This window comes from Candidatus Allofournierella merdavium (genome assembly GCF_944382735.1).
Taxonomy (GTDB): Bacteria; Bacillota; Clostridia; order Oscillospirales; family Ruminococcaceae; genus Allofournierella_A; species Allofournierella_A merdavium.
The window spans coordinates 56844-168395 of sequence record NZ_CALWND010000007.1 but is presented as its reverse complement, the minus strand read 5'-3'; the positions used below and the strand labels follow the sequence as shown (position 1 = coordinate 168395).

At 66.7% G+C, this 111552-nt stretch carries 105 protein-coding genes, 1 riboswitch and 1 other annotated feature (2 of these 107 running past the window's edge); of the genes, 37 read left to right on the top strand and 68 right to left on the bottom strand.

Annotated elements, in window-relative coordinates; genetic code table 11:
• Window positions 1-892, top strand: the 3' portion of a protein-coding gene (locus ACH2A7_RS07625) for a xylulokinase (RefSeq protein WP_394961144.1). 698 nt of this gene lie to the left of the window's left edge; only the last 892 of its 1590 coding nucleotides appear in the window; its start codon lies beyond the left edge, outside the window; it ends in the stop codon at window positions 890-892.
• 18 nt (window positions 893-910) lie between these two features.
• Window positions 911-2386 (top strand): L-arabinose isomerase, encoded by a 1476-nt coding sequence (gene araA / locus ACH2A7_RS07620; RefSeq protein WP_394961143.1) that lies wholly within the window; start codon window positions 911-913, stop codon window positions 2384-2386.
• Between the two features lie 83 nt (window positions 2387-2469).
• On the opposite strand, the gene spoIIP is transcribed toward araA, so the two are convergent.
• Together spoIIP and gpr are read right to left on the bottom strand one after the other, a co-directional pair.
• Window positions 2470-3630, bottom strand: coding sequence for a stage II sporulation protein P (spoIIP, locus tag ACH2A7_RS07615; protein WP_394961142.1), 1161 nt, complete (start codon window positions 3628-3630; stop codon window positions 2470-2472).
• A 65-nt stretch (window positions 3631-3695) separates the two neighbouring features.
• Window positions 3696-4499, bottom strand: coding sequence for a GPR endopeptidase (gene gpr / locus ACH2A7_RS07610; protein ID WP_394961141.1), 804 nt, complete (start codon window positions 4497-4499; stop codon window positions 3696-3698).
• Between the two features lie 189 nt (window positions 4500-4688).
• On the opposite strand from gpr, the gene rpsT reads away from it, so the two are divergent.
• Entirely contained in the window at window positions 4689-4952 is a 264-nt protein-coding gene (gene rpsT, locus ACH2A7_RS07605) for a 30S ribosomal protein S20 (RefSeq protein ID WP_177522751.1), read from the top strand.
• Window positions 4953-5313: 361 nt separating this feature from the next.
• On the opposite strand, the gene ACH2A7_RS07600 is transcribed toward rpsT, so the two are convergent.
• The 5 genes from ACH2A7_RS07600 to ACH2A7_RS07580 all read right to left on the bottom strand — a co-directional run bounded on the left by ACH2A7_RS07600 (window position 5314) and on the right by ACH2A7_RS07580 (window position 13439).
• Complete coding sequence (locus ACH2A7_RS07600; protein ID WP_394961139.1) at window positions 5314-6462, bottom strand: LCP family protein; 1149 nt, start codon at window positions 6460-6462, stop codon at window positions 5314-5316.
• 243 nt (window positions 6463-6705) lie between these two features.
• On the bottom strand, window positions 6706-9681 hold the full coding sequence (locus ACH2A7_RS07595) for a SpoIID/LytB domain-containing protein (RefSeq protein ID WP_394961138.1): 2976 nt from the start codon (window positions 9679-9681) through the stop codon (window positions 6706-6708).
• Between the two features lie 12 nt (window positions 9682-9693).
• Entirely contained in the window at window positions 9694-10968 is a 1275-nt protein-coding gene (locus tag ACH2A7_RS07590) for a competence/damage-inducible protein A (protein ID WP_394961137.1), read from the bottom strand.
• A gap of 47 nt (window positions 10969-11015) precedes the next feature.
• Complete coding sequence (gene thiI, locus ACH2A7_RS07585; protein ID WP_394961136.1) at window positions 11016-12233, bottom strand: tRNA uracil 4-sulfurtransferase ThiI; 1218 nt, start codon at window positions 12231-12233, stop codon at window positions 11016-11018.
• A 39-nt stretch (window positions 12234-12272) separates the two neighbouring features.
• Window positions 12273-13439: a cysteine desulfurase family protein gene (locus tag ACH2A7_RS07580; protein ID WP_394961134.1), complete on the bottom strand. Its 1167-nt coding sequence runs from the start codon at window positions 13437-13439 to the stop codon at window positions 12273-12275.
• Window positions 13440-13975: 536 nt separating this feature from the next.
• On the opposite strand from ACH2A7_RS07580, the gene ACH2A7_RS07575 reads away from it, so the two are divergent.
• Complete coding sequence (locus ACH2A7_RS07575) at window positions 13976-15637, top strand: formate--tetrahydrofolate ligase (protein WP_394961132.1); 1662 nt, start codon at window positions 13976-13978, stop codon at window positions 15635-15637.
• 240 nt (window positions 15638-15877) lie between these two features.
• Here ACH2A7_RS07575 and spoVAE read toward each other — a convergent pair whose 3' ends face one another.
• From spoVAE to secA, 4 genes are all read right to left on the bottom strand, one after another.
• Window positions 15878-16234 (bottom strand): stage V sporulation protein AE, encoded by a 357-nt coding sequence (gene spoVAE, locus ACH2A7_RS07570; RefSeq protein WP_394961130.1) that lies wholly within the window; start codon window positions 16232-16234, stop codon window positions 15878-15880.
• Complete coding sequence (locus ACH2A7_RS07565) at window positions 16231-17241, bottom strand: stage V sporulation protein AD (protein ID WP_394961129.1); 1011 nt, start codon at window positions 17239-17241, stop codon at window positions 16231-16233. The genes spoVAE and ACH2A7_RS07565 overlap by 4 nt, the downstream gene beginning before the upstream one ends.
• A 16-nt stretch (window positions 17242-17257) precedes the next feature.
• On the bottom strand, window positions 17258-17704 hold the full coding sequence (locus tag ACH2A7_RS07560; RefSeq protein WP_394961128.1) for a SpoVA/SpoVAEb family sporulation membrane protein: 447 nt from the start codon (window positions 17702-17704) through the stop codon (window positions 17258-17260).
• Between the two features lie 121 nt (window positions 17705-17825).
• Window positions 17826-20585: a preprotein translocase subunit SecA gene (secA, locus tag ACH2A7_RS07555; RefSeq protein WP_394961127.1), complete on the bottom strand. Its 2760-nt coding sequence runs from the start codon at window positions 20583-20585 to the stop codon at window positions 17826-17828.
• A 331-nt stretch (window positions 20586-20916) separates the two neighbouring features.
• On the opposite strand from secA, the gene ACH2A7_RS07550 reads away from it, so the two are divergent.
• Both ACH2A7_RS07550 and ACH2A7_RS07545 read left to right on the top strand, forming a co-directional pair.
• The gene (locus tag ACH2A7_RS07550; protein WP_394961125.1) at window positions 20917-21567 is read left to right on the top strand and encodes a hemolysin III family protein; all 651 of its coding nucleotides are present in this window, start codon (window positions 20917-20919) and stop codon (window positions 21565-21567) included.
• Window positions 21568-21647: 80 nt separating this feature from the next.
• Window positions 21648-22166, top strand: coding sequence for a GNAT family N-acetyltransferase (locus ACH2A7_RS07545; protein ID WP_394961124.1), 519 nt, complete (start codon window positions 21648-21650; stop codon window positions 22164-22166).
• Window positions 22167-22259: 93 nt separating this feature from the next.
• Here the strand turns inward: ACH2A7_RS07545 and ACH2A7_RS07540 are convergent, their stop codons facing one another.
• Window positions 22260-22904: an HAD family hydrolase gene (locus tag ACH2A7_RS07540; protein ID WP_394961123.1), complete on the bottom strand. Its 645-nt coding sequence runs from the start codon at window positions 22902-22904 to the stop codon at window positions 22260-22262.
• 26 nt (window positions 22905-22930) lie between these two features.
• A complete protein-coding gene (locus tag ACH2A7_RS07535; protein ID WP_394961122.1) occupies window positions 22931-23434 on the bottom strand; it encodes a QueT transporter family protein in 504 nt (167 codons plus the stop codon).
• A 9-nt stretch (window positions 23435-23443) separates the two neighbouring features.
• A riboswitch (PreQ1-III riboswitch) is annotated at window positions 23444-23544 on the bottom strand.
• A 145-nt stretch (window positions 23545-23689) separates the two neighbouring features.
• On the opposite strand from ACH2A7_RS07535, the gene ACH2A7_RS07530 reads away from it, so the two are divergent.
• Complete coding sequence (locus tag ACH2A7_RS07530; protein WP_394961120.1) at window positions 23690-24865, top strand: diphosphate--fructose-6-phosphate 1-phosphotransferase; 1176 nt, start codon at window positions 23690-23692, stop codon at window positions 24863-24865.
• 26 nt (window positions 24866-24891) lie between these two features.
• Complete coding sequence (locus ACH2A7_RS07525) at window positions 24892-25563, top strand: HD domain-containing protein (RefSeq protein WP_394961119.1); 672 nt, start codon at window positions 24892-24894, stop codon at window positions 25561-25563.
• Window positions 25564-25900: 337 nt separating this feature from the next.
• Here the strand turns inward: ACH2A7_RS07525 and ACH2A7_RS07520 are convergent, their stop codons facing one another.
• Genes ACH2A7_RS07520 through ACH2A7_RS07500 form a run of 5 tightly spaced genes read right to left on the bottom strand, consistent with a single transcriptional unit; the run spans window position 25901 to window position 30388 of the window.
• Window positions 25901-26131 carry a methylenetetrahydrofolate dehydrogenase gene (locus tag ACH2A7_RS07520; RefSeq protein WP_394961118.1) on the bottom strand — a complete coding sequence of 77 codons (231 nt, stop codon included), beginning with the start codon at window positions 26129-26131 and terminating at the stop codon, window positions 25901-25903.
• A 35-nt stretch (window positions 26132-26166) separates the two neighbouring features.
• Window positions 26167-26964: a TatD family hydrolase gene (locus ACH2A7_RS07515; RefSeq protein WP_394961117.1), complete on the bottom strand. Its 798-nt coding sequence runs from the start codon at window positions 26962-26964 to the stop codon at window positions 26167-26169.
• Window positions 26964-28964: a methionine--tRNA ligase gene (metG, locus tag ACH2A7_RS07510; RefSeq protein ID WP_394961116.1), complete on the bottom strand. Its 2001-nt coding sequence runs from the start codon at window positions 28962-28964 to the stop codon at window positions 26964-26966. The genes ACH2A7_RS07515 and metG overlap by 1 nt, the downstream gene beginning before the upstream one ends.
• 51 nt (window positions 28965-29015) lie before the next feature.
• Window positions 29016-29636 (bottom strand): sugar O-acetyltransferase, encoded by a 621-nt coding sequence (locus ACH2A7_RS07505; protein ID WP_394961115.1) that lies wholly within the window; start codon window positions 29634-29636, stop codon window positions 29016-29018.
• Window positions 29637-29656: 20 nt separating this feature from the next.
• Window positions 29657-30388 carry an aspartate/glutamate racemase family protein gene (locus tag ACH2A7_RS07500; RefSeq protein WP_394961113.1) on the bottom strand — a complete coding sequence of 244 codons (732 nt, stop codon included), beginning with the start codon at window positions 30386-30388 and terminating at the stop codon, window positions 29657-29659.
• On the opposite strand from ACH2A7_RS07500, the gene ACH2A7_RS07495 reads away from it, so the two are divergent.
• Window positions 30372-30788: a hypothetical protein gene (locus tag ACH2A7_RS07495; protein ID WP_394961111.1), complete on the top strand. Its 417-nt coding sequence runs from the start codon at window positions 30372-30374 to the stop codon at window positions 30786-30788. The two genes, ACH2A7_RS07500 and ACH2A7_RS07495, sit on opposite strands and share 17 nt — an antisense overlap.
• A gap of 1003 nt (window positions 30789-31791) precedes the next feature.
• Here the strand turns inward: ACH2A7_RS07495 and ACH2A7_RS07490 are convergent.
• The 4 genes from ACH2A7_RS07490 to ACH2A7_RS07475 form a co-directional block, all read right to left on the bottom strand.
• Window positions 31792-32220, bottom strand: a complete 429-nt coding sequence (locus ACH2A7_RS07490) for a hypothetical protein (protein WP_394961110.1) — start codon at window positions 32218-32220, stop codon at window positions 31792-31794.
• A 149-nt stretch (window positions 32221-32369) separates the two neighbouring features.
• On the bottom strand, window positions 32370-32810 hold the full coding sequence (locus tag ACH2A7_RS07485) for a DUF1934 domain-containing protein (RefSeq protein ID WP_394961109.1): 441 nt from the start codon (window positions 32808-32810) through the stop codon (window positions 32370-32372).
• Between the two features lie 37 nt (window positions 32811-32847).
• The gene (murI, locus tag ACH2A7_RS07480) at window positions 32848-33663 is read right to left on the bottom strand and encodes a glutamate racemase (RefSeq protein WP_394961107.1); all 816 of its coding nucleotides are present in this window, start codon (window positions 33661-33663) and stop codon (window positions 32848-32850) included.
• A complete protein-coding gene (locus ACH2A7_RS07475; RefSeq protein WP_394961106.1) occupies window positions 33656-34732 on the bottom strand; it encodes a D-alanine--D-alanine ligase family protein in 1077 nt (358 codons plus the stop codon). Before ACH2A7_RS07475 ends, murI begins: the two co-directional genes overlap by 8 nt.
• 287 nt (window positions 34733-35019) lie before the next feature.
• On the opposite strand from ACH2A7_RS07475, the gene rpmG reads away from it, so the two are divergent.
• The 8 genes from rpmG (at window position 35020) to ACH2A7_RS07435 (ending at window position 40648) form a co-directional block, all read left to right on the top strand.
• On the top strand, window positions 35020-35169 hold the full coding sequence (rpmG, locus tag ACH2A7_RS07470; RefSeq protein WP_177522308.1) for a 50S ribosomal protein L33: 150 nt from the start codon (window positions 35020-35022) through the stop codon (window positions 35167-35169).
• A 15-nt stretch (window positions 35170-35184) separates the two neighbouring features.
• Window positions 35185-35436, top strand: a complete 252-nt coding sequence (secE, locus tag ACH2A7_RS07465) for a preprotein translocase subunit SecE (RefSeq protein ID WP_394961105.1) — start codon at window positions 35185-35187, stop codon at window positions 35434-35436.
• Between the two features lie 33 nt (window positions 35437-35469).
• Window positions 35470-35991, top strand: coding sequence for a transcription termination/antitermination protein NusG (gene nusG / locus ACH2A7_RS07460; protein ID WP_394961104.1), 522 nt, complete (start codon window positions 35470-35472; stop codon window positions 35989-35991).
• A gap of 140 nt (window positions 35992-36131) precedes the next feature.
• On the top strand, window positions 36132-36557 hold the full coding sequence (rplK, locus tag ACH2A7_RS07455) for a 50S ribosomal protein L11 (RefSeq protein ID WP_394961103.1): 426 nt from the start codon (window positions 36132-36134) through the stop codon (window positions 36555-36557).
• A 60-nt stretch (window positions 36558-36617) separates the two neighbouring features.
• Window positions 36618-37313, top strand: a complete 696-nt coding sequence (rplA, locus tag ACH2A7_RS07450) for a 50S ribosomal protein L1 (protein ID WP_394961100.1) — start codon at window positions 36618-36620, stop codon at window positions 37311-37313.
• Window positions 37314-37412: 99 nt separating this feature from the next.
• Window positions 37413-37564, top strand: a sequence feature (ribosomal protein L10 leader region).
• A gap of 35 nt (window positions 37565-37599) precedes the next feature.
• On the top strand, window positions 37600-38109 hold the full coding sequence (gene rplJ / locus ACH2A7_RS07445) for a 50S ribosomal protein L10 (RefSeq protein WP_394961099.1): 510 nt from the start codon (window positions 37600-37602) through the stop codon (window positions 38107-38109).
• A gap of 75 nt (window positions 38110-38184) precedes the next feature.
• Window positions 38185-38556 (top strand): 50S ribosomal protein L7/L12, encoded by a 372-nt coding sequence (gene rplL, locus ACH2A7_RS07440; RefSeq protein ID WP_394961098.1) that lies wholly within the window; start codon window positions 38185-38187, stop codon window positions 38554-38556.
• Between the two features lie 406 nt (window positions 38557-38962).
• Window positions 38963-40648, top strand: coding sequence for an alpha-glucosidase (locus ACH2A7_RS07435; RefSeq protein ID WP_394961097.1), 1686 nt, complete (start codon window positions 38963-38965; stop codon window positions 40646-40648).
• A 130-nt stretch (window positions 40649-40778) separates the two neighbouring features.
• Here the strand turns inward: ACH2A7_RS07435 and ACH2A7_RS07430 are convergent, their stop codons facing one another.
• Genes ACH2A7_RS07430 through ACH2A7_RS07420 form a run of 3 tightly spaced genes read right to left on the bottom strand, consistent with a single transcriptional unit; the run spans window position 40779 to window position 44083 of the window.
• The gene (locus tag ACH2A7_RS07430; protein ID WP_394961096.1) at window positions 40779-41186 is read right to left on the bottom strand and encodes a hypothetical protein; all 408 of its coding nucleotides are present in this window, start codon (window positions 41184-41186) and stop codon (window positions 40779-40781) included.
• Window positions 41187-41239: 53 nt separating this feature from the next.
• Window positions 41240-42694, bottom strand: coding sequence for a nicotinate phosphoribosyltransferase (locus tag ACH2A7_RS07425; protein ID WP_394961095.1), 1455 nt, complete (start codon window positions 42692-42694; stop codon window positions 41240-41242).
• A gap of 24 nt (window positions 42695-42718) precedes the next feature.
• Window positions 42719-44083: a D-alanyl-D-alanine carboxypeptidase family protein gene (locus tag ACH2A7_RS07420; protein ID WP_394961094.1), complete on the bottom strand. Its 1365-nt coding sequence runs from the start codon at window positions 44081-44083 to the stop codon at window positions 42719-42721.
• A gap of 153 nt (window positions 44084-44236) precedes the next feature.
• Between ACH2A7_RS07420 and ACH2A7_RS07415 the strand changes: the two genes are divergently transcribed.
• The 4 genes from ACH2A7_RS07415 (at window position 44237) to ACH2A7_RS07400 (ending at window position 47705) form a co-directional block, all read left to right on the top strand.
• Window positions 44237-44902, top strand: a complete 666-nt coding sequence (locus ACH2A7_RS07415) for a metallophosphoesterase (RefSeq protein WP_394961093.1) — start codon at window positions 44237-44239, stop codon at window positions 44900-44902.
• 253 nt (window positions 44903-45155) lie between these two features.
• Complete coding sequence (locus ACH2A7_RS07410; protein ID WP_394961091.1) at window positions 45156-46751, top strand: DUF342 domain-containing protein; 1596 nt, start codon at window positions 45156-45158, stop codon at window positions 46749-46751.
• 16 nt (window positions 46752-46767) lie between these two features.
• Window positions 46768-47259: a chemotaxis protein CheX gene (locus ACH2A7_RS07405; RefSeq protein WP_394961089.1), complete on the top strand. Its 492-nt coding sequence runs from the start codon at window positions 46768-46770 to the stop codon at window positions 47257-47259.
• 77 nt (window positions 47260-47336) lie between these two features.
• Window positions 47337-47705 carry a response regulator gene (locus tag ACH2A7_RS07400; protein WP_394961088.1) on the top strand — a complete coding sequence of 123 codons (369 nt, stop codon included), beginning with the start codon at window positions 47337-47339 and terminating at the stop codon, window positions 47703-47705.
• 206 nt (window positions 47706-47911) lie between these two features.
• Here the strand turns inward: ACH2A7_RS07400 and proS are convergent, their stop codons facing one another.
• Complete coding sequence (gene proS, locus ACH2A7_RS07395; protein ID WP_394961086.1) at window positions 47912-49351, bottom strand: proline--tRNA ligase; 1440 nt, start codon at window positions 49349-49351, stop codon at window positions 47912-47914.
• A gap of 136 nt (window positions 49352-49487) precedes the next feature.
• Entirely contained in the window at window positions 49488-49718 is a 231-nt protein-coding gene (acpP, locus tag ACH2A7_RS07390) for an acyl carrier protein (RefSeq protein ID WP_177522187.1), read from the bottom strand.
• A gap of 215 nt (window positions 49719-49933) precedes the next feature.
• Here acpP and dapF point away from each other — a divergent pair, with 215 nt between their 5' ends.
• From dapF to ACH2A7_RS07375, 3 genes are all read left to right on the top strand, one after another.
• Window positions 49934-50758, top strand: coding sequence for a diaminopimelate epimerase (dapF, locus tag ACH2A7_RS07385; protein ID WP_394961085.1), 825 nt, complete (start codon window positions 49934-49936; stop codon window positions 50756-50758).
• A gap of 21 nt (window positions 50759-50779) precedes the next feature.
• Window positions 50780-51181 (top strand): pyridoxamine 5'-phosphate oxidase family protein, encoded by a 402-nt coding sequence (locus ACH2A7_RS07380; RefSeq protein ID WP_394961084.1) that lies wholly within the window; start codon window positions 50780-50782, stop codon window positions 51179-51181.
• 68 nt (window positions 51182-51249) lie between these two features.
• Window positions 51250-51723, top strand: a complete 474-nt coding sequence (locus ACH2A7_RS07375; RefSeq protein ID WP_394961083.1) for a GNAT family N-acetyltransferase — start codon at window positions 51250-51252, stop codon at window positions 51721-51723.
• A 48-nt stretch (window positions 51724-51771) separates the two neighbouring features.
• Here ACH2A7_RS07375 and ACH2A7_RS07370 read toward each other — a convergent pair whose 3' ends face one another.
• From ACH2A7_RS07370 to ACH2A7_RS07295, 16 genes are all read right to left on the bottom strand, one after another.
• Window positions 51772-52413, bottom strand: a complete 642-nt coding sequence (locus ACH2A7_RS07370) for a sugar O-acetyltransferase (protein ID WP_394961081.1) — start codon at window positions 52411-52413, stop codon at window positions 51772-51774.
• A gap of 89 nt (window positions 52414-52502) precedes the next feature.
• Window positions 52503-54023, bottom strand: coding sequence for a 2,3-bisphosphoglycerate-independent phosphoglycerate mutase (gene gpmI, locus ACH2A7_RS07365; RefSeq protein WP_394961080.1), 1521 nt, complete (start codon window positions 54021-54023; stop codon window positions 52503-52505).
• A gap of 61 nt (window positions 54024-54084) precedes the next feature.
• Window positions 54085-54852 carry a triose-phosphate isomerase gene (gene tpiA, locus ACH2A7_RS07360; RefSeq protein ID WP_394961079.1) on the bottom strand — a complete coding sequence of 256 codons (768 nt, stop codon included), beginning with the start codon at window positions 54850-54852 and terminating at the stop codon, window positions 54085-54087.
• A gap of 94 nt (window positions 54853-54946) precedes the next feature.
• Entirely contained in the window at window positions 54947-56155 is a 1209-nt protein-coding gene (locus ACH2A7_RS07355) for a phosphoglycerate kinase (RefSeq protein WP_394961078.1), read from the bottom strand.
• 262 nt (window positions 56156-56417) lie between these two features.
• Entirely contained in the window at window positions 56418-56846 is a 429-nt protein-coding gene (locus ACH2A7_RS07350; protein WP_394961076.1) for a hypothetical protein, read from the bottom strand.
• 92 nt (window positions 56847-56938) lie between these two features.
• Window positions 56939-57367 carry a hypothetical protein gene (locus ACH2A7_RS07345; protein ID WP_394961075.1) on the bottom strand — a complete coding sequence of 143 codons (429 nt, stop codon included), beginning with the start codon at window positions 57365-57367 and terminating at the stop codon, window positions 56939-56941.
• A 24-nt stretch (window positions 57368-57391) separates the two neighbouring features.
• The gene (locus tag ACH2A7_RS07340; protein ID WP_394961073.1) at window positions 57392-58324 is read right to left on the bottom strand and encodes an SPFH domain-containing protein; all 933 of its coding nucleotides are present in this window, start codon (window positions 58322-58324) and stop codon (window positions 57392-57394) included.
• 25 nt (window positions 58325-58349) lie between these two features.
• On the bottom strand, window positions 58350-58832 hold the full coding sequence (locus ACH2A7_RS07335) for an NfeD family protein (protein WP_394961072.1): 483 nt from the start codon (window positions 58830-58832) through the stop codon (window positions 58350-58352).
• 225 nt (window positions 58833-59057) lie between these two features.
• The gene (locus ACH2A7_RS07330; RefSeq protein ID WP_394961071.1) at window positions 59058-59741 is read right to left on the bottom strand and encodes a hypothetical protein; all 684 of its coding nucleotides are present in this window, start codon (window positions 59739-59741) and stop codon (window positions 59058-59060) included.
• A 191-nt stretch (window positions 59742-59932) separates the two neighbouring features.
• On the bottom strand, window positions 59933-60418 hold the full coding sequence (locus tag ACH2A7_RS07325; RefSeq protein ID WP_394961070.1) for a hypothetical protein: 486 nt from the start codon (window positions 60416-60418) through the stop codon (window positions 59933-59935).
• The gene (locus ACH2A7_RS07320) at window positions 60415-60651 is read right to left on the bottom strand and encodes a hypothetical protein (RefSeq protein ID WP_394961069.1); all 237 of its coding nucleotides are present in this window, start codon (window positions 60649-60651) and stop codon (window positions 60415-60417) included. Before ACH2A7_RS07320 ends, ACH2A7_RS07325 begins: the two co-directional genes overlap by 4 nt.
• A gap of 362 nt (window positions 60652-61013) precedes the next feature.
• Window positions 61014-62861: a heavy metal translocating P-type ATPase gene (locus tag ACH2A7_RS07315; RefSeq protein ID WP_394961068.1), complete on the bottom strand. Its 1848-nt coding sequence runs from the start codon at window positions 62859-62861 to the stop codon at window positions 61014-61016.
• A 28-nt stretch (window positions 62862-62889) separates the two neighbouring features.
• Complete coding sequence (locus ACH2A7_RS07310; protein ID WP_394961067.1) at window positions 62890-63105, bottom strand: cation transporter; 216 nt, start codon at window positions 63103-63105, stop codon at window positions 62890-62892.
• A 14-nt stretch (window positions 63106-63119) separates the two neighbouring features.
• Window positions 63120-63491 (bottom strand): ArsR/SmtB family transcription factor, encoded by a 372-nt coding sequence (locus tag ACH2A7_RS07305; protein ID WP_394961066.1) that lies wholly within the window; start codon window positions 63489-63491, stop codon window positions 63120-63122.
• Window positions 63492-63704: 213 nt separating this feature from the next.
• Entirely contained in the window at window positions 63705-66464 is a 2760-nt protein-coding gene (locus tag ACH2A7_RS07300; protein WP_394961064.1) for a suppressor of fused domain protein, read from the bottom strand.
• 55 nt (window positions 66465-66519) lie between these two features.
• Window positions 66520-67851, bottom strand: a complete 1332-nt coding sequence (locus tag ACH2A7_RS07295; RefSeq protein WP_394961063.1) for an MATE family efflux transporter — start codon at window positions 67849-67851, stop codon at window positions 66520-66522.
• 130 nt (window positions 67852-67981) lie between these two features.
• Between ACH2A7_RS07295 and ACH2A7_RS07290 the strand changes: the two genes are divergently transcribed.
• Together ACH2A7_RS07290 and ACH2A7_RS07285 are read left to right on the top strand one after the other, a co-directional pair.
• Window positions 67982-68491 (top strand): hypothetical protein, encoded by a 510-nt coding sequence (locus tag ACH2A7_RS07290; protein ID WP_394961062.1) that lies wholly within the window; start codon window positions 67982-67984, stop codon window positions 68489-68491.
• Window positions 68492-68590: 99 nt separating this feature from the next.
• On the top strand, window positions 68591-69466 hold the full coding sequence (locus ACH2A7_RS07285) for an NAD(P)H-hydrate dehydratase (RefSeq protein WP_394961060.1): 876 nt from the start codon (window positions 68591-68593) through the stop codon (window positions 69464-69466).
• Between the two features lie 50 nt (window positions 69467-69516).
• On the opposite strand, the gene ACH2A7_RS07280 is transcribed toward ACH2A7_RS07285, so the two are convergent.
• On the bottom strand, window positions 69517-70242 hold the full coding sequence (locus ACH2A7_RS07280) for a ZIP family metal transporter (RefSeq protein ID WP_394961059.1): 726 nt from the start codon (window positions 70240-70242) through the stop codon (window positions 69517-69519).
• Window positions 70243-70416: 174 nt separating this feature from the next.
• The gene (locus ACH2A7_RS07275) at window positions 70417-70908 is read right to left on the bottom strand and encodes a CYTH domain-containing protein (RefSeq protein ID WP_394961057.1); all 492 of its coding nucleotides are present in this window, start codon (window positions 70906-70908) and stop codon (window positions 70417-70419) included.
• Between the two features lie 114 nt (window positions 70909-71022).
• Here ACH2A7_RS07275 and ACH2A7_RS07270 point away from each other — a divergent pair, with 114 nt between their 5' ends.
• Together ACH2A7_RS07270 and ACH2A7_RS07265 are read left to right on the top strand one after the other, a co-directional pair.
• The gene (locus ACH2A7_RS07270) at window positions 71023-72252 is read left to right on the top strand and encodes a class I SAM-dependent rRNA methyltransferase (RefSeq protein WP_394961056.1); all 1230 of its coding nucleotides are present in this window, start codon (window positions 71023-71025) and stop codon (window positions 72250-72252) included.
• Between the two features lie 90 nt (window positions 72253-72342).
• A complete protein-coding gene (locus ACH2A7_RS07265) occupies window positions 72343-74433 on the top strand; it encodes a glutamine synthetase III (protein WP_394961055.1) in 2091 nt (696 codons plus the stop codon).
• 35 nt (window positions 74434-74468) lie between these two features.
• Here ACH2A7_RS07265 and ACH2A7_RS07260 read toward each other — a convergent pair whose 3' ends face one another.
• Window positions 74469-74942, bottom strand: a complete 474-nt coding sequence (locus ACH2A7_RS07260) for a DUF1273 domain-containing protein (protein WP_394961054.1) — start codon at window positions 74940-74942, stop codon at window positions 74469-74471.
• Window positions 74943-75104: 162 nt separating this feature from the next.
• Between ACH2A7_RS07260 and ACH2A7_RS07255 the strand changes: the two genes are divergently transcribed.
• Complete coding sequence (locus tag ACH2A7_RS07255; protein WP_394961052.1) at window positions 75105-75461, top strand: helix-turn-helix domain-containing protein; 357 nt, start codon at window positions 75105-75107, stop codon at window positions 75459-75461.
• Window positions 75462-75516: 55 nt separating this feature from the next.
• Here the strand turns inward: ACH2A7_RS07255 and ACH2A7_RS07250 are convergent, their stop codons facing one another.
• The 4 genes from ACH2A7_RS07250 to ACH2A7_RS07235 form a co-directional block, all read right to left on the bottom strand.
• Window positions 75517-76512, bottom strand: a complete 996-nt coding sequence (locus tag ACH2A7_RS07250; protein WP_394961050.1) for an exonuclease domain-containing protein — start codon at window positions 76510-76512, stop codon at window positions 75517-75519.
• A 59-nt stretch (window positions 76513-76571) separates the two neighbouring features.
• Window positions 76572-77906: a 2-hydroxyglutaryl-CoA dehydratase gene (locus tag ACH2A7_RS07245; RefSeq protein WP_394961049.1), complete on the bottom strand. Its 1335-nt coding sequence runs from the start codon at window positions 77904-77906 to the stop codon at window positions 76572-76574.
• Window positions 77907-77910: 4 nt separating this feature from the next.
• Complete coding sequence (locus ACH2A7_RS07240; RefSeq protein ID WP_394961047.1) at window positions 77911-80835, bottom strand: acyl-CoA dehydratase activase; 2925 nt, start codon at window positions 80833-80835, stop codon at window positions 77911-77913.
• 130 nt (window positions 80836-80965) lie between these two features.
• Complete coding sequence (locus ACH2A7_RS07235) at window positions 80966-81835, bottom strand: YitT family protein (RefSeq protein WP_394961045.1); 870 nt, start codon at window positions 81833-81835, stop codon at window positions 80966-80968.
• Window positions 81836-82051: 216 nt separating this feature from the next.
• Here ACH2A7_RS07235 and ACH2A7_RS07230 point away from each other — a divergent pair, with 216 nt between their 5' ends.
• Window positions 82052-83719: a glutamine--tRNA ligase/YqeY domain fusion protein gene (locus ACH2A7_RS07230; protein WP_394961044.1), complete on the top strand. Its 1668-nt coding sequence runs from the start codon at window positions 82052-82054 to the stop codon at window positions 83717-83719.
• Between the two features lie 62 nt (window positions 83720-83781).
• Here ACH2A7_RS07230 and ACH2A7_RS07225 read toward each other — a convergent pair whose 3' ends face one another.
• Window positions 83782-85152 carry an MATE family efflux transporter gene (locus ACH2A7_RS07225; protein ID WP_394961043.1) on the bottom strand — a complete coding sequence of 457 codons (1371 nt, stop codon included), beginning with the start codon at window positions 85150-85152 and terminating at the stop codon, window positions 83782-83784.
• A 242-nt stretch (window positions 85153-85394) separates the two neighbouring features.
• On the opposite strand from ACH2A7_RS07225, the gene ACH2A7_RS07220 reads away from it, so the two are divergent.
• Complete coding sequence (locus ACH2A7_RS07220; protein ID WP_394961042.1) at window positions 85395-87572, top strand: M20/M25/M40 family metallo-hydrolase; 2178 nt, start codon at window positions 85395-85397, stop codon at window positions 87570-87572.
• Window positions 87573-87696: 124 nt separating this feature from the next.
• Here the strand turns inward: ACH2A7_RS07220 and ACH2A7_RS07215 are convergent, their stop codons facing one another.
• Genes ACH2A7_RS07215 through ACH2A7_RS07190 form a run of 6 tightly spaced genes read right to left on the bottom strand, consistent with a single transcriptional unit; the run spans window position 87697 to window position 92649 of the window.
• Window positions 87697-88230, bottom strand: coding sequence for a DUF5662 family protein (locus ACH2A7_RS07215; protein ID WP_394961041.1), 534 nt, complete (start codon window positions 88228-88230; stop codon window positions 87697-87699).
• 40 nt (window positions 88231-88270) lie between these two features.
• Window positions 88271-88864 (bottom strand): orotate phosphoribosyltransferase, encoded by a 594-nt coding sequence (gene pyrE, locus ACH2A7_RS07210; RefSeq protein ID WP_394961039.1) that lies wholly within the window; start codon window positions 88862-88864, stop codon window positions 88271-88273.
• Between the two features lie 29 nt (window positions 88865-88893).
• On the bottom strand, window positions 88894-89802 hold the full coding sequence (locus ACH2A7_RS07205) for a dihydroorotate dehydrogenase (protein WP_394961037.1): 909 nt from the start codon (window positions 89800-89802) through the stop codon (window positions 88894-88896).
• Window positions 89799-90569, bottom strand: a complete 771-nt coding sequence (locus ACH2A7_RS07200) for a dihydroorotate dehydrogenase electron transfer subunit (RefSeq protein ID WP_394961036.1) — start codon at window positions 90567-90569, stop codon at window positions 89799-89801. The genes ACH2A7_RS07205 and ACH2A7_RS07200 overlap by 4 nt, the downstream gene beginning before the upstream one ends.
• Window positions 90550-91422 (bottom strand): orotidine-5'-phosphate decarboxylase, encoded by an 873-nt coding sequence (pyrF, locus tag ACH2A7_RS07195; RefSeq protein WP_394961034.1) that lies wholly within the window; start codon window positions 91420-91422, stop codon window positions 90550-90552. The genes ACH2A7_RS07200 and pyrF overlap by 20 nt, the downstream gene beginning before the upstream one ends.
• 54 nt (window positions 91423-91476) lie before the next feature.
• Window positions 91477-92649, bottom strand: coding sequence for a dihydroorotase family protein (locus ACH2A7_RS07190; RefSeq protein WP_394961033.1), 1173 nt, complete (start codon window positions 92647-92649; stop codon window positions 91477-91479).
• A 300-nt stretch (window positions 92650-92949) separates the two neighbouring features.
• Here ACH2A7_RS07190 and ACH2A7_RS07185 point away from each other — a divergent pair, with 300 nt between their 5' ends.
• Both ACH2A7_RS07185 and ACH2A7_RS07180 read left to right on the top strand, forming a co-directional pair.
• The gene (locus ACH2A7_RS07185) at window positions 92950-93819 is read left to right on the top strand and encodes a L,D-transpeptidase (RefSeq protein WP_394961031.1); all 870 of its coding nucleotides are present in this window, start codon (window positions 92950-92952) and stop codon (window positions 93817-93819) included.
• Window positions 93820-93985: 166 nt separating this feature from the next.
• Window positions 93986-94900 carry a helix-turn-helix domain-containing protein gene (locus ACH2A7_RS07180; protein ID WP_394961030.1) on the top strand — a complete coding sequence of 305 codons (915 nt, stop codon included), beginning with the start codon at window positions 93986-93988 and terminating at the stop codon, window positions 94898-94900.
• Between the two features lie 331 nt (window positions 94901-95231).
• Here ACH2A7_RS07180 and ACH2A7_RS07175 read toward each other — a convergent pair whose 3' ends face one another.
• Together ACH2A7_RS07175 and ACH2A7_RS07170 are read right to left on the bottom strand one after the other, a co-directional pair.
• Window positions 95232-95744, bottom strand: coding sequence for a flavin reductase family protein (locus ACH2A7_RS07175; protein WP_394961029.1), 513 nt, complete (start codon window positions 95742-95744; stop codon window positions 95232-95234).
• Window positions 95745-95750: 6 nt separating this feature from the next.
• The gene (locus tag ACH2A7_RS07170; RefSeq protein WP_394961028.1) at window positions 95751-96215 is read right to left on the bottom strand and encodes a CBS domain-containing protein; all 465 of its coding nucleotides are present in this window, start codon (window positions 96213-96215) and stop codon (window positions 95751-95753) included.
• A 230-nt stretch (window positions 96216-96445) separates the two neighbouring features.
• Here ACH2A7_RS07170 and ACH2A7_RS07165 point away from each other — a divergent pair, with 230 nt between their 5' ends.
• The 4 genes from ACH2A7_RS07165 (at window position 96446) to recG (ending at window position 102291) form a co-directional block, all read left to right on the top strand.
• The gene (locus ACH2A7_RS07165) at window positions 96446-98002 is read left to right on the top strand and encodes an ABC transporter substrate-binding protein (RefSeq protein WP_394961026.1); all 1557 of its coding nucleotides are present in this window, start codon (window positions 96446-96448) and stop codon (window positions 98000-98002) included.
• Between the two features lie 21 nt (window positions 98003-98023).
• Complete coding sequence (locus ACH2A7_RS07160) at window positions 98024-98377, top strand: Asp23/Gls24 family envelope stress response protein (RefSeq protein WP_394961024.1); 354 nt, start codon at window positions 98024-98026, stop codon at window positions 98375-98377.
• Between the two features lie 63 nt (window positions 98378-98440).
• Window positions 98441-100129, top strand: a complete 1689-nt coding sequence (locus tag ACH2A7_RS07155) for a DAK2 domain-containing protein (RefSeq protein WP_394961022.1) — start codon at window positions 98441-98443, stop codon at window positions 100127-100129.
• A gap of 86 nt (window positions 100130-100215) precedes the next feature.
• On the top strand, window positions 100216-102291 hold the full coding sequence (recG, locus tag ACH2A7_RS07150; RefSeq protein ID WP_394961021.1) for an ATP-dependent DNA helicase RecG: 2076 nt from the start codon (window positions 100216-100218) through the stop codon (window positions 102289-102291).
• A 313-nt stretch (window positions 102292-102604) separates the two neighbouring features.
• Here the strand turns inward: recG and ACH2A7_RS07145 are convergent, their stop codons facing one another.
• The 9 genes from ACH2A7_RS07145 to ACH2A7_RS07105 form a co-directional block, all read right to left on the bottom strand.
• Window positions 102605-102955 (bottom strand): hypothetical protein, encoded by a 351-nt coding sequence (locus tag ACH2A7_RS07145; RefSeq protein ID WP_394961020.1) that lies wholly within the window; start codon window positions 102953-102955, stop codon window positions 102605-102607.
• 34 nt (window positions 102956-102989) lie between these two features.
• Complete coding sequence (locus tag ACH2A7_RS07140; protein WP_394961019.1) at window positions 102990-103952, bottom strand: C39 family peptidase; 963 nt, start codon at window positions 103950-103952, stop codon at window positions 102990-102992.
• Window positions 103953-104243: 291 nt separating this feature from the next.
• Window positions 104244-105290 carry a hypothetical protein gene (locus ACH2A7_RS07135; protein WP_394961018.1) on the bottom strand — a complete coding sequence of 349 codons (1047 nt, stop codon included), beginning with the start codon at window positions 105288-105290 and terminating at the stop codon, window positions 104244-104246.
• Window positions 105291-105309: 19 nt separating this feature from the next.
• Complete coding sequence (locus tag ACH2A7_RS07130; RefSeq protein ID WP_394961017.1) at window positions 105310-106503, bottom strand: hypothetical protein; 1194 nt, start codon at window positions 106501-106503, stop codon at window positions 105310-105312.
• On the bottom strand, window positions 106500-107969 hold the full coding sequence (locus tag ACH2A7_RS07125; protein ID WP_394961015.1) for an ATP-binding protein: 1470 nt from the start codon (window positions 107967-107969) through the stop codon (window positions 106500-106502). The genes ACH2A7_RS07130 and ACH2A7_RS07125 overlap by 4 nt, the downstream gene beginning before the upstream one ends.
• Before the next feature lie 3 nt (window positions 107970-107972).
• A complete protein-coding gene (locus ACH2A7_RS07120; RefSeq protein WP_394961013.1) occupies window positions 107973-108626 on the bottom strand; it encodes a response regulator transcription factor in 654 nt (217 codons plus the stop codon).
• Window positions 108627-108841: 215 nt separating this feature from the next.
• Window positions 108842-109360, bottom strand: coding sequence for an anaerobic ribonucleoside-triphosphate reductase activating protein (gene nrdG, locus ACH2A7_RS07115; protein ID WP_394961011.1), 519 nt, complete (start codon window positions 109358-109360; stop codon window positions 108842-108844).
• Window positions 109360-109506: an anaerobic ribonucleoside-triphosphate reductase gene (gene nrdD / locus ACH2A7_RS07110; RefSeq protein ID WP_330055742.1), complete on the bottom strand. Its 147-nt coding sequence runs from the start codon at window positions 109504-109506 to the stop codon at window positions 109360-109362. Before nrdD ends, nrdG begins: the two co-directional genes overlap by 1 nt.
• 124 nt (window positions 109507-109630) lie before the next feature.
• Window positions 109631-111552 carry the 3' portion of an anaerobic ribonucleoside triphosphate reductase gene (locus ACH2A7_RS07105; protein ID WP_394961009.1) on the bottom strand. It continues 364 nt past the right edge of the window, so 1922 of the gene's 2286 nt are visible here — the last part of the coding sequence; its start codon lies beyond the right edge, outside the window — the gene reads right to left on this strand; it ends in the stop codon at window positions 109631-109633.

Below are 111552 nucleotides of genomic sequence, written 5' to 3'. Positions count from 1 at the left end.
GCGCTGGCTGGACCCCACCGGCACGCTGCAGCCCGGTGCTGTGATGGCCCCGCCGGAGGGGGACGCGGGCACCGGCATGGCCGCCACCAACGCGGTGGCCGCCCGCACCGGCAACGTGTCCGCGGGCACGTCGGTGTTCGCCATGGCGGTGCTGGAACAGCCTCTCTCCCGGGTCTACCCCGAAATAGACCTGGTCACCACCCCCACCGGGCGGCCGGTGGCCATGGTGCACTGCAACACCTGCACCTCCGACCTGGACGCCTGGGTACGCCTGCTGGGCCAGATGGCCGAGGCGGCGGGGGCGAAGCTTGCAAAGCCCGCCCTCTACGACCTGTTCTATCAAAAGGCGCTGGAGGGTGCGCCGGACTGCGGCGGTCTCGTAAACTTCAACTGCTATTCCGGCGAGCCGGTGGCCGGCCTTTCCGACGGGCGGCCATTGCTGACCCGCCGGCCAAACGCGCACCTCACCCTGGAAAACTTCGCCCGGGTCCAGCTGTACTCCGCCATGGCCACGTTAAAGCTGGGCATGGACATCCTGCTGGAAAAAGAGCAGGTGAAGCTGGACCGGCTGCTGGGCCACGGCGGGCTGTTCAAGACCCCGGTGGTGGGCCAGCGGCTGCTGGCGGGCGCGCTGGGGGTGCCGGTGTCGGTGATGGATACGGCGGGCGAGGGCGGCCCCTGGGGCATGGCCCTGCTGGCCCTTTACCGGCTGCGCTGCGCGGAGGGCGGCGCCCCCGCCCTGGAGGACTGGCTGAACGAGGCCATCTTTGCGAAGGCGGCGGGCAGCACCATCGCCCCCGACGCGGCCGACCGGGCGGGCTTTGACGCCTTTATCCGCGATTACACAGCCTGCGTGCCGGTGGAGAAAGCCGCCGCGGACGCGCTGCGCTGACGAAAGGAAAATACGACAATGAGCATGAAGCAGTATGAATTTTGGTTCGTGGTGGGCAGCCAGTTTCTCTACGGCCCTAAGGTGCTGGAGACGGTGGCCACCCGGGCCGCCGAGATGACCGAGGCGCTGAACGCCTGCGGCCGGCTGCCCTGCAAGCTGGTGTACAAGGTCACCGCCAAGACCAACCGTGAAATTACCGACGTGGTGCGCCAGGCAAACCACGACCCGGCCTGTGCCGGCCTTGTGACCTGGTGCCACACCTTCAGCCCCTCGAAAATGTGGATCAACGGCCTGGCGGCCCTGCAAAAGCCCTGGTGCCACTTCGCCACCCAGTATAACCGCACCATCCCGAGCGACGAAATCGACATGGACTTCATGAACCTGAACCAGGCCGCCCACGGCGACCGGGAGCACGGCTTCATCGGGGCGCGGCTGCGGGCGGCCCGCAAGGTCATCGCCGGCTACTGGCAGGACGAGGCGGTGCAGAACCGCCTGGGCGACTGGATGCGCGCCGCCGTGGGCGCTGCCGTCAGCAAGGAGCTGAAGGTGATGCGCTTCGGCGACAACATGCGGGAGGTGGCCGTCACCGAGGGGGACAAGGTGGAGGCGCAGCTCAAGCTGGGCTGGCAGGTGAACACCTGGCCGGTGGGCCGGCTGGTGGAGGAGATGGACGCCGTCACCGACGCCGAGATCGACGCCCTGATGGAAGAATACCGCGCCGCCTACGACTTCGCCACCGACGACCTTGCCACCGTGCGCTACCAGGCCCGGGAAGAGATCGCCATGAAGAAGATGCTGGACGCGGAAGGCTGCCGCGCCTTCTCCAACAACTTCCAGGACCTCTACGGCATGGAGCAGCTGCCCGGCCTTGCCAGCCAGCACCTGATGGCCCAGGGCTACGGCTACGGCGGCGAGGGCGACTGGAAGGTGGCCGCCATGACCGCCATCCTCAAGGCCATGAGCGAGGGCAAGACCGGAGGCACCGCCTTTATGGAGGACTACACCTACCACCTGGAGCCGGGCAACGAGTACAGCCTGGGGGCTCACATGCTGGAGGTGTGCCCCAGCGTGGCGGCGGCCCGGCCCCGCATCGAGGTGCACCCCCTGGGCATCGGCGACCGGCAGCCCCCTGCCCGCCTGGTGTTCGAGGGCCACGAGGGGGACGCCATCGTGGTGAGCCTCATCGACATGGGGGGCCGGCTGCGGCTGGTCTGCCAGGACATCCACTGTGTCAAACCCATCCTGCCCATGCCCAACCTGCCGGTGGCCCGGGTGATGTGGCAGCCGCAGCCTTCTCTCACCACCGGTCTCGAGTGCTGGATCACCGCCGGCGGGGCCCACCACACGGTGCTGAGCTACGACGTGACCGCCGACCAGATGCGGGACTGGGCCCGGATGATGGACATCGAGTTCGTGCACATCGGCAAAGGCACCACCGTGGAGGAACTGGAGCACGACCTGTTCCTCTCCGACCTTGCCTGGAAACTGAAATAAGCCACCGGGGCGCGGCTGCGCCGCGCCCCGGACAGCGGCGGGCGGCGGCTCCCTTTCGGGAGCCGCCGCCCGCGTTTTTTCTGTCACGCCCCGGTGGTGAACAGGCCCGCCAAAGCCTCCCCCACCAGCTCGCCGGAATAGACCGCCTCCGCCAGCGTGTTGCCGTGGCTGCCGATCTCGATGAGCAGGCTGCCGGTGGTCAGGTCCTGGTTGTAGTAGCGGTAGTCGAAGAGCACCGGCCGCGTCAGGCCGGGAAAGCGGCTCTCCATGGCGCTCTCCCACCGGGCGGCAAAGGCCAGGTTCTGCTTGAAGTTGGGCAGGTTTCCGTTTTTGTCCGCCCCGCAGATGATCATCACCTGGGCCGCCGTCCTGCCGTTCACATCCGCCACCGCCTTCACCCGGGCGCCGTCGGTCTCGATGGCGTCCCGGTGGACGTCCAGCACCACCTTGATGCTGGGGTATTTTTCCAGATACTCCCGCACGGTGGCGTTGCTGCGCTCGTAGCTGCCGTTGTAGCTGGGGTAGTCGTGGAGGGTGGCGTCCTGGATCGTGGCAATGCCCGCCGCGTTCAGCTTTTCGGCGATGGCCGCCCCCACCGCCACCATGTTCAGGCTGGTGTCGGTGAGGCGGCAGGTGTACTCCGGGTCGAACCAGCCCAGGTCCTCCAGTTCATAGCTCTCGGTGGCGTGGGTGTGCATGATGAGCACCTGGGGCTCGGCGGAGCCCACCTCAACGGAAAAGGGCAGCGGCCCCGCCGCCGCCGCGGCCACCTCCTCGGCGGGCAGGCTGGTGCAGTTCTTGATGGTGCCCGCCGCGCAGGGGATGTAGGCCGCGCCGCTGCCCTGCTCATAGTGGGCGCTCACGATGGAGCCCATCCCCTCCGGCGGCGGGCCGGGGGTGGGGGCGGGGGTGGCTTGCGGGCCCTCCGCCGCCCCGCTGTCCGCCTGCGGAGCGGGCGCGGGGGTGGGACTGGGCAGGATCTCCTCCGGGGTGGGGGCGATGTACTCCGGCGGGCTCTCGGCGTCCTCCACCTGGGTCTGGGCGACGGGCAGCGCCTCCTGGCGGAAGATGCGGTCCGCCGCGCCGATGGCCGCCGCCGGGTTGGCCAGCAGGCTGCCCGCCACCGCCAGGCTGCCCGCCAGGTCCGGCACGCCGGCGTACCGGCCCGCGCCCATGGCGGCCGCGCCCACCACCGCCGCCAGCGCCAGCGTGCCCAGCCGCCGCAGCGTTTTGAAATGTCCCACCGGCCTCTTCCCCCTTTGCATGGTCCTGCTGAAAGGATATGCGGCGAAGGGGGCCTTTCATGCTCTCAGTTGGCCAGATAGCACAGTTCCGCGATGGACAGCCGCTGCTGCAGCGCCTTGTTCACCGCCAGGGCCAGCAGTTCCGCCCCCTTTTTCACCACCGTGTCCAGCTGGCGGGGGGTGATCACACAGCCAGGACGGCCGAGGAACTCGTCTGCCTCCATCATAGTGGGGATGCCCACCGCCAGCACCGGCACCCCCAGCATGGCCCGGGTCAGGCACTTGCCGCTCTCGGGGCGGGCGGGGCACAGGCCGGTGTCGCTGATCTGCACCGTGCGGCCCATGCGGGCCGGGTCGGAGGTGCACAGGCTGTCGATGCAGAGGATGGCGGAGGGCTTTACCGCCCGCACCAGCCCCGCCAGCATCTGCACCAGCGGGATACCGGTGGCGCCCGACGCGCCGGGGGCCACGCAGCACACCTCCCGCAGGCCCAGCTCGGCGGTGCGGCTGTCCGGCGCGATGCCCCGGGTCACCAGCACGCCCCCCGCCGCCCGGGGGCCCAGGGCGTCGGCGGTGACCCGGCGGTTGCCCACCCCCACCACCAGCACCCCGCCCGCTTCGGGCAGCATGGCCCGCAACTCCCCCGCCACGGCGCTGACGTAGCGCTCGTCCTTGTTGTCCACCACGGCCAGGCTGGGGATCTCCAGGGTGGAATAGCGCCCCGCCGGCCGTTCCAGCCCGGGGCGGGTGATCTGCACCCGGGTGAGGGTGATGGGCCCGGAACGGGCGGTGTAAAGCTTGACCCCGCCGGGCACCTGTCCCCTGGACGGGCCGTAGATCTCGTCGGCGATGTCGGTGTAAACGGACATACAAAACACCTCGCAGCGATGAAAAAGTGGCCGCCGCCCGCCGCAAACGCCGCGCCGGGGCCCCATGAAAGTGTGGGCCGGCGCGCACCGGCCCATACCGCCCGAAAAAAGTTTAAAAAACGCTTGCAAGCGCCGCTCAAATGTGGTATTATAAATTGCACTGTTATGGGTAGTAAGGAGGTGGTACGAATGCCTAACATCAAATCCCAGAAGGATCGCGTGGTCCAGTCCAAGAAGGAAGCCCTTCACAACAAGGCGATCAAGTCCAACCTGAAAACAGTTGTCAAGAAGGCAAACGCTGCCATCGCCGCGAATGCCGCTGACAAGGACGCCGTCGTCAAGGTGGCTGTTTCCACCATCGCCAAGGCGCAGAGCAAAGGTGTGGTCCACAAGAACACCGCTGCCCGCAAGATCAGCCGCATGGCGAAGCGCGCGAACAAGGCCAACGCCTGATTTTCAGCAAAACAAAGACCTGCCGGTTCCGGCGGGTCTTTTGTTTTGCCCGGCGGACAAAGGACGCGCCCTTCCTTTCGTCGCCGGCGAACAGCGCCGCCCGGCACTTCCCAATGCCGCCTGGCATCCCCAGCGTCGCACGACACTGTCCAATGCCGCCCGCCGCGCCCGACACCGCCCGATGCCTCAAATCCCCCCTGTGCCGGCCAGCGGCACAGGGGGGATTTGCGTGCTCTGTGGTGTTCTTGCGGGGGGCACGGGCCCGCCGGCCGCTTTCCGGGCCTCCGGGCTCTTTGCCCGCCTTTGGGCACAAAAACGCCGGCCCCGTTTTTTGAGGGGCCGGCGTTCGTCGGTTTTGGCTTCAATCCGCCGCGGAGGCGGAAGATCCGGAGGAGGCGGAGGAGGAGGCGTTCAACTCCTGCTGTCCCTCCTCGGCGGCGCTCATCACGCTGCCCATGGTGCGGCCCTCGTCCACGTTCATGCCGGAGATGTACTCATAGCCGGTGGCGAGGCCCAGGTCCTCGGCGGCCACGGGTTTATCCGGGCTGCGGAAGTGCTCGTTGAGGATGCGGGCGCAGTTCTCCCGGTCGATGTAGTACACCCATTTGTGGCCGTTGATGTGGGCCGCGCCGCCGGGGGCGCGCACGATGTAGATGTTTTCCGGCTTCACCTTGAGCATGGTGCCGTAGAGGCCCCAGATGTCGGTGATGTCCAGGCTGGTGTTGATGTAGTGGGCGATCACCTTGCAGGTGCTGTAATAGTCCGCCAGGGTGTAGTCCTCCAGCAGGCTCTTGACCAGCGCCGCATAGAAATACTGCTGGGTCTCCAGCCGCTGATAATCGGCGGTGGCGTAGTTGCGGTTGCGCAGGATCAGCTCGGCGGTGTCGCCGCTGATGAGATGGGTGCCCTGCTTGGCCACCACGTCCTCCTTGCCGGTGTTCTTGTCCACGGTGACGATGTCCCAGGGGACGTACATCTCGATGCCGCCCATGTTGTTCAGCATGGTCTTGAAGGCGGCCATGTCGATGGTGACGTAGTCGTCCACCGGCAGCTTGAACAGCTCATACATCATGTTGGCGATGTTGTTGATCAGGTTCTCCTGGTCGGGGCCGTTGGCGTAGACCTCGTTGATCTTGCCCTCGATGGCCTTGCGCCCCTCGCCCATGTCCTCACCGTAGTAGGTGTCCCGGGGGATCTGGAAGGCGTTCACCGTGCCGGCGTCCCGGTCGATCTGCAGATAGAGGATCACGTCGGTGTTGCCCTTGCCCTCGGCGTAGTCCCGGTCGGTGTCGTAGTCGATGCCCAGCAGCAGCAGGTTGTAGGTGCGGTCGCCCTCGGCCTCCAGGTCCGGGTCCTTCACCTGGTTCAGCTGGCCGGCCTCGCCCTCGTCCAGGGCGGGCGCCACCTGGCTGTAAAGATACCACATGGTGCCGCAGGCAGCCAACAGCAGCACTGCCAGCACCGCCAGCGCCAATTTGAGCGCGCTGGCCTTTTTCGTCGGTTTGCTCAAAGGGTCGTTCCCTCGCTTTCGTTGTTTGCGGCCCGGGTCGGCGGGCCAAAAATGTCAAAAGAGTTACAGGGGAATTATACCCTATCTTGACCCAAAAAAGGAGATGTTTTGACGATTTTCGCCCATTAACACAAAACAGATTCCCGTTTTTGTGCCATTTTACTATATTTTACCGTGGGTTTTGTCCACGATGGACAAACAAATCCCCCCGCGCCGCGGCGCGGGGGGATTTGTTTGGTTCTGTCACTGGGTGACCAGGGTGGTGCCGGGATAGTAATGGGCCAGGATGTCGGCGTAACCCCAGCCGTTGGCGGCGTAGCCCCAGGCGCCCATCTGGCTCATGCCGCAGCCGTGGCCGTAGCCGTAGGTGGTGATGCTGAAGGCGTCGGCGCCGGCGTCGTAGACGATGTCGAAGGCGGCGGAGCGCAGGGTCTTGCCGTTGACGTTATTCAGCACGTTCTCCCGCAGGTCGCGACCGCTGATGGTGGCGGTGCCCAGCCGCATACTGGTGACGTAGCCGCTGGAGTTCTTGACGATGTCGCCGAACCAGGTATTCGGGTCGCTGTTGTAGGCGTAGAGGTCCACTCCCAGGCGCTCCTGGGCGCGGGCGGCCACCTCGCTGGCGTAGTATACCCGGGTGTTCTGCCAGTTGGAGGCGTAGTCCTTGTCGTAGGGGCTGTCCACGTTGACCAGGTAGGGCCGGGCGCCGCCCCACACCTCCTGGCTGGAGTTGGTGCCAAAGGCCGCGGAGGCGAAGTAGGGGGTGAAGGCCACGCTGCCGTTGTAGGTGAGGATCTGGTTCGCCACCTCCCGGGCGGCGGCGCGGATGGTCTCGCTGGGCTCCAGGCCCGACACGCTGGGCGCGCCGCCCTGGCTGAGGATCCAGCTGTGGGCCGCCACCATCTGCGCCTTGTAGGCCTCAATGGGGGCGTTGGCGCCCATCTCATTGCGGGCGATCATGGCCAGGCACTCCGCCAGGTCCATCTCCTGCCGCACACCGTTCATGGTGACGGTGATGGTGCCCGAGGAGGGCGCGGGCGTGGGGGTGGGTTCCGGGGTGGGCGCGGGGGTGGGCGCGGGGGTGGGGGTGGGCGCGGCGCTGGCCGAGGGCGCGGGGGTGGCGGAGGGCCCGGGCGTGGCCGAAGCCGAGGGGCTGGCCGACGGGGACGGGCTGGGCGAAGGCTCCGGGCTTGCCGAAGCGTCCGGCGCGGGGGATGCGGAGGGCTCCACCGCCTCGCCGCCGCCCACCTCGCTCAGGGGGCGGTCCTCGGTGGGCATGCCGGCCTGCTCCTGCACGTCGCTGGAGGTGGCGCCGCCGGTGATGTACCAGTTCAGCCAGTACTGGCTGAGGGTGGTGAGGCTGGGGGCGGAGAGGCCCTCGCTCTCATAGACGGCCATGGGCATCAGGGGCTGCTCGGCGGGCTGCACCTGATTGCCGAACAGGATGGCGGCCTCGTTGGCCCGCAGCTGGCGGCCGGTGATCACCAGCATCCGTCCGCCGGAGGCGGGGCTGTCCGCCACCAGGGTGACGAAGGCGTCGCCGTCCTGCACGTCGGCGGGCATCTCGTAGAGGCTGCGGGCCTTGGCCCCCAGCACAAAGGTCAGATAATCCTCATAATTGGACAGGTCCTGCAGGCCATAGAGGTCAAAGGCGGACTCCCCCGTCTCGGCGGGGTCCCACTCGTAGACCGCCAGCACCTTGTAGCGGTAGTCGCCGCCGGCGGTGTAGAGGGTGAAGCCGCTGTTGGCCTTCAGCACATCCTCCTGGGCCAGCTGGCTGAGCTGCTCCATGGAGGAGGCCGGGCAGCGCACGATCACGTTGCTCTGGCTCTGGCCCAGCGTGTCGGACCCGGTAAAGCGGGGCAGTTCGTCTTCGGCGGCGCTCACGGTGCCCGGCTCGCCGCCGCCGGCCGCCCCGTCGGCGGACCAGACCAGCGCGCCGTCCAGCGAGGGGAGGGCCAGATAGGCCGCCACCCCCGCATTTTTGGCCTGCTGGGCCAGCAGGTAATCCCGGGCGGCGGTGTCGTAGTCGGCGGTGCCGTAGCCCACGTCGCCCAGCACGCTGCCGCCGCCGGGCAGCTTGCCGCCCTGCCACAGCCACAGCGCCACCCCGCCGGCGATGGCCGCCACCAGCAGGATGCAGCCGATGAGCCGCCCCCAGTGGGGCCCGGCGGGCCGGCGGGCGGGTTCTTCGGTGGGCAGAGGGGCGTCGTCGTCAAAGAGCAGCTGGGCCGCGCTGGTGAGCTGTTCGTCGGGGCCCAGCCGGTCGGCGGCCCCGCTCCCGGCCCGGGGCGCCTTGCCGGTGAAGGCCGGCGCGGGGTCCGTTTTGGCGGGGGCAGCCGCTTTTTCCGGGGCAGCCGCTTTTTCCGGGGGTATCGTGTTCACCGGGGCGGCCGCGGGCGCCGGTTCCCGCGGCACGGGGGGCGCCGCTTTTGCCGCGGGCGCGGGGGCGGCCAGGCCCGCCAGCGCCTGCCCGGGCAGTTCCAGTTTCGGGGCGGGGCCGCCCAGGCGGAACCGCTCCACAAAGGGCTCCATCCCCTTGCCCCGGGCCATGCGCCGCAGCATATCCAGCAGCCAGCCCACGGCCAGGGCCTGCTCCTCGCCCTCCGGGGGCAGCGGGCACACCCAGGCGTATTTTTCGCCGCACACCAGCACAAAGGCGGGATGGGTGTCGTTGGAGGGGCTGTAGGCCACCGCCCAGTCCGCGCCGGACACCCGCAGCGCCGCGTGGGCGCGGGTGGCCGCCGGCTGCACCGGACAGTTGGGGTATTTTTTCACCAGCCGCCGGTTGGGCGTCACCTTCGCCCCCCGCCTGGGATGGGCGTAGCTCTGGGTGCCGAAGTCGTAGACGCTGCCCGCCATCTCGCAGCCGGCGAGGGCGGCGTCCAGCAGCCGGCCGGTGGCAGCGTCGGCGGCCACGAACAGCCGCCCGGCCTCCACCAGTTCCGTCACCGCCACCTCGGCGAGGCTCTCCTCGCCCACGCAGAACACAGCGTCGCCGAAACGGCCCTCAAAATAATCCCGCCAGCGGCGGCAGATGGCGGCCGCCTCCTCGGCGGTGTTCGCCCGGGCGGTGACACAGACGGCGTACTCCCCGTTTTTCATCAGCAGGTTCAGCCCGGGGCAGCCCTGGTCCGCCGCGGCGCGCAGCACCTGGGTCACCTGGTCCCGCCGGGGGCCGAACAGCCGCAGCACCAGCCTGGAGGATTTCTGTTCCATTGTGTTCACCTCTTATTCCGGGATGTCCTCGGCGCGCACCGCGCCGGGCAGGGGCAGGCCCAGGGCCAGCCGCCTCGCGGCGTCCAGCGCGTTTTTGGCGGCGGCCAGGCGGACGGTGGCCCGGTCGCGTTTGCCCAGGTCCAGCCGCTTGACAAACACCTCGCCGCCCCGGGCCGCGCCCAGATACACAAGGCCCACCGGTTTTTCGGGGGTGCCGCCCCCCGGCCCGGCGATGCCGGTGAGGGCCACGGCCACGTCCGCGCCGGCTGCACGGGCGGCCCCCGCCGCCATGGCGGCGGCCACCTGGGGGCTCACCGCGCCGTGCTGTTCCAGCGCGGCGGCGCTCACCCCCAGCAGCTTCTGTTTTGCTTCATTCGCGTAGGTCACAAAGCCGAAACCGAAGACTTCGCTTGCGCCGGGCACGTTGGTGACCAGCTGGCTCACAAGGCCGCCGGTGCAGCTTTCGGCGGTGGCCAGGGTCAGGCCCTTCTGCCGCAGCGCGTCCACCAGGGCGTATTCCAGGCCCTCTTCCCCCTCGGCATAGATGTACTCCCCCGCCAGCCGGTAGAAGTTTTGGGCGTACTCCCGGCACATGGCCCGGGCCCTTTCCTCGTCGGGGGCGGCGGCGGTGATGCGGATGGTCAGTTCCGCCGTTTTTGCGTAGACGGCGGCAGTGGGGTTCTCGTTCCCGAAGAGATGGCCCAGCAGCTCCTCGGCGTGGCTCTCGCCGATGCCGCACAGGCGCAGCACAAGGCTTTGCAGCACCCGCGTCTGTCCCTTTTGCAAAAAGGGGCGCACCGCGCTCTTCCACAGGGGTTCCAGTTCCGAGGGCGGGCCGGGCAGCAGCACCGCCCGCTTGCCGCCCGCCTCAAACCACACCGCCGGGGCGGTGCCGTTGGGGTTTTCGAACCAGCCGCCCTTTTGGGGCACCAGGGCCTGCTTTTCGTTGTTGGCGGGGGTGGTGCGGCCGGTGGAGGTGAAGAAGGCGCGGATGTCCTCCAGCACCTTGGGCTCAAAGCGCATCTCGTCGTCAAAGCAGCGGGCCACCGTCTCCTTGGTCAAATCGTCCGCCGTGGGGCCAAGGCCCCCGGAGAACACCAGCAGGTCGCTGCGGGCCATGGCGGCGCGCACCGTTTCCTCCAGGCGGGCGGCGTTGTCCCCCACCACCTGCTGATGCAGCACGTCAAAGCCCAGCGCCGCCAGTTCCCGGGCCAGGAACCGGGCGTTGGTGTTCAGGATGTCCCCCAGCAGCAGCTCGGTGCCCACACAGATGATCTCAGCGGTCACGTTTCACTCCCCCTTTGGGCGGGCCAGGGGCCCGCCGGTCCGGCGCGTCAGGCGAGAAGGTCGTCCTCGTCTTCCTGCGCTTTGCGCATGTCGATGCGGATGCGCTCCACCCCGTCGGCGGCCTGCTTTTCCAGCCAGAGCAGTTCCGGCATGGCGGCCTCCGCCGCCTCCACCTCGGCCAGGGTGGGCTTGGTCTTGGGGTGGGGCGGGGTGAAGATGGTGCAGCAATCCTCGTAGGGCAGGATGCTGGTGTCGAAGGTGCCGATGCGGCGGGCCGTCTCGATGATCTCGGTCTTGTCCATGCCGATCAGCGGGCGCAGCACCGGCAGGTCCTGGGCCGCGTCGGTGCAGGCCAGGGCCATCAGGGTCTGGCTGGCCACCTGGGCCAGGCTCTCGCCGGTGATGAGAGCCTTGGCGTCGATGTCCTTGGCGATGCGGTTCGCGATGCGCATCATGCTGCGGCGCATGAGCACGGTGAACAGCACGTCGGGCGCGTGGTCCCGGATGTACTCCTGGGGGGTGGTGTAGGGCACCACATACAAAACGCAGCTGCCGGTGTAGCCGCTGATGATCTGGGCCAGGGTGGCCACCTTGCGCTTGGCCGCCTCGCTGGTGTAGGGCGGGCTGGCGAAGTGGATGTGGTGGATGGCCAGGCCCCGCCGGGCCATGTACCAGGCGGCCACCGGGCTGTCGATGCCGCCGGAGAGCATGTTCACCGCCCGGCCGCTGGTGCCCACCGGCAGGCCGCCCGCCCCCGGCACCTTGGGGCCGTGGATGTAGGCGCCGTAGTCCCGCACCTCCACCATGACCACGATGTCCGGGTGATGCACGTCCACCTTCAGGTGAGGGTGTTTGGAGAGCAGGAAGCCCCCCAGCTCCCGGCTGATCTCGGGGCTCTTCATGGGAAAGGACTTGTCCGACCGCTTGGCCTCCACCTTGAAGGTGCGCACGCCGCGCAGCGCCTCGCCCAGATAGGCTTCCGCCGTGGCCTGGATGGCCGCAAAGTCCTTTTCGCACACCGCCGCCCGGCTGAGGGCCGCCAGGCCGAACACCTGGCTCACCCGGTGAAAGGCCTCGTCGAAATTCGATGCGGCCTCCTCGTCCCGGGGCTCCACATACATGGTGCTCTGGGCCTTGTACACCTGGAATTTGCCCAGCTCCCGCACCCGAAAGCGCAGGGCCTTGGCCAGCGCCGCCTCAAAGGTGGCCTTGTTCAGGCCCTTCAGGGCCATCTCGCCCTGATAGCACAGAATGACTTCCTTCATCTCGTCTCTCCTTGTCGCCCCTGAGCGGGGCGGTGTTTCTCAGCGCAGCTGCGCCAGCGTTTTGAGGCCCTGCTCCAGGCCGTTCAGCAGCGCGTCCACGTCGGCTTCGGTGTTCTCGGCGCAGAAGCTCACCCGCAGCGCCGTGTCGATGCGCCGCGGCTCCAGGCCCATGGCCGCGAGGGTGTGGCTGGCGGCGCCCCTTGAGCAGGCCGACCCGCTGGACACATACACCTTGGTCTGTTCAAGATAGTGGAGCATGGTCTCGCTCTTCACCCGCATGGTGCTGAAGTTGAGCACCTCGCTCACCGCGTCCGCGGGGCTGTTGAGCACCACGTCCAGGCCGGCAAGGCCCGCCCGCAGCCGGGCGTTCAGCGCCGCCACATGGGCCGCGCGCGCGTCAAAGGTCTTTTCCATCCGCCTCGCGGCGGTGGCAAGGCCCACCACGTAGGGCAGGTTCTCGGTGCCGGGGCGCACCCCCTGCTCCTGGCCGCCGCCGTGGCCCTTCTCCTGCCCGCCGCCTAGGTACGGCGGCTGGATGTTATAGCCCCGGCGCAGGTAGAGCGCGCCCACGCCCTTGGGGGCGTGGATCTTGTGGCCGCTGACGGTGTAGCTGTCGATGTTTTCCAGGCTTACCGGCAGACGCATCCATGCCTGCACCCCGTCCACATGGACGGCGGTGCGGCTGTTCGCCTCTTTCACCCGGGCGGCCAGCTTCTTTACGTCCTGCCTTGCGCCCGTCTCGTTGTTCACCTGCATGCAGGTGACTAAAATGGTGCCCTTGTCCACCCGGTCGGCGATGGCGTCCACATCCAGACGGCCGTCCGCGCCGGGGGCCACAAAGTCCACCTCAAAGCCCTCTTCGGCCAGACGGGCCAGGGGCAGCGCCGCGCTGGGGTGTTCGAAGCCGCTGGCCACGATCTTTTTGCCCCAGCTGCGCCGGGCCAGCGCCGCGCCCAGAATGGCGATGTTGTTGCTCTCGCTGCCGCAGCCGGTGAAGAATACCTGCCCCGGCTCGGCCCCCAGGGTGCGGCCCACGATGTTCCGGGCCTTGTCCAGCAGTTCCCTGGATTCCACGCCGGGGGTGTAGAGGCTGGAGGGATTGCCCCAGTGGTTCACCATGGTCTTGTAAATGGCGTCGGCCACCTCGGGGGCCACCCGGGTGGTGGCGGCGTTGTCCAGATAGTGAAGGGCCTCGTTGTCGATCATTGCGCTCTCCCGCCTTTTACCATAAGTATAAGTTTGCTCATATTCGCCGAAGAGCGTTATATCTCCGACGGGTCATAAAGATACAGAATATATTATAGCACAACTCCGCCCGGCGGCACAAGGGCGCGGGGCGGGGCCAAATGCAGGGAAACGGCCGTCGAAGCGCGGAACGCGGGCGGGAAAAGGCGGGCGACGGGGCAGCAGCCACAAGCGGAGCGCGGACAGGGGCGGGCAACAGCTGCCCCAACACAGAGCGGGCGACGGCAGGCCCGGTGGCCCATCGCGGCGCGGCGGCGGGCATGGGCGCAGAGCGGCGGGAAAAGGCGGCGGCGGGGCGGCGGGCGCAGGTGCGTCCGGGACAAGGGCATGCGGAACGGGAAGGCGCAGAGAGCAAAGAGGGCATGCCGCGGCCGCCCGCCGGGAAAGTGTTACTTTTGCGGCGGGCCTTGTAACCGGCGGCCGGTTCTGCTACCATGGTATTGTAAGAGAAAGCGGGGCTTGTTTCGCCCCGGGATGTGACAGAAAGGGTGGCGTGCATGAAAACGGATATCCAGATCGCCCAGGAGGGGACCTTAAAGCCCATCACCGATATCGCCGGGCAGCTGGGCCTCTCGGAGGAGGACATCAGCCTGTACGGCAGGTACAAAGCCAAGATCGATCACCGGCTGGCTAAAAAGGCGGCCAAGCAGGGCAAGCTGATCCTGGTGACGGCCATCAGCCCCACCCCGGCGGGGGAGGGCAAGACCACCATCAGCTGCGGCCTGGCGGACGCGCTGAACGCCCTGGGCAAAAAAACCATGCTCTGCCTGCGGGAGCCCAGCCTCGGGCCGGTGTTCGGCATCAAGGGCGGCGCGGCCGGCGGCGGCTACGCCCAGGTGGTACCCATGGAGGACATCAACCTCCACTTCACCGGCGACATTCACGCCATCGGCGCGGCCAACAACCTGCTGGCCGCCATGGTGGACAACAGCATCTACCAGGGCAACCCCCTGAACATCGACCCCCGCCAGGTGACCTGGAAGCGCTGTGTGGACATGAACGACCGGCAGCTGCGCTATGTGACCGACGGCCTGGGCGGCAAGGTGAACGGCACCCCCCGGGAGGACGGCTTTGACATCACGGTGGCCAGCGAGGTGATGGCCATCTTCTGCCTGGCCACCGACCTCGCGGACCTGAAGGAGCGCCTTTCCCGCATCGTGGTGGGCTACACCTACGCCGGCGAGCCGGTGACCGCCGGCCAGATCGGCGCGGCGGGGGCGATGGCCGCCCTTTTGAAGGACGCCTTCGACCCCAACCTGGTGCAGACGCTGGAGAACAATCCCGCCATCATCCACGGCGGCCCCTTCGCCAACATCGCCCACGGCTGCAACAGCGTGATGGCCACCCGGCTGAGCCTGTCGCTGGCGGACTATGTGGTCACCGAGGCGGGCTTCGGCGCGGACCTGGGCGCGGAGAAGTTTCTGGACATCAAGTGCCGGATGACCGGCCTTGCCCCGAACGCGGTGGTGCTGGTGGCCACCGTGCGGGCGCTGAAGCACCACGGCGGCTGCCCCAAAGACCAGCTGGGCGTGCCCAACCTGGACTACCTGAAGGCGGGCGCGGCGAACCTGGCCCGCCATGTGGAGAATATGCGGGGCTTCGGCGTGCCGGTGTGCGTGGCCATCAACGCCTTCCCCACCGACAGCGCCGAGGAGCACGACTGCCTGCGGGACATCTGCGCCGAGCTGGGCGTGCCCTGCGAGCTGGCCACCGTGTTCGCCGAGGGCGGCAAGGGAGGCCTGGAACTGGGCCGGGCGGTGCTGAGCGTGATGCAGCCCGAGACGAAACTCAACTTCACCTACCCGGACGAGATGCCCCTGGCGGACAAGGTGGACGCGGTGGCGAAGAAGATCTACCGGGCGGCGGCGGTGAGCTGGAGCGCCCCCGCCAAAAAGGCGCTGGCGCGCATCGAGGCCATGGGCTACGGCAAACTGCCGGTGTGCATCGCCAAGACCCAGTACTCCTTCAGCGACGACGCCACCCTGCTGGCCGCGCCGGAGGGTTTCACCATGACCGTGCGGGACGTGCGCCTCTCCGCCGGGGCGGGGTTCGTGGTGGTGATCATGGGCAGCATCATGACCATGCCCGGCCTGCCCAAAAAGCCCGCCGCCGAGAACATCGACGTGGACGAGAACGGCCGCATCACCGGCCTGTTCTGAGAAGAACGCAGCAAAAGGCACCCCTTCGGGCGAAGGGGTGCCTTTTTGTATGTCCGGGCGGGCAGCCCGCGCCGGGGGGCGGCGGAGGCCGGCCGCACTCGCGCCCGCCCCGCAGGGCAGGCGGCCCGGAGCGCCGGACCCAAGGCCGGGCGTCGGAAACGTCCCTTCGCCCGCGGGCGGACCGCCTTTTTTAGCGCGGCTCTCCTTTGTGCAGCGGCCATTTTTTCTGCGGGGCTGCCGTCAGTTCTGGTCTTTGGAGTGGCTGAAGGCGGCGGCCAGCACCCCGCAGGCGAGGCTGGCAGTGATGCCGGCGGCCGCAGCGGAAAAGCCGCCGCAGAGGGCCCCCAGCAGGCCCATCTTGTCCACCGTGTCCATCACGCCCTGGGCCAGCAGGTGCCCGAAGCCCAGCAGCGGCACGCTGGCCCCCGCGCCGGCAAACTCCGCCAGCGGGTCGTAGAGGCCCAGGGCGCTGAGCACAACGCCCGCCGCCACATAGATCACCAGCACCCGGGCGGGGGTGATGCTGGTGAGATCGATGAGCAGCTGCCCCGCCACGCAGATGAGGCCGCCCACCACGAACGCCCAAAGGTACGTCATAATTGCTCCTCCTCGCTCACAAGTTCCACCAGGTGCGCCACGCCGGGGATGCTCATTCCCTGCTGGCTGGTGATCTGGCTCATCAGCGCCCCGGTGGAGAGGAACAGCACCCGGCGCAGCCGCCCTTTTCGCAGCGCGGGCAGCACCCGGGCGCAGAGCACCGCCGCCGAGCAGCCCGCCCCGCTGCCGCCGGCCTGCACATCCTGCTTGTGCACGTCGTAAAGTTCCAGCCCGCAGTCGGTGTGGTTTTTTATCTCCAGGCCCTCCGCCTTCAAAAGCTGCGCCAGCAGCCGGCTGCCCACCAACCCCAGATCGCCGGTGTAGACGGCGTCATAGTCCGCGGGGGTGCGGTGGGTGTCGGCACAGTGGCGCAGGATGGTCTCGGCGGCGGCGGGGGCCATGGCCGCCCCCATGTTGGTCAGGTCGGTGACGCCGTAGTCCCGCACCCGGCCGAAGGTGGCCGAGGCCACCCGGGGCCCCGTACCATCGGGGGCCACCAGGCAGCAGCCGGCAGCGGTGGCCGTCCACTGGGCGGTGGGGGTGCGCTTGCCGCCGTAACTCAAAGGGGTGCGGTACTGCCGTTCCGCCGCGCAGAAGTGGCTGCTGACCAGGGCCGCCGCCACCTCCACACAGCCCCCCGCCGCCAGGCAGGCTGCCAGCGCCAGCGCCTCGGTCATGGTGCTGCAGGCCCCGTACAGCCCGGCAAAGGGCACGTCGGTGCGGCTCATGTGGTAGGCGGTGGCGGTACACTGGTTCTGCAGGTCGCCCCCCAGCACCAGGCTCAGCCGCTCCAGCGGCAGCCGGGCCTTTTGCAGCGTCAGTTCCAGGCAGTGCTGCTGCAGCCGGCTCTCCGCCTGCTCCCAGGTGGCCTCCCCCAGGCTGTTCTCGGGGAAGAGCAGGTCAAACTGGGCCGCCAGCGGGCCCTCCCCCTCCTTCTTGCCGCCCACGGCCCCCTGGGCCAGGATGACCGGCGGCGCTTCAAACAGGATGGTGTCGCCCTTGCGCATGGCGTTCACCGCCCTCTCAGATCCAGGGGCGCAGGAAATAGTACAGCGCCCCCCAGGCGGTGCTGGCCAGCACCCCGTAGACGATCACCGGGCCGGCGATCTGGAACATCTTGGCCCCCACGCCGGTGACATAGCCCTCGCTGCGGGCCTCGATGGCCTGGCTGACCACCGCGTTGGCAAAGCCGGTGATGGGCACCAGCGTGCCCGCCCCGGCCTTTGCCGCCAGCTTGTGATACCAGCCCAGGGCGGTGGTGACGGCGGACAGCGCGATGAGGGTGACGCTGGTCATGCAGCCCGCGTCGCTGCGCACAAAGCCCGCCGCCATATAGGCCTTGCGCAGCGCCTCGCCCGCAAGGCAGATGCCGCCGCCCACCAAAAAGGCCCACAGGCAGTCACGCAGCAGCTTGGAGTGGGGGCTGGCCTTTCCCACCAGCCGGCCGTATTCTTCCACCGTGATCTTCAAACAGGGTCTCCTCCCGTCTCGCAAAAAGTTCTGTTTGCAGTTTCTCCCGCGGCGGCAAAATTTATGTATCGGGCGCAAAAAGCGGGCGCCGGCATTTTGCCGGCGCCCGCCCTTTTTTGTTTTACAGATCGGGGTGATACTCCTTGCAGGTGCACTTTTTCCACTTGAGGCCGCTGCCGCAGGGGCAGGGGTCATTGCGGCCGATGCGCACGGCCTTCGCCGGGCCGTTCTTGCCGGTGTTCACCGTGCCCTTGCCGGGGGTGGCGGCGTCGCCGGTGGGCTTGGCCACCTGGGTGCGCTGCACCGGCTGCTCGGTGCGCAGCTGCACCGTGAGCAGCATGCGCACGGTGTCCTCCCGGATGCTGTCCACCATGGCGTCGAACATCTCGAAGCCCTCGATGCGGTATTCCACCACCGGGTCCCGCTGGCCGTAGCTGCGCAGGTAGATGCCCTGGCGCAGCTGGTCCATGTTGTCGATGTGGTCCATCCACTTGGTGTCCACGTTGCGCAGCAGGCACACCCGCTCCAGCTCCCGCATCACCGGCGAGCCGTACTGCTTTTCCTTGGCGTCCAGGATGGCGCGGCCCCGCTCCAGCAGCACGTCGGCCACCTTCTCCCGGGTGAGGCCCTTGAGCTCCTCCTCGGGATAGACGAAATCGGTGGGGCGGGCAAGCCAGCCCTGGTAGTGGCGGCGCAGGGCGGCAAAGTCCCAGTCGGCGGGATTTTCGCCGGCGCAGAAGCTGGCCACGCTGGCCTGGATGTTCTCCTCCAGCATGGAGCGGATGGTGGCGGACAGGTCCTCGCCGTTGAGCACCTTGCGGCGCTGGCCATAGATGATCTCGCGCTGCTTGTTCATCACGTCGTCGAACTGCAGCACGTTCTTGCGGATGCCGAAGTTCTGGGCCTCCAGCTTCTTCTGGGCGCTCTCGATGGTGCCGGTGAGCATCCGGTTCTCGATGGGCACGTCGTCCTCGAGCCCTAAGGTGTTCATCAGGTTCTGCACCCGCTCGCCGCCGAACAGGCGCATCAAATCGTCCTCCAGGCTGAGGAAGAACCGGGAGGCGCCGGGGTCGCCCTGGCGGCCGGCGCGGCCGCGCAGCTGGTTGTCGATGCGGCGGCTCTCGTGGCGCTCGGTGCCGATGATGAACAGGCCGCCGGCGGCGCGCACCTCGTCCGCCTCGGCGCTGATCTCTTCCTTGTACTTTTTCAGCAGTTCGTCAAAGCGGGCGCGGATGGCCAGGATCTGCTCGTCCAGGGTCTCGGCGTGGCCGTCCGCCTCGGCGATCAGCTCCTCGGGGTAGTCCTCCTTGCGCAGGGTGGCCTTGGCCATGTACTCGGCGTTGCCGCCCAGCATGATGTCGGTGCCGCGGCCCGCCATGTTGGTGGCGATGGTCACGGCGCCCTTCTTGCCCGCCTGGGCCACGATCTCCGCTTCCTTCTCGTGGTTCTTGGCGTTCAGCACGTTGTGCTTGACGCCCTGGCGGCTGAGCAGTTTGCTGAGGGTCTCGCTCTTCTCGATGCTCACGGTGCCCACCAGCACCGGCTGGCCCTTGGCGTGGCACTCCACCACCTGCTTGACCACCGCGTCGTACTTGCCGTTCACCGTCTTGTAGACGCTGTCCGGCAGGTCCTTGCGCTGGCAGGGCTTGTTGGTGGGCACGGTGACGATGTTCAGGCCGTAGATCTCGCTGAACTCGTCCGCCTCGGTGCTGGCGGTGCCGGTCATGCCCGCCAGCTTCTCATACATGCGGAAGTAGTTCTGGAAGGTGATGGTGGCCAGGGTCTTGCTCTCGGCGGCCACCTGCACGCCCTCCTTGGCCTCGATGGCCTGGTGCAGGCCCTCGTTGTACCGCCGGCCGATCATCAAACGGCCGGTGAACTCGTCCACGATGATGACCTCGCCGTCCCGCACCACATAGTCGATATCCCGCTTCATCACGCCCCGGGCCTTGATGGCCTGGTTGATGTGGTGGGCCAGGGTCATGTTGGCGCCGTCGGCCAGGTTCTCCACATGGAAGTAGGCCTCCGCCTTCTTGATGCCGCTCTCGGTGAGGGTGGCGGTCTTGTGCTTTTCGTCCACCACATAGTCGCCGTCCACCTGGGCGTCCTGGTCCTCTTTCTCGTCCAGCTCCACCACCTTGCTCATCTTGAGCGTGCGGGCGAAGGCGTCCGCCTGCTGGTAAAGGCTGGAGGAGTCGTCCCCCTTGCCGCTGATGATCAGGGGGGTGCGGGCCTCGTCGATGAGGATGGAGTCCACCTCGTCCACGATGGCGTAGTAGTGGCCCCGCTGCACCATGTTCTCCTTGTAGACCACCATGTTGTCCCGCAGGTAGTCGAAGCCGAACTCGTTGTTGGTGCCGTAGGTGATGTCCGCGTTGTAGGCCGCGTGGCGCTGCTCGTTGGTGATGCCCTGCACGATCAGCCCCACCGACAGGCCCAGCCAGCGGTAGAGTTTGCCCATCCACTCGGAGTCGCGGCGGGCCAGGTAGTCGTTCACCGTCACCACATGCACGCCCTTGCCGGTGAGGGCGTTCAGGTACACCGGCAGGGTGGCCACCAGGGTCTTGCCCTCGCCGGTGCTCATCTCGGCGATGCAGGCGCGGTGCAGCACCACGCCGCCCATGATCTGCACCGGGAAGTGCTTCATGCCCAGCACACGCCAGCTGGCCTCGCGGCAGACGGCGAAGGCGGTGGGCAGGATGTCGTCCAGGCTCTCGCCGTTCGCCAGCCGCTCCTTCAAAGCGGGGGTCATGGCCTGCAGCTCGGCGTCCGACTTGGCGGCCATCTCCGGCTCCAGCGCCACCACCGCGTCGGCGATGGGGCGGATGCGCTTGAGCTCCTTGTCCGAGAAGGAGCCGAACAGTTTGTCGATCAAAGACATGGGATCACTCACATTCTGAAACGGGCGGGCCGCGGGGCCCTCTGCCCGGTAATCTGCACACAAAAACCCGCAGTGCGCTATTGTATATAGTACATCACAAGGGCCGGGCCTGTCAACGCCGCCGGCGGTCGAAAACCCGCCTGTGAAGCCAAAAAGGCGGCTTTTCACCGTTCGCCGGGCAGGCCCCGGCCCGCCCCTTGGCGGCGCGGACCCGCAAATGAAACTTTTTTGTGAATTTTCATCAAAGCCTTGTCTTTGGGGAACAATATAGCTATAATGATAATATTATGTGGTATTAAAAACTATATATAATAGTTTCGGAGGTGGCGTTATGAGCCGGTATTTTGAAAAAGGGCGGGAGCCCGTGAGCAGCTACACCCATTTCTGGGGGGCGCTGGCCAGCGCCCTGGGCACGCTGGCGCTGGCGGCCCGCAGCCTGCACACCGGCGCGGGGGGCGCGGTGCTGGCGGGGGTGGTGCTGTTCGGGCTTTCGCTGGTGGCGCTCTACTCCGCCAGCAGCATCTACCACTACGCCCTGGGGGCGGCGGCCAAGGTGCGGCGGCTGCGCAAGCTGGACCATGCCATGATCTATGTGCTGATCGCGGGCAGCTACACCCCGCTGTGCATCAAGTTCATGGACAAAGGCAAGCTACCGGTGTTCCTGGGGGCCATGTGGGCCATGGCCGCGGCGGGCATCCTGCTCAAACTCCTCTGGCTGGACGCCCCCCGCTGGCTGGGCACCCTGCTCTATCTTGCCCTGGGCTGGGCCATCGTGGTGGACCTGCCCGCCTTCGCGGCCATGCCCGCGGCCTGCCTTGGCCTTGTGGCCGCCGGCGGCGTGTGCTACTCGCTGGGGGCGGTGCTCTACATGCTCAAGTGGCCCAACCTGAGCGAGCGGTGGGGCTTCCACGAATTGTTCCATCTGTTCATCCTGGCGGGCAGCGCCTGCCACTTCGCCGCGGTGTTCTGCTTCGTGGCGTAAAGGGCTTGCGGGCGCGGGGTACGGGTGATAGAATGGTCTCAAAAGCGGGGCGGAGCGCCCCGCCTGTGAGGTGACGCGCCATGGAACTCATCCTTCCCGGGCCCGCTTACGAGGCCTCTTATCGGCAGGCAATGGAGGAGTATGCCCGCGCCGGGCTCTCCCCCACCTTCTTTTTCGGCGGCGCGGAGCGCTGCCCCGCCGGGCTGTTCGCCCGGTTCGCGGACTACCGCGCCGGGCGGGACCTGCCGGCGGGCTATGTGCCCTGCACCTGCCTGTGGCTGGTGGACGGGGACGAGTTTCTGGCGGAAGTTTCCATCCGCCACCGGCTGACCCCCGCGCTGGAGCGCTTTGGCGGCCACATCGGCTACGCGGTGCGGGCGGGCCGCTGGGGGCAGGGGCTGGGCACCCGGCTGCTGGCCGGCGCGCTGGAATACGCCCGCGGGCCGCTGGGCCTTTCCTGGGTGCTGCTGACCTGCGCCGACGGCAACGCCGGTTCCGCCCGGGTGATCGAGAAGAACGGCGGCGTTCTGCTGGACAGGCAAAAGGACGTCATCGACGGCCGGCCCCGCGTCACCCGCCGGTACCGCATTGCACTTTGAATCCTCTGCAAAAACAAAAAAGGTGGGATTTCCGTATGAGGAAATTTCCACCTTTTTTTCTTGCCCGAAGGCTGGTATCATGAAACTGGGCGCTCAGAGGCCCAGCAGCGCCGGCAGTTCGGCCAGCGTGTCGATCACCGGCACCCCCGCCGTCAAAAGGCGCGCCCGGCTCTGGTGGCCGGCGGCGCAGAGCACACACTGCGCACCCAGGCCCTTTGCCACCTCCGCGTCGTGGAGGGTATCCCCCACCAGCACCGCTTCGGCGGCATCGAAGTTCTGGCGGGCCATCCACGCCTTGCCCACCGCCAGCTTGCCGTGGGCGTAGTAGTCGGTCTGGCCCAGCAGCTCGTCGAAGTATCCGGCGAGGCCCAGGTGTTCCACCTGGCGCCGGAGCAGCGCCTGCTCGCTGGCCGAGAGGATCACCTGCCGCACCCCGGCGGATTTCAGTGCGGCCAATGCGTCGGCCGCGCCGGGGCACAAAGAACAGGCGAAACTCGCGGGGTTGTAACGGGCCACATAGTCCGCCGCCAGCGCCTCAAAGCTGCGCTTTGAGAAGTCCAGGCCCGCCCGCCGGTAGTAATCCACCACCGGGAAGCCGAAAATTTCCCGATAGCCCGCCAGATCGTAGCGGTTGGTGCTGCCGTTTTGCTCCAGCAGCTCGTTCAAAAGGTCAAGGCACAGCTGAAGGTCATCCAGCAGGGTGCCGTTCCAGTCCCAGATCAGGCAGCGGGGTTTCATGGCGGGCCTCCTTTGGCGAAAAGAGTTTATTCCACAAACAGCTTGCGCAGGGCGGGGTTCGCCTCGATGATCTTCACCAGCGCCACGCCCAGCACGCCGCAGGCCACCACCTCGCCCAGGGCCACGGTGAACCCGTTCCAGGCCATCAGCGGCAGGGTGGCGGGGGTGTCGGAGAAGAAGATGGCGATCTCCGGCCCCACGATGAGGGCGTTGAACACAATGGGCGGCAGCGCCGCGGGCAGGGCCAGGCCCCGCACCCGCACATTGCGCAGCTTGTAGGTGACAAGGCAGGCCAGCAGGGTGGCCAGGGTGCCGAAGATCACGTCCGGCAGCACCGAGCCCAGCAGGTTGGACAGAAAGCACCCCAGCACGGCGGCGGCGATGTACTCCGGGCCGAACACCGGCAGCAGCACCAGCGCCTCGGCGAAGCGGATCTGCACCGCGCCGAAGGAAAGGGGCTGCAGCGCCAGGCACAGCACCACATAGAGGGCGGCCACCAGGCCGCTGCGGACAAGTTTTCTCGTTGACATAACAATACACTCCGGCAGTTAGATTTTGACCGCCCGGCCCTGCCAGTTCCCGGCGGTGTGGTCCGCGCCTTTTTGAAAACGCGCGGCGAGCCTAAAATCCTAAGTTGCTCTGGCGGGCGTTCGGCCCGCGTACATGCTATTATACCAGCCGGGGGCGGGATGCGCAACGTTCCCCGCCGATTTTACAAACTTCTTGTTTTACATCCCCCTCGCCGGGGCCTATAATAAAAAGGTACACAGAAAGGAAAGACCACCATGAAACAAGGCAACCTTCTGATCGTTCACGGCGGCGCGCCCACCGCCGTCATCAACTCCTCGCTGTACGGCGCGGTGACCGAGGCCAAAAAGCACCCGGAGGTGGAAAAGGTGCTGGGCGCGGTGGGCGGCACCGGCGGCATGCTGAAGGAAAACTTCTGCGATCTGTCCGCCGTGCCGGAGGAGACCCTCCGGCTGCTGCTCCAGACCCCCGCCTCCGCCATCGGCACCAGCCGGGACGCGCTGGAGGCCGAGCACTACGCCGCCATGGCCGAGATCTGCCGCAAGCACAACATCCGCTGGGTGCTGTTCAACGGCGGCAACGGCAGCATGGACGCCTGCGGCAAGCTGTACAAGGCCTGCGTGGCCGCCGGGGTGGACGTGCGGGTGGTGGGCATCCCCAAAACGGTGGATAACGACATCGCCGTCACCGACCACGCCCCCGGCTTCGGCTCGGCGGCCCGGTTCATCGCCGGCATCACCAGCGAGATCAGCCAGGACGTGCGCAGCCTGCCCATCCATGTGTCGGTGATCGAGGCCATGGGCCGCAACGCCGGCTGGGTCACCGCCGCCAGCGCCCTGGCCCGCACCGGCAGCGGCGACGGTCCCGACCTGATTTACCTGCCCGAGCGCCCCTTCAACGAGGAGGAATTTTTGCAGCGGGTGAGCGACCTGCACCGCAAAAAAGGCGGCGTGGTGGTGGTGGCCAGCGAGGGGCTGTGCAACCCCGACGGCTCCTCCATCGTGCCCCCCATCTTCAAGGTGGGCCGCTCGGTGTACTACGGCGACGTGAGCGCCCATCTGGCCAATCTTGTGATTCAGAAGCTGGGCATCAAGGCCCGCAGCGAGAAGCCGGGCATCAGCAACCGGGCCTCCATCGCCTTCCAGTCCGAGACCGACCGGGACGAGGCGGTGCTGGTGGGCGCCGAGGCCGCCCGGGCCGCCCTGGCCGGCGAGAACGGCGTGATGGTGGGCCTGCGCCGGCTGCCGGGGGCGGTGTACAAGGTGGAGACCTTCCTCATCCCGGTGGAGCAGGTGATGCTCCACGAGCGCAAGATGCCCGACGAGTACATCAGCGCCGATGGCTGCGACGTCACCGACGCCTTTGTGGAGTGGTGCCGGCCGCTCATCGGCGGCGAGTTGCGCCGGTTCGTCAGCTTCAAACCCAACCTGTAACATCCAAAGCAAAGCGGAGGAAAACTATGTCCAGCCTGCCCGTGACCTACGAGATGGTGCGCCAGAGCGCCGAAATCAACACCTACATCCAGCAGGCGGACGCCTCGCTGATCGCCCTGGGGTTCACCGAGCACTCCTTTGCCCATGTGACCCGGTGCGCGGCGGTGGCCAGTCACCTGCTGGAGCAGCTGGGGGCGGACGAGCGCACGGTGGAACTGGCTCGCATCGCCGGCTACATGCACGACATCGGCAACCTGGTGAACCGGGTGGACCACGCCCAGAGCGGCGCGGTGATGGCCTTCCGCATCCTGGACAAGATGGGCATGCCCCCCGCCGACACCGCCCTGGTGGTGACGGCCATCGGCAACCACGACGAGGGCACCGCCTACCCGGTGAACGGGGTGGCGGCGTCGCTGATCCTGGCGGACAAGAGCGACGTGCGCCGCAGCCGGGTGCGCAACCGGGACACCATCCGCTTTGACATCCACGACCGGGTGAACTGGGCGGTGGAGCGCTCGGACCTGGAGCTGGACAAGGAGCAGCGCACCCTGACCCTGCGCATCCAGCTGGACACCTCCGTCTGCCCGGTGATGGACTACTTTGAGATCTTCCTCGACCGGATGCTGCTCTGCCGCAAGGCCGCCGAATATTTTAAACTCACCTTCCGGCTGGAGGTCAACGGCCAGACGCTGCTGTGACGGCCAGACCCTGCCGTGAAGCCCCAAGTCAGGACCCCCGGCTAAGCCGGGGGCTTGAGTAGGCCCTGGAAGGGCCTCATACCGGCAAGCCTCTCAAGAGGCATTGAATTATCCACCTCTTGCATCACTTGCACGGCAGCCCGTAAACGGGCATTGCTTTTCCACAAATTAACTTTTGGGCAACCATAAAGTTGCTGTTCTTTTCTCGCTTCGCTCGGTACTTGAAGCTAAAGCTTTTTGACACTCCCCGGCAGAGCCGGGGGTTGCCTTTACGCTTAAGCAGACAAAACAGACAAAGCCCCTTCCCGCGGCGGGAAGGGGCTTTGTCGTGTCCTTTTTACTTCTCCTCGATGGTGTAGGTGAAACCGTACTCCGCCTGGAGGGCTTTGACCTTCTCCTCGTTGTCCTGGATGAAGGTGGGCTCGTAGACGCTGTTTCCGTTGTGGGTCTTTTTATAGTCCTCCACGATCTGATTCAGCTTCTCCCAGGCCTCGTTGTTGCGGGCCTCGTCGCTGCCCTCGGGGAAGCTGATGACGAACTCGCGGCGTTTGGGAAGGCGTGCTTTCATGGGTATTCTCTCCTTGTGTTCAATTTTGAAATGGTTCAGCCGAGGCCGAAGAGGGCCCGGGCGTTTTGACAGGCAGTCTGGAGCAGCCGCTCCGCTTCCACGCCCCGGACGTCCGCCAGGAAGGCGGCGGTGTGGGCGATGAGGCGGGAGTCGCACCGGGTGCCCCGGCAGGGCTCGGGGGCCATGTAGGGGCAGTCGGTCTCCAGCAGCAGCTTGTCCGGCGGAACGGCCGCGGCGGCCTTCACCGCCCGCTTGGCCCCTTTGAAGGTGACGGCCCCTCCAAAGCCGATGTACAGCCCCTGGGCGGTGAGCCAGGCGGCGTCCTCCGCCGCGCCGGAAAAGCAGTGCAGCACCCCTTTGGGGCGGTATTTCTTGAGCAGCGCGTAGGTGTCGGCGTGGGCCTGGCGGTCATGGACGATGACGGGTTTGTCCAGTTCCAGCGCCAGGCGGATCTGGGCCTCGAACAGTTCCAGCTGAGCCTCTTTGGGGATGGGCCAGTGGTAGTCCAGGCCGATCTCCCCCACCGCCACCACCTTGTTTTGCTCCAGCAGCGGGGCGATGGCGGCCAGTTCCGCCTTCCAGTCGCCGGCAAATTCGGCGTTGGTGGAGGCGTCTGACTCGATGAGGCTCTCCGGGTGGATGCCCACCGCCGCCCACACGAAAGGCCACGCGGCGGCCAGGGCCACCGCCCCTTTGCTGGTGGCCAGGTCGGTGGCGCACTCCACCACCCCCGCCACGCCGGCGGCGGGCAGGCTTTCCAAAAGCTGCTGCCGGTCGCCGTCGAACTGGCGGCTGAGGTAGTGGGCGTGGCTGTCAAAGATGGGGCCGGCCATCAGTGGATGGCGCTGCCGGGCAGCACGTCGTCGGGGAAGAAGACCACCGAGGCGCCGCCGTCCGGCATGTCGGCGGCCATCACCATGCCCTCGCTCACATACTTGCCCTTCATCATCGGGCGGGGGGCGAGGTTGGCCACGATGCCCACCTTGCGGCCGATCAGATCTTCGGGCTTGTACCACTTGGCGATGCCGGAGAGGATGGTGCGCTCCCGCTCGCCGTCAAAGAGGGTCATTTTCAGCAGCTTGCGGCTCTCGGGCAGGGCCTCGCAGGTGAGCACCTGGGCCACCCGCAGTTCCACCTTGCAGAAGTCGTCGAAGGCGATCTCCGGCTGGTGCTCGATGTTCTCGGCAGCCGCGGGTTTCGCCGCGGGCTGCCCGGCGGCCTTTTCCGCCGCGGCCTTCTCGGCGGCGGCCTTCACCTTGGCCTCGTGGGCCGCGGCCAGCTCCGCCAGCTCCTTCGCCGCGTCGATGCGGGGGAACAGCGCGTCGCCCTTGTGCACGGTGTACTCCGCCTTGCCGCCAAAGCGCAGGCCCGCCCAGGCCCGGTCGGCGTCGGCAAGGCCCAGCTGGGCGGCCATCTTGTCGGCGGTGTCCGGCAGGAAGGGGGCCAGCAGCACCGCGGCGAAGCGCAGCGCCTCGCACAGGTTGTACAGCACCATGGCCAGCCGGTCGCGGTTCGCCTCGTCCTTGGCCAGGGCCCAAGGGGCGGTCTCGTCGATGTACTTGTTGGCCCGCTGGATGGCCTTGAAAATTTCCTGCAATGCCTGGGGGATGAGCAGGTCGTCCATGCAGGCGGCGGCCTTCGCGGGCATCTCGCTCACCGTTTTGATGAGGTCGTCGTCAAATTCGCCGCTCTGCCGCCCGGCGGGCAGGGTGCCGCCGAAGTACTTCTCCACCATGGCCACCGTGCGGCTGAGCAGGTTGCCCAGGTCGTTGGCAAGGTCGGAGTTGATGCGGGCGATGAGCGCCTCGTTGGAGAACACGCCGTCGTTGCCGAAGGGGATCTCCCGCAGCAGGAAGTAGCGGATGGCGTCCACGCTGTAACGCCCGCAGAGCACCGCCGGGTCCACCACGTTGCCCTTGGACTTGCTCATCTTGCCGCCGTCCAGCAGCAGCCACCCGTGGCCGAACACCCGCTCGGGCAGGGGCAGGTCCAGCGCCATCAGCATGGCGGGCCAGAGGATCGTGTGGAAGCGCAGGATCTCCTTGCCGATCATGTGCAGGTCGGCGGGCCAGAAGGCGTCGTAATCGTGATACTTCTCGTTGCCGTAGCCCAGGGCGGTGATGTAGTTGGACAGCGCGTCCACCCACACATACATGGTGTGCTTGGGGTCGAAGGGCACCGGGATGCCCCAGGACACCGAGGTGCGGGAGACGCAGGTGTCCTGCAGGCCCTGGTTGATGAAGGCGATCATCTCGTTGCGGCGGCTCTCCGGCTGAATGAAGGCAGGGTGGTCCTCGTAGTATTGCAGCAGCCGGTCGGCGTATTTTCCGGTCTTGAAGAAGTAAGCCTCTTCCTCGGCCTCGTAGACCTCGCCGCCGCAGTCGGGGCATTTGCCGTCCTTCAGCTGGCTGTCGGTCCAGAAGCTCTCGCAGGGCTTGCAGTAGTGACCCTTGTAGACGCTCTTGTAAATGTCGCCCTGGTCGTACAGCTTCTGGAAAATTTTCTGGCAGCTCTCCACATGGTAGTCGTCGGTGGTGCGGATGAACCGGTCGTAGCTGATGTTCATCAGCTTCCACAGTTCCTTCACGCCGCCGGGGCCCTCCACGATGTTGTCCACATACCGCTTGGGGGTCACGCCCGCCGCCGCGGCCTTGTCCTGAATTTTCTGGCCGTGCTCGTCGGTGCCGGTGAGGAACATCACCTTTTTGCCCTGCATCCGCTTGAAGCGGGCCAGCGCGTCGCAGGCCACGGTGGTGTAGCTGTGGCCGATGTGCAGCTTGTCGCTGGGGTAGTAGATGGGGGTGGTGATGTAGAAGGTGTCGTTCTGCTTCATTTGGGTCTTACTTCCTTTCATAACACAGCCGCGAATGGAACGGCTGCGGATTCACAAAAGCTGGGGCGGGATGGGCCGGCCGTGGTCGAAGGTGCGCCTGTCCTCCTCGCCGATGGGCCGCACCACCCGGCAGGGGCTGCCAAAGGCCACCACGTTGGCGGGGATGTCCCGGGTGACCACGCTGCCCGCGCCGATGACCGTGTTCTCCCCGATGGTCACACCGGGCAGGATGGTGACGCCCGCGCCCACCCAGACGTTTGCCCCGATGGTGACGGGTTTGTTGTACTGCATCCCCTTGCGGCGCAGTTCCGGGTGGATGGGGTGGGCCGCCGCCGTGATGGTCACGTTGGGGCCGATCATCACATGGTCGCCGATGTAGATGTGGGTGTCGTCGGTGAGGGTGAGATTGAAGTTTGCGTAGACATTGCTGCCCAGGTGGGTGAAGCACCCCCAGTTGGCGAAAAAGGGCGGCTCCAGAAAGCAGCCCTGGCCCGCCTCGGCAAAGATGCGGGGCAGCAGGGCGGTGTGGCCCTCCATGTCCCGGGGGTCCAGCTGGTTGTACCGGTGCACCAGCGCCCGGCACTCCATCTGCACGCGAAACAGTTCCGGTGAGTTGCACTGGTACAAGTCACCGGTGTGCAGCGCGTTCAGTTCCGGGGTGTAGTCGGCCATGGGCCTCCTCCTTTCGGCGTTCAGAAGTCAAAGCCCACGGGGGTCTTGCCACAGGCCTCGATGGTGGCTTTGGCCAGCACCTCGCTGCTGTCGATGAAGAAATGGTCCAGGCCGTAATCCCGCTTGATGAGGGAAAGCTCCGTGCAGCCCAGCACCGCCCGCTGGCACCCTTGCGCCTTGAGGCCGTCGGCGATGCGGCCGAACAGGTCCATGTCCACCGGCTTGCCGCTCTTGATCTGGCCGTAGATGATCTGGTCCATCAGGGCGGCCTGGTCGGCCTCGCAGGGCACCGCGCAGCCGATGCCCTCGGCGGCGCACATCCGCTGGTAGGAACAGGTGGCCACCGTGCCGGTGGTGGCCAGGATGCCCAGCTTTTGGCAGCCGCCCGCCTTGGCCGCCTGCACCGTGAGCTGGATCATGTTCAGCACCGGCACCGGCAGGCTGCGCTGCAGCCGCTCGTAAAAATAGTGGGCGGTGTTGCAGGGGATGGCCAGCACGGTGGCGCCGTAGCGCACCAGCATCTCGGCGTCCCGCTCCATCACCGAGAAGGGGTCCTCGCTGCTCTCGCCCAGAATAAAGGCGCTGCGGTCCGGCGTGGTGGCCCGGCTGCTGATGACGATGTCCAGGTGGTCCTGGTCCTTTTCAGCCTTGGTGTGGGCGGTGATCATCTCGTAAAAATAGACCGTGCTCATCGGCCCGATGCCGCCCAGCACCCCCAGCACGGGGTGGGGCGCGGTGGATGTCTGGTTCATGGAAAAGCCTCTCTGTTGTTTTTCGCTCCGCGCCCTTCGGGCGGCGGGCGGAACTGATGGCGGCGCGAGGCCGGCCGCCAGGGGCCCGCCCGAACGCACCCGCCCGCAAAGCCCGCTTTCACGGGCCCGCGCGGGCATATACATCTTTAATTATAAGGGCGGGGGTGTCAAAGTCAAGAAAAAAGCGGCGGGGCGCCGCCGGGCACTCTCCCGGGCCTGCCCCGCCCTCCCCGCTCCGAAAAAGCGCAAAAAAACCGGGGCGCCGGACACGGCGCCCCGGAAAATGATTCAGTACATTGGTCTGCCCTCTTATTTCCTGGATTTCAAACGTTCAAACAGAAATCTCTTCATGTTCATCGCGCTTTCTATCTGGAAAATCCTTTTGATGCAGGCTTTGTAGCTTCACATCGCCTGCAGATCGGGTTCGGAGCAAACGATGTTACCACATTGGGGTATCCCTCTCCTGTTCTTGTGCAACGCTTGTCGAAAGGTTTGGTTCAGTTCGCTTTGCCTTGGTCCGTTTTTTCGCCGGCAGCAGTTCCTCTTCCTAAAGCGCGCCCCCGTCGGACCCATCGGCCCATTCCGGCGGCTTTGCGCCTTACACTTCATGGACGCCGCCCGGCGCGATCGTTCCAATTCACGCGCTGTGTCATCCGCTTTCGGTCTTCGTGCTTTTCAAAAGGGGACGTTCCCTTTCATGGTCAGTACATTGGAGTTGAAACCTCCGTGTTCTTGAATCGATGTCTTTTTACAGGTTCCTCTCACACCGAAGTGTGTATGGGGCCATCCGCGCTTTCACGGCGGATGTTCAAGGCAAGCTGTAATCGGACGTGCAGGCCGCTTTTCATAACAGAAAAAACGCCCGCGGGTAATGAGATTTTAAACGGATGGAAGCTTAGGAATGCCGAATGTTTTTTGCGCTCTCACAAGCGCGCTGATTCGCTGTTCAAAACTTCATCTATCTAAAAAATCATGCCGGCAGGTCGTGGGCTCTGTACGCTATTTGAACGATCGTGTCTCAGATAAGCCGCTCATGGGCTGGTCTTATAAAAGAAAGCATCTTTTGGTGTTGTGAGCGATCTGGATCGTTCAGCGGCAGGACCCACCCTGCCCCAACTGCTTGGGTTCTTCTTTTACCATGATGGTCCTGCGCTCCTTTCTTTCCCGGGGGCCACGTTTCTTCGTTTCCTACCCGCCGGTTTCTAGACCTTGGTGTTCTCTCCTTGGTGTGTCTATACTATAGCATACCCCAAATCGTTTGTATATTGGCAGCATGCATAGACTTTTGGTGCAAATTTCGTTCGATTGTTGCCTTGAATCTCCCGGAAATTTGTGGTATGATGTAAATGTTGGAGTGCATAAATCGCCGCCCGCTCTTGAAGGAGCGGGCGGCGATTTTCACTTTATTCCGGCGCGGCCGTCTTTGCGCGGCGGCCGGGCAGCAAAAGGGTGAGCCGCCCCAGCAGAAGGCCGGCAAAGATCACCAGCGGCACCCGCAGACCGCCGTCGGCAACAGCGGCCGACAGCATCCCCAGCTTGCTGGGCAGGCCGAAGAGGTAGACGGTCAGCCCGCTGTGCCCCAGCAGGAACATCACGAGAGCCAGTGCTCCATCCAGCACTGCCCGCCACCGGGGATAGAAATCCGGCAGACGCATACACCGCCCCGCGATGACGCCCATGAGCAGCGGCAGCAGGGGGACGAGGTAAAATGCCGCCAGGTAGAGCCCGCCGCTGATGAAGATCAGGCGGTTGCCGTTGATGTTGCACAGCCACAGCAGCCACATCAGAACGGCAATGAGAAGATAAGGCACAAGACTTTTCAGTGCTTTCACGATTTCTTCCTCCGTTTCTTTCCGCGTGGCGAATACTTCACGCCTTAATTATATCAGAGGGGCCGGCCTTTGCACACCCCTTTTGGCAAAGAAAAAGGGCCCCGCCGCTGCCGGCGAAGCCCTCTTTTATAATAAGGACATATAAGGCCTCAGGTCAGCGGCGCGGTGCGCTTTACGCTGATCTTCACCAGGTTGCGGCTGAGGATGGTGTTCTGGTCGGAATCCAGCGTATAGCTGAACTCCACCTCGCCTCCCTCGTCGGTGAGGCGGCTGTGGATCTCGTCCGCCGCCACCCCCAGGGTCAGCGCGCCGTAGCCGGTGTCATAGTGGCACAGATGACGGGTGCCCTTTTCCACCACCAGCTGCCCCGCCGCGGGGCCGAACCGGGTCAGGGACACCTTGCTCTCGTCCTTCGCCACCTTCACGGTGGTGGTGCAGCCCTCGTAACCGGTGGTCTGCGACTCCTTGTAGCTGATGAAAAAGCTGCCGCCCCGGCACACGAAGCTGCCCCGGGTCATCAGCTGCACCGTGTCCGACTCGTCGCCCTGCTCCATCCGCCCGTCGATGCGGATGAGAAAATCCTCGTTCATGGGCTTGCCTCCTTGGAATGGGGCCACGCGGCCCCGGTCAGTAGTTGTCGATGGCCACTCGGGTCACAGGGCCCCTTTCGTCCCCGCCCACGAACAGCCGGATGAAGGGCAAAAGGCCCTCCGGTTCGTCGCTCACATAGTATTCGGCGCCGCCCGTCTGCCCCGCGGGGGCCAGCAGGCCCAGCTCGGTCAGGCGGCGGCGGGCCAGCAGCGCGCCCTCCCGCCCGGCGTCGATCAGCGTCACCTCCGGGCCCATCACCCCGGCGATGGCGGGGGCGATCAGCGGGTAGTGGGTGCAGCCCAGGATGAGGGTGTCCACCTCGTCCTCCCGCAGAGGGGTGAGATACTGGCGCGCGATGGCGGCGGTGACCGGGTCGCCCGGCTCCACATAGCCGTTTTCCACCAGCGGCACGAACATGGGGCAGGCCCTGGCAAAGACCCGATAGTCCGCATTCATCCGGTGAAGCCGCTCCTCGTAGCTGCCGCTGCGGATGGTGGCGCTGGTGCCGATGACCCCGATGCGCCCGGTTTTGGTGGCGGCCGCCGCCGCCGCGCTGGCCGCGTCCACCACGCCGGCGTAGGGCACCGGCAGGGCGGCGGCGTAGTCGGCGGGCAGGATGCTGCTCACCGTGCCGCAGGCCGCCAGCAGGAATTTGACGTTTTTGGAAAGGAGAAACGCGATGTCCTGCCTGGCGTACTGAAAGATGGTCGACGGGCTGCGGGTGCCGTAGGGCACCCGGCCGGTGTCGCCGAAGTAGACGATCTTCTCCTCCGGCAGCAGCCGCCGCAGCTGGCGCACCGCGGTGAGGCCGCCCGCGCCGGAGTCGAACACGCCGATGGCACGCTCATCCATGGCAGCCCTCCGCCCGCGCCAGCGCCAGTTCCACCAGTTCGTCCAGCAGCGCGCCCAGGGGCTTGCCGGCGTTCTCCATCAGCTTGGGGTACATGCTGATGGCGGTGAAGCCGGGCATGGTGTTGATCTCGTTGATGAGCACCGTGCCGTCCGCCTCCACAAAGAAGTCGCAGCGGGCGAGCCCCTGGCAGCCCAGGGCGGCGTAGGCCTTTTCGGCCAGCGCGCGCACCTCGTCCAGCTTTTCCTCCGAAAGGCGCGCCGGGATCAGGGTGCGGCTGGTGCCCAGCACATATTTATCGTCGTAGGTGTAAAACTCTTCGCTGGCCAGGATCTCGCCGGGGCGGGTGCTCACCGGGCACTGGTTGCCGATCACCGCGCACTCCACCTCCTGCCCCCGCACAAAGCGCTCAAACACCACCTTGTCATCCTCGGCCAGGGCGGTGGCGATGGCGGCTTTCAGGCCCGCGCGGTCCTGCGCCTTGCTGATGCCCACGCTGCTGCCCGCGTTGGCGGGCTTTACAAAGATGGGCCAGCCCAGTTTTGCCTCCAGGCGGTCGGCCAGGGCGTCGAAGTCGGCGCAGCCGGCCCGGGAGGCCCAGTCCCACCGGCAGTGGGGCACCCCCGCCGCGTCGAACAGGGCGCAGGCCACCACTTTGTCCATGCAGGCGGCGCTGGCCAGCACCCCGCAGCCCACATAGGGGATGCCCGCCAGTTCCAGCAGGCCCTGCACGGTGCCGTCCTCGCCGTTTTTGCCGTGGAGCACCGGGATGGCCACATCCAGCCGCACGCTGCGCACGCCGTACTCGCCGAAGATGAGCATGCCGTGGCAGTCCCGGTCGGGACTGATCAGGCAGGGCACACAGCCGGTGTAGCCCATCCACTCGTCGTTGGGCATCCGGTCGGAAGGCCCGGGATAATACAGCCAGCAGCCGTTTTTGGTGATGCCGATCTTGTACACGTCGTAGCGGGCGGGGTCCAGGCCGTCGGCAAAGGTCTTTGCCGACACGCAGCTCACGTCGTGCTCGCTGGAAACGCCGCCGAACAGCAGCGCAACAGTCAGTTTTTTCATCTGGTTCGTTCCTTCTCTCTTCGGGCAAGATGGGCCCCGTCGGGGGGCATATGCCCATAAGTATTCTAATAATACCATAAAAATGCCCCCCGCGCTACTGGCAAAAGGGCCGGCCCGCCGGCTTTTTTTTCGGGATCCGGGCGACATTTTCTCTTGACGGGACGGGCCGCGTGTGATATGATGATATCACCTCTTTTGCAGGTTTATTTTTTTGTGCCCATTTTCGGGTGCAGCCTGCAATTGTCAGGGAGGCTAAACAAACCGTTAAATGGAGGTGCCGAAGACAAATGCGAGTGAAAATCACCCTTGCCTGCACGGAGTGCAAACAGCGCAACTACAACACCAAGAAGAACAAGAAGAACAGCCCCGACCGGCTCGAGATGAAGAAGTATTGCCGTTTCTGCAGAAAGCATACTGTCCATCGCGAGACCAAGTGAGAAAGGCGGGATACCATGGCTGAAACGAGCAGCAAAAAGCCCGGCTTCTTCTCGAAGGTCAAAAACTGGTTCAAGGGCATCGGCAAGTTTCTGCGCGACACCGTCAGTGAGATGAAGAAGGTGGTGTGGCCCACCAAGAAGCAGGTGGTGAACAACACCATCGTGGTCATCGTGGTGGTCATCATCGCCGCGGTGGTGGTGCTGGCGCTGGACCTGCTCTTCGGCTTCGGCCGCGACGGCGTGCTGGCGCTGGCCCAGAACCTGTAAACGCAAGCAGAAAACGAGGGGAGTGAACGCGAGATGGCCGAACAGGCACTGTGGTATGTGGTGCACACCTATTCCGGCTATGAGAACAAGGTGGCCACCAACCTGGAGACCATCGTGGAAAACCGCCGCCTGCAGGACCTCATCCAGGAGGTCAAGGTGCCGGTGGAGATGGTGCCCGAGTTGAAGGACGGCAAGGAACGCCTGGTGGAGCGCAAACTGTTCCCCGGCTATGTGCTGGTAAAGATGGTCATGACCGACGAAAGCTGGTACATCGTGCGCAACTGCCGCGGCGTGACCGGCTTTGTGGGCCCCTCGTCCAAACCCGAGCCGCTGAGCGACGAGGAAGCGGAGAAGCTGGGCATGAACACCAAGGCCGAGCTCACGCTGGACTATGCGGTGGGCGACAACGTCCAGATCACCGCGGGCCCGCTGGAGGGCTTCGTGGGCGTGGTGGACGAGATCGACCTGCAGGCCCAGAAGGTGAAGGTCAAGGTCTCCATGTTCGGCCGCGAGACCCCCGCCGAACTGGAACTGGGGCAGGCAAAGCCCCTGTGAGAACGTGCCCGCGAAGGCGGGCGAGGCAATGGTAAGAGCCGCCAGGCGCGGTTTTTATAGGGTGCGGTCTTCCCCGCGCCCGTGGGAGGGCCGAAGCCTTCGGCCCGCTAGCTTACCACAAATTTTGGAGGTGCATTAAAATGGCGCAAAAAGTAACTGGTTACATCAAGTTGCAGATCCCGGCCGGCAAAGCGACCCCGGCCCCCCCTGTCGGCCCCGCGCTTGGCCAGCACGGCGTGAACATCATGTCGTTCACCAAGGAATTCAACGAGCGCACCCAGAAGGACATCGGCTACATCATCCCGGTGGTCATCACCGTCTACGCTGACCGTTCCTTCAGCTTTATCACCAAAACTCCTCCGGCCCCGGTGCTGATCAAGAAGGCCTGCGGCATCGAGAGCGGTTCCGGCGTTCCCAACAAGACCAAGGTGGCTTCCATCACCAAGGCTCAGCTGGAAGAGATCGCCAAGACCAAGATGCCCGACCTGAACGCTGCCAACCTGGAGAGCGCGATGAGCATGATCGCCGGCACCTGCCGCAGCATGGGCGTCACCGTCACCGAGTGAACCGCTGCTGATTCAAGTGGGAGGAAATTGATCCGATAGACCACACAGGAGGATAAAGTTATGAAACACGGTAAACACTACGTCGACAGCGCCAAGCTGGTCGATCGTTCCAAGCTGTACGAGGCCGACGAGGCCCTTTCCCTCTGCTGCCAGACCGCCAAGGCCAAGTTCGACGAGACCGTTGAGCTGCATGTGCGTCTGGGCGTGGACAGCCGTCACGCCGACCAGCAGGTCCGCGGCGCCGTTGTGCTGCCCCACGGCACCGGCAAGAACGTGCGGGTCATCGCCATCTGCAAGGGCGACGCCGCCAAGGCCGCCGAGGAGGCGGGCGCGATGATGGTGGGCGACGCCGACCTGATCGCCAAGATCCAGAACGAGGGCTTCATCGACTTCGACGTGCTGGTCACCACCCCGGACATGATGGGCCAGGTCGGCCGTCTGGGCAAGATCCTGGGCCCCCGCGGCCTGATGCCCAACCCCAAGGCCGGCACCGTGACCCCCGACATCGGCAAGGCCGTGACCGAGGCCAAGGCCGGCAAGATCGAGTACCGTCTGGACAAGCAGAACATCATCCATGTTCCCGTGGGCAAGGCCAGCTTTGGCCCCGAGAAGCTGGGCGACAACCTGCGCGTGGTGATGGACGCCATCGTGAAGGCCAAGCCCGCCGCCGCCAAGGGCCAGTATATCAAGAGCGCCACCGTGGCCACCACCATGGGCCCCGGCATCAAGCTGAACGGCGCCAAGTTCGGCGGCTGATCCCAAACCGCACAGAAAAAGGCCGGGGCGTTCCCCCGGCCTTTTTGCGGGGATCGGGTCTCTTTGCAAAAAAAGCTTGACAATCCCCGCCTTCACCGCTATAATAATAATGCTGTTTTTAAGACAGCAGGTGCTCATTGCATAGCGTAAAGGGCTTTCGCCCGCCTGCCGAGAAACGCGCATAACACTGTAACTGTGCATGTTTATGCCCCTTTCTCGCCGCGCGGGAAAGGGGCTTTTTGTCGCGATGAAAGAATGTTATCGCTTGAAACGAGGTGAAACCGAAATGCCCAGTGAGAAGATTTTGACCGAAAAGCAGGCGTATGTGGCCGCGCTGAAGGAGAAGATCGCCAATTCCGTGGCTGGCGTCGTGGTGGACTACAAAGGCATCAACGTGGCCGATGACACCAAGCTGCGCAAGGAGCTTCGCGAGGCCGGTGTGGAGTACTTCGTGGTGAAGAACACCATGCTGCGTCTTGCCATCAACGGCACCGAGCTGGAAGGCATGAACGAGGTGCTGGAAGGCACCACCGCCCTGGCCATCGCCAAGGAGGACCGCATCGCCGCCGCCCGCATCCTGTGCAAGTACTCCGACGCCGCGAAGGACAAGTTCAACGTCAAGGTCGGCTATATGGACGGCAAGCTGATGGACAAGGCCTCCGTGGAGGAGATCGCCAAGCTGCCCGGCCTGGAGGGTATGCTCTCCATGTTCGCCGGCGCCCTCACCAGCACCCTCAGCGGTCTGGCGGTGGCCATGCAGGCGTACGCCGACAAGAGCGAGGAACCCGCCGCCTGATCGTTTGCGGCACACACAAGGGCCGGCGCCTGACGCCGCCCGCACAAAAAATACACTACATTGGAGGTAAATACAATGGCTTCTGAGAAAATCACCAAGATCATTGACGCTGTCAAAGAGCTGAGCGTTCTGGAGCTGAAAGAGCTCATCGACACCTACTGCGAGGAGTTCGGCGTGTCCGCCGTGGCCGCTGCCGCTCCTGCCGCTGCCGCTGCCGCTCCCGCCGCTGAGGAGAAGACCGAGTTCGACGTGGTGCTGGCCGAGGTCGGCGCCAACAAGATGGCCGTTATCAAGACCGTGAAGGAAGTCACCGGTCTGGGCCTGAAGGAAGCGAAGGATCTGGTGGACAACGCTCCCAAGACCCTGAAGGAGGCCGCTTCCAAGGCCGACGCCGAAGAGATGAAGAAGAAGCTGGAAGAAGCCGGCGCCAAGGTGGAACTGAAGTAAGTTCTTTCCTGCCTTTGAGCATCTGCCAGGCCGTCGCACCCATCCGGGTGCGGCGGCCTTTTTTGCGCGCGCGAGGCGGCGACGGAGCCGCGCGGGGAAAACCGGGCGGCAGGGCCGCGCGGGGCAGGCCTGGCGGCAGCGGCCGCGCGGGGCAGGCCTGGCGGCAGCGGCCGCGCGGGGCAGGCCTGGCGGCAGCGGCCGCGCGGGGCAGGCCGGCGGCAGGGCTGCACGGGGCAGGCCGGCGGCAGCGGCCGCGCGGGGCAGGCCGGCGGCAGGGCTGCACGGGGCAGGCCGGCGGCAGGGCCGCCCGCCCTTTCCGGTTCCCGGAAACGCCCGCTCCCCTTGCAACCCGTTTTGAAAATGCCTATAATAGTTCGGGAAAATCAACCGCAAGGGAGGCAGCGGGATGGAGCGCAAATGGTGGCAGGACAAGGTCTGTTATCAGATCTGGCCCAAAAGTTTTCAGGATTCCAACGGCGACGGCGTGGGGGATATCCCCGGCATCATCGCCCGGCTGGATCACCTCAAGGGGCTGGGGGTGGACATCCTCTGGCTCTCACCGGTGTACAAAAGCCCGCTGGCGGATCAGGGCTACGATATCGCCGACTACCGGGGCATCGACCCCCGCTTCGGCACCCTGGAGGATATGGACCGGCTGCTGGCGGAGACAAAGCGCCGGGGCATGTACGTCATCATGGACCTGGTGGCGAACCACTGCTCCGACGAGCACCCCTGGTTCCGGAAGGCCCTGGCCGACCCGGAGGGGCCCTATGGCAGGTACTTTTATTTTCGCAAGGGCGAGAACGGCGCGCCGCCTACCAACTGGCGGGGCTACTTTGGGGGCAGCGTGTGGAGCCCGGTGCCCGGCCGGAAGGACCTTTATTACCTGCACCTGTTCTGTGAAAAGCAGCCGGACCTGAACTGGCAGAACCCCGCGGTGCGCCGCGAGGTGATGGAGATGGTGAACTGGTGGCTGGACAGAGGGGTGGCCGGTTTTCGCATCGACGCCATCGTGAACATCGGCAAGCCGGAGCGGTGGGAGAGCTTCGCCCCCGACCGGCCGGACGGCCTGGCGGATTGCCGGAAGATGCTGGCGGACCCCGTCGCCCGCCGGCGGCTGCACACCTATCTGGGCCAGCTGCGGGACGAGGCCTTTGCCCCCCACGACGCCTTCACCGTGGGGGAGGTGTTCGACACCGACCCCGCCGAACTGTCGCTGTTCATCGGCCGGGAAGGCTTTTTCTCCAGCATGTTCGACTTCTCCGCCGCCTGCTGGGGCAAAAGCCCCAAAGGCTGGTACGCCGCGAAGAAGCCCGGCCCGGACGACTATCGGGACTGCGCCTTTGCCAGCGCCCGCCAGGCCGCCGGCATCGGGTTTTTGAGCAACATCATCGAGAACCACGACGAGCCCCGGGGCGTCAGCCACTACCTGCCCGAGGAGGCGGCCTCCGACCCCCGGGCACAGAAGGCCCTGGCCGCGGTGCAGATGCTGCTGCCGGGGCTGCCCTTCCTGTACCAGGGGCAGGAGATCGGCATGACCAACACGGTGTTCCCCTCCATCGACGGGGTGGACGACGTGAACACCCGGGGCGAATACGCCGCCGCGCTGGCGGCGGGCCTCTCCCCCGCCGAGGCTCTGGCCCGGGTGGCCCCCATGAGCCGGGACAACGCCCGCACCCCCGTGCAGTGGACGGACGGCCACGCCGCCGGCTTCACCGCGGGCACGCCCTGGCTGCCGGTGAACCCCAACTACACCCGGGTGAACGTGCAGGCCCAGGACGGGGTGGCCGGTTCGGTGCTGGAATTTTACAAACAGTTGATATCCTCGAGAAAGAACGATAAGTATAAAGAGGCGCTGGTGTGGGGCGGCTTTGCGCCGGTGCACCAGGAGCAGCCGGGCCTGGCGGCTTTTGTGCGCGACGGCGGCGGGCGGCGGCTGCTGGTGGCCTCCAACCTCAGCGGCGGCGAACAGCGGCTGGAACTGCCCGGCGCAGCCGGGGCGGTGCTGCTGTGCTCGGACGGCGCGCCCGCCCTGACACACGGCGTTCTCACCCTCGCCCCCTGGCAGGCGGCGGTGGTGGAACTGGCGTAAAAGGGCGGCGCCCTCCGCCGCCCTCAGGCGTGGCGAAGGTTTTGCACGGGGCTTTCCGATTCACGACCCGGGCGGCAGGGTTCGGAAAGCTTGCGCGGGGAGGCCGCGTCCCTGTCCGCCGCCGCTCCCCTCACCCCTCCTGCCCGCCGCCGGGGGCCGCCGGCGCGTTCAGACGGGCACGGCTGAGCGACAGGCTGCCGAAGATGGGGATGCAGAGCAAAAACCACAGGCTCGAGTAGAGCGGGCAGATCTGCCCCCAGAGGTTGCCCCAGAGCAGGGAGTAATCCCACACCCGCCAGCCCAGCAGCAGGTTGCACACCACGCCGAAGGCCAGCTCCACGCCGGTGATGACCACCGCGCCGGCGGCGCAGCGCACCAGCAGCGGCCAGCGGGCATGCCGCTCGTTCAGTGCCCAGAGGGCCAGCATACACACCCCACCCGCCAGCAGCATGGTCCAGTGGGTGCGCCCCCGCCAGGCCAGTTCAATGCAGCCGTAGCCCAGGGCGCCCAGACAAAACAGCGCGCTTTTTTCGATCATACAAAATCACCCGGGGAACAGTGTTCCCCGGGTGACGCTTTTTATGTGCGGTTTTACCGGCCAATGCGGGAGATCTGGGTGAGCAGCTGCTGGCGGCACTTCCACAATTTGTGGGAATAGTCCACATAATACCGGTGGGGGTACTCAAAGCGGCGCATCTCCTCCCACAGGTTTTCCACCTGCGTGGCGCAGGAGGCGCGGATGGCCTCCACGGTGGGCCGGTCGTACACCAGCCTGCCCTGCTGGTAGATGGGGGTGGTGAGGCACTTCACGGTGCAGTTTTTGTAGGTGCGCTGTTTCCAGGTCTGGTTGGGGTCGAAGAGGGTGAGCTCCTCGTGCTCATCCACCTCCTCGTCGTACACCGCCACATAGTCCGCCATGGCCTTGCGGGTGTAGTTGTCGTAGATGCGCCAGACCTTTTTCAGGCAGGGCAGCGTGATCTTCTCCACGCTCTCGCTCACCTTGATCTTGGGGATATAGGTATCCCCCTCCTTCACGGCGGCCAGCTTGTAGACCCCGCCGAACACCGGGTCGCTCTTGGCGGTGATGAGGTTCTCGCCGATGCCGAAGCTGTCGATCTTGGCCTCCTGCAGGATCAGGTCCCGCACGATGTACTCGTCCAGGCTGTTGGAGGCGCAGATGGGGCAGTCCTCATAGCCGGCCTCATCCAGCATTTTGCGGGCCTTTTTGGAGAGGTAGGCGATGTCGCCCGAGTCGATGCGGATGCCCTTGGGCCGCTTGCCCAGGGGCTTTAGCACCTCGTCGAACACCTTGATGGCGTTGGGCACGCCGCTCTTGGTCACATTGTAAGTATCCACCAGCAGCACGCAGCCGTCCGGGTACATGCGGGCGTACTTGGCGAAAGCCTCATACTCGCTGTCGAACATCTGCACCCAGCTGTGGGCCATGGTGCCGCTGGCGGGGATGCCGAAGTCCCGGGCGGCCATGACGCAGCTGGTGGAGGAGCAGCCACCGATGTAGGCGGCCCGGGCGCCGTAGACCGCCGCGTCGTACCCCTGGGCCCGGCGGGCGCCGAACTCCATCACCGGCCGCCCCTGGGCGCTGCGCACGATGCGATTGGACTTGGTGGCCACCAGGCACTGGTGGTTGAAGGTCACCAGCAGCAGCGTCTCCAGCAGCTGGCACTCGATGGAGGGGCCCTCCACCGTGACGATGGGCTCCTGGGGGAAGATGGGCGTGCCCTCGGGGATGGCCCAGATGTTGCAGTGCAGGGTGAAGCCGCGCAGATAATCCAGAAATTTCTCGTTGAACACCCCGGTGGAGGCCAGGTATTCGATGTCCTGGTCGGTGAACTTCAGGTTCTCCACCGCGTCGATGAAGGTGTCCAGCCCGGCCATGATGGCGTAGCCGCCGCCGTCGGGGATCCTGCGGAAGAACATGTCGAAGACGCTGATCTTGTCCTCATAGCCCTCCTCCAGATAGCCCGCCGCCATGGTCAGCTCGTAAAAGTCCATAATGGTGGTGAGATTGCGTTTCACGTCCTGCATACTTGGTTCCCCCTCTTGCTTGGTTCAATACGGGCGGCGGCGGATCTTTTTGGAACCGCGCCGTCTGGTCAGCGAAATAAAATAGAGCACCAGATACACCGCCACCGCCAGCCCGGTGAGCACCGCCAGCACCTTGAAGTAGAGGCTGGAGAAGAACTCGCCCACCCGGCTGAGGGTGTAAAGCACCAGGTTGCGATCCAGATCACGCTCGGCCAGCAGTTCCACCGTGCCGATCACCTCGCCGGACAGGGAGATGTCCACCGTGCCGATCACATCCCCCTGCTTCACCGGGGCGGCCACGCTCTCGGGCAGGTGGAAGGTCTTTTGGGTGATGCTCTCGTCGGCCCCCACCGGCAGGATGGTGAGCAGGTCGTCCGCCGGGTAGAGCATCAGCCGGTCGGTCTCGGCGCAGTACTTCACCGACACCTGCTGGATGGGCTCGTTTTTGTCCAGGGCGGGCAGGATGTCAAAACTCTCGAACACCCAGTCCATCAGTTCGCCCGTCTCGTAGGCGGCGGGGTTGTATTTGGGGTTGCCGCTGGCGTCCAGGTATTTCACGCCGATGGGGTCGCAGGAGTTGGGGCTGTTCAGCACCACCGAGATGTAGGTCTTTCCGTCCTGGTTGTGCCAGGCCACCAGGTTGGACCAGTCCTCCAGGGTGCCGGTCTTGCCGCCCTTGCAGTAGCTGCGGTAGAACTCCGCCCCGGCCCCCTCCCGGATCATCACGTTGGTGTTGAACAGATTGTAGGTGCCCGCGGTGTAGCGGGGCGGCATCGCGCCCATGTCGTACTTCTCGGTGGCGATGACCTCCTTGAAGGTGTCGAAACTCAACGCGTAGCGGAACATCAGGTAGAGATCCCGGGCGGTGGTGACGTTCTCGATGCTCATGCCCACCGCGTCCACAAAGTTGGTGTCGGTGCAGCCGATCTGCTTGGCCTTGGCGTTCATCATGTAGACGAAGTTTTCCTGGCTGCCGCCGCCCACATAGTCCGCGATGATCATGGCCGCGTCCGCCCCGCTGTACACCAGCATGGCGTTGAGCAGGTTGCGCAGGGTGTGGCTCTCGCCCGGGCGGATGTCCGCCACCTGCATCCCCTTGCCGTAAAGCTCGTCCTGAATGTAGCGGGGCATGGCCACGGTGATGGAATCCAGCTGGTCCTGGTACTGTTCCAGCAGCAGGATGGCGGTCATCACCTTGGCGGTGCTGGCGGTGGGCAGCACCTGGGTGCTGTTCTTCTCGTAGACGATGATGTTGGTGTCGGTGTTCACCACATAGGCCCCGGGGGCCGCCAGTTCAAAGGGCGGGGTGAAGCCCGCCGCCGACGCCGGCAGCGCCAGCAGCCCGGCCAGCACCGCCAGGGTGAGCAGAAAGGCGATGGTTTTTTTCATATAGACTTTTCCCTTTAAAGGCGTTACAATAAACATCAGATGACTGCCCGCCGGGGCGGAGCGCGGCGCCCCGCCCCGGATGGTATCTCATATATTATAGCAGTTTTACGGCCGCTTATAAAGGCTTTTTGTGTGAAAGAGGTGTGTTCCCCCGTGATTTATGTGACCGGCGATCTCCACGGCGACATCGAGCGTTTTGCCGACAAGGCCATCAAAAAGCTGAAAAAGGGCGACACCCTCATCGTGCTGGGGGACTTCGGCTTTCTCTGGTCGGGGGACAAGGCGGAGCAAAAGCACCTCAAGTGGCTGGAAAAGCGCCGCTACCGCCTCCTCTTCATCGATGGCTGCCACGAGAACTTCGACATGCTGCGGGATTATCCCGTGGAGGAGTTCCTGGGCGGCAAAGCCCGGCACATCGGGGGCAACCTCTACTACATCCAGCGGGGCAGCGTGCTGGAACTGGAGGGCAAAAAGCTGCTGTGCTTCGGCGGCGCCGAGAGCTGGGACAAGGAGGACCGGGAGGAGGGCCTCAACTGGTGGCGGGCGGAGATGCCCACCAGCGACGAACTGGAATACTGCGCCGAGAACCTGAAGGCGGCGGGGGGCGAGGTGGACTATATCCTCACCCACGACGCGCCGCTGCAGATTTTGGAGTTTGCCCAGCTGATGCGGGGCCAGCCCAACTGGCTGCACAACTTCTTCGACCAGATCATGAAGACCACCCGCTACAAAAAATGGCTGTTCGGCCGCTACCACAAGGATGTGACCTTCAGCCCCAAGGTGCAGGCGGTGTTCCTCAAGGTCATCCCTCTGGAGTGACCCTGTGCCGGAAACGCCGGCGGCCGCTGGTTCAGACAGCGGCGGGCCGGCTGTTTTTGCGCCAGGGCAATGGGCATTTTGCACAAAATATTCCCCGTCTAAATTGCAATATGGGATATTTTTTTTGTTTTTCCCCTCCTGGCTACTTACACTTTTCCTCCATGCGGTCGATATAAAATAATGACAACCATTTCACATCGTGCGCCGGCTTGGCCGCAATGCGGGAGCCCTGCGCGGAAAGGGGACGGGATGGATGGAAATTTCCGGCGCAAGCCCCCGGTGGCATCCGGACTGGGTAATGCTGTTTCCGTCTGGGCATCCCCTGGGCCTTCTGCGGTCCATCCGGGCGGGGGAGGAGATCCCGCAGCCGGTGCGGCTGGACTTTCTGGAGGCGCTGCCGGAGAGTGAGACCATGCCCGCCGCCGACCCCCAGACCCAGATGCGGCGGTTCCGCATCCTCATCAGCCACGCGGCTCGCGTGCGGCTGGAAAAGGCGGTGATCCCCGGCGCGTATCTGGAGGCCGGCTCGCTGGTGCTGGTGTCCTCGGACAAGATGGCCGCCTGGCTGTTCCTGTTCCCCCCTCTGGGGGTGGGGCCGGAGCTCACCACACCCCAGCTGCTGCGGGCGCTGCTGGACCACGACGTGACCACCGGCATCGACTGGCGGATGCTTCGCCAGATCCCCCAAATGCCCGACCGCTACTTCACCCCCCTGCCGGTGGCCCGGGGCACGCTGCCCGGGCCGGGGCACAAAGGCCGGGTGATCGACCGGGTGCCCCGCACGCTGGAGGGGCAGATACAGGCGTCCGGGCTGGGCCAGGAGAACTACACCACCCTGCAGCTGGTGCGGGACATTGGCGCCGGCGACGTGATCTGTGAGATCCTTCCCCCCGGGCCCGGCACCCCGGGCACCACGGTGACCGGCGAAGACCTGCCCGGCCTTCCGGGCGAACCGGCGGAGGTGCCGGCGGGCCGGAACACCCGCCTGACCGCGGACGGCCGCTTTCTGGTGGCGGACTGCGCCGGGCATGTGACCTTCTCCGGCCGCAGCTTTCAGGTCAAGCCGGTGCTTCATCTGGACGAACCGGCCCTCTCCCCCGCCTCCAACATCAATTTTCTGGGGGACGTCCACATCCACTGCGATCTGCCCGGCGGCGCCTCGGTGCGGGCCACCGGCAACGTGCAGATCGACGGGGCCGTGGAAAACTGCTCCATTGAGGCGGGCGAACACATCATCGTGTCCAGCGGCGTGCACGGGCAGGACCAGGCGACGCTCTACGCCCACAAGCGGGTGTACGCCAAGTACCTGGAGCACTGCGCCGTCTACGCGCTGCAGGACGTTTTTGCCGACTGTATCATCAACTGCGACGTGTACAGCAACGGCACCGTGCAGGCGCGCACCGGCCGGGGGGTGCTGATCGGCGGCACCGTCCGCGCCGCGCGGGAGATCCGCGCCGACACCATCGGCTCCAAGGCCGAGCGCTCCACCCATCTGGTCCTGGGCGGCAGCCCCTGCGAAGCGGCCCAGGGCACGCAGCTGCAGGAGGAACTCAAGCGCATTGCCGCCGACATCGACCACACGCTGCAGCAGCCGACGGGGCCCGACCGGGAGGCCCGGCTGGCCAAACTGCGGCTGAACCGGTGCATCGCCCAGGCCAAACTGGACAAGGTGAACCGGGACCTGGAGGCGCTGTTCTCCCGGGAGAAAAAGAGCGTCCCCGCCCGGGTGGTGTGCGACACCGCCTATCCTGGTACCCTCGTGACCATCGAAGGGGTCTCCCTCTCGGTGGATCGCGTGCGGCAGGACTGCACCATCGGCTTTGCCGACGAGCGGGTGCGGTATCTGTAAGATCGGCAGAAAGGAGATGAGCGAATTGTACCGCTGCGGTTCCGCGGAATTTCGTCATTCTCTGAGCCGTTCCATGCAGGACGTCACCCGCCGCTACGGCGGGATCGAACTGACCGAACGGCAGGCTCCCCTCACCGAGGACATCTGCACCGTGCACACGGTGATGGAGGGCGACTGCCGGGCCGATCTGTTTCTCTGTGCCGACACCTCGCTGCTGGCCCGCCTGGCCCGGAACATCATGTGCCAGGACACCGTGACCGGGCAGGACATCGCGGATGTGGCCACCGAATACTTCAACGTGGTCTGCGGGCGCATCAGCTCGCTGCTGTTTCAGCCGGGGCACAAGGCCCCGCGCTTTCAGGTGCCCTGTTTCCACACAGGCCGGTACCTGCCGGAACGCGAGCCGGCCTCCTGGTGGGACATCGGCTACAACAGCCTCCACAACGAAAGCATGCACCTTGTGATCTGCCTGGGGCCGCCCTCGGGCGGGAAACCTCCTTCCTCATAAAGCCGTCCCGCACGCCCTTCCCGGGCGGGGGTCCTTCTTATTTCCCTGACGAAAGACGCTAAACAGGAGTGAGACAAATGTCGAAAAAAATCATGGTCGTGGACGATTCCCGCATCGCGCAGCTGCAGCTGGAGAAGGTGCTGCCGGAAGGGGAGTACGAGGTCGTCGCCTGCTGCCAGACCGGCGAGGAGGCCCTGGATCAGTACGACAAGGTGAACCCGGATCTGGTCACCATGGACATCATCCTGCCCGGCATGGACGGGCTGGAGGCCGCCCGCGCCCTGCTGGCCGCCCATCCCGAGGCCCGCATTCTGATGGTGTCCTCCCTGGCCTACGACGACACCATCAAAGAGGCCGAGGCGCTGGGCGCGAAGGGGTTCGTCTTCAAGCCCTTCGACCAGGACCAGCTGCTGCAGGCCATGCAGAAGGCTTTCGCCGAGGCGTGAACACCGGCGGGGACGGACTCGTCCGCCCCCTGAAGCAGCCAAGCCCCTGCGCCCCTTCGGGCGGCGGGGGCGGTCTGCTGTGCCTTTGGCAGGGAACCTCCGTTCCCTGCCTTTCCCCGCTCCCACAGGTTTAGCACAAAACAAAAAACACCGCCGCGGAACATGCCGTTCCGCGGCGGTGTTTTTGGATCGCAAACGCCGGTGTATCAATAGGCCTTGCCCCAGTAGACCATCACCTTGGCGGGCTTGCCGCACACGGGGCAGACGTCGGAGAGGTGCTCCTGCTCGAAGGGCATGCACCGGCTGGAGAGGCCCACCTCTTCCTTCATCTTCTCCTCGCAGGCCACATCGCCACACCACATGGTCTTGATGTAGCCGTTGTTCGCCTCGGCCAGGGCCTTCACCTCGTCCATGGTGGTGGCAGCCCAGGTGCGGTTTTCCCGGTTTTCCAGCGCCCGGGCGTAGAGGTTCTGGGCCAGCTCGTTCAGCAGCGCGGGAATGGCGATCTCCAGCTCGTCCAGGCTGGCGAAGATCTTCTCCCGGGTGTCGCGGCGCACCAGCACGCACTGGTTCTTCTCCAGGTCCTTGGGGCCGATCTCCAGGCGCAGGGGCACGCCCTTCATCTCCCACTGGCTGAACTTCCAGCCGGGGCTGTTGTCGGAGTTGTCCAGCTTGACCCGGGCGAACTTGCCCACCCGGGCGGCCAGTTCAGCGGCCTTTTCAGCCACGCCGGGCTTGTGGGCGGCCACCGGCACGATGACCACCTGGTAGGGGGCGATGGCCGGGGGCAGGATGAGGCCCTCGTCGTCGCCGTGGGTCATGATGATGGCGCCCACCAGCCGGGTGGAAACGCCCCAGCTGGTCTGGTGGGGGTACTGCAGCTGGTTGTCCCGCCCGGTGAACTGCACGTCAAAGGCGCGGGAGAAGCCGTCGCCGAAGTAGTGGCTGGTGCCGCTCTGCAGCGCCTTGCCGTCGTGCATCATGGCCTCGATGGTATAGGTGGCCTCCGCGCCGGCAAACTTCTCCTTGTCGGTCTTCTTGCCCTTCACCACCGGGATCATCAGGTACTTCTCGCACAGCTCGGCGTAGGTGTTCAGCTGCTGTTCGGTCTCCTCGATGGCCTCCTGGGCGGTCTCGTGGATGGTGTGGCCCTCCTGCCACCAGAACTCCCGGCTGCGCAGGAAGGGGCGGGTGGTCTTTTCCCAGCGCACCACGCTGCACCACTGGTTGTACTTCATGGGCAGGTCCCGCCAGGAGTGCAGCACATGGGCGAAGTGGTCGCAGAACAGCGTCTCGCTGGTGGGCCGCACGCACAGCCGCTCCTCCAGCTGCTCCAGGCCGCCGTGGGTGACCCAGGCCACCTCGGGGGCGAAGCCCTCCACATGGTCCTTCTCCTTTTGCAGCAGGCTCTCGGGGATGAAGATGGGCATGGCCACGTTCTCATGGCCGGTGGCTTTGAACATGCCGTCCAGGATACGGGTGATGTTCTCCCAGATGGCGTAGCCGTAGGGCCGCAGGATCATGCAGCCTTTCACGCTGGAATAGTCCACCAGCTCCGCCTTGAGGCAGACGTCGGTGTACCACTGGGCAAAGTCCTCGTTGATGGGGGTGATGGCCTCCACCAGTTTCTTCTTCTGTTCGCTCATTTGCGCCGTTCCTTCCTCCTCGGTTTGGTAGGGCAGGGCCGCACGGACCCAACGCCGTGGGCGGGTCGCACGGTGCTGCCGCAGTAAAAAACACGCCCCCGCACTGCTGCAGGGGCGCGATCACAGCCATCGCTGTTCAGCTGTTCTCCTCGACGTAGCGCACGACGTCCCCGACGGTGTGGAAATTCTCGATCTGCTCGTCGGGCACTTCCACGCCGAACTCGTCTTCCAGGGTCATGACCATGTCCACGACGTCCAGGCTGTCGGCCTCAAAATCCTCCAGAATATCGCTGTCCATGGTGATCTTGTCCTCGTCGATATCCAGCTGTTCGGCCAAGAGCTCACGGATGCGTTCGAAAGTATCCATAATCACTAAACTCCCTTTTTGTTGCTCCGCAATCGCGGTGTGTTTATACTATATCATTTTATAGCCTATCTGTACGGGGTTGTCAAGGGCCTCGGGCAAGTTTTTTGGCGGTTTTCCTTGTGCTGGCCGGGGTTTGACGCTATAATAAAATCAGAGCGCGGGCGGCGGGCGCACATCGCCCTTTTTCGCCCCGGGAGGGGGTATTTTCGTTGGTTTTGAATTTTACCAAAATGGAGGGCTGCGGCAACGACTACATCTATGTGGACTGCCTTGCCGGCCTCTCCTTTGACCCGGCCGCGGCGTCGGTGGCCCTGAGCCCCCGGCACTTCGCCGTGGGGGCGGACGGGTTGATCTGCATCTGCCACAGCGACGTGGCCGACGCGCGGATGCGGATGTTCAACGCCGACGGCAGCGAGGGCGCGATGTGCGGCAACGGCATCCGCTGCGTGGCCCAGTGGCTGTACGAACACGGCCTTGCGCAGGATGAGGTGAAGGTGGAGACCCGGGCCGGCATCAAGGCGCTGCGCCGGATGGGCGACGGGCTTTGGCAGGTGGAGATGGGGAAAGCCAGCTTCTCCCCCGGGGACCTGCCGGCCACGGGCTTTGGCGACGGGCCGGCCATCCAAAAGGAGCTGATGGTGGGCGGCCGGGCCTGGCCGGTGACCTGCGTGTCGGTGGGCAATCCCCACTGTGTGACCCGGGTGGCGGACGTGGCCGGGGTTGACCTGGCAAAGATCGGCCCCGGCTTTGAGCACCACATGGCCTTCCCCGAAGGGGTGAACACCGAGTTCATTCAGGTGCTGGGGCCCGACCGGCTGAAGATGCGGGTGTGGGAGCGGGGCAGCGGCGAGACGCTGGCCTGCGGCACCGGCGCCAGCGCCAGCGTGGCCGCCTGCGTGGCCGAGGGGCTGTGCCGCCCCGACCAGGACGTGCGGGTGGACCTTTTGGGCGGCAGCCTCACCATCCGGGTGGGCAGCGACTGGCGGGTGCTGATGACCGGCCCCGCCCGCACCGCCTTCACCGGCACAGCGAACATTTGAGTGGGGAAGGAGCAAGGGAACATGGAAGAACTGAAAAAGGTGCTGGAAGGCCGGCCGGTGCTGTACCTGGCCACGGTGGAGGGCTATCTGCCCCGGGTGCGGCCCATCAATCACTACATGGTGTGGAACGACCGCTTCTACATCGCCATGGGCAAGCACAAGGAGGCCTACAAGCAGCTGCTGGACAACACCAACCTGGAGCTGACCACCGCCCTGAGCGATAACGACTGGATCCGCATCCGCGGCACCGTGAACTTTGACACCAGCCCCGAGGCCTACGCCGCCGCCTTCGCGGAGATGCCCGACCTGAAGGAAAGCTTCGGCGAGAACAGCGGCAAGCGCCTGGCGCTGATCTACCTGGACCACATCAGCGCCATGGTCTTCGACCGGCAGGACAACGCAAGGCTGCTGGCGAAATTCTGAACGCGAAACACGCGGCGGCCGGGGAGACTTCCCCGGCCGCCTTTTTCATCCGGCAAAGGAGGCAGCGCATGGAACACAGCGCATTTGCGCCCTTCATCCGCCCCGCGGCGGCGCAGGACGCCGGGCGCCTCGCGGAGATCCTGGTCTTCAACAACCGGCTGAACTTCTTCCCCATCTTCAAGGATGAACAGTATTCCTTCCGCGAGATGCAGGTGGTGCCTCTGGCGCGGCAGCTCGCGGAGGATCGGGACGCGCTCGCCCGCACCTTCGTCTGGGACGACGGGGTGCTGCGGGGCTTTGTCCGCCTTCGGGGACGGGAGGTGGAAAAGCTTTTTGTGGACCCGTGCTTTCAGGGCCGGGGCGTGGGCGCGGCGCTGCTTGCGTTCGCCGTGACCTGCTTTGAAGCCGACCATCTCTGGGCGCTGGAGGCAAACACGGGCGCGCGGCGGTTTTACGCCGCCCATGGGTTTGCCCCCACCGGCGAGAGCCGCTTTGAGGAGGGTACCAGCCAGCGGCTCTTGCTGCTGCGCCGCCCGGACTGAGATCAAAAAACAGCGGCCCCCTCCCGCCTTGCGGGAGGGGGCCGCTGTTTACTCTTCGATGACCTGGTTGTCCGCCAGGATATCGGGCTTGTGGCGCATGCTGTCCGCCTCGGTGATGGGACGGATGACCCGGGCGGGAACGCCCGCCGCAAAGCTGCCGGCGGGGATGTCCCGGGTGACCACGGCGCCCGCGCCGATGACGCAGCCGTCCCCGATGGTCACCCCGGGGCAGACGGTGACCCCCGCCCCGAACCAGCAGTTGTTGCCGATGTGCACCGGCTTTGCGTAGCACAGGCGTTTGACCTCTCCCCCGGCGGTGCGGATGGCCTTGCGCTCGGAGGCGATCATGGGGTGCACCGGCGTCACGATGGTGACGTTGGGGCCGAAGTCGCAGTGGTCCCCGATGGTGACCTCCCCGTCGTCCTGCACGGTGAAGTTGAAGTTGATGAAGACGTTTTTGCCGATCTTTGTGTGCCTGCCGTAGTGGAAGGTGATGGGCCCCTGCATATACAGCCCCTCGCCCATCTCCCCCAGGATCTCCCGCAGGATCGCCTCCCGCTTTTCCACTTCGTCCTCGTGGGTCTTGTTGTAGTCCACGCTCAGGTTGTGGGTCCTCCGCTTGATGGCCACCAGCTCCGGGTCCATGGGCCAGAACAAAACCCCCGCCCGGATCTTCTCTTCCTCCGACATGCCGTTCTCTCCTTCCCTGATACTATGAAGGCCAAACCGGCCCCGGGGGGCGCGGTTTGGCCTGTGTGCGGCCGCGGCGGCCGCCGTATTTACTCGATGATGCTCTTGCCGGTCATCTCGGCGGGCTGGGCAAGGCCCAGCAGTTTGAGCATGGTGGGGGCGATGTCCGCCAGCACGCCGCCCTGGCGCAGCTTCACGTTCCCCGCGCCGGCCACCAGGAAGGGCACCGGGTTGGTGGTGTGGGCGGTGAAGGGCGAGCCGTCGGTGTCGTACATCCGGTCGGCGTTGCCGTGGTCGGCGGTGAGCAGCACCTGGCCGCCCGCCTTCAGAACCGCGTCGATCACCTTGCCGGCGCACTCGTCCACGGCCTCCACCGCCTTCACGGCGGCCTCGAACACGCCGGTGTGGCCCACCATGTCGCAGTTGGCGAAGTTCAGGATGATCACGTCGTACTTGCCGCTCTCAATGCGCTTGACACACTCGTCGGCCACCTCGTAGGCGCTCATCTCAGGCTTCAGGTCGTAGGTGGCCACCTTGGGGCTGGGGATCAGGGCCCGGTCCTCCCCCTCGAAGGGGGCCTCCACGCCGCCGTTGAAGAAGAAGGTCACGTGGGCGTACTTCTCGGTCTCGGCGATGCGCAGCTGGGTCTTGCCGCACTTGGCAAGGTAGGCGCCCAGCACGTTGTCCAGGCTCTCGGGCTTGAAGGCCACCTCCACGTTAGGCATGGTGGCGTCGTACTGGGTGAAGCAAACGTAATTGACCGGGAAACGGCCATTGCGGCGCTCGAAGCCGGTGAAATCGTCGTCCACAAAGGTGCGGGTGATCTCACGGGCGCGGTCGGGGCGGAAGTTGTAGAAGATGACGCTGTCGCCCTCGGACACGCGGCCGCCCTCGCAGGTGACGGCGGGCACCACGAACTCATCGGTGACGCCGGCGGCGTAGCTGTTCTCCATCACTTCCAGCGGCTCGCCCTTCACGCCCTCGCCGTAGACGAAGGCGGCGTAGGCCTTTTCCACCCGGTCCCAGCGGTTGTCCCGGTCCATGGCGTAGTAGCGGCCGGTGACGGTGGCGATCTTGCCGATGCCCAGTTCGTTCAGCTTGTCCTGCAGCTGGGCGATGTAGCCCTTGCCGGAGTCGGGGGGCACGTCGCGGCCGTCCATGATGGCGTGGACGTAGAGCTCCTTCACGCCCAGGTCCTTGGCCATGTCCAGCAGGCCGAAGAGGTGCTGGATGTGGCTGTGGACGCCGCCGGCACTGAGCAGGCCCATCAGATGCAAAGCCTTGCCGTTTTCCACCGCGGACTTCATGGCGCCCACGATGGCCGGGTTCTGGCGGATGGTGCCGTCCTGGATGGCCTTGGTGATGCGGGTGAGCTCCTGATAGACGATGCGGCCGGCGCCGATGTTGGTGTGGCCCACCTCGCTGTTGCCCATCTGGCCGTCGGGCAGGCCCACGTCCAGGCCGGAGGCGCCGATGGTGGTGTAGGGGCAGCTGGCGAAGAGTTTGTCCAGGTTCGGGGTGTTGGCCGCCACGATGGCGTTGCCGTTTTTCTGCTCGGGCACCCAGCCGAAGCCGTCCAGGATGCAGAGCAGCAGGGGTTTTTTCGACATAAAAGATATCTCCTTTTGACAAAAGGGCGCGCCGGGCCCGCCGGCGCGCCGCGGTGGTTTTTTACTTGCCGGCGGCGGCCACGATGGCCGCGAAGGCGTCCGCCTTCAGGGAGGCGCCGCCGATCAGGCCGCCGTCCACGTCGGGCTTGGCCAGCAGTTCGTCGGCGTTGCCGGCGTTCATGCTGCCGCCGTACTGGATGGTGGTGGCCTTGGCCACCGCCTCGCCGTAGAGCTCGGCCAGCACCTTGCGGATGGCGGCGCAGACCTCCTGGGCCTGGTCGGCGGTGGCGGTGCGGCCGGTGCCGATGGCCCACACCGGCTCATAGGCGATGATGATGTTCTTCATCGCCTCGGCACTGACGCCCTGCAGGGCGATCTTGGTCTGCATGCGCACCAGCTCCTCGGTGACGCCCTGCTCCCGCTGGGTGAGGTTCTCGCCCACGCAGACGATCACCTTCAGCCCGGCGGCGAGGCCCGCCAGGGTGCGCTTGTTCACGGTCTCGTCGGTCTCGGCGAAGTACTGCCGGCGCTCGGAGTGGCCGGTGATGACGTACTCCACGCCCAGATCCACCAGCATGTCGGCGCTGATCTCACCGGTGAAGGCGCCGCTCTTTTCAAAGTGGACGTTCTCGGCGCCCACATGGATGTTGGTGCCCTTGGTCTTTTCCACGGCGGTGACCAGGCTGGTGAAGGGGGTGCAGATGACCACCTCGCAGCCCGCGCCCTTCACGGCGGGGATGAGCTCGTCGATGAGAGCGGCGGCCTCGGTGGCGGTCTTGTTCATCTTCCAGTTGCCGGCGATAACGGCTTTGCGGTTGGCTTTATCCATGGTGTATTCCCTCGCTTTTTTATTTATAGGATGGCCGCAAAAGGCCCCAGCCGCCGGGCAAAGGGCCGGGCGGCTGAGGCGGATGCGTTCAAAATCAGGCGTTCTGGATGCAGGCGATGCCGGGCAGCTCCTTGCCCTCCAGGTACTCCAGGGAGGCGCCGCCGCCGGTGGAGATGTGGGTCATCTTGTCGCCCAGGCCCATCTGCTGGACGGCTGCCGCGCTGTCGCCGCCGCCGATGACGGTGGTGGCGTCGCTCTCAGCCATAGCCTTGGCCACAGCCAGGGTGCCGGCGGCCAGGGTGGGGTTCTCGAACACGCCCATGGGGCCGTTCCAGACCACGGTCTTGGAAGCCTTGACCGCGTCGGCAAACAGCTTCATGGTCTCGGGGCCGATGTCGCAGCCTTCCATGTCGGCGGGCATCTGGCTGATGGGGTAGACGGTGGTGTCCACCGCGGCGTCGATGGGATCGGGGAAGTCCTTGACGCAGACGGTGTCCACAGGCAGCAGCAGCTTGACGCCGTTGGCCTTGGCCTTTTCCATCATCTCCTTGCAGTAGTCGATCTTGGAGTCGTCGCACAGGCTCTTGCCGGTCTCATAGCCCTGGGCCTTGACGAAGGTGTAGGCCATGCCGCCGCCGATGATCAGAGTGTCCACCTTCTCCAGCAGGTTGGAGATGACGTTCAGCTTGTCGGCGACCTTGGCGCCGCCCAGGATGGCGGTGAAGGGCCGGACAGGATCGTTGACGGCGTTGCCCAGGTAGCGGATCTCCTTCTCCATCAGGTAGCCCACGGCGGTGTCCTTGATGTAGTCGGTGACGCCGGCGGTGGAGCAGTGGGCCCGGTGGGCGCTGCCGAAGGCGTCGTTCACATAGCAGTCGGCCAGGCTGGCCAGATCCTTGCTGAACTCGGGCAGGTTCTTGGTCTCCTCCTTGCGGAAGCGGGTGTTCTGCAGCAGCACCACGTCGCCGTCCTTCATGGCGGCCACGGCGGCCTTGGCGTTGGGGCCCACCACCTCGTCATCGTTGGCGAAGACGACTTCCTTGCCCAGCAGCTCGGACAGGCGCACCGCCACGGGGGCCAGGCTGAACTTCTCCTCGGGGCCGTTCTTGGGCTTGCCCAGATGGCTGCACAGGATGACCTTGCCGCCGTTCTCGATCAGCTTTTTGATCGTGGGCAGCGCCGCCACGATGCGGTTGTCGTTGGTGATCTTGCCGTCCTTCATCGGCACGTTGAAATCGCAGCGCACAAGCACGCGCTTGCCGCGCACGTCCATCTCTTCCACGGTCTTTTTACCCAAACCCATCGTCTGTTTCTCCTCTCGATTTTGAAGTTCTCATGGGCATTTGCATACCTATCCCTATTATAATCAATCCCGGTGCATTTCGCAAGATATTTGCCGTTATTCATTTAACAATATCCTCCCCCGGACGTGCCCGAAACTTGCACAAAAGGCGCGGGGGCGGCAAGCGGCGGGGCGCGGGAGAAACGAGGGCCGCGGCGGGCCCGGGGAGGGGCGGAGCGCGGGGTGAAGAAAAGGCCGGGGAGGGTCCCCCGGCCTTTTGGTGTTATTGCAGGCTCTGCCTGTTCCTCCAGGCGCCCGCGGCGTAGAGCACCGAGAGCACCAGCCGCACCAGGTCCCCCGCCAGCGCGCTGGGATTGTCGCCGAAAAGGCTGAGCAGCAGGTTCAGCGCCGCCACCGCCGAGAGCACCAGGCCCAGCGCAAAGAGGGGGCGGACCTTGTCGGGGCGGCCGCACCACCGAAGGCCCAGGATGCTGGCCACCAGGCTGAAGAGGCTGCTGGGGATGGCGAACACCCCCAGGGCAATGATGGACACGGTGAGCCCCAGCGCCAGGCCCTCGCCGCCGGAGGCGCCCGACGCCAGGCCGACGGCAATGATGCCCAAGGCGGCCAGAAGCCCCAGGGCCGACAGGATGATGTACAGGATGCTGGTCACCTTGAGCAGACGCCTGCCCTTGAGGTCGGTGTTGTGCATGGGTGTTTCTCCTTTTATAGGGTATTTTTTGAAGCGGGGGTCAAAGAGAGCGAAAGGGCCGGGGCGGACGCCCCGGCCCTTCCTGGGTCATTTTATTGCAGGCTCTGTTTGTTCTGCCAGGCGCCCACGGTGTAGAGCACCGGCAGCACCAGCCCGATGAGGGCGCTCACCACAGAGGTGGAGCCGTCGCCGCTGAAGGCGGCCAGCAGCTGCAGCGCCGCCAGCACCACCAGCACGATGCCCAGCACAAAGAGCACGCCCGCCTTGTCCGGCCGGTTGCACCACTTGACGCCCAGGATGCCCACCACCAGGCCGAATACGCTGCCCAGGATGGCCACCAGGCCCAGCACCGCGGCGACGACGCCCAGGCCCACGGCCACATCGCCGCCCATGGCGACGCCCAGAGCCGCGCCGCCCACGATGGCGGCAAGGCCGCCAAAAATGCTGATCGCCGCAAAAACGATGTAGAGGATGCCCACCACCTTGAGCATCATCCTGCCTTTGAGTTGTGTGTCGTTCATGAAATCTTCCTCCTCAATGTGATTTTATTTCCGGGCGGCCGGGGCCGTTCCGTCAGTTTTGGGCGCGTCGGCGAGCATCTCCTTCACCGAGGTGACCAGGCCCGCCAGGTTCTGCATGTCGCTGGGGATGATGAGTTTGGTGGCCTTGCCGTCCGCCACCTTTTCCAGGGCCTCCAGCCCCTTCAGGGCCAGCACCCGGTCGCTGGGGGCGGCCTCGTTCAGCAGCTTCAGCGAGTCGGCCAGGGCCTTCTGCACCTCCATGATGGCCTGGGCCTCGCCCTGGGCCTCCCGGATGCGCTGCTCCCGCACCGCGTCCGCCCGCAGGATGGCGCTCTCCTTTTCGCCCTCGGCCACCAGGATGGCGCTGCGCTTTTCGCCCTCGGCCCGCAGGATGCTCTCCCGGCGCTGGCGCTCCGCCTTCATCTGCTTTTCCATGGCGTCCTGGATCTCGGCGGGGGGGATGATGTTCTTCACCTCCACCCGGTTGACCTTGATGCCCCACTTGTCGGTGGCCTCGTCCAGGATGGCGGTGATCTTGGTGTTGATGACGTCCCGGCTGGTGAGGGTGTGGTCCAGTTCCATCTCACCGATGATATTGCGCAGGGTGGTGGCGGTGAGGTTCTCGATGGCGGCCATCGGGCGCTCCACGCCGTAGGTGAAGAGCTTGGCGTCGGTGACCTGGAAGAAGACCACCGTGTCGATCTGCATGGTGACGTTGTCCCGGGTGATCACCGGCTGGGGCTTGAAGTCCACCACCTGCTCCTTCAGGCTGACCTTTTTGGCCACCCGCATCAGGAAGGGCACCCGGAAGTGCAGGCCGGCCTCCCAGGTGGCGTGGTAGACGCCCAGCCACTCCATCACGTAGGCGGTGGCCTGCGGCACCAGGCAGATGCAGCTGATGAGCAGGATGACGACGATCAGGACCACGGGGATGACGATGAACAGAACAAAGGGCATGACGATTCCTCCTTTTTTTGGGGGTTTACAGGTGTGAGGGGGTTTCGGGGGCCGGCTGCCGCGCCGGTTCCACCCGCAGGGTGGCGCTGTCCACGGCGGTGACGACGCACTCGTCGCCCGCCTCCAGCGGCGACGGGCAGACGGCGGACCAGTCCACGCCGTCCAGCCGCACCCGGCCGGACAGGCCCGGCCGCAGGGGCTGCACCACCACCGCCCGGCGGCCGATGTTGCGCTCCAGGCCCAGGGCCGCGGCGGGGCGGCGGCTGCGCATCCGGCCCACCAGCGGTTTCGTGACCGCCAGCGCCGCCGCGCTGACCAGCGCGAAGGCCAGCAGCTGATAGAGCAGGTTGCCGGTGAACAGGCTGGTGATGAGCCCGGCCAGCGCGCCCACGGCGAACCAGATGCTCACCAGGCTGACGGTGGCGGCCTCCAGGATGATGAACAGCGCCAGGGCGATGAGCCAGCCGGCGATGGCGGCCGGCTCGGGCACGAGGATGGGTTGGAACATAAAGACTCCTTTCCGGCGGCCATGGCCGCCCTTCCCGCAGGGACGCGGGCACCGGTGCTGTCTTTATCTTATCAAAAACCAATACGATTGACAAAGGCGGAAATATCACAAAAACGGTGAATTTCGCCCGTTTTCGCCCGCGGCGGGCAAAGGGCGCTTCCGGGGCCAGCGGGGCCGGTGCGGGGCACGCCGGGGAAAGGGAACGGCAAAAAAAGCGCGCCCTGTTCAGATCTCCCAGAGGGATATGAACTGCACCGCCGCCAGCGGCAGGACCACCGCCGCGGCCAGCGCCTTCTGCCAGGGGCGGCGCAGTTCCAGCTGCCGGCCCAGCAGCAGGCCGCAGCCGGCCACGCAGGCCGCAAAGAGGAAGCCGGTGCGCTCGCCCGACACCGCCGACGCGGGGGTGAAGCCGATGGCCGCCCGGGTGCAAAAGCCCGCCAGCAGCAAAGCCAGCGCCGCGAAGGACGCGGAGGTGTGCCCCAGGGCGATGTACACGCAGCCGCACACCAGGGCAAAGCCCCCGCACAGCAGCAGGAAGGGCAGATAGGCCAGCGGGTCATTGCAGTTGGACACATGGACGGTGCCCACACCCCGGGCGGCCGTCACCGCGTCGGCCAAAGCGGGCAGCCGGCCGCGCCAGTGGCGCAGCAGCACCCCCAGGGTCAGCTGGGCCGCCAGGGGCGCCAGGCAGACCAGCCGGTAGAACAGGCAGCGGCTCGCCTGCCAGACCGCCGCCGCCAGCAGCGCGAAAAACAGGGTGTAAAGGAGGTTCCGGTCCAGAAACAACTCCCCCAGCGCGCCGGAGATGCCCGCCTCCGCCTTGCTCAGAATGCTCTGCATGGCGAAGTCCCGGTAATAGGAGGCCGCCTCCCCCGCGCTGCGCAGCTTCACCCCCGGGCAGGCCAGCATATACCCCAGCCCCGCCAGCGTGACAGCCGCCTGGGCATAGAACAGCCGGGGCAGCGGCCGGCGGGCGGCCAGCCGCTACGCGGCGAAGGCCGCCAGCAAGAGCAGGGCCAGCACGGCGGTCTGCTCGGCGTTCACGCCGTAGACAAGGCCCAGCAGCCCTGCCGCCGCGCCCGCCCGGCCGCCCCAGCCCGTCAGGGAGACGAGGGCCAGGCACAGCCCGCCAGCGGCCAGAGGTAGTTCATGGTGGTGGCCACCCAGCCGGCGGTGCTCAGGTACCACCAGGGGTAGAGCCACAGCAGCGCCGCCGCCAGCCACCCCACGCGCCGGCGCGCGGCCATATCGGCCGCGGACGTGCCAACGCCCCCGGCCAGCCGGGCCATGGCCAGCGCCAGGCCGGTGAGCACACCGGTGTCCGCCGCCCGCCAGACCCACCGGGGCAGGCTGGAAAAGATGCACAAAAAGAACTCGATCACCGTGCGGGAGGACCAGCGGGCGTACTGCCCGGCCAGAAACTCCCACAGCGGCTGGTTGCCCAGAACAGCGCCATAGAAGGCCTCGTCCACATCCACCACCACCAGGCCGAAGTGCCACAGGGCGGTGAAAAAGCCAAAGACCAGGCAGGGGGTCAGGGGATGGAAGGCCAGCGCCCGCAGGCGCGGTTTCACTGTTTCCGTCATAGCGCACCTCCCACGATCTGCCCGGTGCGGATCAGGGCGTTGTGGCCATTGCTGCGGTAGGCAAAACAGAGTTCCAGCTCCCCCGCCGGGAGCTGGTCAGCGAGGGCAAAGGCGTAAAAGCCGGCGTCCGGGTCACCCGTGGCGGCCGCCGCCTCCTCGCCGGGGTCCATGGTGGTGGGCAGCCGGTAGTATCGGTCTTCGCCGGGGCTGTACAAAACCAGGCGGCAGTCCACCGTTTCCAGCTTCTCCCCTCCACCGCGGCCCAGCCGCGGAAGGTGAGCACGCCCTCGCCCGGCGTCGCCTCGCACCCATAACCGAACCCCGCCGGGGCCGCCTCGGTGTAAAGGGCGGCGTCTAGCGGCCGCGTCTCCCGCAGGTCCGCCCGCAGCAACACGATGAAAAGCAGGATGCCCGCCGCCGCCAACGCCCAGAACCCCCACAACAGGCGGGGGTCCGCCGGTCTGCGCTGTTCCATCCGCCTCACTCCCTTTTCGCGGGCCGCCGGGCCGGCCCTCCGTTAAAAACAGGATAGCACAGCCCCCCGCCAAATGCAAGGAAAGCGGGCGGCCCCGAAGGGCCGCCCGCCGCGCTCGATTCACCTTTTTGCCGCGCCCAGGGTGCGCATGGAGTTGAGCACCGCCAGCACCATCACGCCCACGTCGGCGAAGATGGCCGCCTGCATCCCCACCAGGCCCACCGCGCCCAGGGCCAGGCAGCCGAACTTGACCGCCAGGGCAAAGGCGATGTTCTGATGCACCACCGCCAGGCACCGCCGGGCCACCTTCATGGCAAGGCTCAGCTTGGCGGGGTCGTCGTCCATCAGCACGATGTCCGCCGCCTCGATGGCCGCGTCCGAGCCCATAGCCCCCATGGCGATGCCCACGTCCGCCCGGCTGAGCACCGGCGCGTCGTTGATGCCGTCGCCCACAAAGGCCAGGGTGGTGCCCCGGGGCTTTTGGGCCAGCAGCTGCTCCACACAGGCCACCTTGTCGGCGGGCAGCAGCTCGCTGCGCACCTCGTCGATGCCCAGCCGCTCCGCCGTCTGGCGGGCGGCGGCCCGGCCGTCGCCGGTGAGCATCACCGTGCGCACGCCCGCCCGGTGCAGTTCCTCCATCGCCGCTTTGGCGGTGGGCTTCTCCCGGTCGCTGATGAGCACGCCGCCCAAGAACGCGCCGTTCTGGGCCACATACACCGCGCTGCCCGCGCCCTCCACCGGCTGCCAGGCCACGCCCAGCTGCTCCATCAGCCGGGCGCTGCCCACCGCCGTGGGCACGCCGTCCACCAGGGCGGTCACGCCGTGGCCGGCGCTCTCGGTGACGTCCTTCACCCGGTCGGGCGCGGCTTCGAGGCCCGCCGCCCGCCGCAGGCTGAGGGCGATGGGGTGGCTGGAGAACTGCTCGGCCAGGGCCGCCGCCTCCAGCACCCGGCGCTCCTCCACGCCGGGGGCGGGGAACACCCGGGTCACCTCAAAGACGCCCTGGGTGAGGGTGCCGGTCTTGTCGAACACGGCGGTGCGGGTGGCGGCCAGCGCCTCCAGGTAGTTGCCGCCCTTGACCAGGATGCCCGCCCGGCTGGCCCCGCCGATGCCGCCGAAGAAGGCCAGCGGCACGCTGATGACCAGCGCGCAGGGGCAGCTGATGACCAGGAAGGTGAGCGCCCGGCGCAGCCACTCCACCCAGCCGCCCAAAAAGAGGGGCGGCAGCACCGCCAGCGCCAGCGCGCCGATGCACACCGCCGGGGTGTACCAGCGGGCGAAGCGGGTGATGAAGTTTTCCGCCTTGGCCTTTTTCATGCTGGAGTTTTCCACCAAGTCCAGGATGCGGCTGACGGTGGACTGGCCGAAGGGCTTGGTCACCTCCACCCGCAAAAGGCCGGTGGTGTTGACGCAGCCGCTGACCACCTCGTCGCCCGCCTCCACGTCCCGGGGCAGGCTCTCGCCGGTGAGGGCGCTGGTGTTCAGGGCCGAAACGCCCTCCACCACCCGCCCGTCCAGCGGGACCTTCTCGCCCGGGCGCACCACGATGATCTGGCCCACCGCCACCTCCTCGGGCGCCACCGTGACCACCGCGCCGTCCTTTTCCAGGTTGGCGCTGTCCGGCCGGATGTCCATCAGGGCGGCGATGCTGCGGCGGCTCTTGCCCACCGCGTAGCTCTGGAACAATTCGCCCAGCTGGTAGAACACCATGACCTCCACGCTCTCGCCGTACTCCCCCAGCGCCAGCGCGCCCACAGTGGCCACCGCCATCAGAAAGTTCTCGTCGAACACCTCGCCGTGCACCACGCCCAGCACCGCCCGGCGCAGCACGTCGTAGCCGATGATGAGATAGGGCACCAGATACAGCGCCAGCCGCGCCGCCCCCGCGGCGGGCACAAAGTGCAGCGCCGCCAGCAGCGCCGCCGACACAAGGATGCGCGCCAGCATCCGTTTTTGTTTGCGGTTCATCTCAAACGCTCCCTCCCCCGGGCCGGCCTTACAGATGGATCTCGCAGTCCGGCTCGATCTTGCGGCAGGCCTTGACCACCTGCTGCATCAGCTTGTCAAACCCCTCGTCGGGGCCCTCCACCACCATCTTCTGGGTCATGAAACTCACGGTGGCGCTCTCCACGCCGGGCAGGCGGTTCACCGCCTGCTCCATCTTGGCCGCGCAGCTGGCGCAGTCCACTTCAATGCAAAGGGTCTTTTTCATCGGTCGCTCCTCCTTTATTCCGCGATATGCTCCAGCCCCAGGGCGATGATGTCCCGCACATGGTCGTCGTCCAGCCCGTAGAACACCGTTTTGCCCTCCCGCCGAAAGCGCACCAGCTTGTTGGCCTTCAGGATGCGCAGCTGGTGGCTCACCGCCGACGGGGTCATGGAGAGGCACTGGGCGATGTCGTTGACGCACAATTCGCTCTCGAACAAAGCGTAAAGGATCTTCACCCGGGTGGTGTCGCCAAAGATCTTGTACAGTTCCGCCAGGTCGTAGAGCACTTCGTCCGGCGGCAGCGCGCCGCGCACCTGTTCGCAGCGGCTGCCTCCCTCCTGCCCGGCGCAGTCGGCGCCTTTGCCGCGGGCGGCTGTGGTCTCGTCCATATGAATGCCTCCCTTCAATGGAACAATCATTTGAACATCTGTTCAAATGATATTATATTCATGGGTCATCGCTCTGTCAATGGGGAAAAGCGATTTTTTTAAAAATTTTTTCAGGCGGAAAAGAGGCCCGCACCAAAATACAAGGGCCGGCCCGCTTGGCTGGCGATGATTTTTTTCGGTCACGATCGCGTTTTTCCCCCCGGGGCGCCCGCCTCATTCCCCGCTCTGTCTTTCGGGGGAAGGGAGGGCGGCGCCCCGGCTCCCGGGCCGGAACACCTGAAAGCCCGGGTCGGCGCACTCCGGCGCGGCCAGCACCCGGGCGGCGGCGTCCAACGCCTTTTCCAGGTCCAGGGCCAGCACGTCGATGTAGCAGCGCCCCACGCCCACCGCGCCGCCCAGCACGGCCAGGCAGCCCGCGCCCCGGCGGGCCAGGGCCTCCTCCAGCGCCGCCCGGCCGGCCACCGGCCCCTGGGGGCCGCAAGCGGCGGGGGTGTAGTAGAAAAAGCCCGCCACCGCCCCGTCCGCCGCCGCGGCGGCGCAGAGGGAGCCGTCCCCCGCCGAGAAGTTCCGGGCCAGGGCGGCAAAGCAGGTGGTGCCGGCGATCACGTCCCGCCGGGGGCCCTTTTTGCCGGTGGGCGCGCCCCGGTAGCCGGTCCACTCGGGCGGCGTCTCGTCAAAACAGAACTCCCACCGTTCGGCCGCGGAGGCGGGGGCCAGGGCCCTCCAGGCCGGGGCCAGCCAGCGCCGGTGGGGCGCCGTTTCCCACAGCAGGGTCAGCCGCAGCCGCTGCCCCGCCGCCTCCAGCCGGAACTGCGGCGCGGCAAAGCACTGCTCCAGCAGACCGGCCAGGACGGGGAGCACCGCCTGGCAGCCCTCCCGCCGGGCCCTGTCGTACAGGGTGCGCTCCCGCCGCGAAAAGGCCGCCCAGAAGCGGGCCGCCCGGTCGGTGAAGGGTTCCAGGCAGACCGGTCGGTCCAGCGCCGTGCGGCACCAGCCCAGGTAGGTCTCGGTTTCGCCGTCGCCGGGGGCCATGCGCTCGCTGGCCGCAAAGCAGGCCAGGGCCTGCTCCAGTTTGCCCTGATAATAGAGGGCAAAGCCCATGCGGAACTGCCACAGGGGATCGGCGGCGCCCTCTTTTTCCACCGCCCGCAGGGCGGTCTCGGCCTCTTTGTACCGGCCCAGGTTGTTCAGCGACCGGGCCAGGATGCCCGCCAGCCGGGCGCCGGTGCCCCCGGCGGCCAGCGGCTCCAGCAGCGCGGCGATGCCCGCGTCGTCCGCCCGGCGGTCCAGCTCTTCCAGCCGGTCCATCAGGGCGGGGTCGGGGGGCGGCTCCACCTCGCCCACGGCGCTGGGCCGGTCCACCCGCACCCAGGGCTCCTCCAGCAGGCCCTTGTCCTCCATGGCGTCCAGCAGGCCGTCGGCGTCCTGGACCAGTTTCAGGTCCATCTCAGGGGCGTAGAGGGGCAGCAGCTGGTAGAAATTCACCGCCTCGCCCCCCGGCAGCGGGCAGATGGCCGCCGGCTCGGGGGCGTCCAGCGGGTCCACCAGCATGGTGCCGCAGAGCAGGGTGTTGGAGGCAAAGGGCCGCCCGTTGGGCACGGTGTGGCCCCAGCCCAGCCAGGTGCTCTCCTCGGCGGGCATCCGGGCCAGCAGCCGCAGCCAGCGCACCGGCCAGCGCCAGATCTCCCGCTCGTCGTCCAGTTTCCAGCCGGCGGGCAGCAGCATCATCAGTTCCGCCCGCTCCAGCTGCTGCCCTTCCAGGTCGGGGGGCAGTTCCATCGGCCGCGCCCCCATGCCCCAGGTGAGCAGAGTGTAGTACTCCCGGCCCGGCTGCGGGTCGATGATGAGCACCGAGATGCCGTCCGCGCCGGGCAGCACCCGGCTCACCGGGCCCAGCCAGGCGCGGATGTGCTTTTGCAGCGCCGCCGTCTGGGCCGGGGCGTAGCCCGGCGAGGGGGGCGGCGGCGGGGCCAGCGGCGCGGGCGGCTCGTCGAACCAGCTGCCGGGCCAGCGCTCCTCGTACAGCGCCGTGGGCGCGGAGAGGTCATGCTCGATCATCACATAGGCATAGAGGGGCTCCTCGGGGCAGTGCCCCGCGTGGTAGCCCAGCTGGGCCCGGCCCTGCCGGTCCACCAGCACCTCCGCCGGCACAAGCCGCACCCCCGGCCGCCGGCGCCGGGCCAGCGGCCGGGCCGCGGCCTCCAGCCGGGGCAGCGCCTTCACCAGGTCCGCCAGCCAGGCCGGGTCCAGCTTGGAGGCGGCGGCCTCGCTCATCCGCAGGCGCATCTCCAAAAGGCCCTCCCCAAAGGGCACCCGGCAGGCGCACCAGGGGGCCTCGAAGGCCCAGTCCCGCGCGCCGAGGGCCGCCGACACCCGGCCCAGGCCCGCGCCGTCCGGCACAAAGCCGGGGGCCAGGGCCCGCACCTTCCGCTCTTGTTCCGGGGGCGCGGCGCACACCGCCAGCTCCTTCAGCGGCGCGCCGGCGGCCACCGCCGCCCGCAGCCGGGCCAGGGCCGCGCTCTCCCCGCCGCGGGCGAAGGCGTCGTCCAGCGCTTGCAGCGCGCCGGGCACGTCGCCCCCGTGGGCCCGCAGCACGGCCGCCAGCGCCGCCAGCAGGCCGTCCCCCGGAAAGCGGCGCAGCCCCGCCTCCGCCAGCTGCCGCGCCCGCCGCGGCTCGCCGGTGTACAGGCAGGCCCGGGCCATCGCCCCGTACCAGGCGGCGTTCCGGACCGGTTCGGCGCACCGTTCCAGCCAGCGGCGGGTGTGCCAGTAGCACTCGTAGTCGCCGGCGGCGGCGTCCAGCCGGGCCACCAGCGCCGCCAGGTCGCCGTCGGCGCAGACGTCCGCCTCCGACCAGCGGCCCTCGTCCAGCCCGTCCTCCAGATGGTGCTGGATCTCGTCCAGCATGATATAATACCGGCCCTCGGCCTCCAGTTCGGCCAGCCGGGCCAGGAATCCGTCGCTCAGGATCATTCTTTTCCCCTCCGGCCGGACACCGCATATTTTAATGAGTGCATTGCGTTCCTCCTTATCCGTCCTGCCGGGGCAGCAGCGCCAGGTGCCGGCGCATCAGCACAAGGGCTGCCGCGGCGGTGAGCATCACCGCCGCGGGATAGGCGATCCAGACCCCCTCCAGCCCCCACACCAGGGGCAGGGTAAAAAGAAAGAGGGGCTGGGCCGCCAGCGGCTCGCCGAAGGCGATCACAGCGCCGGCCACCGGTTCGCCCGCGGCACAGAAATAGCTGCAGCAAAAGCGGGCCAGCGCCATGAAAGGGCAGGCCAGCACCAGCGTCCACATGGCCGCCGCCCCCTGGGCCGCCGCCAGTTCACTGGCGCCGAACAGCAGGGGCAGCTGGCTGCGCAGGCCCCAGCAGGCGGCGCCGCACGCCAGCGCCACCCCCAGCGCCAGGGCCGCGCCGGCCCGGCGCAGGCGGGCAAGGGCGTGCCAGTCGCCGGCGCCCCGGGCAAAGCTGACCAGGGGCTGCAGCCCGTCGCCCACCCCGCCCACCAGCGGGATGACGCTGCCCAGCACATAGCTGAGCACCGCGTAGACCGCCACCCCCCGGGTGCCGCCGTGGCGCAGGGCCTGCAGATTGGTGACGAGCAGGATGGCGCTGGTGGAGATGGACAGGCCGAAGGGCGCCACCGCGCTGTGCAGGATGCCCCGCACCATCCGCCGGGCGGGAACGAACTGGCGCAGGCGCAGCGGCCAGCCCCTGTGGGCCAGCAGCAGCGGCAGCGCCGCCAGCGCGCACAGCCCCTGGGAAAGGCCGGTGGCCAGGGCCGCGCCGGGCAGCCCCCACTGGAACCGCTGGATGAACAGCCAGTCCAGAAAAATATTGCCCAGCAGCCCCCCCACGGTGACCATCATGGCCCCCACCGTGCGCCCTGCGCTGCGCACCAGCGGCAGCAACCCGCAGGAAAACACCTGCAAGGGCGACAGCAGACAGGCCACCCGGCTGTAGGCCGCGGCCAGCGGGTACAGTTCGGCGTTCGCGCCGATGAGGGGCAAGATGCGGGGATAGGTCAGGCCCAGCCCCACCTCCAGCGCCGCCGCGCACACCGCCAGTAGCACCAAGGTGTTGCCCCGAGCCGCCAGGGCCTCCGTCTCGTCGCCCCGGCCCCGGGCGGTGGCCAGACGCACCGCGCCGCCGGTGCCCACCGCCAGGCTCACCGACTGGATGACCGCCACGATGGGCCAGGCCACGTTGATGGCCGCCAGGCCCGCGTCCCCGAGATTTTGGCCGATGAACAGCCCGTCCACAATGATAAAGCAGCTGTTCAGCAGCTGACTGAACATGCTGGGCAGCGCGTAGCGCCAGAACTGGCCGCGGCTCGCGGCGGGTCGATCGTTCTGCATGGGTTCACCTCTTTCTGGCATTATAGCCCTTTTGGGGGCGCTTGGCAACGGCGCGGTACGTCTGGATTTTTGCGCGTCCTTCGTATATAATGGTAATAGACTTGGGTCGGCAAAGGGGGGGCGAAGAGGCTTGTACAACAAGATCCAGATCATCCGCAAACTGCTGATCGGCGCGGCGGCGCTGGCGGTGGCCATCTGCATCACCATCTTCATCCGGGAAAATATGGATGTGAAAGATCCCGAACAGGCCCTGCCCTCCATCACCATCACCATGAACGGCTCCACCGTGATGGCGCCGGAGATGATCTTCCGGGCGGGGTATGAGTGGAACTTCCTCACCACCACCGCAAAATCCACCCCGCCCTACAGCAGCCAGGATCTGCAGGACCACACCCCGCCGGTGGAGATGCTGGCCCGCACCTATATGGACATCGCCTTTTCGATGGAGCCGCGAAAGCTGACCATCAGCCGGTCGGACGAGGAGAACTTCGACGCTTTCCTCGACCTGGTGGACGCGGGCGACGGGCCGCTCATCGCCCCGGCCACCCCCGGCGTTTATATGTATCGCATCCAGGCGGACTTCGGCTGGCGGGGGTCCATCGTCTACTTCTTCCGCATCCGGGTGCAGGCGGGAGACTGAACGGCAGTGTCCGGGGCCGCGGCGTTCGCCGCGGCCTTTTTCTCTTTTGCGCCGGCGCGGGATGCTGTATAATAAAGCAAAGGAAAGGGGCGGTGCCAGATGGCCAAGGAGATCACAGGGCAGCAGGTGTTCGAACTGCTGCCCCGCCGCAAAGCGGACAGTCATAAGGGCAGCTACGGCAAGGTACTGTGCCTGTGCGGCTCGGCCCGTTTTCGGGGCGCGGCGGCGCTGGCGGTGGAGGGCGCGCTGCGCGTGGGCGCCGGGCTGGTGACCCTGGCGGGGGTGGAGCCGGTGATCGGGGCGGTGGCCGCCCGCTGCCCCGAGTGCGTCTTTCTGCCCTGCCGCCAGAGCGCCGAGGGCGGGGTGAGCGCCCAGAGCGGCAAAGCGGTGCTGGAGAAGGTGCGGGGCATGGAGGTGCTGCTGTTCGGGCCGGGGATGGGCGACACGGCGGACACCGCGGCCCTGCTGGAGCAGCTGGGCCCCTCCGCCGGGTGCGCCCTGGTGCTGGACGCCGACGGCCTGAACGCCGCCGCCAAAATGGACAGCCTGCCCCGCTCGCCGGGGCTGCCGCTGATCCTGACCCCCCACCCCGGCGAGATGGCCCGCCTGTGCGGGCTGACTGTGGCGGAGGTGAACGCCGGGCGGGAGGGCATCGCCGCCGGCTACGCCCGCGCCCAGGACTGCGTGGTGGTGCTGAAAGGCCACCGCACCATCGTGGCGGGGCCGGGGGGCGAGGTGTTCGTGAACCCCACCGGGGGCCCGGGCCTCTCCCGGGGCGGCAGCGGCGACATCCTGGCGGGCATGATCGCCGGCCTGGCGGCCCAGGGCCTTTCCCCCCTGGACGCGGCGGTGTGCGGCGTGTGGCTGCACGGGGCGGCGGCGGACGAGTGCGCAAAGCGCCTGGGCCAGTACGGCATGCTGCCCCACGACATTTTCGCCGACCTGGGGGCGATCTTCGCCGCCGGCGAGCGGTGATACAGAACAGACGGCAGGGGGCCGCGTCCTTGGGACGCGGCCCCCGTTTTTCAGCCCAGCAGCGCCCGCAGGGCCAGCATGGCCCCGAAGCCCAGGGCGGCCCCCGCCGCGCCCCGCCGCCCCTCGCCGGCGGCGGCGGGGGCAAGCTGGCGGGCCACGGTGAAGGCCATGGTGCCCGCCGCCGCCCCCAGCAGCCAGGGCAGCGCCGGCGCGATGCGGGCGGCCAGCGCCCCGGCCAGCGCGGCACCCGCCAGTTCCACCAGGCCGCTGGCCGCACCCGCGGCAAAGGCCCCCCGCCGGGACAGGCCCGCCGCCCGCAGCGGCAGGCTGAGGGCCGCGCCCTCGGGGAAGTTCTGCAGCCCCAGCCCCAGGCTGAAGGTGAGGGCCCCGGCCAGGCCCGCCCCCTCCCCCATGGCCGCCAGCGCCCCGGTGAGGCCCACCGCCATGCCCTGCGGCAGGTTATAGAAGGCGCTGGCCAGCACCAGGCCCCCCGCGCCCCCGGTGCGCACCACCCGGTCGGCCAGCGGGCCCAGGGCCGCCAGCGCCGCCGCCCCGATGGCAAACCCCGCCGTCGCCCGGCCCCAGCCGCCCTCGGCCGCCGCGGGCAGCAGCAGGCCGAACAGCCCCGCCCCCAGCATGATGCCCGCCGAGAGGCCCATGACCCCCCGTCCCGGGCCGGCGGCGCGCCGCCCCGTCAAAAACACCGTTCCCGCGCCCAGCGCCGTGCACAGGCAGGGCACAAGATCCATCCATATCGCCGCTGTGATCCGGTGCAATTTCCTCGACCCCCTTTCCCCCACTGTATACAAAAAGGGGGAAAAGGGTGCGCCGCCGCCCGGCGAAAGGCGGAAAACCGGCAGCAAAAAGCCCCCCTTGAAGGGGGGCGGAAGACGCGGGAGCCCTTGCTCCCCGGGCGGCGCGGCAACGGGACGCGAAGGGAACGGGGGGGCTTACTCCGCGCCCCTGGTCCTGGCCCAGTAGTCGGCCATGCTCTGCCCCTTCTCGCCGGTGACCTCGTGCTCCAGATACTCCCGCAGCACGCCCCGCTTCCAGGCGCGGGCCGCCTCCTCGGTGGCAAACTCCACCTCGGCGTAGAAAAATTCGCCGGGGCTGCCCGCGTCCACCCGGTTCACCTCCAGGGTGAGGCCGTCCGCCAGGGGGTAACGGCGCTGCTCCTTTTCGATCAGGGGCTTGCCGATGAGCTCCTCCAGCTGGCGGAACAGGTCTTTGTCGATGGGGGTCTCGATCTCGGTGCGGGAAAGACCGCCCGGCCCCGCCTTGCCCTTGAAGCAGAGGATGTATTCGGTGCCCTGTTCGTCCGCCTCCTCCCGGATGCGCACGGTGGGCCGCAGGGCGATGTAGCCCTGGCGCATTTTCAGGGTGCGCACCGACTCCAGGCCCCTGGGCCAATCCTTCACCAGCCATTTGCGTTCTATTTCCATGGTTTTATTCTCCTTTTTTCCGGGCCGTGCCCTTGCCGGGGCCGGGCAAACCCGCTATACTGAAATAGTATCATTAGTATAACCGGTTTTCAACCGATATGAGGGAGCCTTGTTATGAAAGCTGATCGACCCTACCCCACCTGCGCCGTGACCCCCAAGGCGGAGGCCGCCATCCTGAAGGGCCACCCCTGGGTGTACGCCGACGAGATCACCGCCGCCCCCGATCCCGCCCCGGAGAACGGCGGGGTGGTGGACGTGCTCAGCCGCAAGGGGCGGTACCTGGGCAGCGGCCTGTGGAGCGAGGCCAGCAAGATCCGGGTGCGGCTGTTGAGCCGCAACGCCAACGACCGCTTTGACGAAAGCTTCTGGCGGCGGCGCATCGAATACGCCTGGGCCTACCGCAAGGCGATCTACCCGCCCCAGGATCTGCAGTGCTGCCGGGTGGTGTTCGGCGAGGCGGACGGCCTGCCGGGCCTCACCGTGGACCGGTTCGGGCCCATCCTGTCGGTGCAGATCCTTTCCTTTGGCATGGACCAGCGAAAGGAACTGCTGGCCCGGCTGCTGGTGGAGACGCTGGCCGCCGACGGCGAGGACATCCGGGGCGTTTTTCTGCGCAACGACGTGGGGCTGCGGGAGAAGGAGGGCCTGGCCGAGGGCAAGGGCTGGCTGGAGGTGCCGGACCTTGCCCACCCGGAAAAAGCCGAGACCATCATCACCGAGAACGGGGTGCGCTACCATGTGGACGCGGAGAACGGCCAGAAGACCGGCTTTTTCCTGGACCAGAAGCTCAACCGCCGCCGGGTGGCCCAGCTTTCAAAGGGCCGCCGGGTGCTGGACTGCTTCACCCACACCGGCAGCTTTGCCCTGAACGCGGCCCTGGGGGGCGCCGAGCATGTGACGGCGGTGGACGTGAGCGAGGCGGCGGTGGAGATGGCCCGCGAAAACGCCGTTCTGAACGGCCTTGCGGACCGGATGGACTTTGTCTGCGCCGACGTGTTCGACCTGCTGCCCAGCCTTGAGGGCAAGCATGACTACGACTTCATCATCCTGGACCCGCCCGCCTTCACCAAGGCGCGCAGGACGGCGGCGAACGCCATGCGGGGCTACAAGGAGATCAACTATCGGGCCATGAAGCTGCTGCCCCGGGGCGGGCTGTTGGCCACCGCCAGCTGCAGCCACTTCGCCACCCCCGCCATGTTCGAGAAAATGCTGGCGGAAGCCGCGCTGGACGCCGGGCGGCAGCTGCGGCAGATCGAGGCCCGCCAGCAGGCGCCGGACCACCCGATCCTGTGGAACGCGGAGGAGACAGGCTATCTCAAATTTTATCTCTTCCAGGTGGTGTAAAGCCGGCGCGGGCCGTTGACAGCCCCCGCCGCCGCGCCGTATAATGCTTGACGTAATTTTATGCCGCGCCGCGGCAGGGAGGAAGCGACCATGTCCCATCCGAATCCGAAAGAGATCTACGGCTCGCTGGTGTTCAACGAGCATGTGATGAAGGAACGGCTGCCCGCCGCCACCTACAAGAGCCTGAAGGCCACCCTGCAGAAGGGGCAGCCCCTGGACATCGAGCTGGCCAACGTGGTGGCCAGCTTCATGCGGGACTGGGCCATCGAGAAGGGCGCCACCCACTACACCCACTGGTTCCAGTCCCTCACCGGCATCACCAGCGAAAAGCACGACAGCTTCATCAGCCCCATGAAGGACGGCACCGCCATCATGGAGTTCTCCGGCAAGGAGCTGGTGCGGGGCGAGTCGGACGCCTCCAGCTTCCCCTCCGGCGGCCTGCGCGCCACCGCCGAGGCCCGGGGCTACACCACCTGGGACCCCACCAGCTACGCCTTTGTGAAGGACGGCACCCTGTGCATCCCCACCGCCTTCTGCAGCTGGACGGGCGAGGCGCTGGACGAGAAAACGCCCCTTCTGCGCAGCATGAAGGCGGTGAGCGACCAGGCCTGCCGCATTCTGAAGCTGTTCGGCAAGGACATCGCCCATGTGGATGTGACCGTGGGCCTGGAGCAGGAGTATTTCCTCGTCAAGAAGGAGCACTACGAGCAGCGGGAGGACCTGATCCTCACCGGGCGCACCCTCTTCGGCGCGGCCCCCGCCAAGGGGCAGGAGCTGGAAGAGCACTACTTCGGCGCGCTGCGCACCGAGGTGAGTGCCTTCATGCACGAACTGGACACCGAACTGTGGAAGCTGGGGGTGGCGGCCAAGACCAAGCACAACGAGGTTGCCCCCGCCCAGCACGAGCTTGCCCCTCTCTTTGACCGGTGCAACGTGGCGGTGGACCACAACCTGCTGACCATGGAGATGATGCGCCGCATCGCCCCCAAATACGGTCTGAAGTGCCTTTTGCACGAGAAGCCCTTCGAGGGGGTCAACGGCTCGGGCAAGCACAACAACTGGTCGCTGAGCACCCCCGGCATGAACCTGCTGGACCCCGGCGACACCCCCATGGACAACCTCCAGTTCCTCATCTTCTTCGCCGCCGTCATCCGGGCGGTGGACGAGTACCAGGACCTGCTGCGGATGTGCATCGCCTCGGCGGGCAACGAGCACCGGCTGGGCGGCAACGAGGCGCCTCCGGCCATCGTGTCAGTGTTCGTGGGCGACGACCTGGCCGCCATTCTGGACGCCATCGCCTCCGACAGCGAGTATGTGGCCCCCAAGGCCGCCAAGATCGACCTGGGGGTGGACGTGCTGCCCAAGTTCGCCAAGGACACCACCGACCGCAACCGCACCAGCCCCTTCGCCTTCACCGGCAACAAGTTCGAGTTCCGGATGCCCGGCTCCTCCGCCAACATGTCCGACGCCAACACCGTGCTGAACACGGCGGTGGCCAAGGAGCTGAAGGGCTACGCCGACGAACTGGAGCAGGCCGAAGACTTTGACACCGCCGTGATCGCCCTGGTCAAACGCACCATCCGGGACCACAAGCGGGTGATCTTCAACGGCAACGGCTACTCGAAGGAGTGGGAGGAGGAGGCCGCCCGCCGGGGCCTTGCCTCCACCCCCGCCGCCGCCGACGCGCTGGCGGCGATGATCCAGCCGAAGAACCTGGAACTGTTCCGCATGATGGGCGTGCTCAGCGAGACCGAGACCCGCAGCCGCTACGAGGTGAAGCTGGAAAACTACGCCAAGGTGCGGCACATCGAGGCGGGAACCATGCTGGAGATGACCCGCCGCCAGCTGGTGCCCGCCGCCTGCGCCTGCATGACCGACCTGGCAAACGGCATCGCCGCAAAGCAGGCCGCCTGCCCCGGCATCAGCTGCAAGGCGGAGGAGAAGGCCCTGCGCCAGCTGACCAACTACACCGACGCCATGAGCGACGCCGCCGACCGGCTGGAGGCCCAGGTGGAGGCCGCCGAGGCCCTGACCGACGCGCTGGCGGAGGCCCGGGCCTACCACGACCAGGTGCTGCCCGCCATGCAGGCGCTGCGCGCCGCCGCCGACGCGGCGGAGGCCGTCTGCGGCAGCGACTACTGGCCCCTGCCCAGCTACAGCACCATGCTGTTCTATGTGTGAATCCATTCTGTTAAAAAACGCGCCGGACGGCGGCTTTATGCCCCGTCCGGCACGTTTTCTTTTCGTTTGATGGAGACGATGTGCTTTCCGCGGCGCTGCGCGTACTGCAGGGTTTGCCAGGCGCCGCCATGCTCCCGCCAGACCAAGGCGATCAGTTGGTCCGCCTGGTCTACCATCCAGCGATTGCGGGCAGTGACGGCCTTTTTGTAATGAACTTGTGCGAGTTCATGGAGAACGATCACCTCGTCAAAATTCTTTCGGTAGTATTCCCCATCGGTATTCAGGCGCTGGTACATATATGGCAGCACCAGAATCAGCCGTATTCTCTTGTCCTGGTGCCTGGATTTCAGCGTGCGGACTGCGCAGGCACAAAGGCGGTCAAATTCTCCCATACCGCCCACATAGCAGATCAACTCCTGTTCCGTTGAAAGCAACGTTTCCAATGCCTCGACCACTGGCCATTGACTGAGGCCGAAGACCTCCCTGTGTCCCGCAAAGGTGCAAATCATCTTCGCCGCCCTGCCTTTCTTTAAGGTTGAAAGTCGACCCCTAAATTTGAGATAAATTAAATTATATAAATTTTATATTTACTTGGTTTATTATACATCAAAACCGGTCACTTTACAATAAGGGAGGAATCAATCAAGAAGCCATACGATAAGGGGTTAACAATGGAACTGGATTACAAGGCGATCGGCAAGCGGGTGAAAATCGCAAGGATACGGGCGGACCTGTCCCAGGAGGCCCTGGCAGAAAAGGCGGGGCTTTCAGTTACCCACATGAGCAACATCGAGACCGGCAATACCAAGCTGAGCCTGCCGATGGCGGTTTCGCTGGCGAATGCGCTGGACGTCACGGTGGACGAGTTTCTCTGCGACAGCGTGATCCGCTCGAAGGAGGTTTTCTCCCGGGAGGCCCAACTGCTTTTGGAGGATTGCGACGACTATGAAATCCGCATTCTCACCGATCTGCTCAAAGCCGCCAAGGAGACCCTTCGCAGGGACAAACGACTGAAAGAACAAAAATAATCCAAACAAAAGCAGCGCGGAATGGTCTTCTCCGACCATTCCGCGCTGCTTTCTTTTACCGTCCCGCGTTTTTCACCCGCTCGGCGGCCTCCGCCGCCTCCTTTTCCGCCCGGCGCTTCGCCCGGGCGATGGCGGCCTTTTTTTCCTTGGCCCAGCGGGCGGCCTGGGCCTCGTCCGCCGGCTCGGTGGCCCGGGCAAAGGTGTGGTGCAGCCCGTCCGAGCGCATCCGCCGCAGCCAGATGAGCACCGGCCCGTGGGCGGCGCAATGGCCCATGGAGTAGAGGCTGTTGTTGCCCTTGCGCAGCCACCAGTCCCCCTCGTCGGGCACAAGGGGCGCGCCGCACTCGGGGCACTTGGCCCGGCGCATCTCCTCGCTGGCCAGCCACACCTCGCCGTCGGCGTAGCCCCGCCAGAGGGTGAAATCCCGCCGGCGGCTGCCCTCCGGGCAGGTGAGGGTGCGCAGCTGCTCCTCTTCATCGGGGTACTCCGCCAGGGCCTTGTCCAGGTCGATGAAGGAGCACACCTTCGCGGTGTACACCGCGTCCGCCAGCGCGTCGTGGAAGGCCTCCTCCTTCTCGATGCCCAGCCGCTCCACCACGCTCTCCAGCGTCATGCTCTCCCCCTCGGCCCGGGGCCGCTGGCTGAGGAACGCCCGCTGCAGGTCGTACCAGCGGTGGGGCCAGCTTTCGTCCAGCCCCGCCAGCACCAGGTTCTGCTTGAGCACCGGCACGTCGTCCTGCCCCCACTCGCCCAGAGCGGCGTCGGGGCCGCACCAGTCCATGAAGCGGCGCAGCCCCTCGGGGATGGGCACCCCCGCCGCCAGGTCCTTCTGGGTGAGTCCGGTGACCTTGGCCACATGGTGATGGAGTTTGGGGAAGATCTTGGGCCGCATGGTCACGGTGAAGGTGTCGGTGATCTTTCCGCCCTCCACCTTCGCCGCGCCGATCTGGATGATCTCCCCCCGCAGCGTCTGCTCGGCGCCCTGGTAACGGAAGGTCCTGGGCGCGTAGCCCATGTTCCACTCCATGTCAAATACGATCAGTTGGGCCATGTCTCTCGTTCCTCTCACACAGGGCAGGGCGGACGAAACGCCCGCCCCGCTTTTTGTTTTTACAGATAGGCCGGCACGGCCTTTTCGCCCGTGTGCACCGGCTCCTCCAGGGAGGGGACAGGGGCGGCGGGGGCGTGGGCGGCCTCGTCCAGCCGTTCCTTGGCCACGCTGAGCATCAGCTTGATGCGGTTCTCCTGGTTCACCGGCGTGGCGCTGGGGTCGTAGTCGATGGGGGTGATGTTGGCCTGGGGATAGATGGCCCGGATGCGGCTGATCATGCCCTTGCCGCAGATGTGGTTGGGCAGGCAGCCGAAGGGCTGGGCGCAGACGATGTTCTCGTAGCCGCTGGTGACCAGCTCCACCATCTCGGCGGTGAGCAGCCAGCCCTCGCCCATCTTGTTGCCCCGGCTGATGATGCCGTCGGCCATGGTGCGCAGTTCCAAAAAGGGCGCGGGGGCGTGGAAGCCCGCCGCCTTCATGGCGGCGCCCGACGCCCGCTCGATGCCGTCCATGTACTTCAGCAGCGCCTCGGCGCCCCAGACGGCGGCCCTGGAGCCGCCGTAAAAGCGCACGGTGTCACCCATGTTGCTGATGCAGTACTGCACGAAGCCCAACAGGCCCGGCAGGTTCACCTCGCACCCCTCGCCGGCCAGGAACTCCTCCAGCCGGTTGTTGCCCAAGGGGGAATACTTGACGTAAATTTCGCCCACGACGCCCACCTTCACCTTGGGCGTCCGCTCCACGGGAATGGCGGCGTAGTCGGCGGCGATGGCGGGGAACAGCTTTTTCATCGCCCCCGCCGAGATGTTGCGGCCTTTGAGGAAATCCTCCCGCAGGCGGCCCAGCCATTTGTTCGTGAGAGCCTCGGCCGCGCCCTTTTCCTTCTCGTAGGGGGCGGTCTGGTTGCGCAGCGTCATCAAAAGGTCGCCGTAGACGATGGCCGCCAGCGCCATTTTCAAGAGGGGCAGGGTCATCTGGAAGCCGGAGTCCTTCTCCAGGCCCGAGAAGTTCAGGCTGGCCACCGGGATGTGGCCGTAACCCGCCCGGGCCAGCGCCTTGCGCAGCAGGTGGATGTAGTTGGAGGCCCGGCAGCCGCCGCCCGTCTGGGTGATGAGCAGGGCGGTGTGGTCCAGGTCATACTTGCCGCTGTTCAGCGCGTCCAAAAACTGCCCGATGACCAGCAGCGCCGGGTAGCAGGTGTCGTTGTGGACGTACTTGAGGCCCAGCTGGGCCACCTGGCTGCCGCAGTTGCCCAAAATCTCGGTGCGGTAGCCCTCCTTCTCCAGGGCCGCCTGCAGCAGGGTGAACTGCACCGGGGCCATGTTGGGGATGAGGATGGTGTGGGTCTTTTTCATTTCCGGCGTAAAGCGCGGGTAATTCAGCGCGTTTTCCATCGGTTCACTCCCCCTTTCTGTCCTTCTCGTCCAGCGCGGCGAAGAGGCTGCGCAGACGGATGTTCACCGCGCCGAGGTTGGTGATCTCGTCGATCTTCAGCTGGGTGTACAGCTTGCCCCCCGCCTGCAGGATGCTGCGGGTCTCGTCGGTGGTGATGGCGTCCACCCCGCAGCCGAAGCTCACCAGCTGCACCAGGTCCATGTCCTTCTGGGTGGTGCAGTATTTGGCCGCCGCGTACAGCCGGGAGTGATAGGTCCACTGGTTGAGCACGGTGGTGGGGAATTTGTGCTCGTGCCAGGCCACGCTGTCCTCGGTGACGACCGCCGCCCCGTGCTGGCAGATCAGGCCGTCGATGCCGTGGTTCACCTCCGGGTCCACATGGTAGGGCCGGCCCGCCAGCACGATGATCCGCTTGCCCGCCGCCCGGGCCGCGGCGATGATCTCGGCGCCCTTGTCCCGCAGGCGCTGCATATGGTCGCGGTACTCGGCGTAGCCCAGGTCGGCGGCCCGGGCCACCTCCCCCTTGGAGATATCCTTAAAGTATTTTTTAAGGATAAAATACATTTTGTTTTTAAAGTCCGCCGGCCGGTGCAGACCCACGAAGTCATCGATGAAGGGGATATCCGCCAGTTCGGGGCAGTTCACCTCCAGCACCTCGGGGTAATAGGCCACCACCGGGCAGTTGTAGTGGTTGTCGCCCAGCTGCTCGTCGATGTTGTAACTCATGCAGGGGTAGAAGATGGCGTCCACGCCCATCTGGCTGAGAGCCTTGATGTGGCCGTGGGCCAGTTTCGCGGGGAAGCAGACGGTGTCGCTGGGGATGCTGGCCTGGCCGGCGGTGTAGAGGGCCCGGTCGCTCACCGGGCTGGTGATGACGGCAAAGCCCAGGGAGGTGAAGAAGGCGTGCCAGAAGGGCAGCAGCTCGTACATGTTCAGGCACAAGGGGATGCCGATGCGGCCCCGGGGGCCCTCCGCCGGCTTGTAGGAAGCCAGCAGATTCTGCTTGTAGCGGTAGAGGTTGAGGGCGTCGTCGCCGCCGGCGGCCCCGCCGCTCACCGGGTGCTCGCAGCGGTTGCCGCTGATGAGCCGCCGCCCGCCGGCGAAGGTGTTCACGGTGAGCTGGCAGTGGTTGGTGCAGCCGTTACACTGCACGGTGCGGGTGGTCTGGCTGAAGCCGGCCAGTTCCTCGGGGCCCAGCACGGTGCTCTTCTGGCCGGGTTTTGCGGTGGCAAGGCCGTGGAGGGCCGCGCCGAAGGCGCCCATCAGGCCGGCGATGTCCGGCCGGATGACCTCCACCCCCATCTCCTTTTCAAAGGCCCGCAGCACCGCCTCGTTGTAGAAGGTGCCGCCCTGCACCACGATGTGCCGGCCCAGCTCCTCGGGGCTGGAGGCGCGGATGACCTTGTAGAGGGCGTTTTTCACCACGCTGATGGAAAGGCCCGCCGAGATGTTCTGGATGGAGGCGCCGTCCTTCTGGGCCTGCTTGACGCTGGAGTTCATGAACACGGTGCAGCGGCTGCCCAGGTCCACCGGGCGGTCGGCAAAGAGGCCCAGGGCCGAAAACTCCTTCACGTCGTAGCCCAGGGCTTCGGCGAAGGTCTGCAGAAAGCTGCCGCAGCCGGAGGAGCATGCCTCGTTCAGGAAGATGTCGCTGATGGCGCCGTCCTCGATCTTGAAGCACTTCATGTCCTGGCCGCCGATGTCGATGATGAAGTCCACCTCGGGCAGGAAATGGCGGGCGGCGGTGAAGTGGGCCACCGTCTCCACCACGCCGGCGTCGGCGTTGAAGGCGTGCTGGATCAGCGCCTCGCCGTAGCCGGTGGTGGTGACGCTGGCCACCTCCAGGCCCGGATGGTCGGCGTAGAGCTTTTCCAGCACCTCTTTCACCAGCGGCACCGGGTTGCCCAGGTTCGGCTGGTAGCTGGTGAACAGAAGGTTCGCGTTCTGGTCGATGACCGCCAGCTTCACGGTGGTGGAGCCGGAGTCGATGCCGATGTGCACCGGGCCGCAGTCGGCGGCAAAGGGCAGATGGGGCACGCTGGCCTTCAGATGCCGCGCGTGGAAGGCCTCGTACTCCTCCTTGCTGGCAAACAGGGGCGGCTCGCTGGCCCAGCTGCCCTTGCCGGCGCCGGCCTCCACCGCGTCGGCCACCTGGGCCAGGTTGAACTCCTTGTCGGCGTAGAAGGCCGCGCCCAGGGCCACAAAGTGCAGGCTGTGCTCCGGGCACAGGCCCGTGACCCCCAGGGTCTTGTTGAAGGTCTGGCGCAGCACGCTGTTGAAGGTGAGGGGCCCGCCCAGATACAGGATGTTGCCCTTGATGGCCCGCCCCTGGGCCAGGCCGGCGATGGTCTGGTTCACCACCGCGCCGTAGATGGAGGCGGCGATGTCCCCCGCCGCCGCGCCCTGGTTGATCAGGGGCTGGATGTCGCTCTTGGCGAACACGCCGCAGCGGCTGGCGATGGTGTAGGTGCGCTGGGCGGTGGCCGCGGCGGCGTTCAGCTCCTCCGGGCTCATCTTCAGCAGGGTGGCCATCTGGTCGATGAAGGCCCCGGTGCCGCCGGCGCAGCTGCCGTTCATCCGCACCTCTGTGCCGCCGGTGAGGAAGAGGATCTTGGCGTCCTCGCCCCCCAGCTCGATGATGACGTCGGTGTCCGGCACCAGGCGCTTGGCCGCCACCCGGGTGGCGAACACCTCCTGCACAAAGGGCACGCCGCAGCTCTCGGCCAGGCCCATGCCCGCCGAGCCGGAGATGGCAAGGTAAGCGGTGCGCCCCTCCAGCTGCTCGGTGTGCACCCGCCGCAAAATCTCCGCGGTCTTTTCGGTGATGTGGCTGCCGTGGCGCTCGTAGGTGTCAAAGACCACCTCGCCGGCGTCATTCAGCACCACGCATTTGATGGTGGTGGAACCAATGTCCAGACCAACGCGCATTTGATCTCCTCTTTCCTTGGTAAGACGCGGCCCGGCCCCGAGGGCCGGGCCGCGAAAAAACAGTAAACATTATGATTATAACAGGGAATTTTGAAAAATGTTTGAAGTTGGGGGATGTTGCCATCCCCGCTCACAGCGCCCGGAAGCCCTTGCCCACGATCTCGGAGGAATTGACGATGGTGAGGAAGGCGGTGGGGTCCGCCCGGCGCAGATGGTTGCGCAGGGCCACCGCCTGCCGCCGGGTGAGCACGGTGGTGTACACCTGTTCCTCCCTGCCGGTGTAGGCGCCCCGGGCGGTGTAGACGGTAGCGCTGCGGTTCAGCTTTTCCAGGATGAAGGCCTTCAGGTCCTCCGGGTGAGAGGTGATGACGGTGATGACCTTGCGCTGGTTGAAGCTCTCGATCATGCCGTCCACCACAAAGGCCTTGGCAAAGGTGCCCAGCAGGCAGTACAGGCCGGTGGCCACGCCGTAGAGCCCCCCCGCCCAGACGGCGATGGCCACGTCGCTCACCAGCAGGGCCCGTCCCACCTCCAGGCCGGTGTACTTGGCCAGGATCATGGCCACGATGTCGGTGCCGCCGGTGGAGGCGCCCACATTGAAGACGATGGCGCTGCCGATGGCGGGCAGGGCCACCGCAAAGCACAGTTCCAGGAAGGTGTCGTCGGTGAAGGGGCCGTGCATGGGGTACACCTTTTCCAGCAGCGACACGAAGGCCGACAGGGCAAAGGAGGAGTAGATGGTCACCCCCATGGTCTTCGCCCCCAGGAACACAAGGCCCAGCGCCACCAGGGCGGCGTTGATGAGGAACAGCGCGCCGCCCACGTTCAGGTTGGGGAAGAGGCTGGCCAGGATGATGGACACGCCGCTGGTGCCGCCCATGGCGAAGTGGTTGGGGGTCTTGAACAGGTGGATGCCCGCCGCCGTGAGGAACAGCCCCAGGTTGAGCAGCAGCGCCCAGACCGCGAACTCCCGGGAAAAAATCTTCTGTTTTGAAAACATGGAATGGCAGACCCGCTTTCTCGGGCAGCGGGCCAAAACGGCCCACTGCCCCAGTATCTGTAATAAAGTACCATACAACCGGGTTTTTTGTCAATTCCCGCGCCGGCGCGGGCCGCTTTTATGTTGCATTCACGGCAAAAATCCTGTAAAATAGTACAGATAGTGGGCCGCCGGCTCCGCCGGCGCTCGGATATACCTTTTAGGAGGGGCAAGATCATGGAAAAGCCCAGCAACTTTCTCACCGAGATCATCGACGCCGACCTGGCCGCCGGCCGGGTGAAGGAGATCCACACCCGCTTCCCGCCGGAGCCCAACGGCTACCTGCACATCGGCAGCGCCAAGGCCATCTGGATCAACTGGGGCATCGCCACCGCCTACGGCGGCAAGTTCAACCTGCGCTATGACGACACCAACCCCGTGCGGGAGGATGAGGAGTACGTCAAGAGCATCGAGGAGGACCTGCGCTGGCTGGGTGCCATCCCGAGCGGCGGCATCTTTTACGGCAGCGACTACTTTGAGCAGTGCTATCAGTACGCCGAGCAGCTCATCAAAGAGGGCAAGGCCTATGTGTGCGACCTGACCCGGGAGCAGATGCAGGAGTACCGGGGCACCCTCACCGAGCCGGGCCGGCCGAGCCCCTGGCGGGACCGCTCGGTGGAGGAGAACCTGGACCTGTTCCGCCGGATGCGCGCCGGCGAATTTGCCGACGGCAGCCGCACCCTGCGGGCCAAGATCGACATGGCCAGCCCCAACATGAACCTGCGGGACCCGGCCATCTACCGCATCGTCCACGCCCATCACCACCGCCAGGGCGACGCCTGGTGCATCTACCCGCTCTACGACTTCGCCCACCCCATCCAGGACGCCATCGAGGGCATCACCCACAGCATGTGCAGCCTGGAGTTTGAGAACCACCGGCCGCTGTACGAGTGGGTCATCGACAACCTGCATCTGGGGCCCTTCCCCATCCAGCGGGAGTTCGCGCGGCTGAACGTGTCCAACACGGTGATGAGCAAGCGCTATCTGCGGGAGCTGGTGGAAAAGAACATCGTGGACGGCTGGGACGACCCCCGCATGCCCACTCTCTGCGGGCTGCGCCGCCGGGGCTACACCCCCTCCAGCATCTTTGAGTTCGTGAAGAAGGCGGGCGTGTCCAAGGTGTACAGCCTGGTGGACTACCGCCTGCTGGAGCACTGCCTGCGCACCGAACTGGAGCTGTCCGCCCCGCGGCGGATGGCGGTGACCGACCCCATCAAGCTGACCATCACCAACTACCCCGCCGGCAAGGTGGAATATTTCGACATCCCCAACAACCCCAACAAGGCGGCCGGCGACGACTCCACCCGCAAGGTGGCCTTCTCGGGCGAACTCTACATCGAGCGCAGCGACTTCGCCCAGGTGCCCCCGCCCAAGTTCCAGCGCCTCAAGCCGGACGGCGAGGTGCGGCTGATGGGCGCCTATATCGTGAAGTGCAACGAGGTGATCCTGGACGAAGCCGGCCAGGTGGCCGAACTGCGCTGCACCGCGGACCTGGAGACCGGCAACGGCATGCCCGCCGACGGCCGCAAGGTCAAGGGCACGATCCACTGGGTGAGCGCCGCCCACGCGGTAAACGCCGAGGTGCGCCTGTATGACAAGCTGTTCACCCAGGAGAACATGGGCGAACTGCCCGAGGGCGCGGACTACAAGGACTTCTTGAACCCGGAGAGCGTGAAGGCCCTGCCCGGCGCGAAGCTGGAGGCCTGCCTCGCGGAGGCCAAGCCCGGCGAGACCTTCCAGTTCGTGCGGATGGGCTACTTCACCGCCGACTCCAAGAACCCGGGCGTGTTCAACCGGGCGGTGACCCTGAAGGACAGCTTCTCCAAGACCCTGGAGCAGAAATAAGCGTTTATACATGAAACAGCCCCGGCGCTTCCCAGCGCCGGGGCTGTTTTTCTTTTTTCACGTCAGGCCGGCTGCCCGCTTTGGCCCTCCTCCCGGACGCGGATGCGCCGGCGCAGCCAGCCGCCCTGGAGGTAGTAGACCAGGAAGAGCAGGCTGGTCAGGCTCCAGCTGAGGGGGTAACAGGCCAGCGCGCCGATGAGGCTGTGCCAGACGGTAGCCACCACCGTGACCGCCCAGAGGATGCGGGTGACGCAGACGCCGATGCTGGTCATGATCATGGGGATGAGGGAGTCGCCCGCGCCGCGCACCGAGCCGCTGAGGATCTCGATGAGCACATAGGTGGGCCAGAAGGGCACTACATAGTGCAGGATCTCCACCCCCTGCCGGATCACCGGCACGTCCTGCACGAAGAGGCGGAACAGCGCGCTGCCGAAGGCCAGGGTGAAGGCCATCAGCGCGCCGGTGGCCACAAAGGCCATCAGCACACACTGGCGCACCCCCTTCTTCACCCGGTCGTACTGGCCGGCGCCGAAGTTCTGCCCCACAAAGGTGGTGATGGACAGGCCGAAGGAGTTCATGGTCATCCAGAAGACGCTGTCGATCTTGCCGTAGGCGGTGTAGGCGGCCACCACGTCGGTGCCGAAGCTGTTGATGGAGGCCTGCACCACGCTGTTGGACAGCGAGTACATCACCGACTGCAGCCCCGCCGGCAGGCCGATGCGCACGATCTTGCCCACCATCTCCCCGTCCAGCCGCAGATAGGAGGGCACAAAGCGGTAGCAGGCGGTGGTGTGGGTGAGGCTGGTCACCGTCATGTAGGCCGACACGCACTGGCTGGCCACGGTGGCCAGCGCCGCGCCGGCCACCCCCATGCCCAGGATGGCCACCAGCACCACGTCCAGCACGATGTTGGTGAGGCTGGCGCAGATGAGGAAGTAGAGCGGGCGCTTGGAGTCGCCCACCGCCCGCAAAATGCCGGTGCCCATATTGTAAATGAGGCTGGGCACCATGCCCAGAAAGCAGATGCGCAGGTAGAGCACCGCGTCCTCCATCACGTCGGCGGGGGTGTTCATGATGGACAGCGCCCAGCGGCTGGCCGCCAGGCCGATGACCATGATGCCCACGCCCCCCAAAAGGGCCATGGCCATGGCGGTGTGCACCGCCCGCTGCACCTCTTTGCCCCGGCGCGCGCCGTAATACTGGCTGATGACCACCGAAGCGCCGCTGGCCACCCCCACAAAGAAGCCCACCAGCAGGTTCTGCACCACCGCCGTGGTGCCCACCGCCGCCAGCGCCCCCTTGCCCACAAAGTTGCCCACGATCACCGCGTCGGCGGTGTTGTAGAGCTGCTGAAAAAAGGTGCCGAACCAGATGGGGAAGAAGAACAGAAGGATCTGTTTCCAGATGACCCCGCCTGTGATGTTGCCGTTCATTGACCACCCTCCAAAATCAAGAAAAGCGGCGGCCTCCGGCGCGTTCGGCGCCCGCGGGGTCTCCACTGCACTATCACGATACTTCAGCCGCCGGCGTTTGTCAATAGCCGCGCCGGGGCGGATGAAAAATTTTTCCTGGGCGGGCAAAGGGTCTGGCCCGGCGGCGACTGTTATGGTATACTGATTGTGTATGGAAACCATCGGGCGCGGCAGGCCGCGCCCCTCGCGAGGAGGCGTCTTTGATGAACATCATCTGGATCCTGTGGGGCATTGCCGCCCTTGTGGTGCTGGTGCTGGCGCTCGTTGCCGTGGCCGTGGTGCGCGCGGCGCGGATGAAACCCACCGACGCCGTGACCGCCCAGTTCCCGGAGGCGGACATGGCCCGGGCGCAGGGGTATGCCGAGGCGCTGGCGAACCTGGTCCGCTGCGAGACGGTCTCCTGCCGGGACCAGGCCGACCGGCGCAAGTTCGCCGCCTTCCACAAGGTGCTGCGGCGCACCTTTCCCCGGCTGCACCGCCGGGCGGAGATCATGGAGTTCGACGGCAGCCTGCTGTACAAGATCACCGGCACCGCCCCCGGCCAGAAGCCGCCCATCCTGCTGATGAGCCATCAGGACGTGGTGGCCGCCGAGGGCGAGTGGCAGCATCCGCCCTTCTCCGGCGAGATCGCCGACGGGGCGGTGTGGGGCCGCGGCACGGTGGACACCAAGGGCAGCCTTTACTGCATCATGCAGGCGGTGGAGGAACTGCTGGAGAGCGGCTGGAAGCCGGAGTGCGACGTGTACATCGCTTCCAGCTGCACCGAGGAGTGGAGCGGCGACGGCGCCCCCGCCACCGCGGCCTGGCTCAAGGAGCACGGGGTGCACCTGGGCCTGCTGCTGGACGAGGGCGGCATGATCATGGAGGGCCCCATGGCCGGGGTGCGCGGGCGCTACGGCATGGTGGGCGTGGTGGAAAAGGGCTACGTCGACGTGAAACTCACCGCAAAGGACGAGGGCGGCCACGCCAGCGCCCCCGGGCGCAACACCGCCCTGGTGCGGCTGGCCAAGCTGATCTGCCGGGTGGAAAAGCGCAACCCCTTCCGGGCGCGCTTTGACCCCACCCTGCGGGAGATGTTCCGCCGCATGGCCCCCAACATGAACTTCGGCATGCGGCTGGTGCTGGGCAACCTGTGGCTGTTTGAGCCGCTTCTGTGCCTGGTGCTGCCCCGCATCAACCATCTGGCGGGTGCGATGATGCGCACCACCTGCGCCTTCACCACCGCCAAGGGCTCCGACGGGCTGAACGTGCTGCCCCAGGAGGCCTACGTCACCGCCAACATGCGCTGCATCCCCCACCAGCCCACCGATGAGAGCATCCGCATTTTGGCAAAGATCGCCCAAAAATACCGGGTGGACACCGAGGTCATCTATCAGGACGCGGTGCCCCCGGTGGCGGATTACAGCGCCGCCCCCTTCAAGCTGCTGGAGGAGACGATGGCCAAGGTCTACCCCGGCTACGGCGTCTGCCCCTATGTGATGACCGGCGGCACCGACGCCCGCTTTTACAAGGACGTGACCGACAACGCCCTGCGCTTTGCCCCGCTGGAGATCAACCACCAGCAGCACACCAGCATCCACGCGGCCAACGAGAACCTGTCGGTGCTGGCGCTGCCCCCGGCGGTGGACTTCTACAAGCAGCTGCTGGAAAGCTACTGCGTGGTGGACCCCGCCGCCCCCCACCCGGCCCGCAAGCGCCGTCCCGCCGCCAAGAAGGCCGCGCCGGCCGCTCCCGCTGTCCCCGCCGGGGCTCAGGACGGCGGCCCGGCTGCCAGGAGCGTCCCGCCGGAAGTTCCCGACGCCGGCACGCCCGGCGCGGAGGGGATGAGCCTGCCCGATGAGGTGCAGATGCCGCCCGCCGTGGCGGCTGCCGTGCAGGCGGAGCGGGCCGCCCAGGAGACCGGCCTGCCCGAAGCCGCGCAGGCCCCGTCCGCCGTGGCGGCCCCCGCCCCCGGGGAAAGCGCCCCCGCGGCGCCCGCCAAAAAACCGGCGGCCAAAAAGCCGGCGGCAAAGAAGCCCGCCGCGAAAAAAGCCGCCGCGCCGGCGGAAACGCCCGTGGCCCAGGCGCCGGAGCAGGAAGCCCCCGCCCCGGTGAGCGATCAGGCAGAGCAGCCCGCCGCCCCCGCGAAACCCGCCAGAAAGCCGGCGGCCAAAAAGCCGGCGGCGAAGAAGCCCGCCGCGAAGAAGGCCGCCGCGGGCGGCCAGCAGGCCCCGGCCGCGGCGCCTGTGGCGCAGGCCCCGGAACAGGCGGCCCCCCGACCGGCCGCCGTGCCCGCCCCCGCCGAGGGGACAAGCCCCGCCCCGGCGCCGGCTTCTGCCGGGATGGAACCTCCCGCCGAACCGCAGGCCGCCGAGGCCCCGGCGGAACCGGCCACCGTCTGACCCGCGGGAGCCGCCCCAAAAACAGAACAAGGCCCGGGGCCCCGTTGCGCAGTGAGCGCAACGGGGCCCCGGGCCGTTTTGGCGTAACTGTTTCGCGGCGGGCCCACAGTCCGGCCCGCAAAAGTCAGCGGTGCAAAATCTCCCGCCGGATGACGCGGAAGGCCTCCGCCTCCCCCTTATCCCGCACCAGCAGCAGCATTTTTTCCAGCAGCGCGCGGGTGTTGGGGTGGAGGATGTAGTGGTCCCGCCCATGGCTGTAATACTCCCAGGCGGAGGAATCGGTGTACTTGTCCTTCAGATACACCCGGCTGGCGGCCAGCCGGTCGCAGAACATCTCCGCCACATACTTCACCGGCATCTCGTTGCCGATGAGGTTGCCGGTGCCCGCCGGGTCATAGTCGATCCAGTATTCCAGATGGTGCCGGTTGCGGCCCTTGTGGTGCAGCCAGGCGGTGCTGCATCCCTCGGCTTTGCGCTGGGCGTCGTTGGGGCTGCGGTTGCCCTGGAAGTACTTCACCCCCACCCAGAACTCCGCCGGGCTGTATTTGGACAGGTCGTGGCACAGCCCCTGGCGCCAGAGGCCCAGCCGCCGGCAGTAACAAAACACCAGCCATTTGTGATAGGTGATGGTGGACAGATGCCCCCAGAATTTGTTCATTCCAATGCCTCACTCGTGCCCCGGCGCGCCGGGGCGGGATTTACAGGGTCTGCTTTGCCTGCTCCTTCATCTTGCGGCTGCCCAGGTGCACCAGCGGCAGCTTGCCCTCGGCGCAGATGGGGCACTCCTCCGGCAGGTAGTTGGGCAGGTCCAGCTTCACGGCGCTGGCCAGGATGGGGATGGGGCTGGGGGCGTCCGCCTTGGTGCGGTCCACCACGCAGACGATGCCCAGGCACACGCCGCCCGCCTCCTCGATGACCCGCTTGGTCTCCAGGCTGGACACGCCGGTGGTCACCACGTCCTCGGCGATGACGCACTTTTCACCCGGCTGGATGGAAAAGCGCTTGAGGGTCATCACATTGTCCACCCGCTCGGTGAAGATGGCCCGCTTGCCCAGCTGGCGGCCCAGTTCGTAGGCGTAGACGATGCCGCCCATGGCGGGGCCCACCACCACGTCCACGTCCAGTTGCCGCAGCTGGTCCGCCACCGGGGCCATCACCGCGGCGCACTTGTCGGGGTACTGCTGCAGGTAGGCCATCTGGCAGTAGGCGCTGGAATGGCGGCCGCTGCTCAGCAGGAAATGGCCTTCCAGAAAGGCCTGGCACTCTTTCAAAATCTCCACTGCGTTGCTCATCTTTGTCGCTCCTTTATCTCTCTGTGTGTTCAGGCCCGGGCGCAGCCCCGGATCTCGGAAAGGTCCTTCACGCCGTGGCGGTCCATCCACGCGCCGATCTCGGCGGTGATGCGCCCGCAGGCACGGGGGTCCATGAAGCTGGCGGTGCCCACCTGCACGGCGGCGGCGCCGGCCATGATGAACTCCAGCGCGTCCGCCCCGGTGGTGATGCCGCCCAGGCCGATCACCGGCACGTCCACCGCGCCCACCGCCTGCCACACCATCCGCAGAGCGATGGGCTTGACGGCGGGGCCGCTGAGGCCGGCGAAGATGTTGTTGAACACCGGCCTGCGGCGCTCGATGTCGATGGCGCAGGCCTGGAAGGTGTTCACAAGGCTCAGCGCGTCCGCCCCGGCCTCCACGCAGGCGGCGGCCATGCGGGGGATGTCCTCCGCCTGGGGGCTGAGTTTCACCACCAGCGGCTTTTTGGTGGCCGCCCGCACCCGGCCCACCACCTCTTTGGCGCTGTCCGGCCGGATGCCGTAGGCGATGCCCCCCTGTTTTACGTTGGGGCAGCTGATGTTCAGTTCGATGAAGTCCACGGCGGTGGCGTCCAGCAGCCGGGCGCCCTCCTCGTAGTCCTCGACGGACCCGCCGCCCAGGTTCGCGAACACCGCGGTGCCCAGGGTCAGCATCCGGGGCAGCTCCTCGGCGATGAAGTGGCCCACGCCGGGGTTTTGCAGGCCGATGGAGTTGATGAGGCCCGCCGAAGTCTCAAAGAGGCGCTCGCCCTCGTTGCCGTATTTGCCGTTCAGGGTGAGGCCCTTGGAGCAGACGCCGCCCAGGACCTTCAGATCGAACATGTCGGCATACTCCTCGCCGTAGCCGAAGGTGCCGGAGGCCGCGATCACCGGCCCGGCCAGCCGTTTGCCCAAAAGATCCACATGCAGATCGCTCACCGGCCGAACACCTCCTTCGCATCGAACACCGGGCCGTGCTTGCACACGCTTTTCGGCCCTTCCGCGGTGTGGCAGGTGCAGCCCAGGCACGCCCCCACGCCGCAGGCCATCTTCTTTTCCAGGCTCACCAGGCACTTAACGCCCGCCGCCTCGCACTTGGCGGCCACCGCCTTCATCATGGGCTCGGGGCCGCAGCAGAGCACCAGGTCGTACTCCTCCGGGTGGAGGATGCCGGTGACCAGGCCGTGATAGCCCACCTTGCCGCTGTCGGTGGCCACATGCACCCGGCCGCAGAGGGGCGAAAAGCGCCCGATGCCATAGGGCTCGTCCCGAAAGCCGGTGTAGAGGTCCGGCTTTTTGCCGGCGGCGGCCAACTCCCGCACCAGCTGGTAGAGGGGCGCGGTGCCGATGCCGCCGCCCACCACCGCCACCCTGCCGGCGGCCGCGGCGGCCGCCGCGTCAAAGCCGTTGCCGGAGGGGCCGGTGAGCAGCAGGATGTCGCCGGGTTCCAGGGCCGACAGATGCCGGGTGCCCTGGCCCCGCACTTCATACAGAAATTCCAGGGTGCCGGTGGCGGCGTCCCAGCTGTGGACGCTGACGGGCCGGCTGAGCAGCGGGGCCGCCGTGTCCGGCCAGCAGCGCAGCATGAAGAACTGCCCCGCGTGGGGGGCTTTGTCCGCCCGGGGCCAGGTCACCGCCAGCAGCCGGATGTTCGGCGCCACGGTGGTGTGGGCCAGCACCCGGACCTCACAGGCTGTTGCAGGCATGGGCAATGGCCTCCTTCATTTTGACGCATTCGTTCCGGGCCGCCTGGTCGAAGGCGGTGCCCGGCTGTTTCTTGTAGGCCAGCAGCACCGCCCGGCTGGAGTTCACCACGCCGCCGTTGCTGTGCTTATCGAGATAGCGGGCGATGTCGTCGGCGGTGCCGCCCTGGGCGCCGTAGCCCGGGATGAGGAAGAAGCTGTCCTCGTAGCGGGCGCGGATCTCGGCCGCCTCCTCGATGTGGGTGCCGCCGATCACGAGGCCCAGGCTGGAATAGCCCTTCTCGCCCATGCACTCGAGGCCCAGCTCGTGCAGCTTGTCGCCCACCATGTCGTAGACGTGGCGGCCGTCCGCCAGCATCTCGTACTCAAAATCCTTCGCGCCGGGGTTGGAGGTGCGCACCAGCACGAACAGGCCCTTGCCCGCGCCGGTGACGTAGGGCAGGTAGGGACGGATGGAATCCAGCCCCATGTAGGGGGCCAGGGTGATGAAGTCGGCCTCAAAATCCCCCTCGAAGTGGGCCTTGGCGTACATCTCGGCGGTCTTGGCGATGTCCCCCCGCTTGATGTCCGCGATCACCGGCATGCCGGCGGCCTTCACATAGTCCAGCGTCTCCTTGTAGGCGCGGATGCCGTCCAGCCCCAGGCTCTCGTAGTAGGCGATCTGCACCTTGAAGCAGCCCGCCACGTCCTTGGTGGCGTCCACGATGGCCTTGTTGAACCGCACGATGTTCTCGCCGGCGGTCAGTTCCGGTTTGGCAAAGCCCTCCGGCAGGTAGGAAAAGTCGGTGTCCAGCCCCACGCACACCGGGCCGCGGGCGGCCACCGCCTCGTACAGCTTGTCCATGTTGGTCGTCATAACCCTTTCGCTCCTTTAAATTTGTAATATATAAATGAAATATAACGCTTTGTATTACCGTTTCCAGGTGACGCGGCCGCCCTTGAGGGTCATGTCCACCCGGCCGAACAGCTGCGCGCCGTGGTAGGGGCAGTTGTGGCTCTTGGAGTGGAGGGCGTTTTTGTCCACGGTGTAGGGGGTGTCCAGTTCCACCAGCGCCAGGTCGGCGGCAAAGCCCACCGCCACCCGGCCGTGGTCGGAAAGGCCCAGGATGCCCGCGGGGGCGGTGCTCATCAGCTCCGCCAGCCGGGCCAGGGGCAGGCCGTTCTCTTTGCAGAGTTTGGTGTAGCACACCCCGAAGGCGGTCTCCAGGCCCACCATGCCCGCGGCCCCGGCGGCCTTCTCCTGGTCGGTGTGGGGGGCGTGGTCGGTGGCGATGGCGTCCACCACCCCCAGGCGGATGGCCTCGATGAGGGCGGCCACGTCGTCCGGCTTGCGGATGGGCGGGTTCACCCGGTAGTCAAAATCGGCGAACCACAGATGGTGGGGGGTCACCTCGCAGGTCACCGGCACCCCTTTCCACCGGGCCGCGCCGATGGCCTCCACCGCCTCTTTGGTGCTCACATGGCACATGTGCAGCCGCGCGCCGTAGTATTCGCACAGGTGCAGGTTGCGCACCGTCTCGATGTTCTCGGCCAGCCGGTAGTCCCAGGGGGAGATGTCCATGTCCTCGGCGTGGCTCATGATGACCAGGCCCCGCTGGGCGGCGATGGCGAAGGCCCGGGCCATCACCGCGCCGGACTGCACGCCCTTGCCGTCCTCGGTGATGAACTTCAGGTCCTCCGGCAGGGTCTTGAGGTGGTCGAGGGTGTGGCCGTCGAAGTTCTCGGTGATGCTCACCGTCTGGTTCGCGCCGCACAGGCCCACCCGCTCGGCCTCGGCCATCACCCGGTGGGCGATGTCCGCCGAGGAGCAGACGGGCTTTGTGTTGGGCATCAGGTTCACGAAGGTGTAGCCCCCCGCGGCGGCGGCGGCGGAGCCGGTGGCGATGTCCTCCTTGTACTCAAAGCCGGGGGTGCGCCAGTGGCAGTGCAGGTCCACAAAGGCGGGCAGCAGGGTGCGGCCGGCGCAGTCCACCACTTCCTCGCCCGCGGCGGTCAGCTCCAGCCCCAAAGCGGCGATGCGGCCGTCCCGCACCAGGACGTCCACCGGCCGCCCGTCGGCCAGGCGCGCGTTTTTCAGCAGCATGGGCAGTTTGCTCCTTTCGGTTTTTCGCGGCCCTTCGCCGCCGGTTGGGTAAAAAAAAACTTTTCCCCCGAAAAGGAAAAGTCAAAACAGAAACGCGGAAAAAACGCCGGCGCGCAAACCAAACTTCCCATGCTGTGCGAATCGACGGGTCATCGTGTGCCGGCCCCTTTCCTGCGTCTTAAATCACCTAATGTTAGCATACTTTTTACTGTGCGTCAAGCCTGCCCCTTGCGCCGGGCGGCCCTTTGCGCTACACTGGGAACAGCGCCCCGCCGGGCGCGGATTGGAGGACCTTTTTTGATGAAACGACTGCTTTTGCTGTTTGCCTGCCTTGCGCTGCTGGCGGGCTGCGCCGGCGCGCCGGCGCAGCCCGCGCCCGCGCCGGACCCCACCCCTGCGCCCGCGCCCACCGCCACGCCAGACCCGGAGGCCGCCTGGGCCGAGGCCGCGGCGGCCTTCCGCCAGTGGCTGCCCGCCCAGCCGGGGTTCGAGGGCTTTTCCTTCGCGGTGCAGGAGGGCTATCCCTACCTCGTCTGCGTGAACCGGGCGGCCAGCTGCGTGACGGTGTACGCCGATGACGGCGCGGGCAGCTACTCGGTGCCCTACATGACCATGGTGTGCAGCGGCGGCGAGGACACGCCGCTGGGCACCTTCTCCACGCCGGTGAGCTACGACTGGCGGCTGCTCTCAGGGCCCTGCTACGGCCAGTACGCCACCCGCATCGACGGGCCCTACCTCTTCCACAGCGTGCCCTACTACACCCAGCACAAGGACGATCTGGAATACGACCAGTTCAACCAGCTGGGCACCCCCGCCTCGCTGGGGTGCATCCGGCTGGCGGTGGCGGACGTGCGCTGGATCTATGTGAACTGCCCCATCGGCACGCCGGTGGTGATTTACGACGACGCCGAGAACCCCGGCCCCATGGGCAAGCCGGGCACCCTGTACATCGACCCGGCGGACGAGACGCTGCGGGGCTGGGACCCCACCGACCCCGACCCGGCGAACCCCTGGGGCGACGAGTACCTGGACGGCACCGCCATCCGCAGCCGGGCGGCCGCGGCCGACTGGGAGGCTTTTAAAAACAGCGAGGCCTTCACCCAGGGCCTGACCCCCACCGACCTGCAGGGCTGGAGCCACGACAGCGCCACCGAGGGCACCCGGGGGTGAGGCGTTTTCCCCCCGCAGAAAGGGCAGGGCGGCATGCCGCCCTGCCCTTTCTTTGCCCCGGGCCGGCTCTCCGCCCATTTTTCGGCCGAAACCGCCCACTCTACGATCCATAGATTGCGCGCGCGGGGCTCATCCGGTAGGATAGTATCAGAAGGAGGCGGATCCCATGGATGCAGATGCGACCGGCCGTTTTATCGCCGAACTGCGAAAGCAAAAAGGATACACGCAAAAGGAACTGGCCGAAAAACTCATGGTGACGGACAAGGCCGTGTCCCGGTGGGAGACGGGGAAAGGCCTTCCCGACACATCCCTGTTATCCCCCCTCGGGGACGCGCTGGGGGTCTCGGTGGGGGAACTGCTGGCCGGCAGGCCGCTGCGGGACGGCGAGGTGAAAGGCCAGACCGACAGGATCATTCTGGAATCGCTGAACTACGCGGATCGCATGCTCACGGGCGCGGCGAACGGGCTGTTTCTTCTTCTCGGCATCGCCCTGCTGTGCTCGCCGCTGTTTTTGACGCGGCAGAGTTACGTCTGGCTTCTGGGCGCGGCCGTCACCGCGACGGCGCTCCCCGGCCTGTGGCTGCGAAAGAGGGGGCCTTTGCCCGGCCGGGCGTATTGTCTGGCCGCCGTTGTGCTGCAGGGCGCGGCCCTGGCGCTGGAGATACTGCCGGTGAGCGCCGTCATGGTTTTTGCCACCGGCCCTTCTGCGCGTGTCACAAAAACCTGTTCCTGTTTCAGCCCGCTTGCCCTGGGCTACGCAAACGTCACCCCCCTGCTGACGGGGGTCCTTACCGTGGTCATCCTGTTGCTGAGCGTGGTCTGCCTGTTTCGGTTCGACAGGGCCGCGGGGTGCCGGAACGCCGCGTTCCTTTGCAGCCTTGCGGCGCTGCCGCTCTCGGTCGTCCCGCTGCTGCTGTTCGGGGCCGCGGGCATGACGGCGGAGAGCTACGCCATCTGCGGGGGCGCTTTTCCTGTCGGCCTGCCTGCAGGCGGCGGCCAGCCGCCGGAATTGACCGCCGCCGGGCAGATAAAAGGGCGCCGGCGGGCGGGCCGTCTGCGCCCCGTCAGGCGCGCGCCCTGACACGGCGCCCCTGCCGCGTATGTCCTGCGGCGGATCAGCCCGCCAGCTCCTCCATCGCCTCGCGGGCGGTGTCGGCGCTGAACAGAAAGCTGCCGCTGAGGCTGTACACTTCCACATGGCTGCCCACATACCGAATCTCGTACTCCATTTTGTGACCCGCCTTTCCGGTTTTCTTGTCCGGCGGAGGCTCTTCCCCCGCCCTGTGCTTACAGTATAGGGGAAAATAGGTACGATAATCCGGATTTTCAAGCGCGCGGGGAGTTCCGCCCCGCAAAAAAGGGCCGCCCCCGGCACTGCCGGGGGCGGCCCTTTTTTGTAATAGGGGGGCGGCTCACTCGTTCTTTTGATAGACCGCCTCGATCTCGGCCACATACATCACGCTGTAATCCTTGCCCGGGTACCAGCGCTGGTCGGCGTCGCAGCCGGGCACAAAGCCCGCCGGGTCAAAGGGCTGGGTGTACAGGGTGCGGCAGACCAGCACCGTCTGGGCCTGGGCAAAGGCGGGCGCGCCGTCGAAATCGCACACCTCAAAGCCCACGCGGGCGATCTTATCCTCGTCCCGGCCGCTCACCCGGCCCAGATGGGTCAGGGCCTGCCGGTGCTCCTCGCCGTAGAAGCTGAGGGTGAAGCGGCCGGCGGCGTCCACAAATTCCTTGGTGTAGCGCTGGGGCCGGATGAACGCGAAGGCCACGTCCTTGCCCCACAGCACCCCCATGCCGCCCCAGCTGGCGGTCATGGTGTTCACCTTGCCCTCCTTTTCGGCGGTCACCAGCATCCACCGGCGGCCGATCATCTCAAAGGGTTCGGCGTGAAGGGCGCTCAGTTCGATCTTTTCAAAGGACATGATTCATCACACTCTGCTTTCTGTCTGGGTCTTGTGTTGGGTCTTGTTCAGGGCCGGCCGGCACTTTCCGCCGGCGCGGCACTGGTCGTAGCAATACTGGATGATGGCGTTGCGCTTGACCAGCCCGATGAAGCTGCGCTTGTCGTCCAGCACGGGCACAAAGTTCTGGGTCATGGCCGCGGCCACCAGTTCGTCCATCTGGGTGTTCACCGTCACCGGCACATAATCCCGTTTACGGGGGATGCTCTTGATGGGGATATCCTCCGCGTCCTGGATGCGCAGCCCCTGGTTCTTGATGGCCCACAGCAGGTCGCCCTCGGTCATGGTGCCCACATACTCCCCCTTGCGGTTGAGCATGGGGATGGAGGAATAGCGGTGATACTCCATCTTTTCCAGCGCCTGCCGCAGTGTAAAATCGTCGTAGAGAAAGGCCACGTCCTGTTTGGGGGTGAGAAAAAACAGGATGTTCACGCGCAAGACCTCTTTTCCCGGGGCGCCCGGGCGCCCCGTCATTTTTTTGTTACTTTTATTATACCACGTTTGCCGGCGGCGAGTGTGAAGAACTTGTTAAACCCGCCGGGCGCCCCTTCGTTTTTTGTCCGCGCGGGGCAAAACGAGCCGTTCCCCTTTTAAAATATCCGTTTCTATGGTAGAATAGAACACGACTATCCCATCCGGGCCACTGAAAGGAGGCCGCGCTTTTGCCCTTTGTCAAGAAAGCCGCCGCGCTGGCGCTGGCGGCCTGCCTTTTCCTTGCCGGCTGCGGCGGGGCCGGCACCGGGGCTTCCGACCCCGCGCCCAGCCCCAGCCCCACCCCCGCCCCCGCCGCTTCCGCAAACCGGCTGGTGCTGGGCTATACCCCCGGCGACGGGTTCAACCCCTTCCTCACCGGGTCCACCCTGGTGCGCCAGAACGCGGGGCTTTTGTTCGAAAAGCTGGTGGAGATCGGGCCGGATATGTCGGTGGACTACCGGCTGGCCAGCAGCATCGACGTGCTGGATGTGCAGGCGGTGATCCACATCCGGGGCGGGGCCACCTTCGCGGACGGCACCCCCGTCACCGCCGAGGACGCCGCCGCCAGCCTGGAAGCCGCCCGCGCCAGCGCCCTTTACGGCGGCCAGCTGGCGGGCGTGACCGGCGTGGAGGTGCGGGACGGGGCCGTGGTGGTCACCCTCGCCGCGCCCGACTCGCTGTTCAGCTACCTGTGCGACATCCCGGTGCTGAAGGCCTCGGAGGTGGCGTCTGCCGCCCCCACCTCCAGCGGGCGCTATGTGTACAGCGAGGGAGGCGTGCTCACCGAGAACCCCCGCTGCCTTTTTGCCGAGGAGGGCCAGCCCGCCGAGATCGGCCTGGCCGAGGTGGGCAGCTACAACGAGATGGTCTCGGGCCTGACGGTGGGCTCGCTGAACCTCTACCAGACCAGCGAACTGGTGGACTCCCCCTCGGGCGTGGCCAGCGAACTGAGCTACTACCGCACCAACAACCTGATCTTCCTGGGGGTGAACGCCGCGGCAGCCCAGGAAAACGCCATGCTCGCCCCCCTGCTGGGCACCGCCGCCGGCCGCTCGCTGCTGAGCCAGATCATCGACCGGCGCATCCTGGCGGAAAAGGGCTACTACTCCCGGGCCTACCCGGCCACCGGGGCCATCAACAGCTTTTACCCCTGCGTGCTGGCCCAGCAGGTGATCCTGCCGGAGGCGCAGCGCACCGCCGCCGACGCCCGGGCGGCGCTGGCGGCGCTGGGCTATGCCGAGAACGCCATGGACGGCTTTTTCTACACCGCCGACGAGGAAAAGCTGACGGTGCGCCTTTTGGTGTACAGCGGCAACACCTACAAGCGCTACGCCGCCAGCCTGCTGGCGGACCAGCTGGAGGCGGTGGGCGTGGCGGTGGCGCTGGAGCAGGTGGAAGACTTTGAAGTTTTCCGCGAAAAAGTGCTTTCGGGCGATTTTGACCTGTACATCGGTGAGGTCAAGTTGTATAATAATATGGATATGAGCCCGTTTATGGAGGGCGGCGGCGCCAGCGCCGGCATCGTCCAGAGCGAGGCGCTGACGGCGGCCTACACCGCCTTCCGGGGCAACATGAGCGCCGCCGGGGCCTTTGAGGAGGCCTTTGCCGCCGAGATGCCCTTTGTGCCGCTGCTCTGGCGCAACGGCACGGTGGTGCACACCCGCAGCATCGAGGGGCTCACATCCTCCCTCAGCAATGTGTTCTATTCCCTGGGGCAGCTTCGGTTCGCCCCCGCAGACTCTTAACCGAACAGGAGGTTTGTTTGTATGATCACCTTGCAAAATCCGCTGGGCACCATCAGCATGAACGCCGACTATTTCGCCGAGCTGGTGAGCCTGGCGGCCCGCAGCTGCTACGGCGTGGCCGGCATGGCCACCGGCGGCGCCCAGGACGACTTCAAAAGCCTGTTCTTCGGCAGCGATTTTCCCGAGAAGGGCGTGCGGGTGACCCAGCATGAGGGCAAACTCACCATCGAACTGCACATCAAGGTGGGCTACGGGCTGAACATCGCCACCATTGTGCAGAGCATCACCCACAAGGTCAAGCACGAGGTGGAGAACGCCACCGGCCTGAAGGTGGCGCGCATCGAGGTGTCGGTGGACGACATCGTGGCCGATTAACGGCCCCTTTCCCGCCCGGCTTTCACTGCGCGGGCCCATAACTTTGACGTTGAGGTGTACTGTATGATTACTGGTCGTATCCTGCGCGACGCCATCCTTTCGGGCGCCAACAACATTTCCAACCAGCGTTCCCGGGTGGATGAGCTGAACGTCTTCCCCGTGCCGGACGGCGACACCGGCACCAACATGAGCATGACGGTGGGCGCGGCCCGCCCCGAGCTGGAGGCCATGGGCGACGACTGCACCGTGGGCGAGGCGGCGAAGGCGGCCGCCGGCGCCATGCTGCGGGGCGCCCGGGGCAACTCCGGCGTGATCACCAGCCTTTTGTTCCGGGGCTTTTCCAAGGCGCTGGACGGCAAGAAGACCGCCGGGGCCGACGACATCGTGGCCGCGCTGCAGAAGGGCGTGGAGGCCGCTTATAAGGCGGTGATGAAGCCCACCGAGGGCACCATGCTCACCGTGGCCCGTGTGGCCAGCGAGGAGGCCGCCGCCAGCGGCATCGCCGACGTGGTGGAACTGTGGAAACTGGTGATGAGCGCCGGCCAGCGGGCGCTGGAAAACACCCCCAACCAGCTGCCGGTGCTGAAGAAGGCCGGCGTGGTGGACGCGGGCGGCCAGGGCCTGATGGTCATCTTTGAGGGCATGCAGATCGTGTTCGAGGGGGGCAAACCCGTCCAGTGCGAGGAGGCCGCCCAGAACAAGGCGAAACTGTCCACCTCCGGCGCGGGCAAGGGCGTGTTCACCGACGACCTGATGAAGGTGGAGGACATCAAGAACGGCTACTGCACCCAGTTCCTCGTGAACAAGGAGGAGGGCGCCAGCATCGCCAAGCTGCGGGCCTTCCTGGAGTCCAACGGCGACAGCGTGGTGGTGATCGAGGACGACGACGTGGCCAACTGCCATGTGCACACCGCCGACCCGGGCAAGATCCTGTCCGAGGCCATCCACTACGGCTACCTCACCGGCTTCAAGATCGAGAACATGCACGAGCAGTTCCTGGCCCGCCAGAAGCAGGGCAAGGGCCTGGAGAAGCAGAAGGCGGCCGAGGAGGCCCCCGCCGCCGCCTTCCCCTACGCCGCGGTGGACCCCGAGCGCACCTTCGGCTTTGTGGCCGTGGCCGCCGGCGAAGGTCTGGCCTCGGTGTTCGCGGACCTGGGGGTGGACGCGGTGGTCAGCGGCGGGCAGACCATGAACCCCGCCACCGAGGACATCCTGGCCGCGGTGCAGAGCGTGCCCGCCGGCACCGTGTTCGTGCTGCCCAACAACAAGAACATCATCATGGCCGCCGAGCAGGCCCAGAAGATCGCCGACCGCAAGGTGGTGGTGCTGCCCACCCGCACCATCCCCCAGGGCATCACCGCCATGCTCAGCTTCGACCCCGAGGCCGACGCCGACGCCAACTCCATCGCCATGATGGAGGCCGCCGGCCGGGTGAGCACCGGTCTGGTGACCTTCGCCGCCCGCAACAGCGACTTCGACGGCCACAAGATCAAGAAGGGCGACATCATGGCCATGGAGAACGGCAAGATCGTGAACACCGGCACCGACATCACCAAGATGACCTATCGCCTGGCCCGCAGCATGGTGAAGAAGGACTCCAGCTTCATCACCCTCATCAGCGGCTGCGACGTGAGCGAGGAGGACGCCCAGCGCACCTGCGAACTGGTGCAGTCCAAGGTGGGGGACGGCATCGAGGTCACCCTCATCAACGGCGGCCAGCCGGTCTACTACTACATGATCGGCGTGGAATGAACGCTTGAAATACGGCACGGGGCGGCGGGCGCTGAAAAGCGCCCGCCGTCTCTTTTTCCGTTCCTGCGCGGGGGATTTGTGCTATAATGAAAAAAACTGCGGAGAGGAGGCCCCGGCCTATGCGGGCGGACACACCTGTGCAATACCTCAAGGGCGTGGGCCCCAGGACCGCCGAGAAGTTCGCGCGGCTGGGGGTGGCCACGGTGGAGGACCTGCTGGGCCTTTACCCCCGGCGGTATGTGGACTACTCGAACCCCGCCCCGGTGGCCGCCGCCCCCTTCGACGCGGACACGGTGGTAAAAGCGGCGGTGTACTCCAAGCGGGGGGCGGTGCGCCTGGGCGGCGGCCGCACCATGGTGCAGGTGCTGGCGGGGGACGACAGCGCCGGCCTGACCCTGACCTGGTTCAACACCCACTTCGCGGCGGACAGCCTGCGGGTGGGGGAGGAATACTTTTTCGAGGGGCGGGTGCGGGGCACCCTGACGCGGCGGGAGATGGCAAACCCGGTGGTGCGCACCCCCGCCCAGGTGGAACAAACACCGCTGGCGGCGGTGTATCCCCAGACGGAGGGCCTTTCCAGCGGCCAGATCGCCCGGTGCGTGGCCCGGGCGCTGGAGGAGACGGAGCCGCTGGAGGAGATCCTGCCGCCGGAATACCTGACCCGCTTCAAGCTGCCGGGGCGCTGGCAGGCCGTCTGCGACATCCACCGCCCCGCCTCCATGGCGGCGGCCGCGGCGGCGCGGCGGCGGCTGGTGTTCGACGAGCTGTTCTGCCTGCAATTGGGCCTCTCGCTGCTGCGCAGCCGGGGGGCGGCGGCCGCCGGCGCGCCCATGAAGCCCGTGGACCTGGGCCCCTTCTGGGCCAGCCTGCCCTTTGCCCCCACCGGGGCCCAGCGGCGGGCGGCGGGGGAAATTTGCGCCGACATGACCGGCGCCGCCCCCATGAACCGGCTGCTCCAGGGGGACGTGGGCAGCGGCAAGACGCTGGTGGCGGCGGCGGCGGTGTACACCGCCGCCCGAAACGGCTGGCAGAGCGCCCTGATGGCCCCCACCGAGATCCTGGCCGCCCAGCACGCCGACACGCTGGACCGGCTGCTGGCCCCCTTCGGGGTGCGGGTGGCGCTGCTCACCGGCGGCATGAAGGCGGCGGCGCGGCGGGCGGCGCTGGCCGCCATCCAGGCGGGAGAGGCGGACCTGGTGGTGGGCACCCACGCGGTGATCGGCCAGGGGGTGACCTTCAAGGCGCTGGGCCTGGCGGTGGTGGACGAGCAGCACCGGTTCGGGGTGCGCCAGCGGGGCCTGCTGGCGGGCAAGGCCGCCGAGCCGCATGTGCTGGTGATGAGCGCCACCCCCATCCCCCGCACCCTGGGCCTGTTGCTCTACGGCGACCTGGACATCTCGGTGCTGGACGAGTTGCCCCCCGGCCGCAAGCCGGTGAAGACCCGGGCGGTGGGCAGCGAAAAGCGCCGGGCGATGTACGGCTTTTTGGACAAGCAGATCGCGGCGGGGCATCAGGTGTACATCGTCTGCCCGCTGGTGGAGGAGAGCGGCGCGGAGAACACCGACGATCTGGCGGCGGTGACCACCTATTACACCCAGGTGGCCCGGCCCCTGCTGCCCGGCCGGCGGGTGGGGCTGATGCACGGGCGGCTGAAGGCGAAGGAGAAGGCCGCCGTGATGGAGGACTTCAAGGCTGGCCGGCTGGACGCCCTGGTCTCCACCACCGTGATCGAGGTGGGGGTGGACGTGCCCAACGCCACCGTGATGGTGATCGAAAACGCCGAGCGCTACGGCCTGTCGGCCCTGCACCAGCTGCGGGGCCGGGTGGGCCGGGGCGCCGAGGAGAGTTGGTGCATCCTGGTGAGCGACCACCCGGGGGAGGGCGTGCGGGACCGGCTGCGCTTTCTCTGCTCCACCCAGGACGGCTTCGCCATCGCGAAGTACGACCTGGAGCACCGGGGCCCCGGCGACTTTTTCGGGGACCGGCAGCACGGCCTGCCCACCCTGCAGCTGGCCAGCCTGACCACCGACACCCGCACCCTGGAGGCGGCCCACACCAGCGCCGCCGCCCTGCTGGAGGCGGACCCTGCCCTCACGGCCCCGGCCCACCGGGCGCTGGCGGGGCAGGTGAAGCGCCTGTTCGGGCGCACCACCTTCAACTGAGCGCCCGGCGGCGGGCGCCCCGCCCATGGCCGAAAGGCCGCCGCGGCGCAGGGGGCAGAAAAGCCGCTGCCGCGAAAGGGCGAAAAAAGCCGCCACGACGGCAGCCCGCGCAAAGGGCAAAAACGCCGCCACGGCAGCCCGCGCGCAAAACCCAAAAGCTGCCGCGGCAAAAACCGCGGCGGGCTGTGAAAAAGCGAAAAGAAGCAAACCGGCCTTTGGGCGAGCCGCTTTGGCTCATCCCGAAAGGCCGGTTTTTTATGCGCTGTTGGGCGCGGCCGTTTTTCCGGCCGCCCTTTTTTTCGTTTTCGCAAGGTCACGCCGCCCGCGTCTGCGCCGCCGTCAGCCGCCCGTCGGCGGCCTTTTGGCCGGTCACCTGCCGGCCGGCCCAGCAAAAGCGGACGGTGCGGCTGCCGTCCGCCCCCAGGCTGCCGCTGGCCCGGGCCACCGGCGTGTCCTGCCGGGTGGCCCCGCTCACATAGGGCAGCACGAAGTTCTGTTCCTCGTCCAGCGCGAGGTAGCAATAGCCCGCCTCCCGGTCTGCCGTTTGGATGGCGGCGGGACGGGCGGCCGCGGCGGGGACCGCGGGCGCGGGGGCGGCCATCCGGGTGCAGGCGGCCAGCAGCACGCCGGTAAAAAACAGCACCACATACAGGATCTTTTCCATAACGTCCTCCTTTGACAAACAGCGGGGGTCCCGGTCAGCCCAGGGCCAGCGCCCGGCTGCCCATGGCGGTGTAGATGCGTTCAAAGGTGGCCTTGTCCACCCGGGTGCTGCCGGCCAGGGGGTCGGCCAGCAGGCAGTCGCTCCCCTCCACCCCGGCCAGCACCAGGCAGTGCAGGTTGGCGTAGGGGGTGTACTGCTCGCCGGAGGGCAGCGTCCAGGTGAAGCTCTCGTTCAGGCGGGGGTCCTCATAGTCCTGGGTGAACCATACCGCCACCGGCTGCCCGGCGGCCAGCCGGTCCTCCAGTGCGGCAAAGGTGGCGCCGGTGAGGTCTTTCGCCCGCAGGTCGCTGCCGACGAAGGCGAGGTAGGCGTTGGCCCCCTCCACCACCGGGGGCGCGAAGCAGTACCACCCGCCCGAGGCGCTGGTGGGATCGCCCGCATAGGCCTCCTCCGGGTCGGGGCCGAAGCGGTCCGGCCCGGAATAGGAGAACTCCTGCCGGGGGATCCACTCCATCGCCAGCTCCACCGGGTCGGCCTCCACGCCGGCATAGCCCAGCAGGGCGGCCAGGCTGGCGGCCTCACAGCCGTTGGGCAGCGCGGGGTTTTGCAGCACCGGCTCCACCTTTAGCACGCCGGCGGCGGGGGCGGCGTCCACGCCCCAGGCGTCGGCGATGGAGAGCAGCGCACCGGCCCGGTGGACGCCCTCCGTCAGCGCGCCCGCCGCGGCCTGCAGCACCAGCGTGAGCGCCCAGCCGCAGAGGGCCAGCACCGCCAGCCGGGCCAGCGCGCCGGGCAGCAGGCTCTTTTTCCGGCGGCGGGCGGCGGGGCGTCTGCCGGGGGCGGCGGGCGCCCGGTACACATGGGTCTCCGGCCGCTGCCCGGGGCGGCGCAGGGGGGCCGCAGGCTCCACCCGGCCGGCGTCGGGCCAGGGGATCGGCTGCTCCCACTCCCCGGCGGGCCGCAGGGCGGCGGCGGTGCGGATGACGCGCGTTTGCATAGAAAAACCCCCTCTGTTGCGATCGGTCCTGCGGCGTTCCGTGTGCCGCAAGACAAGTATCGCACCAAAGGGGGCGCAAAGTCGGCAGGAAGTGGTATCGAAACTGTAAACATCCCGCGCCGAAAGGGTAAATTCTTTCGATCCGGGCAGAAAAACCGGGCCGGCGGGGCAAACAGCCCGGAGAACAGCGCCAAACGCGCGGGCCGGTCTGCCGGCGGCGCTGACGGCGAAAGCCGCCGCCGGGGGCCTTGCGCCGGGCCGGGCGGGCGTTCGGACGCCCCCGGCCGGGCCTCACTGCTGCAGCGCGTAGCCGGAGAAGCAGTCCAGCACCGGATCGTAGTAGACCGCGAAATTGCCGCCGTACCAGCTGAAGAGGATCATCACCTGCTTTTCCAGCGGCACGATCTGCACGTCCAGATCCAGGTCGGCCAGCACCCGGGCCATCTCCATCTCGCCGGGCATAGGGTCGGCGTAAAGGGGCTGGTGGTTGTAAAGTTTGCCCCAGCTCTCTCCCGGGTCCTGCCAGCCGTCCCGGCTGTAGAGCGCCAGGCTGTTGTACTGGGCGCTGCACACGAGGCCCTGCAGCTGGGCGAGCATGTCGTCCAGCTGGTAGCAGCCCAGTTCCTGCCAGTCGATCTCCAGCGGCTCAAAGGGGAAGGAGACGTTTTCCAGCGCCCAGGGCCGCGGGGTGAGCACGCTGTTCAGCCGCTGGTACAGCTGGAGGCGCTGGTCGTCGTTGGAGAGGTTGAAGAGATACAAAAGTTCCTCCCGGCAGCGCTGCACCGCCGTCTCCTGCCAGTCGTCGGGCAGGTACTGGTAGCCGTCGTCGGCCCAGACCAGGCAGCTCACCGCCAGGCCGCCGTTCCGGCTGCCGGCGGCGAAGTCCGCCGTCATATACTGCTGGGTGGCGTTGGGGGTGGCCAGGCCCGCGATCTGGGGCGGGGTGTCGAGAAAGCGGATGTTCCGCACATAGAGGCAGTTGCCCTCCGGCGGAGACGCTATATACACGTCGCCGGGCGCGGCGGCGTCGCCCAGGCCCCAGCCCCAGTCGAAAAAGGCCAGCCAGGGCGCGGCGAACTCGCCGGAGGCCTCCTCCCAGAAGAAAACGCCGTTCTCCGCCTTGTCCCGCTCCTCCCAGATCTGTTCCGGCCAGAACAGCACGTTGGCGCTCTCGGCGCCCAGGGCGCTGTACACCGGCAGGGCGGGGCGGGTGCTCACCTGGCTGCCCGGGGCCGAGAGGCCGGCCGCGGCCACCAGGGCCATGCCCGCCGTGAGCACCCCGGCGCAGCCCGCCAGAAAAAACAGGGTGGCGCGCCGGGGCGCGGAATGCTGTTTCATGGGCGTCTCCTTTGCAAACTCACTGGATGGCCATCCCGCACCAGGTCTCCAGCACCGGGCTGTAATACAGGCCCAGGGTGAAGCCGGCCGCGGAGAGGAGCACCAGCACGCTGTCCGACAGGGTGACGACCTGCAATTCGATGCCGTATTCGGCGTACTGCTGCTGCAGCCGCTGCTCCAGCTTGCGGGTGTCGTCCTGGCTCAGGGTCCCGGCGGCCAGCGCCGTCAGGTCGGGGGTGTTGTCCGGCGGCCAGAGGGAGGTGTCCGGCCCCAGGTCCGTCGGCCACATCAGCATGGTCTCGTCGATGCCCGCCAACTCCCCCATGGGCTGACTCATCCGGTCCATCACCGCGCCCAGCGACAGCTGGGCGGCCTTTTGCAGCCGGCGCTGCGCCTCCTCGCTCAGCGGGCTGTCGCCGTCGGAAAAGGACAGGGCCGGGGGCTCCGTCATCTGGCCGGAGGGTTCGGAGGGAGCGTCGGCGGGGGCGGGGGTGGCCTCCGTCACCTCGGCGGCCGCGTCCAGCAGCCAGCCTGCCGCGCCGCACTGGAAGCAGAGTTCCAGCAGCACCTGGCGGTGGGCCGCCTCCAGCTGGGCCTCGGTGGGCGCCTGGTCGGTTTTCAGCACAACACTCACCGCCATGCCGTAGGACAGGGCGGGGTCGGACCCGCCGCCCACGCCCAGGTCCAGCGTCAGGTTCTGGACTCCGCCCTCCGGCGGCGTCCAGACCAGCGGCACGTCCCGCAGGTAGAGGCAGCTGGCCGTCTGCTCGCTGAAGGATTCCACCAGCCGCCCGGTGTCGTCCACCTCCACGGCGCCGTCCAGCAGCATCCCGGCCAGCGCGCTGACCTCCTCGCGCAGATACGGCTGATCCTCCGTCGGCAGCAGGGTGGGCGACTGGCCGGCGTGCTCGGCGTAGAAGGTCCAGGGCCAGAAACTCACGTCGTCGGTGCGCTGGCCCACGGCGCTGTACACCGGCAGGGCGGACGCCGCCTGCACCTGGCGCCGGGGGGCCAGCACCGCCTGCTCCAGCAGGAAGGTGGCCGTGGTGCCCGCCAGCAGGATGGCGAGGCCCACCGCCAGCACCTTGCGCTGCACCGCCCGGGCCCCGTCGCCCTCGGCGGCGCGGCGGGCCGGGCCCGCCCCGCGCCGCGCCGGCTGCCGGGCCTGCCGGGCCTGCCGGGCCGCCGGCCGGCGGACGCGCCGGCCGCTCATGCCTCTCCCCCCTGCCCCGGCGCGCCCGCCAGGGGGAACTGCAGGGTGATGAGGGTGCCTTTGCCCACCCGGCTGTCGATGGCGAAGGCCCCCTTGTGGATGCGGCAGATCTCCTCGCAAAGAGCCAGCCCCAGACCCGCGCCGCCCGCCTTGCGGCTGCGGGACTTGTCCACCATGTAAAAGGGCTGGCGCACCTTGTCCAGTTCCTTCTGGGGGATGCCCTGGCCGTAGTCCCGGATCATGATCTCCGCCTTGCCCTGCTGGCGGTGGGCGAGCATCTGGATGCGGCTGCCCTCGGGGCTGGCCTTGCGGCCGTTGTCGATGAAGTTGTACAGCAGGGATTTGAACAACTCCCGGTCCATCATCAGCACCAGCCCGTCCTCACAGACGTGCTGCAGCGTCAGCCCGGAACTGGCCAGCACCGGCTCCATGGCGGCCGCCACCTCGTTCATCACGTCCGCCAGGGGCTCCGGGGTGAACACAAGGTTCTGGCTGCCCACGTTCAAAAGTTCCATCAGCTTGCCGGACAGCGAGCGCATCCGCTTGGTCTCCTCCACGATGATGCCGGCGTACTCCATCCGCTTTTTGTCCGGCACGTCCTTTTGCAGATAGAGCAGGTCGGCAAAGCCCAGGATGCTGGTGAGGGGGGTCTTCATCTCGTGGGCCATGTTGGCGATGAAGGCGCTGCGGTCCTCGGCGGCCTGCTCCAGCTGGGTGACCCGGCTCTCCACCGCCTCGGCCATGCGGTTCATGTCCTGGGCCAGGTCCGCCAGTTCGTCCGAGCCGGAAAGGCGGATGCGCTCGGAGTAGCTGCCGGCGGCGATGCGCCGCGACGCCCGGGACAACACGTTCAGCGGGCGCAGCAGGCCCCGCACCACCACCAGCAGCGCGCCGGCGGCGGCAAGGCTGCCCGCGGCGCTGAGGGCCAGGGCGGTGGCCGCCTGCCGGCGCAGCAGGCCCTGCACCTCCGACACGTCAAAGACGCAGAGCAGCCGGTAGGCCGTCTGCTCCAGCGCCAGGGGTGCGTTCAGCGCCAGATACAGCCGTCCCCCGTCCCGGAAGGTGCGGGAGTAGGTGAGGGCGTCGTCGGCGTAGTCGTCGCCCTCCAGCGCCGCCGCGTCCAGCAGGGGGTCGGCGGAGGCGCTCAACGTGTTCCAGCCGGAGGTGCCCCGGCGCAGAAGGCGGCTGACCACCAGGTAGCCGTCCGCCTCCTGCCGCGCCAGCACCGCGGCGGCGGCGGAGTCCGCCTCGTCGGCGGACAGGCGCACCTTGCCGCTCTGCAGCCGCTGGCTGACCACGCCGGTCTTGATGAGGCTGGCCAGCGACTGCTGCTGGGTGAGGGCGCGCTGGTTCTCCCGCTCCCACAGCGCGCTGCGGCTGGAGAGCAGGAACAAAAGGCTCAACAGGCTGGTGACCGCCACGGTCAGCGCCAGGGTAGACAGAAAGATCTTCTGCCAGAGTTTCATAGATCAGCTCTCCAGTCGGTAGCCCACCCGGGGCAGGGTGACCAGCTTGTCGGCAAGGTGCAGTTTCTGGCGCAGCCGCTGGACGTGGATGTCCACCGTGCGGCTCTCGCCCTCAAACTCGTAGCCCCACACCATCGCCAGCAGTTTGGACCGGCTGAGGGCCAGGTCCCGGTTCTGCAAAAACACCCGCAGCAGTTCGAACTCCTTGGGCGACAGGGCCACCGGCTCCCCCGCCAGGGTCACGGTGTGGCTGCCCAGGTCCTGCCGGATGTCGCCGTACTCCAGCACCTCCCGGCCCTTGCCCCGCCGGCGCAGGGCCACCTCCACCCGGGCCAGCAGTTCCAGCGCCTCAAAGGGCTTGGCGATGTAGTCCTCCGCCCCCAGGTGCAGCCCCCGCACCTTGTCCGCCACCTGCTGCATGGCGGACAGAAAGATCACCGGCGTGCCCTGGCTGGCCACCCGCTCCATCACGGCGAAGCCGTCCAGGCCGGGCAGCATCACGTCCAGCAGCACCAGGTCATAGCCGCCGGCCAGGATGCGCTCCACCGCCTTGGCTCCGTCGGAGCAGATCTCGCTGGTGTAGCCTCCCAGCGACAGGGTGGCCTCGATCATCTGGGCGATGTGCGCCTCGTCCTCCACGATCAGGATGTGTGCCATGGGTGTGATTCCTCCTTTTTCTGTGCAAAACAGCCGGCGCGGGGCGCTTGTTCCGCCCGCGGCGCGCCGAAAGGGGCCGGGGCGGCGCCCCGGCCCACTCTCAGTATGCCACAGTGTTCCCTGCGGTGTCGACAACAAGTTGTATCGAAACTGTAAATACCGGACGGGTTTTGAAAAAAACCGGGCGCGGCAGTGCGCCGCGCCCGGATCGCCTTTTATTCGTGCGCGCCCACCCAGCGCTCGCCGGTCTCCCACACGGGGGCGGCAGCGGCAAGGCTTTCCGGCACATTCAGGATGCGCTGGTTGCGGCTGCCCCGAAAGCGCAGTTCCAGACTGCACTCCTCCCGCACAAAGGGGCCGTCGATCAACGTGTCCAGCGCCGCCAGCAGCGCCCGCTGGGCCTCGCTGCCCGCCAGCAGCTGCTCAAAGGTGTAGCCGGTGTAGGCGGCCACCTCAAAGCCCGCGGCGCGGCAAAGCCCCACGAACTCCAGCATCTCCTGCCCCGCCTGGGCGAAGGGCTCGCCGCCGGAGAGGGTGACCCCTTTGCACAAAGGGCTTTTTTTCGCCAGCGCCACCAGCTCTTCGGGGGTGTACGCCTGCCCGCCCTCAAAGGGCCAGGTGTCGGGGTTGTGGCAGCCCGGGCAGTGGTGGGGGCAGCCCTGAAAGAACACGGTGAACCGCAGCCCCGGGCCGTCCACGATGCTGTCGGCCACACAGCCTGCAACTCTCAGCATTACAGGTGCTTCACCCGGTCGTGCTCTTCCGCCTTCTTGGCGTCGTTCCACTTGTCCATGGTGCCCACCAGGTAGCCGGTGATGCGGCGGATGCGCTCAAAGGGGACGTCCTTGCCCACGACGGATTGTTTCTGCATAGCAGCCATAGTTGTTTCCTCCTTGGACCCCCGGGGGGTCTTTTTCAAAAATCGTTCGAGTTATTGTAGCACGTTCGGCGGGCGGCTTTGTGTTGCACCGGCAACACCGCCGGCCTCCCGCGGCGGACAGGGTTCATTCGCACCCGCAGAAGGTGGGCACGCCGGGGTACTTCTTGCGCAGTTCGTCCAGCTTTTCGGGGCTCAGGGCCTCGCCGCTGCGGCGGCCGCACCGGGGGCAGACGTCCCCGATCACCCCCACATAGCCGCAGACGGGGTCGCGGTCGACGGGGTGGTTGATGCTGCCGTAGCCCACCCCCGCGTCGTGCATGCAGCGCACCACGCTCTCGAAGGCCTCCAGGTTGTTGGCGGTGTCGCCGTCCAGCTCCACATAGCTGATGTGGCCGGCGTTGGTGAGGGCGTGATAGGGCGCCTCCTTCTGGATCTTGTCGTAGGCGGAAATGTTGTACCACACCGGGATGTGGAAGCTGTTGGTGTAGTACTCCCGGTCGGTGACGCCGGGGATGGTGCCGAACCGCTTTTGGTCCATGCGGGTGAAGCGGCCGGAGAGGCCCTCCGCCGGGGTGGCCAGCAGAGTGAAGTTCATCTTCATCTCGGCGCTCTTCTTATCGCAGAAGTCCCGCATGTACTGCACGATCTCCAGGCCCTTCTTCTGCATCGCCTCGCTCTCGCCGTGGTGGTGGCCGTAGAGGGCGGTGAGGGTCTCGGCCAGGCCGATGAAGCCGATGGAGAGGGTGCCGTGCTTCAGCACCTCCCGCACCTCGTCGGCGGGGCCCAGGTTGTCGCTGTCCAGCCAGACGCCCTGGCCCATCAGGAAGGGGAAGTTGTACACCCGCTTGGCCGCCTGGATCTCGTAGCGGTCCAGCAGCTGCTTTGCCACCAGTTCCAGCATGGTGTCCAGCTTTTTGTAGAAGGCCGCCTCGTCGTGGTCGGCCAGGATGGCCAGCCGCGGCAGGTTGATGGAGGTGAAGGACAGGTTGCCCCGGCTGTAGCTGATCTGGCGGTCGGGGTCGTAGACGTTGCCCATCACCCGGGTGCGGCAGCCCATGGTGGCCACCTCGGTCTCGGGATGGCCGGGCCTATAATACTGGAGGTTGAAGGGGGCGTCCAGGAACACATAGTTGGGGAACAGCCGCTTGGCGCTGACCTTCATGCTCAGCTTGAACAGGTCGTAGTTGGGGTCGCCCTCGTTGTAGTTGACCCCCTCCTTGACCTTGAAGATGTGGATGGGGAAGATGGGCGTCTCGCCGTGGCCCAGGCCCGCGTCCTCCGCCAGCAGGATGTTGCGGATGGCCATGCGGCCCTCGGGGGAGGTGTCGGTGCCGTAGTTGATGCTGCTGAAGGGGGTCTGGGCGCCGGCGCGGGAGTGCATGGTGTTCAGGTTGTGCACAAAGCCCTCCATGGCCTGATAGGTGTCCCGGTCGGTCTGCCGGTAGGCCCGGCGGCGGGCGGTGGCCGCCACATGGGCCGCCTGCTCATCCGTGAGGGCGCTGGCGTCGGCCAGGGCCTCGGCCACCAGCCGGTCGAACTCGTCGGCCTTCACCTCCATGCGGGGGGGCATCCCCAGCGCGTCGGAGGCCTTGTTCACCGCGGCCTTGGCCAGGGCGCTCTCGTCCTGCGAGTCCAGCAGGTCCTCGGCGGCCTCCGCCAGCTTTTGGGTGTAAAGCTTGGCAAAACTCTTGCGGATGCCCTCGGCCATGCCGTAGTCGAAGTTCGGGATGCTCTGGCCGCCGTGCTGGTCGTTCTGGTTGGACTGGATGGCGATGGCCGCCAGCGCCGCGTAGCTGCCGATGCTGGCCGGCTCGCGCAGAAAGCCGTGGCCGGTGGAAAAGCCCCCGTGGAACAGCCGCAGGATGTCGATCTGGGTGCAGGTGGTGGTGAGGGAGTAGAAGTCGAAATCGTGGATGTGGATGTCGCCCTCACTGTGGGCCTTGGCCTGCTCGGGGGTGAGCAGGTAGGCCGCGTTGTAGGCCTTGGCGCCGGCGGTGCCGATCTGCAGCATGCTGCCCATGGCGGTGTTGCCGTCGATGTTGGCGT

Bases quoted from the DNA above. Each gene is read 5' to 3' on its own strand.
- araA (WP_394961143.1), top strand. From the start codon at position 911: ATGAGCATGAAGCAGTATGAATTTTGGTTCGTGGTGGGCAGCCAGTTT.
- gpr (WP_394961141.1), bottom strand. From the start codon at position 4,499: ATGTCCGTTTACACCGACATCGCCGACGAGATCTACGGCCCGTCCAGG.
- rpsT (WP_177522751.1), top strand. From the start codon at position 4,689: ATGCCTAACATCAAATCCCAGAAGGATCGCGTGGTCCAGTCCAAGAAG.
- ACH2A7_RS07595 (WP_394961138.1), bottom strand. From the start codon at position 9,681: ATGGAACAGAAATCCTCCAGGCTGGTGCTGCGGCTGTTCGGCCCCCGG.
- thiI (WP_394961136.1), bottom strand. From the start codon at position 12,233: ATGAAGGAAGTCATTCTGTGCTATCAGGGCGAGATGGCCCTGAAGGGC.
- ACH2A7_RS07580 (WP_394961134.1), bottom strand. From the start codon at position 13,439: ATGATCGACAACGAGGCCCTTCACTATCTGGACAACGCCGCCACCACC.
- ACH2A7_RS07575 (WP_394961132.1), top strand. From the start codon at position 13,976: ATGAAAACGGATATCCAGATCGCCCAGGAGGGGACCTTAAAGCCCATC.
- spoVAE (WP_394961130.1), bottom strand. From the start codon at position 16,234: ATGACGTACCTTTGGGCGTTCGTGGTGGGCGGCCTCATCTGCGTGGCG.
- ACH2A7_RS07565 (WP_394961129.1), bottom strand. From the start codon at position 17,241: ATGCGCAAGGGCGACACCATCCTGTTTGAAGCGCCGCCGGTCATCCTG.
- secA (WP_394961127.1), bottom strand. From the start codon at position 20,585: ATGTCTTTGATCGACAAACTGTTCGGCTCCTTCTCGGACAAGGAGCTC.
- ACH2A7_RS07550 (WP_394961125.1), top strand. From the start codon at position 20,917: ATGAGCCGGTATTTTGAAAAAGGGCGGGAGCCCGTGAGCAGCTACACC.
- ACH2A7_RS07545 (WP_394961124.1), top strand. From the start codon at position 21,648: ATGGAACTCATCCTTCCCGGGCCCGCTTACGAGGCCTCTTATCGGCAG.
- ACH2A7_RS07540 (WP_394961123.1), bottom strand. From the start codon at position 22,904: ATGAAACCCCGCTGCCTGATCTGGGACTGGAACGGCACCCTGCTGGAT.
- ACH2A7_RS07535 (WP_394961122.1), bottom strand. From the start codon at position 23,434: ATGTCAACGAGAAAACTTGTCCGCAGCGGCCTGGTGGCCGCCCTCTAT.
- ACH2A7_RS07530 (WP_394961120.1), top strand. From the start codon at position 23,690: ATGAAACAAGGCAACCTTCTGATCGTTCACGGCGGCGCGCCCACCGCC.
- ACH2A7_RS07525 (WP_394961119.1), top strand. From the start codon at position 24,892: ATGTCCAGCCTGCCCGTGACCTACGAGATGGTGCGCCAGAGCGCCGAA.
- ACH2A7_RS07520 (WP_394961118.1), bottom strand. From the start codon at position 26,131: ATGAAAGCACGCCTTCCCAAACGCCGCGAGTTCGTCATCAGCTTCCCC.
- ACH2A7_RS07515 (WP_394961117.1), bottom strand. From the start codon at position 26,964: ATGGCCGGCCCCATCTTTGACAGCCACGCCCACTACCTCAGCCGCCAG.
- metG (WP_394961116.1), bottom strand. From the start codon at position 28,964: ATGAAGCAGAACGACACCTTCTACATCACCACCCCCATCTACTACCCC.
- ACH2A7_RS07505 (WP_394961115.1), bottom strand. From the start codon at position 29,636: ATGGCCGACTACACCCCGGAACTGAACGCGCTGCACACCGGTGACTTG.
- ACH2A7_RS07500 (WP_394961113.1), bottom strand. From the start codon at position 30,388: ATGAACCAGACATCCACCGCGCCCCACCCCGTGCTGGGGGTGCTGGGC.
- ACH2A7_RS07485 (WP_394961109.1), bottom strand. From the start codon at position 32,810: ATGAACGAGGATTTTCTCATCCGCATCGACGGGCGGATGGAGCAGGGC.
- murI (WP_394961107.1), bottom strand. From the start codon at position 33,663: ATGGATGAGCGTGCCATCGGCGTGTTCGACTCCGGCGCGGGCGGCCTC.
- ACH2A7_RS07475 (WP_394961106.1), bottom strand. From the start codon at position 34,732: ATGAAAAAACTGACTGTTGCGCTGCTGTTCGGCGGCGTTTCCAGCGAG.
- rpmG (WP_177522308.1), top strand. From the start codon at position 35,020: ATGCGAGTGAAAATCACCCTTGCCTGCACGGAGTGCAAACAGCGCAAC.
- secE (WP_394961105.1), top strand. From the start codon at position 35,185: ATGGCTGAAACGAGCAGCAAAAAGCCCGGCTTCTTCTCGAAGGTCAAA.
- nusG (WP_394961104.1), top strand. From the start codon at position 35,470: ATGGCCGAACAGGCACTGTGGTATGTGGTGCACACCTATTCCGGCTAT.
- rplK (WP_394961103.1), top strand. From the start codon at position 36,132: ATGGCGCAAAAAGTAACTGGTTACATCAAGTTGCAGATCCCGGCCGGC.
- rplA (WP_394961100.1), top strand. From the start codon at position 36,618: ATGAAACACGGTAAACACTACGTCGACAGCGCCAAGCTGGTCGATCGT.
- rplJ (WP_394961099.1), top strand. From the start codon at position 37,600: ATGCCCAGTGAGAAGATTTTGACCGAAAAGCAGGCGTATGTGGCCGCG.
- rplL (WP_394961098.1), top strand. From the start codon at position 38,185: ATGGCTTCTGAGAAAATCACCAAGATCATTGACGCTGTCAAAGAGCTG.
- ACH2A7_RS07435 (WP_394961097.1), top strand. From the start codon at position 38,963: ATGGAGCGCAAATGGTGGCAGGACAAGGTCTGTTATCAGATCTGGCCC.
- ACH2A7_RS07430 (WP_394961096.1), bottom strand. From the start codon at position 41,186: ATGATCGAAAAAAGCGCGCTGTTTTGTCTGGGCGCCCTGGGCTACGGC.
- ACH2A7_RS07425 (WP_394961095.1), bottom strand. From the start codon at position 42,694: ATGCAGGACGTGAAACGCAATCTCACCACCATTATGGACTTTTACGAG.
- ACH2A7_RS07420 (WP_394961094.1), bottom strand. From the start codon at position 44,083: ATGAAAAAAACCATCGCCTTTCTGCTCACCCTGGCGGTGCTGGCCGGG.
- ACH2A7_RS07410 (WP_394961091.1), top strand. From the start codon at position 45,156: ATGGAAATTTCCGGCGCAAGCCCCCGGTGGCATCCGGACTGGGTAATG.
- ACH2A7_RS07405 (WP_394961089.1), top strand. From the start codon at position 46,768: ATGAGCGAATTGTACCGCTGCGGTTCCGCGGAATTTCGTCATTCTCTG.
- ACH2A7_RS07400 (WP_394961088.1), top strand. From the start codon at position 47,337: ATGTCGAAAAAAATCATGGTCGTGGACGATTCCCGCATCGCGCAGCTG.
- proS (WP_394961086.1), bottom strand. From the start codon at position 49,351: ATGAGCGAACAGAAGAAGAAACTGGTGGAGGCCATCACCCCCATCAAC.
- acpP (WP_177522187.1), bottom strand. From the start codon at position 49,718: ATGGATACTTTCGAACGCATCCGTGAGCTCTTGGCCGAACAGCTGGAT.
- ACH2A7_RS07380 (WP_394961084.1), top strand. From the start codon at position 50,780: ATGGAAGAACTGAAAAAGGTGCTGGAAGGCCGGCCGGTGCTGTACCTG.
- ACH2A7_RS07375 (WP_394961083.1), top strand. From the start codon at position 51,250: ATGGAACACAGCGCATTTGCGCCCTTCATCCGCCCCGCGGCGGCGCAG.
- ACH2A7_RS07370 (WP_394961081.1), bottom strand. From the start codon at position 52,413: ATGTCGGAGGAAGAGAAGATCCGGGCGGGGGTTTTGTTCTGGCCCATG.
- gpmI (WP_394961080.1), bottom strand. From the start codon at position 54,023: ATGTCGAAAAAACCCCTGCTGCTCTGCATCCTGGACGGCTTCGGCTGG.
- tpiA (WP_394961079.1), bottom strand. From the start codon at position 54,852: ATGGATAAAGCCAACCGCAAAGCCGTTATCGCCGGCAACTGGAAGATG.
- ACH2A7_RS07355 (WP_394961078.1), bottom strand. From the start codon at position 56,155: ATGGGTTTGGGTAAAAAGACCGTGGAAGAGATGGACGTGCGCGGCAAG.
- ACH2A7_RS07350 (WP_394961076.1), bottom strand. From the start codon at position 56,846: ATGCACAACACCGACCTCAAGGGCAGGCGTCTGCTCAAGGTGACCAGC.
- ACH2A7_RS07345 (WP_394961075.1), bottom strand. From the start codon at position 57,367: ATGAACGACACACAACTCAAAGGCAGGATGATGCTCAAGGTGGTGGGC.
- ACH2A7_RS07340 (WP_394961073.1), bottom strand. From the start codon at position 58,324: ATGCCCTTTGTTCTGTTCATCGTCATCCCCGTGGTCCTGATCGTCGTC.
- ACH2A7_RS07335 (WP_394961072.1), bottom strand. From the start codon at position 58,832: ATGTTCCAACCCATCCTCGTGCCCGAGCCGGCCGCCATCGCCGGCTGG.
- ACH2A7_RS07330 (WP_394961071.1), bottom strand. From the start codon at position 59,741: ATGCTGGCCTGCCCGGGGGTGAAGCTGCGCAGCGCGGGGGAGGCGGCC.
- ACH2A7_RS07325 (WP_394961070.1), bottom strand. From the start codon at position 60,418: ATGACGGAAACAGTGAAACCGCGCCTGCGGGCGCTGGCCTTCCATCCC.
- ACH2A7_RS07315 (WP_394961068.1), bottom strand. From the start codon at position 62,861: ATGAACCGCAAACAAAAACGGATGCTGGCGCGCATCCTTGTGTCGGCG.
- ACH2A7_RS07310 (WP_394961067.1), bottom strand. From the start codon at position 63,105: ATGAAAAAGACCCTTTGCATTGAAGTGGACTGCGCCAGCTGCGCGGCC.
- ACH2A7_RS07305 (WP_394961066.1), bottom strand. From the start codon at position 63,491: ATGGACGAGACCACAGCCGCCCGCGGCAAAGGCGCCGACTGCGCCGGG.
- ACH2A7_RS07300 (WP_394961064.1), bottom strand. From the start codon at position 66,464: ATGATCCTGAGCGACGGATTCCTGGCCCGGCTGGCCGAACTGGAGGCC.
- ACH2A7_RS07295 (WP_394961063.1), bottom strand. From the start codon at position 67,851: ATGCAGAACGATCGACCCGCCGCGAGCCGCGGCCAGTTCTGGCGCTAC.
- ACH2A7_RS07285 (WP_394961060.1), top strand. From the start codon at position 68,591: ATGGCCAAGGAGATCACAGGGCAGCAGGTGTTCGAACTGCTGCCCCGC.
- ACH2A7_RS07275 (WP_394961057.1), bottom strand. From the start codon at position 70,908: ATGGAAATAGAACGCAAATGGCTGGTGAAGGATTGGCCCAGGGGCCTG.
- ACH2A7_RS07270 (WP_394961056.1), top strand. From the start codon at position 71,023: ATGAAAGCTGATCGACCCTACCCCACCTGCGCCGTGACCCCCAAGGCG.
- ACH2A7_RS07265 (WP_394961055.1), top strand. From the start codon at position 72,343: ATGTCCCATCCGAATCCGAAAGAGATCTACGGCTCGCTGGTGTTCAAC.
- ACH2A7_RS07260 (WP_394961054.1), bottom strand. From the start codon at position 74,942: ATGATTTGCACCTTTGCGGGACACAGGGAGGTCTTCGGCCTCAGTCAA.
- ACH2A7_RS07255 (WP_394961052.1), top strand. From the start codon at position 75,105: ATGGAACTGGATTACAAGGCGATCGGCAAGCGGGTGAAAATCGCAAGG.
- ACH2A7_RS07250 (WP_394961050.1), bottom strand. From the start codon at position 76,512: ATGGCCCAACTGATCGTATTTGACATGGAGTGGAACATGGGCTACGCG.
- ACH2A7_RS07245 (WP_394961049.1), bottom strand. From the start codon at position 77,906: ATGGAAAACGCGCTGAATTACCCGCGCTTTACGCCGGAAATGAAAAAG.
- ACH2A7_RS07240 (WP_394961047.1), bottom strand. From the start codon at position 80,835: ATGCGCGTTGGTCTGGACATTGGTTCCACCACCATCAAATGCGTGGTG.
- ACH2A7_RS07235 (WP_394961045.1), bottom strand. From the start codon at position 81,835: ATGTTTTCAAAACAGAAGATTTTTTCCCGGGAGTTCGCGGTCTGGGCG.
- ACH2A7_RS07230 (WP_394961044.1), top strand. From the start codon at position 82,052: ATGGAAAAGCCCAGCAACTTTCTCACCGAGATCATCGACGCCGACCTG.
- ACH2A7_RS07225 (WP_394961043.1), bottom strand. From the start codon at position 85,152: ATGAACGGCAACATCACAGGCGGGGTCATCTGGAAACAGATCCTTCTG.
- ACH2A7_RS07220 (WP_394961042.1), top strand. From the start codon at position 85,395: ATGAACATCATCTGGATCCTGTGGGGCATTGCCGCCCTTGTGGTGCTG.
- ACH2A7_RS07215 (WP_394961041.1), bottom strand. From the start codon at position 88,230: ATGAACAAATTCTGGGGGCATCTGTCCACCATCACCTATCACAAATGG.
- pyrE (WP_394961039.1), bottom strand. From the start codon at position 88,864: ATGAGCAACGCAGTGGAGATTTTGAAAGAGTGCCAGGCCTTTCTGGAA.
- ACH2A7_RS07200 (WP_394961036.1), bottom strand. From the start codon at position 90,569: ATGCCTGCAACAGCCTGTGAGGTCCGGGTGCTGGCCCACACCACCGTG.
- pyrF (WP_394961034.1), bottom strand. From the start codon at position 91,422: ATGACGACCAACATGGACAAGCTGTACGAGGCGGTGGCCGCCCGCGGC.
- ACH2A7_RS07190 (WP_394961033.1), bottom strand. From the start codon at position 92,649: ATGCTGCTGAAAAACGCGCGCCTGGCCGACGGGCGGCCGGTGGACGTC.
- ACH2A7_RS07185 (WP_394961031.1), top strand. From the start codon at position 92,950: ATGAAACGACTGCTTTTGCTGTTTGCCTGCCTTGCGCTGCTGGCGGGC.
- ACH2A7_RS07180 (WP_394961030.1), top strand. From the start codon at position 93,986: ATGGATGCAGATGCGACCGGCCGTTTTATCGCCGAACTGCGAAAGCAA.
- ACH2A7_RS07175 (WP_394961029.1), bottom strand. From the start codon at position 95,744: ATGTCCTTTGAAAAGATCGAACTGAGCGCCCTTCACGCCGAACCCTTT.
- ACH2A7_RS07160 (WP_394961024.1), top strand. From the start codon at position 98,024: ATGATCACCTTGCAAAATCCGCTGGGCACCATCAGCATGAACGCCGAC.
- ACH2A7_RS07155 (WP_394961022.1), top strand. From the start codon at position 98,441: ATGATTACTGGTCGTATCCTGCGCGACGCCATCCTTTCGGGCGCCAAC.
- recG (WP_394961021.1), top strand. From the start codon at position 100,216: ATGAAAAAAACTGCGGAGAGGAGGCCCCGGCCTATGCGGGCGGACACA.
- ACH2A7_RS07145 (WP_394961020.1), bottom strand. From the start codon at position 102,955: ATGGAAAAGATCCTGTATGTGGTGCTGTTTTTTACCGGCGTGCTGCTG.
- ACH2A7_RS07140 (WP_394961019.1), bottom strand. From the start codon at position 103,952: ATGCAAACGCGCGTCATCCGCACCGCCGCCGCCCTGCGGCCCGCCGGG.
- ACH2A7_RS07135 (WP_394961018.1), bottom strand. From the start codon at position 105,290: ATGAAACAGCATTCCGCGCCCCGGCGCGCCACCCTGTTTTTTCTGGCG.
- ACH2A7_RS07130 (WP_394961017.1), bottom strand. From the start codon at position 106,503: ATGAGCGGCCGGCGCGTCCGCCGGCCGGCGGCCCGGCAGGCCCGGCAG.
- ACH2A7_RS07125 (WP_394961015.1), bottom strand. From the start codon at position 107,969: ATGAAACTCTGGCAGAAGATCTTTCTGTCTACCCTGGCGCTGACCGTG.
- ACH2A7_RS07120 (WP_394961013.1), bottom strand. From the start codon at position 108,626: ATGGCACACATCCTGATCGTGGAGGACGAGGCGCACATCGCCCAGATG.
- nrdG (WP_394961011.1), bottom strand. From the start codon at position 109,360: ATGCTGAGAGTTGCAGGCTGTGTGGCCGACAGCATCGTGGACGGCCCG.
- nrdD (WP_330055742.1), bottom strand. From the start codon at position 109,506: ATGGCTGCTATGCAGAAACAATCCGTCGTGGGCAAGGACGTCCCCTTT.